Origin of the sequence: Paraburkholderia sp. IMGN_8, from assembly GCF_038050405.1 — a bacterium.
In the GTDB taxonomy this organism is placed as follows: domain Bacteria; phylum Pseudomonadota; class Gammaproteobacteria; order Burkholderiales; family Burkholderiaceae; genus Paraburkholderia.
The window spans coordinates 113,825-227,299 of record NZ_CP150900.1; the positions used below are offsets into that span (position 1 = coordinate 113,825).

Sequence of the window (113,475 nt, forward strand, 5' to 3'; positions counted from 1 at the left end):
CTGATCGACGAGCTGGTCGGCCAGCAGCAGGTGGTCGTGAAGAATCTGGAAACGAACTACCGCAAGGTGCACGGCATTTCCGCCGCAACCATTCTCGGCGACGGCAGTGTCGCGCTGATCGTGGACGTGGCGGCGTTGAACCGCGAGACCCGCAACGCGCATGGCGCGATGAGCCTCGCGTGACGTTCATGACACTCGCAACACTTACTCAATTCATTTCATCCCAACCGTTTGGGGGCTAACGTGGCAGAAGTCCAATCCATCAATTCGAGCGTCGCGAACGCGAGCGGTACGAATGGCCGCCGCGACGCGCAGCAGGCGGACGCCGGCGGTCAGGAATTCCTCGTCTTCACGCTCGGCGCCGAAGAGTACGGCATCGACATCCTCAAGGTGCAGGAAATCCGCGGCTACGACAACGTGACGCGTATCGCCAATGCGCCGGAATTCATCAAAGGCGTGATCAATCTGCGCGGCATCATCGTGCCGATCGTCGACATGCGCATCAAGTTCCATCTGGGCCGCGTCGAGTACGACCACCAGACCGTCGTGATCATTCTGAACGTCGCGCATCGCGTGGTCGGGATGGTGGTGGACGGCGTGTCGGACGTGCTGACGCTCGCCACCGATCAGATCATGCCGGCGCCGGAATTCGGCGCCACGCTGACGACCGAGTACCTCACGGGTCTGGGCACCGTCGACGGCCGCATGCTGATCCTGATGGACATCGAGAAGCTGATGACCAGCCGTGAAATGGCGCTGATCGAAACGCTCGCCGGCTAAGCGGCTGTTGCACGAACGAGAGACTGGAAGAGGGAGCATTGAGATGCTGAGCAGGTGGTCGATTCGCACGTCACTGACGATGGTGGGGATCATTCTGGTTGCGCTGACCGTGGTGGTCGGCGCGCTCGGACTGACGGCGCTGAACGGCGCCAGCCAGTCGCTCGATCGCATTGCGCGCGGCGATCTGGTGGCGATTCACGCGCTCGACGAGGCGTCGGCGTATCTGTTGCGTTCGCGCGTGACGCTGGACCGCTTTATCGCATTGAGCACCGCCGGCGACGCCGAGCAGGCGAAGAAGGCGCTCGATCGTGCGCAGGAGTTGCTCGGCAAGTCGAACGAGAACTGGCAGGCGTTTCTCAACGCACCGAAGAACGGCGTTGACCAGGCGCTGCTCGACGATCTGACGGCGCGCCGCACGACCGTGATGCGAGACGGCGTCGAGCCGGAGTTCGCCGCGTTGCACGCGAACGATCTGGCGGCCTATCACGCGATCGCCGATACGAAAATCAGCCCGATGTTTCTTACGTACGACAACGCCGCGTCCGCCGTCATCAAGGGGCTGCAGCAACACGCGGTGGACCAGCAGGCGAGCGCGCAATCGAACATCTCGCTGATGACGACGCTGATCATCGCCATCACCGTGCTGGCTTTGCTGCTGGTGGTGGGCATCCGCTTCGCGCTGCGCGGCCTGATCGTACAGCCGCTCGCTGACGCAACCGCCTGCTTCGAACGGATCGCTTCGGGCGATCTGTCCGAGACGATCGAAGTGTTCAGCCGCAATGAAATCGGCCGGTTGTTCGGCGGCATCAAGCGGATGCAGGAAAGCTTGTCGACGATGGTGAAGGCGGTTCACAGCAGCACCGAATCGATCGACACCGGCGCGCGCGAAATCGCGATGGGCAACACCGATCTGTCGCAACGCACCGAACAACAAGCCGCTTCGCTGCAGGAAACCGCCTCGAGCATGGAGCAACTGACCGGCACCGTGCGGCAGAACGCCGAGAACGCGCGCCAGGCGAGTCAGTTGGCCGTCAACGCGTCCGATATCGCGACCCGCGGCGGCGACGTGGTGAGCCAGGTCGTGACGACGATGCAGGACATCGCGACCAGTTCGAATAAGGTCGTCGACATCATCGGGGTGATCGAAGGGATTGCGTTCCAAACCAATATTCTTGCGCTGAACGCGGCGGTCGAAGCCGCGCGCGCAGGCGAACAGGGCCGCGGTTTCGCCGTGGTCGCCGGCGAAGTGCGCAGCCTCGCGCAGCGCAGCGCCAGCGCCGCGAAGGAAATCAAGGAGCTGATCGGCGACTCGGTGGACAAGGTGCAAAGCGGTTCGACGCTGGTCGGCCGCGCGGGCACCACGATGGAAGAGATCGTGCAGGCAGTGCGCCGCGTAACCGACATCATGGGCGAAATCAGCGCGGCTTCCGAAGAGCAGTCGGGCGGCATCGAGCAGGTGAATCGCGCGGTCGTGCAGATGGACGAAGTCACACAGCAGAACGCCGCGCTGGTCGAGCAGGCGGCCGCTGCGGCCGCGTCGCTCGAAGATCAGACGCGTCAGTTGCAAGCCGTGGTGAACGGCTGGAAGGTGGCCGGCGGCGGGCAAACGCGTGAAGCAACGCGCAGCGTGACGACGGCCGCGCGTCCGCAAAAGGCGCGCAGCGCAGGCGTGAAGGCGACGCCGGCCGCGAAAGCCTCGCCGCAACCGGCAGCAAACACAGCAACAGGCACCGCGGCAGCGGCTTCGCCCGCCCATGATGCAGGCACCGCACGCGTCGAACCGGCTCTGAAGCCGAAGACGACGCGTGCAACGTCCGAATCCGCAGCACGCCCGGCCGCTGCAAGCGCGGCCACGGCATCGGATGCGGACTGGGAAACGTTCTAGGAAGCAGCAGGCAGACATGCAGTCATTCGGCATCTCGCTCCATGAGGGGCGAATCATCGAAGCACGCTTGGACAGCGTGTCGCAGGCCGACTGCAGGTGGGCAGAACTCGCGGGCGGGCGCGACCCCGCGAACACAATCCCTTGCGCCAAAGGACATCGCTTTGGCGGCAAGCGGAATGGCTCGTATCGCAGGCAGGAACTTTCATGATGGCAACGCGCGCACAGCAACGTCCGCAACCGGCACGTCCGCAACCGGCACGTCCGCAACCGGCACGTCCCGAGCGGGTGGAACCGGCCAGATCCGGCGAACAAGGACGGGATTTCGAATTCACGTCGGCGGATTTCGCTCGTATTCGCGAACTGATTCATCGCAGCGCGGGCATTTCGCTGTCGGATCACAAGCGCGACATGGCGTACAGCCGTCTGGCGCGCCGGCTGCGCGCGCTTGGCCTCGAGACCTTCAAACAGTATCTCGATCTGCTCGAAGCGGAGAACGATCCGGCCGAGTGGGAAGCGTTCACCAATGCGCTGACCACCAACCTGACCGCGTTCTTCCGCGAAGCGCATCACTTTCCGATCCTCGCCGACTTCGTGCCGCGCCGGCCGCAGCCGGTGTCGGTGTGGTGCTCGGCGGCGTCGACCGGCGAAGAGCCGTATTCGATCGCCATGACGCTGATCGAAGCGCTCGGCGACAGCGGCGCGCGCCAGGCGAGCGTACTCGCCACCGACATCGACACGCAGGTGCTGGCAAAAGCCGAAGCCGGCATGTACCAGTTCGACCAGGTGAAGCACCTGTCGCCCGAGCGGCTCAAGCGCTTCTTCCTGAAAGGTACCGGCGCGCACGCCGGGATGGTCAAAGTGCGCCCGGAAGTGCGCGCGATGGTGCGCTTCGAACAACTGAACCTGACCGACCGGGACTATGCGTTGCGCTCGCAGTTCGACGCGATCTTCTGCCGCAACGTGATGATCTATTTCGACAAGCCGACCCAGGCGCAGGTGCTTGCGCGCTTCGAGCCGTTGATGAAATCGGGCGGATTGCTGTTTGCCGGTCACTCGGAAAACTTCACATATGTGACGCAGGCGTTCAAGCTGCGCGGCCAGACTGTTTATGAACTGACGCGCGACGCCACCGGCGCACGCGCGCCGTCTCGCCAGGCGAGCCACTCCAGCAGCACGCCGGCGAGCGGGGTGACGGTATGAGCGCCGCCCTGCCGATCGCCACCAATCTGTATTTCGACAACCACTTCCAACGCCCCGGCGTGAAGCTGTTGCCGAACGAGTTTTATACGACCAACGAAGACATGGTGCTGGTCACCGTCCTCGGGTCCTGCGTCGCGGCCTGCATTCAGGACCGCACGGCGGGCATCGGCGGCATGAACCATTTCATGCTGCCCGACGACGGCGCGGACGTCGCGCAAGCCGCGTCGGATTCGATGCGCTACGGCGCGTACGCGATGGAAGTGCTGATCAACGAGCTGATCAAGGCGGGCGGCCGGCGCGAGCGCTTCGAAGCCAAGGTGTTCGGCGGCGGCGCGGTGTTGGCCGGCATGACGACGATGAACATCGGCGACCGTAATTCGGAATTCGTGCGCCGCTATCTGGCGCTCGAAAAGATCCGCATCGTCGCCGAGGATTTGCAGGGCTCGCACCCGCGCAAAGTCGCTTTCATGCCGCGCACCGGCCAGGTGATGGTGAAGAAGCTGCGTCTGCAGCAGGAAGCCGGTGTGGCCGAGCGTGAACAGGCGCTGGTGCGGCAAAGCCCCGAAGCGCGCGCCGAGCGGCTCGCGGCGGCGCGCAAACGGGTCGAGCTGTTTTCCACGCCGGCCGCTGCAAGGCCGAAGGTCGAATTGTTCGGCTCGAATGCAGGCAGCGGTGCGGGCAACTCGGCAGGCAACGCCGCGGCATCGGCAGGAAGCAGCGCGAGCGCAGGCGTAGCGAAGCCGCGCATCGAACTATTTGGCGTGAGCCCGCGCCCCATTAATCCAAACAACGCCAGAACCGCAGAGGAGGCGTGAGCGCTGTGCAAAAGATCAAAGTACTGTGTGTCGACGATTCGGCGCTGATCCGCAGCCTGATGACGGAAATCATCAATGGCCAGCCGGACATGACCGTGGTGGCGACCGCGCCCGACCCGCTGGTCGCGCGCGATCTCATCAAGCAGCACAACCCGGACGTGCTGACGCTCGACGTCGAAATGCCGCGCATGGACGGCCTCGACTTTCTAGAGAAGCTGATGCGCCTGCGGCCGATGCCGGTCGTGATGGTGTCGTCGCTGACCGAGCGCGGCAACGAAATCACGTTGCGCGCGCTGGAACTGGGCGCGGTCGATTTCGTCACCAAGCCGAAAGTCGGCATTCGCGACGGCATGCTCGACTACTCGGAAAAGCTCGCCGACAAGATTCGCGCCGCAGCCCGCGCACGGGTGCGCCAGGCCGCGCCGGTGCACCCCACGGCTGCACATGCAGCGCATGCGCCCGCCGCCCCAGCCGCCGCGCCGCTCTTCAACAACCCGCTGCTCAGTACCGAGAAGCTGATCATCGTCGGCGCGTCGACGGGCGGCACCGAAGCGATCCGCGAAGTGCTGGTGCCGCTGCCGCCGGATGCGCCTGCCGTGCTGATCGCGCAGCATATGCCGCCGGGTTTCACGAAATCTTTTGCACAACGCCTCAATGGTTTGTGCCGAATTACCGTTAAAGAGGCAGAGCACGGCGAACGCGTGCTGCCGGGGCATGCGTATATCGCGCCCGGCCACGCTCACCTGTTGCTGGCCCGCAGCGGCGCGAACTATATTGCTCACCTGTCGGACGAGCCGCCGGTGAACCGGCATCGTCCGTCGGTCGATGTGCTGTTCCGTTCGGCCGCGCAGCACGCGGGCAAGAACGCGGTTGGGGTGATCCTGACCGGGATGGGCCGCGACGGCGCCGCCGGGCTGCTGGACATGAAAAAAGCGGGGGCGTATACCCTTGCGCAGGACGAAGCGAGCTGCATCGTCTTCGGCATGCCGCGCGAAGCGATCGCGCTGGGCGCCGCCGACGAGATCGCCTCGCTGCCGGAAATGAGCCGGCGCGTGATGGCGCGTCTGTCATCGATGGGCGAACGCGTTCAGCGGGTATGATGCGCGGGCCTGACGGCGAGCGCCAGGCATGGGACCGGAGTAAGCGCTAAAGCGCCAACTCCGGTCGACACGGATCGGAATGAACTGGCGGTCATGCGCCGCATCGTGGATCAAGCAAAGGGAATGAAATGGATAAGGGAATGAAGATTCTGGTAGTTGACGACTTTCCGACGATGCGCCGGATCGTCCGCAACCTGCTCAAAGAGCTGGGCTATAGCAACGTCGACGAGGCGGAAGACGGTCAGGCCGGTCTCGCGCGCTTGCGCAGCGGCACCTACGAGTTCGTGATCTCCGACTGGAACATGCCGAACCTCGACGGTCTGGCCATGCTCAAGGAAATCCGCGCCGACGCCAGCCTCGCGCATCTGCCTGTGCTGATGGTGACGGCCGAATCGAAGAAGGAAAACATCATCGCGGCGGCCCAGGCCGGCGCGAGCGGTTATGTCGTCAAGCCGTTCACGGCCGCGACGCTCGACGAGAAGCTCAACAAGATTCTCGAGAAGATGGCCAAGACCGGGAGCTGATGTGAATCTGCCGACCAACGCGCAAGGGGCCGAAGCGGTCCACGAGAGCGGCGACTTCGCGTCCGACCGCATCCTCGCCCGCATCGGCCAGTTGACACGGACGCTGCGCGACTCGATGCGTGAGCTCGGGCTCGACAAGCATGTCGAGCGCGCGGCGGAAGCCGTACCCGATGCTCGCGACCGTCTGAAGTACATCGCGAACATGACCGAGCAGGCCGCCGAGCGCGTGCTGTCCTCGATCGACATCGCCAAGCCGATCCAGGAGCAGTTGCGCCTGGACGCGGGCGAGCTCGATGCGCGCTGGGAAAAGTGGTACGCCGCGCCGATCGAGCGCGAAGAAGTGCGCGCGCTGATGAACGACACGCGTACCTTCTTGCGCGGCGTGCCGGAGGCTGCTACCGCGACCAACTCGCAGCTGATGGAAATCATGCTGGCGCAGGACTTCCAGGATCTGACCGGCCAGGTCATCAAGAAGATCACGGAGGTCGTGTACCTGATCGAGCAGCAATTGCTCGGCGTGCTGGTCGAGAACATCGCGCTTGAGCGGCGCGAGCAGTTCGCGGCGACCGCGGCGGCGCTGGCGGCCGAGCCGTCGTCGACTGGCAGCCCCGAACACCTGCTGAACGGTCCGCAGATCAATCCGGAAGGCAAAACGGACGTGGTGCAGGACCAGTCGCAGGTCGACGATCTGCTGGCGAGCCTCGGGTTCTAACTCACGGATAGCCCGCCAAAGCGACAGGCCAACCAGTATGCATAGCAAGCCACGCGCCCGCGTTTGCTTGCTGTCTGTCGACACAAACCACAGGCATACTACGACCTCGAGCAGCGGCACGGCTTTCCGGCGCGAAATGGCGCCGGGCGGTGGCACGGCGAGGAACCCTTCCATCGTGCAACCGCGACGGTGCCGTATGATCTGCCTACATGCGGCCGGTTCGCACGACGTGCGGACCGAGCAGCAGTCGCTTGGGAGGAGCTTTGTTATGTCGAGTCGCGTACGCCGCGCCGGGTTGGTTACGGCGCTAGTCTTACCCTGTTCGCTGTTCGCCCTACAGTCCGCTTACGCTGGGCTGGGCGGCACGCCGATGACACCGCCCGCGGATGCGTCGGTTTCTTCCCGCACCGTGCAGCCTGCCGCCAGCGCGGCTTCCGCGGCACAGGGCGTGATGCATTCCGCATCCAGCGCCGCTTCCTCTACGACCGCCTCCGCGTCCTACACCGTGCGTGAAACCACGCTCGGCAACGGCACGGTCGTGCGCGAATACCTGGCGGCGGATGGCTCGGTGTTCGGCATCGCGTGGCGCGGCCCGCAAATGCCGGACCTGAGCGATCTGCTCGGCAGCTACTTTCCGCAGTACGTGGCCGGCGTGAAGGACATCCGTGCAACGCGCGGCGGACGCGGCCCGGTCGCGGTCGATCAGAGCAGCCTTGTGGTCCATTCCGGTGGCCACATGGGTGCGTTCAACGGTCAGGCGTGGTTGCCCCAGGCGCTGCCTGCCGGCGTCAGCGGTTCCGACATCCAGTAAGGGCGAGGACGAACGATGCGAACCATGCAGATTGCGGTAAAGCTCAAGGGTTGGACGCAGGCCGTCGCAGCCGTGGTGCTGGTGTCGGTTCTCGCCGCTTGCGGCGGTGGCGGCGGCGGCAGTTCCAGTTCGAGCTCCAACTCGTCGAGCACGCTGAACGGCGGCTCGCTGCCGGCGAGCCCGACTCAGCAGCCGATCGCCGCGAACGCAGCGAATACGGTGCCGATTACGGTCGGCTTCGGCGTGAAAGGCGTCATCAACATTCCTACGGTCAGCGTGACGGTGTGCGCGCCGGGCTCGACCACCAATTGCCAGACCATCAACAACATCCAGGTCGACACCGGTTCGTTCGGCTTGCGCGTGGTGAGCTCGCAGCTGAACTCGTCCGTGCTTGGCGCGTTGTCTCCCATCACCGTGGCAGGCGGCGCGCAGCTCGCCGAGTGCGCGACTTTCGCCGACGGCTATACGTGGGGCTCGGTGCGTAGCGCAAGCGTGACGATCGGCGGCGAGACGGCGTCGAACATTCCGGTGCAGATCATCGGCGACAAGGCCGCGAGCACGGTGCCGGCGGGCTGCACAGGCGTGGCGGAAAACACGGCCAGCGATCTCGGCGCCAACGGCATTCTCGGCATCGGCACGGCGCCCAACGATTGCGGCGCCACCTGCGCGAACGCGTCGACGGCCACCACCTACAGCAACTACTTCGCCTGCCCGGGCGGCACGTCCTGCACGCGCACCGCGGTGCCGGACGCGCAGCAGGTCGGCAATCCGGTCGCCAACTTCGCCACCGACAACAACGGCGTGATCGTGCAGATGCCGCCGGTGGGGGATACCGGAGCGTCGTCGGCGACCGGCACGCTGGTGTTCGGTATCAACACGCAGTCAAACAATAAGATGGCCGCCGCGCAGACCTTCACCACTAATCGCTCAGGCGATCTGACCAACAGTGTCTTCAACGGCACGACGGTGCAGGCGTTTCTCGACTCGGGCTCGAACGGCTACTTCTTCGCCGACAGTTCGCTGTCGCTGTGCAACAGCCCCTACACGGGCTTTTACTGCCCGTCGTCGGCACAGACGCGCTCGATCAGCCTGGTCGGGCTGAATGGCGCGAAAACGACCGCCAGTATCGGCATCCTGAGCGCGGCCACCCTGTTCGGCAACGGCAGCAACTTCGCGTTCAACGACCTGGCCGGGCAGCTCAGCGGCAGCAGCAGCTTCGACCTCGGCTTGCCGTTCTTCTATGGCCGTTACGTGTACTACGGTATCGATCAGACGCCGGGCGGCCAGGCGCCTTACGTCGCTTTTTGACGCGCATGACTGAAGGGTGACAACCAGCCGGGTACTCGCGCACAAGCGCGCGAGTACCCGCCGCGCGTCTTCCGCCACCGGCAGCCTGCGGGCGGCCCCATCGCTACCGTCCGTCCGCCGGCTACCCTCCGCTGCCGGTCCATCCAAGCCGCTCGCGCGCCTCCAGCAAGCCCGCCCGGGCGGTTTGCCGGCTGTTCCATCCCTCGAAATACCCCCCTTTCTCCGCCCTTATCCGCCGATCGTCGGTTGCGCGCAACGGGAATAATCGCTCTCACTGGAACCAGGCAGCGTGCCTCGACCGACTGGAGAGCTTTAGTGGCAGAGGATAGCGACCTCGAAAAAACCGAATCAGCCACTCCCCGGCGCCTGCAAAAGGCGCGCGAGGAAGGGCAGATCGTGCGTTCGCGGGAGCTCTCGACGTTTGCGCTGCTGGCCGCAGGATTTTTCGGTGTATGGGGCATGTCCAGCAGCATCGGCGAGCATTTGCAGGGCATGCTGCGCGCAGCCTTCACGTTCGACCACGCCAGCGCGTTCGAAACGCGCCGCATGATGATCGGCGCGGGCGCCGCGAGCCGCGAAGGGCTCTACGCGTTGCTGCCGATTCTCGCCTTTACCGGCGCGGCCGCCTTGCTCGCACCGATGGCGCTGGGCGGCTGGCAGTTGTCGGCGAAAGGGCTCGAGCCCAAGTTCAACCGGCTCAACCCGATCGCCGGTCTCGGCAAGATGTTCTCGATCAACGGGCCGATCCAGCTCGGCATGTCGCTCGCGAAGACGCTGGTGGTGGGCATCATCGGCGGCACGGCGATCTGGAATCGCCGCGAGGAAATTCTCGCGCTGGCCACGCAGCCGGTGCATATCGCGCTCGCCAACACCATGCATCTGATCGCCGTCTGCTGCGGCATGACGGTGGCGGGCATGTTCGTCGTGGCGGCGCTGGACGTGCCGTATCAACTCTGGCAGTTCCACAAGAAACTGCGCATGACGAAGGAAGAAGTGAAGCGCGAACATCGCGAAAGCGAAGGCGATCCGCATGTCAAAGGCCGGATTCGCCAGCAGCAACGGGCGATTGCCCGCCGCCGCATGATGACCCAGGTGCCGAAGGCCGATGTCGTGGTGACCAACCCGACGCACTTCGCCGTCGCGCTGCAATACACCGACGGCGAGATGCGCGCGCCGAAGGTGGTCGCCAAGGGCGTGAACCTGGTGGCCGCGCGGATTCGCGAAATCGCTGCCGAAAACAATGTGCCGCTGCTCGAAGCACCGCCGCTCGCGCGCGCGCTGTATCACAACGTCGACCTGGACCGCGAGATTCCCGGCCCGCTGTATGGCGCGGTCGCCGAAGTGCTCGCGTGGGTGTATCAGTTGCGGCGCTTTAACGCCGAAGGCGGCGTCGCGCCGGTCGCACCGACCGAGTTCGACGTGCCGGCGGATCTCGACAAAGGCGGTGTATCGGAAGAAGAAGCCGATCAGGAAGCCGCAGACACACTTAACGACGCTAACGACGACGCTTCAGGAGCCTCTGCATGAACGCTCGCGCCGGATTCCTGTCCCGACGCCCCGATGCCTTGAGCAGCACCAATTTGCGCGCCCTCGCCGGGCCGGTGCTGATCTGCATGATCCTCGGCATGATGATTTTGCCGTTGCCGCCGTTTTTGCTGGACCTGCTGTTCACCTTCAACATCGCGCTTTCCGTGATGGTGCTGCTCGTCAGCATGTACACAATGAAGCCGCTCGACTTCGCGGCTTTCCCGAGCGTGCTGCTGTTCTCGACCTTGCTGCGCCTGTCGCTGAACGTCGCGTCCACGCGGATCGTGCTGCTCGAAGGCCATACCGGGCCGGATGCCGCCGGCCAGGTGATCGAGTCGTTCGGTCACTTTCTCGTGGGCGGCAACTTCGCGGTCGGTATCGTCGTCTTTATCATTTTGATGGTGATCAACTTCATGGTGATCACCAAGGGCGCGGGGCGGATCGCGGAAGTGTCCGCGCGCTTCACGCTCGACGCGATGCCCGGCAAGCAGATGGCGATCGACGCCGACCTGAACGCCGGCCTCATCAACGAAGATCAGGCCCGCAAGCGCCGCCTGGAAGTCTCCCAGGAAGCCGAGTTCTACGGTTCGATGGACGGCGCGAGCAAGTTCGTGCGCGGCGACGCGATCGCCGGCTTGCTGATCATGGTGATCAACATCCTGGGCGGCCTGATCGTCGGGATGGTGCAGCATGGGATGGACTTCGCGTCGGCAGGCAAGACCTACACGCTGCTGACGATCGGTGACGGCCTCGTCGCGCAGATCCCGTCGCTGGTGATTTCGACGGCGGCCGGTGTGATCGTCTCGCGCGTCGCCACCAACGAAGACATCGGCACGCAGCTGACCGGCCAGCTCTTCACGAACCCGCGCGTGCTGGCGATCACCGGCTGCATTCTCGTGCTGATGGGCCTGATTCCAGGCATGCCGCACTTCGCGTTTCTGATTCTCGGCGGCGGCTTGATCCAGCTCGGCCGCACGATGAAAAAGCGCAGCGAGGCACGCACGAGCGCCAACGCGCTGATCGATGTCGCGCCGGCCGCGATGACCCCGGTGGAAAACACCGAAGCCAGCTGGGACGACGTGACGATGATCGACATGCTCGGCCTCGAAGTGGGCTACCGGCTGATTCCGCTCGTCGACAAGAACTCGGACGGCGAATTGCTCAAGCGGATCAAGAGCATCCGCAAGAAGTTCGCGCAGGAAATCGGCTTCTTGCCGCCGGTGATCCATATCCGCGACAACCTCGAATTGCGGCCGAACGGTTATCGGATTGCGTTGAAGGGCGTCGAAGTCGGCGTCGGAGAAGCGTATCCGGGGCAGTGGCTGGCGATCAATCCGGGGCAGGTTTCCGCCGCGCTGCCGGGCACGCCGACGCAGGACCCGGCGTTCGGTCTGCCGGCGATCTGGATCGATACGAATCTGCGCGAACAGGCGCAGGTGTACGGCTACACGGTGGTCGATTCGAGCACCGTGGTGGCGACGCACCTGAATCACCTGGTGGTCACGCATGCGTCCGAATTGCTTGGCCGCCGCGAAGTGCAGGCGCTGATCGAGCGGATGCAGAAAGATACGCCGTCGCTGGTCGACGATCTGGTGCCGAAGACGCTGCCGCTCACCACGCTGCAAAAGGTGCTGCAAAACCTGCTCGAAGAAGGCGTGCCGATTCGCGACATGCGCACGATTCTCGAAGCCTTGTCCGAGCACACGCCGAAGATCAGCGACGCGCACGATCTCACCGCCGCCGTGCGTCTCGCGCTTGGCCGCGCGATTACGCAGCAGTGGTTCCCGGGCAGCGGCGATATGCAGGTGATGGGCCTGGATTCGAATCTGGAACGGGTGTTGTCGCAGGCGCTTTCGACCGGCGCCAATCCGGGTCTCGAGCCCGGTCTCGCGCACACGCTGCTGAGCGAAACGCAGAAGGCGATGACACGTCAGCAGAACCTTGGGGTCGCGCCGGTGCTGCTGGTGCAGCACGCGTTGCGGCCGATGCTCGCGCGCTTCCTGCGTCGCAGCCTGCCGCAGTTGAAGGTGCTGTCGTACGCGGAGGTGCCGGACACGCGCAATATCAAGGTCGTGAATCTGATCGGCGCGCATGGTTAAGCCGCGCAGTTAACCCGCGGTTAACCTCTACGCACCGAGTCGATGTCTTTTTGCCGGCGCGCCTTCGAGCTCCGGTTTTCACTTCAGCTTGCGGTTCTTCTTGCCGCAGGCGGGCTGAGACGCGGGTTGAAACGTACGCGCCCCGAACGCGTCATCCACGCAAAACGGCCACCGGTTGCGCCCGGAAAGCCCGTTTAAAACCGGCGTCCGTGCGGCTTACGCCGCATTTCCATCGCCCGAATTGCCCACTTTTACCCGTCTTTATCCATCGATCGTCACTCGACGGCTTTCGCAATAATTGATCTCAATGGGAAGCGGTATGTTGCCGGTCCGTTAGTCCGTTTACCTCATCGGGGGTCCAGCTTGAACATTCGTAAATTTGTCGGTGCTACCAGTCGTGACGCTCTGCGTCTCGTGCGCGAAGCCCTGGGCCCGGATGCGGTTGTGTTGTCCAATCGCACGATGGACGACGGCAGCGTCGAGATCGTCGCGCTGGCCGACAGCGATCTCGCGGCCATCACGCCGAAGGCTCGCGCCGGCGCAAGCGCACCGCAGGCCATGCCGACGAATGCAGCGACTGGAATGCCTTCGCTTGCCGCACCGCGCGCCACGACGATGCAGGCGAACCCGTATGCGAGCGGCATGCCCGATGTGTTCTCGTCGGTGTTCGGCGCAAGCCCGGAAGCCGGCGCTGAGACCATGGCCGCAAGCGATGCGCCGGTTGCCGCATCGAAACCCGCTGCTGTGCCGAAAGCCTCGCTGCCGGGCGCCGCCAATGCCCCGTCGAAGACGCCGGCCATGCCTTCCGCATCCGCGCCGTCACAACCGATCGCCATCGACCAACCCAGCGCTCGCGCCGCGGCGACGCGTCTTACCGAAGACATCCGCACCGATCTGCTCAAAGCCGCCGGCGTGCCGGCCACGCCCGCCGCACCGGCAGCTGATGTTGAAGCGCCGCGCACGATGGCCGAATCGAACCCCTGGCTGATCGACCACGCCCGCCGCATCGCCGCCGAGCAGCAACAGCAAGGCGCCTACAGCGCGCGGCCCGCGGCGATGACGCCTGCCGCCGCGATGGCCAAGGGCCTCGGCGCCGCAGTCGAGCCAGGCAAGACCGCGGCGCAGGCGGCCGCCGCGCAAGTCGCCGATACGCCCGAATGGGCCCGCGAAGCCGCGCAAGTTGCCGCGCGCCGCGCCGCGCAGAAGATCGCGCCGTCGCTGCCCAGCGGCGACGACGCCCGCACCCCCGCCTCGGTCGCCGAAGCGATCAAGGCGCGCATGGAGCAGGTCGTCAACGAAACCGTGATGAACGAACTCGCGTCGATGCGCGGAATGATGGAAGAACACTTCGCCGGTCTGTTGTGGGGCGAGCGCCAGCGCCGCAGCCCGGCGCGCGCCGCGCTCACCAAGCATCTGTTCGCCGCCGGTTTTTCCGCGCAACTCGTGCAGATGATGGTCGACAACCTGCCGGAAAACGTCGAAGACATGGACGGCGGCATGGCGTGGATCCGCTCGGTGCTCGAATCGAACCTGCCGGTGATGGAAGACGAAGACGCGCTGATGGAGCGCGGCGGCGTGTTCGCGCTGATGGGCCCGACGGGCGTCGGCAAGACGACGACCACCGCCAAGCTCGCGGCACGCTGCGTGATGCGCTTCGGCGCCAGCAAGGTCGCGCTGCTCACCACCGACAGCTACCGGATCGGCGGCCATGAACAACTGCGCATCTTCGGCAAGATTCTCGGCGTGTCGGTTCACGCGGTGAAAGACGGCGCCGATCTGCAACTCGCGCTCTCCGAACTGCGCAACAAGCACATCGTGCTGATCGACACGATCGGCATGAGCCAGCGCGACCGCCTCGTGTCCGAACAGATTGCGATGCTGTGCCGCGCCGGTCAGCCGGTGCAGCGTCTCCTGTTGCTGAACGCGACGAGTCACGGCGACACCCTCAATGAAGTCGTGCAGGCGTATCAACGCGCGCCGGATCAGCAGCCGCTCGCCGGCTGCATCCTGACCAAGCTCGACGAAGCCACCAATCTGGGCGGCGTACTCGACACGGTGATCCGCTACAAGCTGCCGGTGCACTACGTCTCGACCGGTCAGAAGGTGCCGGAAAACCTGTACGTCGCGACGAAGAAATTCCTGATCAAGAGCGCGTTCTGCATTCCGCGCGACAACTCCCCATTCGTGCCGCACGACGACGATATTCCGGCGTTGCTGTCCGCGCTGTCCGCGCGGTCGACGGCCGAACTGCACGAGGTCCGCTTTGGATAAATTCATCTCGGATCAGGCCGAAGGACTGCGGCGCTTGTTGGCGAGAAGCGGCTCACGCGTGATTGCGGTGACGGGCGGATCGGCCGGCGTCGGCTCTACGACGACAGTGGTGAATCTCGCCGCGGCGCTCGCGCAGCAGGGCAAGGACGTGCTGGTGATCGACGAATGTCTCGGCGACAAGTCGGTGAGCGCGATGCTCGGCGGCGTGTGCGGCGCGGGCAATTTTGAGGCCGTGATACGCGGCGAGATGACGCTCGACGACGCCACCGCACGGCACGCACTCGGGTTTTCGGTGCTGGCCGCCTCGCGCAACAACCGCGAAGGCCACACGGCCGCGCAGTTAGGCCCGGTGCTGCACGGTTCCGCGGATATCGTGCTGATCGACGCGCAACTCGACGAGCAAGGCCACCTGTCACCGCTCGCGACTCAGGCGCACGACCTGATGATCGTCACGCGCGTGGCCGCGCAGGCGATCACCGACGCGTACGCATGCATGAAGCGTCTGCACTACGCGCACGCCACCGCGCAGTTTCGCGTGCTGGTGAACCACGTGCAGAGCGTGGACGACGCGCATATCGCTTTTGCAAACCTGGCCGGCGTGGCCGGGCGCTACCTGACGGTGGCGCTGGAAGACGCCGGTTGCATTGCCGCCGATGTGCGGATGGCGCGAGCCCTGGAGTTGTCGCGCTGTGTCGTCGATGCATTTCCGTCGACACCGGCGGCGCGCGACTTCCGGCATCTTGCCGCCGAATTGCAGTACTGGCCGATGCGGCCAGCGATGTCGTCGCAAACGCCGTGGATGGCGCCAGCGACGGTTACGGCGGCGCAACACGCCGACCAACCTTCTGCGCAGCACGCCTGAGAGGCGGCACAAGGACAAGGGGGAGCACGATGTATAACGCTCAGGGAAAGATTTCCCAAGCCGAAGTTCTGACGAAGTACGCACCGCTGGTGCGCCGCCTCGGCTTGCAGCTCGTCGCCAAGATGCCGGCGAGCGTCGATCTGGACGATCTGATCCAGGCCGGCATGATCGGACTGCTGGACGCCGCGGGCCGCTACAAGGAGGACCAGGGCGCGCAGTTCGAGACTTACGCCAGCCAGCGGATTCGCGGCGCGATGCTCGACGAGTTGCGCAGCAACGACTGGCTGCCGCGCAGCTTGCGGCGTACCTCGCGCGAGGTCGAAACGGCGGTGCACAAGGTCGAACAGAACCTGGGCCGTTCGGCGAGCGAGACCGAGATCGCCGAGCATTTGAAAATGCCGCTCGATGAGTATCAGTCGATGCTCCAGGATCTGCATGGCAGCCAACTGATCTATTACGAAGACTTCGACCGTTCCGCGGACGACGAGCCGTTTCTCGACCGCTACTGCGTCGATCATTCGGACCCGCTGTCGGCGCTGCTCGACGACAGTTTGCGCTCGGCGCTGGTGGAGGCGATCGACCGTCTGCCGGAGCGCGAGAAGCTGCTGATGTCGCTGTACTACGAGCGCGGCATGAACCTGCGCGAAATCGGCGCGGTGATGGAAGTCAGCGAATCGCGGGTGTGCCAGTTGCACAGCCAGGCGGTGGCACGCTTGCGCACGCGACTGCGGGAGATGGCCTGGGCGAACGCCGAGGCGACTTGAGCTCAGAAGGGTTGGTGTTTGACCGGCGGCGCACCAGCGCACGCCTTCTCACGCATCCGCCATCTCATGCTCCGCGGCCAGCGCGAGAAACGCCGAACGCGACATGCCGCGTGCCTGCGCGTAAGCGTCGATGTCGTGGACCAGCGCCTCGGGCAGCGAGATATTGATGCGCACCGCTTTCTTCAACGCCGGGATATTCCGGGTTGTCACGAAACCCCACGTAAAGCCTGCATAGTCCGGATTACGCCGATGCGCTTCGAGCGTCAGCCGTTCCGGGATCGGCATACCTTCGTCGAGCAGCGTATCGAGATGCGCCTCGATCGCTTCTTTCGCGTTCGCGTAAGCCTCCTCCAGCGTATCGCCCGCGGCATGACAACCCGGAATGTCGGGAACCACCACGCCGAACGCATGGTGCTCGTCACCTGGCTCGATCGCGATCGGGAAAATCAAGTTCTTCATTTCAGGCCTGCCTGTTTCAGAATGCTGTTCAGTGTGCCGGGCGGAAGATCCTTTTTGGATGCGGGATGATCACGAGACCGGCTTTTACCGCGTGCCGGAAATGATGATGGCTGCCCGATATCCGGATCAGCCGCCAGCCATCCGCCTGAATCAGTTTGACGACCTCGGCACTGTTCATATTGCACTCCTTGAACTATACACACGATTACACAACCTCGCTAGTGGGTAACGCCTCGCCGCTTGCTCGACCGACGCAGCGCAGAAGCTGCACGGAGCGGCGAAGAACCTCAGTGGGGGGAACCGGTGATTTCAACGCGGCGGACAAATTCGCGCTACCTGGCCGGATGGCCAACGTACATTGGATGGGGGTCGTGAACGGCCTTGTGCGGGCGTCGGAAAAACAAAAAGGGCTCGTCAAAGACGAGCCCTTCGTTCAACGCAATCTACTCAACCGGATCGGCGCCTGAAACGCGCCGGCGCCAGGAAAATCGTTATGCCGCGCTACGCGCCGGAATCCGTCCATCCGGTCCATAGAAGCCGGCCTTCTGCGGCACGACCACTTGCAACGCCGTCAGCGCACGCTGGTTGTAGTCCATCCGCACGCGGATGAGTTCACCGTTACTCGTATTGGAGCGCCGTGCACGATCGGCCGCATTTTGCAGCAGCGACCATTGCGCCGCGAGCCGCGCGTCGGTGCTTGCCGCGAGCTCCATGCCGGGCCAGCCGGCCGGAAAGCCCAGTTCGGCCAACTGCGCGTCGCGCGCGCTTTCGAGTTTGGCAAGCAAGCCGATCAGTTCGGTTTTCTTCTCGATGATCGGCGGCAGCTGTTCCAGCGGCGACAAGGCGGTCAGTGCACGAGTCTCGAGCACCAGAATCGAGGCGAAGGCCTCGACGGCCGAATATTCCTCGATGAGAGTGGCAAGCAGGGCGTCTTTCATCTCAACAACTCGCTAAACACAACGGCTCGCGCGTGATTCACGAGCCGAGTTTGTCGAATGCCGCCCGGCAATTCACCGTACTTCGATGTGTCGATCAGTTGCCGGTCGACGAGGTTTTGCTTTGCAACAGGCCGCGCGCCGTTTCCAGCACGCCGTCGGCGATCTTGCCCGAATCGATTTTCAGCGAACCATCCTTGATGGCCTGCTTGATCGACTCGACGTGCGCCGTGTCGATATCGGCCGAGCCGGACGCCGCGAGACTGCGCAGATGCTGCGACAGACCCGACAGGCTGACGCTGGCGTCGCCCGAACCGCTGCTGGTAGTGCTCTGCGAGGCCGTGCCCGCACTCTGCGCGTTGCTGGTCGCGGCCGTCGCGTCGCTGTTCTGCGAGCGGGACAGAGCGTCTTTCAACGTCGGCAGATTCGAATTGGTTGTGGAATCGACTTTCACGATTGGCTTCCTGAACGATTTGATCCTGATAACGGCAACCAGTGATCAAAACTTTAGCGCAATCGCTCGACGTGTTGCCCTGCCTCTCGGACTGATCCGGCCCCACGGGCGTCCCACCCGTGAAAGCTGCCGGCGCTCCTGAGTCCGGCGCGGCGCACGTCCCGCCGAGCCGGTTCATAGCTGAATCTCCACCGTCGACCCATCCTTGACGATGCCGGAGATGATCTGGCCGTTGGCCGTCTTCACCCGCACCTGTTGGCCCGGCGACGCGTTGTTCATCGCGCTGCCTTCGGCTGAAATCGCGAAGCCTTCGCCGGCTGCGACGACCCGCACCGTCTGTCCGATCGACACCGCCGACGCGCTTTTCAGCATATCGCGGCGCAGCGGCATGCCGCCCGCGATGCGCGTGAGCGACACCGAACCGACCGCCTGCGACGGGTCCGTGACGATCGCCTGCGGCAAGCCGGTCAGGTCGCCATCGCGTGCGACGAGGTCGGCGGCGGTGAGCACTTCGCCCGGTGCCATCGCACGGGCGGCCAGATAGTAGGTGGCGCGCAGCGAGATGCGCGCTTGCAGATAGATGGTCCACGGCCGCTCGCCGGCGCAGCGCACGCCGACCGTCATGCGGCCCCAGAGGCGCGCGCCGCTTGGCATGAAGGGTTCGAGCATCGTGCAAGCCGCGAGGCCGCGCGGAAATGCCTGCGCGACGGTGATTTCGACCTTGCCGGGCAAGCCCGCGGATTGCTGTTGCAGGAAGGCGAGGGCCGCGCTGCGGATCGCTTCGGAGTCTTGCTGACCTGGCGACGTCACAGGTTGCGCTACGGCTTGTGCCACCGCTGCGGCCTGGAGATTCCGTTGCGCGACGGCCGGCGCGACCTGCCGCACTGAAGGCGTACGAGCGATGGCCGGACGAGCCGGCATGGGCGCCGCCGCTGCGACCGTCGTCGTCACGACCGGTTTGCCGTTCGCGCCCAACTGCGGCGGCTCGCCGCGTGACGCAAGACTGTCGAAACCACTGACCTCGGGGGCGTTGGCGACCACCGGCTGCACCGCTGCGGCCTGCCGTCCCGCGTTCGACGACGGCGCCGACGCGACGACGACCGGCACCGCCTGACGTGCGCCCGGCACGACGTTGATGCTTGCAAACCCGGTCGCTGCGGGCGGATTCGCGTTCACCGGCGCGGGAATCGTCACGACGCCGTTCGCGTCGGGCTTGAAGCTGGTCCGGATCATCGCCGGCGCGGCAGGCGGTTCACCCGCGCCCGGAATCACAATCGAGCCGCTCGCATTGGCCGCGCGCGTGAATGGATCGGTGTCGCGTGCGATCGGGCCGGGCGTCATCGACTGCGCGGTGGCGGCGGCCAAGGTCGCGGCGGAGCCTGCGCGCTTCGCGGGCGCCGCGGCTTGCATATGTTCGGCCAGATCGGCGAGCGCAGCGGGATTCTTCTCACCCGGCCCAGGAATCACGATCGGGCCACCGGCGTCCTCAGCCTGTGCGGCGTTCGACAGCAGCAAAGCGCCGGCCGTCACGCATAACGTCGAACTCACCACCAGCCGTGCTACCAGGCGCGAAGCGAGCCGTACCGCACCCGCGCCCACGCGATGCGCTGCCGCCGCGCGGCTTGCGCGGTGCGTCAGATCGGAAGTGGGCTGGTCCATCGCGTTTCTCCATCGAATGCATCAGTACGCTTTGCATTCTAGTGAGCGTCCCCATTGTGCAAACGTTGAATAGAAGCCCCCTTTCCCGGTTATTCGTCCGATTGCCACTTGCCGTCGGCCCATAAGATGCACCTCATGCAAAAAGGTCTTCCCGGCCGATGTGGTCCTCGCGCGAGGCACAACCAGGCACAAGCGGGAAGCCTCGGGACCGTTCTCCGGAGATTTCCATGCTGGACAAACTCGATGCCGAATTCGCCTTTGGCCGCCAGGCGCTCGATGTACGCGCTTACCGCCAGGAGCTGTTGTCTTCGAATATCGCCAACGCCGATACCCCAGGGTACAAGGCGCGCGATGTCGATTTCGCTTCGTCGCTGGCTGGCGCGCTGAAAAAGAGCGGCGGCGCAGCCGGCCAGGGCGCGTCGAACGGTTCGACGCTGGCCATGACGCAGCCGGCGGGCGTGACGAGCGGCATGTCGATGGTCTCGACCGCACCGGGCCATATGACCGGCAAGACGACGCTCACGCCGACCGGCGGCTCGCCTGACGACTACAGCAATCTGCAATACCGCATTCCGACGCAACCCGCGCTCGACGGCAACACGGTCGATATCGATACCGAGCGGGTGCAGTTCGCCGACAACACGCTGCATTTCGAATCGGGCATGACGGTGCTGTCGGGCCAGATCAAAACGATGCTGGCGGCGATTACCTCGGGTTCGTAATTCAGCTGCAAGGCGGCTGCGGGATAGCTAAGGCAGCCAAGGCAGTGACGCAGGAACAATCGCTACGGGATTAACGTAAGCCGGGTCGAACCGGCAGGAGAGGTCGGGAAACCATGCCATCCCTGATGAACATTTTTGGTGTTGCGGGCTCCGCGATGTCGGCGCAGTCGCAACGGCTCAACGTGACGGCGTCCAATCTCGCCAACGCGGACAGTACGACCGGCCCGGACGGCCAGCCGTACAAAGCCAAGCAGGTCGTGTTCGCGGTGAACCCGATCGGCGGCGCGCGTTCGGGCTCCGGCCAGCAGATCGGCGGCGTGCAGGTCACCGGCGTGGTCGACGACCCGACGCCGATGAAGACGGCCTACGACCCCGGCAATCCGGCGGCCAACGCGGATGGCTATGTCACGATGCCCAACGTCGACCCGGTGCAGGAAATGGTCAACATGATTTCGGCCTCGCGCTCATACCAGGCCAACGTCGAGACCCTGAACACCGCCAAGACGCTGATGCTGAAAACGCTCACGATCGGAACCTGAGGAGAGCTCCTTGACCACCAATACCACCATCGGCGGCAGCGGCACGACCGTGTCGCAGACGCTGCTCGATACGATGAACGGCACGAAGAGTGCCTCGAGCTCGACCAGCTCCACCAGTTCGACGAGCGGCACGTCGGCGACCGATCTGCAGAATACCTTTCTGCAGTTGCTTGTCGCGCAGATGAAGAACCAGGACCCGACCAATCCGATGGACAGCTCGCAGATGACCTCGCAGCTGGCGCAGATCAACACGGTGTCGGGCATCAGCCAGCTGAATACGACGCTCACCTCGTTGTCGACGCAGTTGTCGGCCGGCCAACAGTCGCAAGCCGCGCTGCTGATCGGCTCGACGGTGCTCGCGCCGGGCAATTCGGTGACGGTCGCGAGCGGCAAGGCCAGCTCGTTCGGCGTGCAGCTCGCCAATTCGGTGGGCGATCTGCAGGTGGTCGTGAAGAACTCGGCGGGCACGATCGTCAACACGATCGACCTCGGCAAGAAGTCGGCCGGCACGGTTCCGGTGAGCTGGACGCCGACCGACTCGGCCGGCAACACGCTGCCCGACGGCAACTACACGATCAGCGCGGTCGGCACGATCAACGGCCAGCAGGCCACGGCTACAACGCTCGCGGGCGCGACGGTGCAAAGCGTCGTCATGCAGAGCAGCGGCACGCCGGGCCTCGTGCTGTCGAACGGCACGACCGTGGGGCTGACCAGCGTCGCCGCCATCCTCTGATTCAGATTCAGTCAGTTACGACCTTCCAGATACGGAGACCGTCATGGGTTACCAAACAGGTTTGAGTGGTTTGTCGGCGTCGTCGAGCGATCTCGATGTGATCGGCAACAACATTGCCAACGCGAATACGATTGGCTTCAAGAGCGGCGCAGCGCAATTCGCTGACATGTACGCCAACTCGGTGGCGACCGCGGTGAACAACCAGGTCGGCATCGGCACGAAGCTCGCCGAAGTGCAGCAGCAGTTCGCGCAAGGCACGATCACCAGCACCAATCAGGCACTCGACGTCGCGATTAACGGCAATGGCTTCTTCCAGCTGTCGAACAACGGCTCGCTGGTCTACTCGCGCAACGGCGTGTTCCAGCTCGACAAGAACGGTTTCATCACCAACGCGCAAGGCCTGCAACTGATGGGCTACGCAGCGAATAGCGCGGGCGTCATCAACACCGCGCAAACCGTGCCGCTCTCCGTGCCGACCGCGAACATCGCGCCGCAAGCGACCACCAAGATCGCTGCCGGCCTGAACCTGAACGCACAGGATCCGCTGATGCTCGGCACGCCGACCGTGACGGCAGGCGCCACCAACACCGGCACGCTCACGACGACCGGCGCGACCATCACGAACACCGCTTCGGGCACGAACAACGACAACTACACCGTCAAGTTCCCGACCCCGACGACCTACACGGTCACCGACAACACCCTCGGCACGACGACCGCCGCCGCCGCGTACACGGCCGGCACCGCGATCCAGCTCGGCAACGGCCAGACCATCACGTTCAACGGCGTGCCGGCCATCAACGACAGCTACACGATCGCGCCGACCGCGGTGGCGTTCAACCAGAACAGCTCGACGACGTATAACTACTCGACCAGCACGACGGTCTACGACTCGCTCGGCGGCTCGCAGCAGGTCAACATGTATTTCGCCAAGACCTCGGCCGGCACGTGGAACGTGTACGCGGGCTCCTCGACCGGCACGGCATCGCTGATCGGCCACGCGAACTTCAATTCGTCGGGCACGCTGCTCGGCACGACCGACGCGGCCGGCGTCGCGACCGCCACGCCGTTCGTCTTCAACTTCTCGGTGCCGAACACCGACGGTTCGTCGACGCCGCAGAACCTGACGCTGAACATCGGCGGCACGACGCAGTACGGCGGCAAGGACGGCGTGAACTCGCTGCAGCCCGACGGCTTCGCGGCCGGCACGCTGACGAGCTTCACGATCAGTGCGGACGGCACGCTGACCGGCAACTATTCGAACCAGCAAACCGCCGCGCTCGGCCAGATCGCACTCGCGAACTTCTCGAACCAGAACGGTCTCGTGAACCTCGGTAACAACGAGTATCAGCAGACCTCCCAATCGGGTGTCGCGCAGATTTCGGCGCCGGGCGCGACCAACCACGGCACGCTGCAAGGCGGCGCGGTGGAAAACTCGAACGTCGATCTGACGAGCCAACTGGTGAATCTGATCACCGCGCAACGCAACTATCAGGCGAACGCGCAGACGATCAAGACCCAGCAGGCCGTCGACCAAACCCTGATCAACCTGTAAGCGACCGGGACTGACCCATCATGGATCGGCTGATCTACACCGCGATGTCGGGCAGCACACAAGCGCTCGAACAGCAGGCTATCGTTGCGAACAACCTGGCGAATGCGTCGACCACCGGCTTTCGCGCGCAGCTTGCGACTTTCCGCGCCGTGCCGATGGCGTTCGGCGACGGCAGTTCGATCAACGACAACACCACGCGCACCTTCGTGTTGTCGTCGACGCCGGGCGCCGACTACACACCGGGGCCGATCCAGCAGACCGGCAACCCGCTCGACGTCGCCGTTCAGGGACCGGGCTGGCTGGCGGTGCAAACCGCCGACGGCAACGAGGCTTACACGCGCGCCGGCAATCTGCACATCGACGAGAACGGCCAGTTGGTGAACGCCATGAACCAGACGGTGCTCGGCAACGGCGGCCCGGTGTCGGTGCCGCCGGGTGCGCAAATCACCATCGGCAAGGACGGCACGGTGTCGGCGTTGACGCCGGGCGATCCGCCCACCGCGGTGGTGACCGTCGATCAGCTGAAGCTGGTGAATCCGGATCCGCAAACCCTGACGCGCGGCGACGACGGTCTCTTTCGCACCGCCGACGGCAATCCTGCCGACGCCGATCCGGCCGTCACGCTGGCGCCGGCATCGCTTGAAGGCAGCAACGTGAATCCGGTCAGCGCCATGGTCTCGATGATCACCAACGCGCGCCAGTTCCAGATGCAAACCAAGCTGCTGGAAAGCGCCGACAAGAACGATCAGACCGCCAACCAGCTGCTCAGCTTTAGCTAACGGGTTGCCCCGGGGTTGCCCCGGCATAGCAACCATCTTGCATGGGATGGGAGTAAGCGCTATGGGACCAGAGTAAGCGCTAAAGCGCCAACTCTGGTCGACACGCCAACTCCCATCGACATAGGAGAAGAATTATGAATCGCTCGCTCTATATCGCCGCTACCGGCATGAATGCGCAACAGGCGCAGATGGACGTGATCTCGAACAACCTCGCGAACGTCAGCACCAACGGCTTCAAGGGCTCGCGCGCGGTATTCGAGGATCTGCTGTACCAGACCATCCGCCAGCCCGGCGCGAACTCGACGCAGCAAACCGAACTGCCGTCCGGCATCCAGCTCGGCACCGGCGTGCAGCAGGTCGCCACCGAGCGGCTGTACACGCAGGGCAACCTGCAGCAAACCGGCAACTCGAAAGACGTCGCCATCAACGGCCAGGGCTTTTTTCAGGTGCAGATGCCTGACGGCACGACCGCTTACACCCGCGACGGTTCGTTCCAGACCAACGCGCAGGGCCAGCTCGTCACGTCGAGCGGCTACCAGGTGATCCCGGCGATCACGATCCCGACCAACGCGACCTCGATGACGATCGGCAGCGACGGCGTGGTGTCGATCACCGTGGCCGGTTCGACCAACAGCCAGCAGCTCGGCTCGATGCAGCTCGCCACCTTCATCAACCCGGCCGGTCTGGATGCGAAGGGCGAAAACCTGTTCTCCGAAACCGCTTCGTCGGGCGCGCCGAACATCGCGCAACCGGGCCTGAACGGCGCCGGCACGCTGAATCAGGGCTACGTGGAAGCATCGAACGTGAACGTGGTGCAGGAACTGGTGAACATGATCCAGACGCAGCGCGCGTACGAAATCAACAGCAAGGCCGTGACGACCTCCGACCAGATGCTGCAGACCCTCAGCCAGATGCAGGTTTGAAGGACTGGGAATTAACAGGCGGTAATCAAGATGTCGCACTTCACTCGTAATCCGGTTCATTCGCGCACTGCTGTAGCGCTAGCGCAGCTCACGCTGCTCGCGGCGCTCGGCGGTTGCGGCCTCGTGCCAAGGGAGCCGATCACCCAACAGCCGATGACCGCCATGCCGCCGGTTCCGCCGCAAGCGCAATCGCCGGGCTCGATCTACAACCCGGGTTATGCAGGCCGGCCGTTGTTCGAAGACCAGCGGCCGCGTAATGTCGGCGACATCCTGACGATCGTGATTCAGGAAAACGTCAACGCGACGAAGTCCTCCGGCGCCAACGCCAACCGGTCGGGCACCACCGCCTTCTCAGTGCCGACTGCGGGCTTTCTCGGCGGGATATTCGGCAAGGCTAACCTGAGTGCCAACGGTTCTAACGTGTTCAACGGAACCGGTGGCGCAAACGCGTCGAACACGTTCAACGGCACGATCACCGTGACGGTGACCGGCGTGCTGCCGAACGGCAATCTGATGGTGAGCGGCGAAAAGCAGATGCTGATCAATCAGGGCAACGAATTCGTGCGCTTCTCCGGCGTCGTGAATCCGAACACGATTTCCAGCCTGAACGCGGTGTACTCGACCCAGGTGGCCGACGCGAAAATCGAATACTCCGCGAAGGGCTACCTCAACGAAGCGGAGAACATGGGCTGGCTGCAGCGCTTCTTCCTCAACGTGTCGCCGTGGTGATCATGCGTACCGTCTTCTCCCGCACCGGCCGTTTCGCGCGACTCGTTCATGTCGGCCGTGCGCTCGCCTTCGTCGCACTCGCCTGCGCGGCGCTGCCGGCGGCGACGCCCGCGCATGCCGAACGTCTGAAGGACCTTGTGCAGATCCAGGGGGTCCGCGACAACCCGCTGATCGGCTACGGCCTCGTGGTCGGCCTCGACGGCACGGGCGACCAGACCACGCAAACGCCGTTCACCACGCAGACGCTCGCCAACATGCTGGCGAACCTCGGCATCTCGATCAACAACCAGGCTGCCGGTTCGAGCAATTCGCAGTCGTCGCTGTCGAACATCCAGTTGAAGAACGTCGCCGCGGTGATGGTGACGGCGGTGCTGCCGCCGTTCGCGCGTCCCGGCGAAGCGATCGACGTCACCGTGTCGTCGCTCGGTAACGCCAAGAGCCTGCGTGGCGGCACGCTGCTGCTCACGCCGCTCAAGGGCGCCGACGGCCAGGTGTACGCGCTCGGCCAGGGCAACCTCGCGGTCGGCGGCGCCGGCGCGAGCGCGAACGGCAGCAAGGTGCAGGTGAACACGCTGGCCGCGGGCCGCATTGCCGGCGGCGCGATCGTCGAACGCGCGGTGCCGACCTCGGTGTCGCAAGCGGGCACCATGCAGCTCGAACTGAATGAAATGGATTACGACACCACGCAACGGGTGGTGGCGGCGGTCAACAACGCGTTCGGCGGCGGCACCGCCATGGCGCTCGACGGCCGCACGATTCAACTGCGCGCGCCGGCCGATCCGGAGCAGCAGGTCGCCTTCATGGCGCAATTGCAGAACCTCGACGTGAAGCCGGCGCAAGCCGCCGCGAAGGTGGTCCTGAACGCACGCACCGGCTCGATCGTGATGAACCAGATGGTCACGCTGCAAACCTGCGCGGTGGCGCACGGCAATCTGTCGGTGGTGATCAATACGCAGCCGGTGGTGAGCCAGCCGGGCGCATTCTCGAACGGTCAGACGGTGGTGGCCAAGCAGTCGCAGATTCAATTGAAGCAGGACAACGGCGCACTGAAGATGGTGACCGCCGGCGCCAACCTCGCCGATGTGGTGAAGGCGCTCAACGCACTGGGTGCGACGCCCGCGGATCTGATGTCGATCCTGCAGGCCATGAAAGCGGCGGGCTCTCTGCGCGCCGACCTGGAAATCATCTAAGGAAGACACAAGATGAATTCGGATACGACCAATTCCGCGAACGCCGCGAACGACCTGACTCAGCGCTTTGCACTCGACGTGCAGGGTTTCGCCAAGCTGAGCGCGCAGGCCAAGGCTTCGCCGCAAGCCGGCATGAAGATGGCCGCGCAGCAGTTCGACGCGGTGTTCACCCAGATGATGCTCAAGAGCATGCGCGATGCGACGCCGCACGACGGTCCGTTCGATTCGCACGACAGCGCCACCTTCACGTCGATGATGGATCAGCAGTTGTCGCAGCAGATGTCGCAGAAGGGCATCGGCGTGGCCGATGCGATGCTCAAGCAGATGATGCGCAATCAGGGCATGCAGGTGAGCGGCGGCGCGGGCGGCATGAGCGGCCTGGCCGGCGGCGGCGGCGATGAAGGCCAGACCGCCGCGCTGAACGCGCTCGCCAAGGCTTACGGCAATGCGCAGGCCAACGGCCAGCTGGCGATGGGCAAGGGCTACTCGGCCAACAGCGCGCTGACCCCGCCGTTGCGCGGCGACGGCAGCTCGCCGAAGGTCGACGCCTTCGTCGACAAGCTGGCCGCGCCCGCGCAGGCCGCCAGCGCGGCGACCGGCATTCCGGCACGCTTCATCATCGGTCAGGCCGCGCTCGAATCGGGCTGGGGCAAGAGCGAGATCAGGAAGGCCGATGGGACGACCAGCTACAACGTGTTCGGCATCAAGGCGTCGAAGGACTGGACCGGCAAGACCGTCTCGACCGTCACGACGGAATATGTGAACGGCAAGCCGCAGCGCACTGTCGAGAAATTCCGCGCATACGACTCGTACCAGGAAGCAATGACCGACTATGCGAGCCTGCTTAAGGGCAATCCGCGTTATGCGCAGGTCATCAATTCCTCGCATGACGTGAACGGCTTTGCCAACGGTATGCAGCGCGCGGGTTACGCGACCGATCCGCATTACGCGAAAAAACTGATGTCCATCATGCAGAAAATGGCCTGAGCCGCTGTTAATGCGGATGCCTGCAGATGCGCGCGGTTTCGATAACGCCGGTTTATGCAGTTTGATTTTTCTCCGAATAAAACCCATGCACGCGACGGGGCCAAGTGCATAATAAGACGGAGCAGGCCGATCGCCCGCGGGTGGTTGGCCGAGCCGCAATACTGAGTATCTCGTGTCTTATTCCACTGCAGATTCACGGTTTATTCGTTGTCTAAATGATCGTTGCCCGTATTTGATGCGCCCGGCTTTCACTGGATGCCTATCGGCGTTTTAACGTTTGCGGCAAATATTTCATTACCGGCCCCTAAATTTTGGCCGGGCGCTGCCGCTAATGAGTTAGACCCGATACCGGAAAACGTTGTAACGTCCGGTTGAATGCGCGTGCCGCGGCCTCGATGAAGACCGCGCGAAAGCCCCGGCAGGAGCCTTGGGCACGCGCCCGCAAGAACAAGCATACCGGCAAGCCCATGGATACTAACCAGTCGAACGGACAGATCGAAGCGCCCGGCCAGTCGCACGCCGCGCTAGACGAAAGCGAAAGCGCTTACGATTTCGGCCGTCGCAATCCGCTGGAGATCGGCGTTCAGTTACGCAATCTCGTCAATCGCGGCGATTTCCTCACCGTGCAATATGCGAGCGGCCAGCTCGTCACGCGGCTGCTCGACGTCGACGTGCGCGGCCGCACGTTCACTTTCGATTGGGGCGCGCTGTCGGAGCAGAACAAAAGTTTGCTGGCGGCACCGCGTTGCCAGTTCCATGCGTCGCCGGACGGCGTGCGCGTCGAGTTTTCCACCGGCACGCCGCGCGAAACCCGTTACGAAGGACTGCCCGCATTCGAGGCGGACTTCCCCGAAGTGCTGTTCTACGTGCAGCGCCGCGAATATTTCCGCGTCGATGCGCCGATTCTCGATCCGTATATGTGCAGCGGCCGCTTGCCCGAAGGCGACACGTTCCGCTTCGAAGTGCACGACCTGTCGCTCGGCGGCGTCGGCATGCGCACCGCGGATGAGCGCGTGGCCGAACTGCCGATGGGCACCAAGCTGCACGATTGCGAACTGTCGCTCGGCTCGCTCGGCCGCCTGTCGCTCGATCTGCAACTGGTGTCGCACCGCTCGACCGCATTGCCGAACGGCACGCAGCGCTATCAACTCGGCTTCCGTTTTCTGACGCTGCCCGGCAGCGCCGAAAACACGCTGCAGCGGCTGATTACGCAACTCGAAATGAAGCGCCGCTCGCTGGTGCGCTGAGGAAAACGGCCCTCAATTTTTCCCCGCGCGGGCCGTTAAACAGGATGTTCAAGTAACGCGGCGGCAGGTGTCCGATGTCGCCCTTCAGGATGACGCATGTCCAGCTCCCTCATCAATCTCGGCCTCAGTGGACTGAACGCAGCCCAGTGGGGACTCACGACGACCGGTCAGAACATCAGCAACGCGTCGACGGCGGGCTATACGATCGAACGGCCCGTCTACGCGGAAGCCGGCGGCCAGTACACGGGCTCGGGTTATCTGCCGCAGGGCGTCTCGACCACGACGGTGACGCGCCAGTACAGCCAGTACCTGACCACTGAGTTGAACAATGCGCAGTCGTCGGGCAGTTCGCTGTCGACCTACAACACGATGATTTCGCAGCTGAACAATCTGATCGGTAGCCCGACCTCCGGCATTGCGAGCGCGATCACCAGCTATTTCACCGGCTTGCAGAACGTCTCGAACAACGCCTCCAGTCTGGCCACTCGCCAGACCGCGATGAGCGGCGCGCAGACGCTCGCGAATCAGATCAACGCCGCGGGCCAGCAGTACGACGCGCTGCGTCAGAGCGTCAACACGCAGCTCACCAATACCGTCTCGCAAATCAACAGCTACACGAAGCAGATCGCGCAGTTGAACGGGCAGATCGCCGCTGCCAGCACGCAAGGGCAACCGCCGAATCAGCTGCTGGATCAGCGCGATCTCGCCGTGTCGAATCTGTCGCAACTGGTCGGCGTGCAGGTCGTGAACAGCAACGGCAGCTACGGCGTGTTCATGGGCAATGGCCAGCCGCTGGTCTCGGGCGGCAACAGCTACAACCTGGGCACGGCGCCTTCGACGGGCGACACCAGCGAACTGTCGGTGCAGTACCTCGGCCAGGCGGGTGCGAATCCGGCAGCAGCGCCGCAAAACCTGCCCGACAGCAAGATCACAGGCGGCACGCTCGGCGGCCTCGTCGCGTTCCGCAGCCAGACGCTCGATCCGGGTGAAGCGCAACTCGGCGCGATTGCCGTGAGCTTCGCCTCGCAAGTGAACGCGCAGAACGCGCTCGGCGTGACGCTGAGCGGCGGCCAGGGCGGCGCGCTGTTCTCGGTGGGCGGCCCGACGGTCTACGCGAACACGCAGAACACCGGCAACGCGTCGCTGAACGTCTCGTTCGCGAATTCCGCACAGCCGACTACCGGCGACTACACGCTTGCCTATAACGGCACCACCTACACGCTGACCGACAATTCGACCGGCAGCGTGGTCGGCTCGGCCACCAGCCTGGCCTCGCCGATCAACGGCCTGCAGTTCTCGACCACCGGCACGATGAACCCGGGCGACTCGTTCACGGTCGAACCGACCCGCGGCGCGCTGAACAGCTTCGCCACCGCGACCACGGACGCTTCGGCGATCGCCGCCGCGGCACCGGTGCTGGGCGCGGCCGCGTCGGCCAACACCGGCACCGGCACGATCACGCAAGGCACGGTGACGGCCGGCTACACGATGCCGAACGCGACCACCACGCTGACGTACAACGGCACGGGTCTGTCGGGCTTCCCGGCGGGCTCGACGGTGACGGTGGCAGGCTCGCCCGCCACCACCTACCCGATCGCCAGCGCGACGACCGTGGTGCCGTATTCGTCGAGCACCGGTGCGGCGCTGACGATCAATAACGCGACCGCCGGCCAGATGAACAACGTATCGGTGACGATCAGCGGTGCGCCGGCCGCCGGCGACAAGTTCACCATCGGTCCGAACACCGGCGCGACCAACGACGGCCGCAATGCGCTGGCCCTGTCGAACCTGTCCACCGCGAAGGCGCTGGCGGGCGGCACGGTCACGCTGACGGGCGCGTATGCGAACTACGTCAACCAGATCGGCAACCAGACCAATCAGATTCAGACTTCGAGCACGGCCCAGGCCTCGCTGGTGACGCAGATCACCACCGCGCAGCAATCGGTTTCGGGCGTGAACATCAACGAGGAAGCAGCCAACCTGCTTCAGTATCAGCAGCTCTATCAGGCCAACAGCAAGGTCATCCAGACCGCGCAGACCCTGTTCCAGACGTTGATCGGCATCATTCAGTGAGGCGTTGAACATGCGCATCTCCAGCACGCAGTACTTCAGCATGAACGTGGCGACGATGAGCGATCAGCAAGCTCAGTTGTCGCAGTTGTACGCGGAGATTTCGAGCGGCGTGAGCCTTTCCACGCCGTCGGACAATCCGCTCGGCGCGGCGCAGGCCGTGCAACTGAGCTCGACGGCGACGACGCTCGCGCAGTACACGAGCAACCAGAGCACCGCGCTCGCCTCGCTGCAACAGGAAGACTCCACGCTCGGCAGCGTCAACACCGTGCTGCAAAACATTCATACGCTGGTGCTGCGCGCGGGCGACGCCTCGCTGAACGACGGCGACCGCGGCTCGATCGCGACGCAACTGCAGAGCATGCGCAGCCAATTGATGACGCTCGCCAATTCCACCGACCCGCAGGGCAATTACCTGTTCGCCGGCTATCAGAGCACGGCGCAGCCGTACACCACCAATTCGGCCGGCGTCGTGACCTATTCGGGCGACACCGGCACGCGCGCCGTGCAGATCACCGATTCGCGCACCATCCAGACGGCCGACAACGGCAACGCGATCTTCGGCAGCGTGGCGTCGATCGGCACCAGCGCAGTCCCAGCCGCGACCACGGGCAACGGCGGCACCGGCGTGATCAGCGGCGTCAGCCTCACGAACCCGACCAATCCGACCAATGCGGACAAATACACGATCACCTTTGCGGGCTCCGGCGCGACAAGCACCTACACGGTGAGCGCGACCAATCCGGCGACCGGCGCGGTCACGACGGGTACGCCGCAGACTTTCACGTCGGGCTCGGCGATCACGCTCGGCGGCCAGTCGGTGACGATCACCGGCGCGCCTAACGCGGGTGACAGTTTCACCGTGACGCCGGCCACGCAAGGCAGCACGGACGTATTCGCGAACCTGAGCCAGTTGATTGCGACGCTGCAATCGCCGGTCGCGGGCGCGGCCGCGACGGCCAGTTTCCAGAGCGCGCTGACCACCAACATGACCCAGCTCGAAAACACGATGAACAACGTCGTGACGGCCCAGGCCGCGGTGGGCGGCCGTGAGCAGGAAGTGCAGGCGTTGCAGACGGTCACGCAGACCAACACGTTGCAGACGGCAAGCAACCTGTCGAATCTGACTTCGACCGACCTGACCAAGACGATCAGCAAGTACACGATGACGCAAGCCTCGCTGCAAGCGGCGCAACAGGCGTTTGCGAAGGTGCAGAACATGTCGCTGTTCCAGTACCTGAACTAAGCGGGCTGGATGCGATATGAAGAAGGGCGGAACCGGTGTAAGCCGGTTCCACCCTTCTTTGTTTCGAGTGAGCAATCGCCGGCGCGGAGGAATGCGCTACTTCAAACCCGCCGCGACACGCCCCATCTGATCGATGCCGATGTCGAACATGCGCGTGAAGAACGGAATCATGTTCGGAATCATCAGCTGCAACAGCAGCATGCCGATCAGCATCGTGAGCGGAAAACCGATCTGGAACACGCCGATTTGCGGCGCGGCGCGGTTGAGAATGCCGAGCGCGAGGTTGGTGATCAGGAGTGCTGCGACCACCGGCAGCGACAGCAGCAAACCGGCCGAAAAAATCGTGCCGCCGAAGCCTGCCAGCGTGCGCCAGCCGGGTGCGCCCAGTATGTTCGCCGACACCGGCACCGACTGGAACGTCGTCAGCAACGCGCTGATCATCTGCAGATGCCCGTCGATCACCAGAAACACCAGCATCGCGATGGTGTTCATGTAGCTCGACAGCACCTGGCTCGAGCTGCTTGCCTGAGCATCGAAGAAAGTCGCGAAGCCGAGGCCCATGCCCAGACCGACGAAATCGCCGGCGGCGCTGATCGCCTGGAACACGATCTGCATCGTCACGCCGAGCGCGACGCCGATCAGGAACTGGTTGACGATGATCCACACGCCTTCGGCGGAAAACACCGTGACTTGAGGCAGTGCGCCGAGCGTCGGCGCGACGATGATCGTGATGAAGGCCGCGAGGCCGATTTTCACGCGTGTCGGCAGCGAGCGGTTGCCGAGCAGCGGCGCGGTGGCGACCAACGCGAGAATCCGCACGAACGGCCACAGGAACGCGGTGAGCCAGACGTTCAGTTGCGCGTAGGTGACGGAAAACATCGCGGCGAGGACCGGTGAGGGGAGGCCGGGGCGGCGCTCAGTTGACGAGCGTCGGAATGTTGGTGAGCGTCTGGCGCAGATAGTCGAGCATGGTCGTCAGCATCCACGGGCCGGCGATCACCATCGTGACGGCAATCGCGAGCAGCTTCGGAATGAACGAGAGCGTGCTTTCGTTGATCTGCGTGGCGGCCTGGAAAAGGCTCACCACCAGACCGACTACCAGCGCGACCAGCAGCAGCGGCGCGGCGAGCAGCAGGCCGACATACATGGCCTGGTGCGCCAGCGTCATGACGGATTCTTGATTCATGGCGATTCGACCGGAAGCGTGAAGGGTTGAACGAACGCGTTAAGCCGGGCTCGGCCTGGCGGTTATACGAAGCTCTGGGCGAGCGAGCCGAGCAGCAACTGCCAGCCGTCGACCAGCACGAACAGCATCAGCTTGAACGGCAGCGAGATGGTGGCGGGCGACACCATCATCATCCCCATCGACATCAGCACGCTCGCCACCACCATGTCGATGATGAGGAACGGGATGAAAATCGTGAAGCCGATCTGGAAGCCGGTTTTCAATTCGCTGGTGACGAACGACGGCACCAGCAGCGACAGCGGCACGTCTTCCGGACCTTGCATCGGCGCGGCGTGCGAAACGCGGGCGAACAGCGCGAGATCGCTTTCGCGGGTCTGGCGCAGCATGAAGGTCTTGAACGGCGCGAGGCCGCGCGAGACCGCCTGCTCCATCGGCATCGAGCCTTCGGAGAACGGCTTGTAGCCGTCGGCATAGGCCTTGTCGAGCACCGGTGACATTACGAACAGCGTGAGGAACAGCGCCAGACCGACCAGCACCTGGTTAGGTGGCGTGGTGGTCGTGCCGAGCGCCTGGCGCAGCAGCGACAACACGATGATGATGCGCGTGAAGCTCGTCATCATCAACACCATTGCCGGCAGGAACGACAGCATCGTGAGCAGCAGCATCGTCTGCACGCTCAGCGAGTACGTGGTGCCGCCGTTCGGGCCGGGGCTCGTGTTGAAGGCCGGCAGGCCGGCGGTTTGCGCGAACGACAGCGTCGGCAGCGCGAGCATCAGCACAGGCAGCGCGAGCATCAGCACAGGCAGCGCGATGGGTGCGATAAGTGCGATACGGCGCAGCACGGGGACAACTTTCGAAGCGGCGGAACACATGCGAGTGGATTGCGCGTCATACGCTGATTGAAGACTGAACTGCATTACCGATCCCCGCCGCCTTGCCCGTGGAAACGTTTGCCCACTTCGCCTTTCAAGGCGTCGCGAAAGCGTTGGCCGAACGTGCCGGGCAACGGCGCGCGTGCGCCAGGGGCGGCGGGTTGCGTGTCCATGCCTGCAACCGCGTCGACCGCAGCCGAACCGGCCGGCATCGTATGCAGCAGGCGCACATTGCCGGGCGCCGTGCCGAGCACCAGCCAGGTATCGCCGATCTCGACCACCGAGACCCGTTCCTTGCCGCCGAGCGAGGCGCCGCCGATCGTCTTCACCAGACCGCCGCGCTTCGCCGGCTGCAAGCCGAAGCGGCGCGCGAGCCACGCACAAGCGAATACCAGACCGATCACCACCAGCAGGCCGACGATCGTTTGCAACACCGCGCCGACGCCGAGCGCCGGAACGGCCGTGCCTGCACCGACACCCGAAGCGATTTTCGCGGCGTTGTTCACCGCGTTCATGTCGGCGGCGTGCGCGGCCGACGGTGCGAACGTCAGCGCGAACATCGGCGCCGAAGTGGCCGCTGCCGCCGCTACCGTCGCTGTGAGCGCTGCGCGATGGAGAACGTTGCGCGACGCATGCAGCACGGCGCGACCGGCAACGCATTTCATCGATTCAGTTTCCGGATGCGTTCGGACGGCGTGATGATGTCGGTCAGACGAATACCGAACTTGTCGTTGACGACCACGACTTCACCCTGTGCGATCAGACAGCCGTTGACCAGCACGTCCATCGGTTCGCCGGCCAGGCCGTCGAGCTCGACCACCGACCCTTGCGCGAGTTGCAGCAGGTTGCGGATCGCGATCTTGGTGCGGCCGAGTTCGACGGTCATCTGGACGGGGATGTCCAGGATCATGTCGATGTCGTTGCGCGTCGAGGCCGGCTCGACCTTCGACAACGGCTGGAACACGCCGGCCGTCGTGGCGCTGACTTCCGTGTTGTCGTTCTGCTCAGCAAGCGCGCTGGCCCAGTCGGCCATCGCCGCTTCGTCCTCGGCGGATGCCGCGGCAGCCAGTTGTTCGGCTTCCGGCAATTCCACCTCGGGCTTTGCTTTCAGGTCACTCATATCCACCTTCCTTCATCGTGTCGGTTGCGCTGATCATCTTCTGGACCCGCAACGCATACTGACCATTGAAAATTCCGTAGCCGCATTCCATCACCGGCACGCCGTCGACTTTCGCCGTGATGCGTTCGGGAATGTTGATCGGCAGAACATCGCCTTTGCGCATGTTCAGGATCTGCTCGAACGTGACCGGCACCTGCGCGAGGTCGGCGGTCAGTTCGACTTCCGCGGCCTGCACCTGCTGCGACAGCACGCGGACCCAGCGGCGGTCGACTTCGAGCGCCTCGCCTTGGATCGGCGACGACAGGATGTCGCGGATCGGTTCGATCATCGAATACGGCATGCAGATGTGCAGCGTGCCGCCCGTGGTGCCGAACTCGATCGAGAACTGCGTGACGATGACGATTTCGTTCGGCGTCGCGACGTTGGCGAACTGCGTGTGCATTTCCGAGCGCACGAATTCGAACTGCAGCGGGCGCACGCTTTTCCACGACGCCGTGTAGTGCTCGAACGTGAGATTGAGCAGCTTCATGATGATGCGCTGTTCGGTCTGCGTGAAATCGCGGCCTTCGACGCGGGTGTGGAAGCGCCCATCGCCGCCGAACAGGTTATCGACCACGAAGAACACCAGGTTCGGGTCGAACACGAACAGCGACGTGCCGCGCAACGGCTTCACGTGGACCAGGTTCAGGTTGGTCGGGATCGGCAGGTTGCGGGTGAACTCGCTGTACTTCTGCACTTTCACCGGACCGACGGAGATTTCCGCCGAGCGCCGCATGAAGTTGAAGATACCGACGCGCAACAGACGCGCGAAGCGGTCGTTGATGATTTCGAGGCCGGGCATCCGGCCGCGGACGATGCGTTCCTGCGTCGCGATGTTGTACGGGCGGACGCCCGAGCGATCGGTTTGCTCGGCGACCGAGTCGGACTCGCCGGTTACGCCCTTGAGGAGGGCATCGACCTCCTCCTGGGACATGAACTCTTCGTGGCCCATTCCTTATTCCTCGTGCGTCCCGTGGCGGTTGATGATGGCAGCGCTAAATAACGTCACTGCGGACGTCACTGCACGACGAATTCGGTGAACAGCACGTCCAGGACATGGATCGGCGCGGCGCCCTTATCGGTCGGCTGCTCGATCAGGGTACGGAGTTCGGTGGCCAGCGCACGTTTGCCGTCGAGCGGCGCGAGTTCTTCAGGATGTTTGTTCGACAGCGCGAGCAGAATGCGGCTGCGCACTTCCGGCATATGGTCGGTGAGTTCCTGCTGGGTTTTCGGGTCGCTCAGTTTGAGCGTGAGGCCGATACGCAGGAAGTGTTGCTGACCGTCGTCCGATTGGAGGTTGACCGTCATCGATTCAAGCGGGAAGAAGAGCGGTACCGGCAATGGCGCAGGCGCGCTGGCGGTTTCCGCTGAGGCGGGGGCTGCTGGGGCGCGTTTGGACATGAAGAACCACACACCCGCGCCGGCTGCGCCTGCGGCGAGGATCGCGATGAGGACGATCAGGATAATGCGCTTCAAGGGGCCCGGGGCGGCGGGCGCGGCTTGCTGGTTTGCAGTCGTGGATGCCATGAGGTTTGCTTTGCTTGCCTTTAGTGCTGGTGATGGTGATTGTTGTTGATTTGCCTGCGGCGCGATGGGTCGAAAAGAAGGGTTAATGCGGGCTATCTCTTGTTTTTGCCTTTCAGGCTTTGGGTCGCCTGCCGGCCGGTTTTGGGTTTTTTTGCCTTCGCGGCGCTTATGTCTGTGTGCCTGCGGCGGTGGCCTTTCCTTGATTTCTTATTGGTTTATTAGCGTCGCCCCTGTGCGGGGCAGGCACTTACTTTCTTTGCCGCCGCAAAGAAAGTAAGCAAAGAAAGCGGCTTCACCCCGCTAATTCTTAAGCGGGTCCCCTGGCTTGGAGGAGGCAGTGGAGCATCTGGAATCAGTGTTCTCGCACACTCCGCGCTGGTGACAAGGCAGTCATACTTCCGGCGGCGCTGCGCGCGCCGTGGCGGTACTTCTCAAAACCGATGGGGCGTGTGCGCCTTCGGCATCATCCTTCCCGCCTCGCACTGCGTGCTCGCGGGAACGGTCTGCCAGGGAAACCAGGGGCTTCGTTTGCGCGCGGCTGGGGGCCATCGGCTTTGCCTCGGCGAGGCGCCGGGGTGATTTGTGGCTTGCGGAAAAGTGACACCCGGCGGTAATTCGGCAAGACGCAGAGGCTGCTACGGTACGGAGAAAGGTACGCGCCGATCACTACAGATCCACCCAAATGCGGGCCACCTTACCAGGCAAAACGTTGACGCGAAATTGGCGAGCGGTTTGATGAAGTACCGCGTCGGCGCGCGCAGCGCCGCCGGAAGTATGACTGCCTTGTCACCAGCGCGGAGTGTGCGAGAACACTGATTCCAGATGCTCCACTACCTCCTCCAAGCCAGGGGACCCGCTTAAGAGTTAGCGGTGTGAAGCCGCTTTCTTTGCTTACTTTCTTTGCGGCGGCAAAGAAAGTAAGTGCCTGCCCCGCACAGGGGCGACACTAATAAACCACTAAGAAATCAAGGAAAGGCCAACGCCGTAAGCACACCAACAATGCCGCCGCAAAAGGCAAAGAAAACATCAGGCAAAAGTATCAACCAACCCCACACCCCGCCGTACGGCAACATCAGCAACACCCGAAACAGAATCCCCAGCGCCGCCGGCAAAAGAACCTGCACCCTTCCCGCCGGACCGGCCAGAACCCGCACTCTGCTGCTGCCCACTGCCCTGACGGGCAAAACCGTCACTCACACTAGCGCTACCAAGCCCAATGCCATTGGACTCCATCGCTTCGCGAAGCTTCGGCAGGGCTGCCTCGACAGCCTCCCGCACCTGCTGATGCTGGGAAACAAAAAGCGCATGTGCATGGTTATCGGCAACCTGCAACACGACCTGCAACGGTCCCAAATCCTTCGGATTCAAAGTCAGCTCGGCGCTCTGCGAATGCGCATTCGATAAAAACACCACCTTCTGACTCAGTGCGTCTTCCCAGTCAGTCGTGCCCACATGCGGCGCCAACGTATTCGCGACCTCGGCCGCGCCGGCATTGCCAGTCGTCTGCACAGCCGCAGTCGTGCTAGCGGCGCTAGCCGCCGCCTGTGTGGCGGCCAGAGCAGCCGTCGCTGCATCGGCGGCACTCTTGAAGGACACCAGATCGCCAGCCTGGGCAGACCCGGCAGCCGTCGCCGTCAACGCGTCAGCAGCCGTCTTCGCTGCCGCCGACGGATCCGCCACAGTCGTGGCCAACGCCGTCAGCGAGGCGGCCTTGGCAGTATTCGATCCCTTGCCGTCGCCGAACAAACCGGCTCCCAGCGTCTTGCCGCTTGCCGCAGCGTTCAATCCGCTACTCGCATCGCCAGCCAGAGCGCTCGCGCCGTTCGACGCACTCGACACGTTCGCCGCCGCGCCGCTCGCCAGCGCCTGCGCCTGCGCCGGAACAACGCCCTGGGCGCCCGACAGCGCGGCCAACGCCGCCTGCAAAGCATCCTGTACCGACTTCGGATCGGTTGCGCTGGTCTTTTTGCCTGAGGTGCCGCCAGTCGTGGTGTCCGTGGTCGCGCCGGCCAGCGAGGTCGCGGCGTCGGTCAACGCAGTGGCAGGGTCGGTGGCGGCTGGGACGGTCACGCCGTTCGCGTTGGCCTGAGCCTGAGCTTGCGCCTGGGCGGCTGCCGCGGCAGCGGCGGTGGCGGTCGGCGTGGCCGTGCTGCCGGATTTCGACGGCGTAGCGGTAGTTTTGTCCGTGGCGGACTGCTGCGTATTACCGGGAGTGCCGGTCGCGCCGGACGACGAGGAACTGGACGATGCCGCGCTCGTCGTGTTGCTGTTGTCCGTGTTGCCACTCGCGGCGTCCGTACTTTGGGTCGACGGGTCGGGCGGCTGCGGCGCGTCATGCCCGCTCGACGAAGAGGTCGAAGACGCCGACGCCGACGATGACGATGACGATGACGATGACGATGACGATGACGAGGAAGCCGAAGATGAGGCAGACGATGACGGCGCCTGCTTGCTCGCGCTTTGCGCGGCGGCATCCTTTTGCGACGCGATGCTTTGCTGGAGGGTCTGCGAAAACGGCTTGGCGTTCGCCGCCGCAGCCATGGCCGCGCTAGTGGACGTGCTGCTAGCGGAGCCGAGCAGTGAGCCGATCTGTGAAAGAAGCGACATAGGGAATCCTGTCAATCCGTCAAACGGGGTGTTCGGTCAATCGAGGCGGCGCTCGGGCGCGTCAAACGCCCTCGGCACGCATCCTCAGAATGCGGGCGGCATGTTCGTCGGCGTCGCGCTGGTCGCGCCGCGCCGTTTGTTTAGCTTCGACGGCTTCGCCGCGCGCCTGCAACACTTCATAAGAGCCGAGTTTCTGCTTCTGGCGCTGCCAGTCGGGCTTGGCGGCCTCGACGCGCGCGTTGGCCGCCACCAGCAGGTTGCGCTGCTGTTCGATGGCGGCGTCGAGCGTGTCGATGAACGCCTGGAAATTGCGCATGTTGCCGGCGGGCATGCCCGTTTGGGCCGTCGCCGTGAAGCGCGCGTGATATTCGTCCCGGTACTGCACCAGCGCGTCGAGCTGCGATTGCACGTCGCCGCGCTCGCGCTGCGCGCGGCCGAGGCGCTGCGCTGCGGCGTCCACATCGTCTTTCGCGAGGCCAATGAGCGTCTTGATCGGAAAATGTTTCGCCATCGTCAGCCTCCTTGGGCAAACAGCGCGTCCAGCATCTCGAGACTCGGTTCAAAGTTTGCGCACTCGCGAAAACCTTGCTGCAAAAATGCTTCCATCCGCGGGTACAGCGCAATCGCACGGTCGAGCAGCGCGTCGCGCCCGCTCGAATAGGCGCCGACGTTGATCAGATCGCGGTTGCGCTGATAGCGCGACAGCATCTGCTTGAACATACGCGTCTCGTCGAGATGGTTTTCGTCGATCAGCGCGGTCATTGCCCGGCTAATCGACGCTTCGATGTCGATCGCCGGATAGTGGCCGGCCTCGGCGAGCGAGCGCGACAGCACGATATGGCCGTCGAGAATCGCCCGCGCCGAGTCTGCGATAGGATCCTGCTGATCGTCGCCTTCGGTCAACACGGTGTAGAAGGCGGTGATCGAGCCGCCGCCCGCGGGGCCGTTGCCGGTCCGTTCGACAAGCGCCGGCAGCTTGGCGAACACCGAAGGCGGATAGCCCTTGGTGGCGGGCGGCTCGCCCACGGCCAGCGCGATTTCGCGCTGTGCCATCGCGTAGCGGGTCAGCGAATCCATCAGCAGCAGCACGTGCTTGCCCTGATCGCGGAAATATTCGGCAAGCGAGGTCGAGTACGACGCCGCCTGCATCCGCAACAGCGGCGAAACGTCGGCCGGCGCGGCGACGACGACCGAGCGCGCCAGACCTTCTTCGCCAAGAATCTGTTCGATGAATTCCTTCACTTCGCGGCCGCGTTCGCCGATCAGGCCGATCACGATCACTTCGGCGCTGGTGTAGCGCGCCATTGTGCCGAGCAGCACCGATTTACCGACGCCGGAGCCGGCGAACAGGCCCATCCGCTGCCCGCGACCCACCGTCAGCAGCGCGTTGATCGCGCGCACGCCGACGTCGAGCACCTTGTGAATCGGCTCGCGGTTCAGCGGATTGATCACCGGCGCGGACAGCGGCGCGTCGGCGTGCGCGCCGAGCGGGCCGAGGCCGTCGAGCGGACGGCCCGATGCATCGAGCACGCGCCCCAGCAGTTCCCAGCCGACCGGCAAGCGCTTGGCGCCCGCCATCGGATCGGCGATCGGCGCGCTTTCGAGCGGATAAACCCGCGCGCCGGGCAACAAGCCGATCACTTCGGTGGTCGGCATCAGAAACAGTTTGTCGCCGGAGAAGCCCACCACTTCGGCTTCTGCCATCGGCAACGAACTGCCGGGCGGCAGTTCGATCATCACCTCGGCGCCCACCGACAGGCGCAAGCCGACGGCTTCGAGTACCAGACCGGCGGCGCGCGTCAGGCGTCCGCAGGCGCGCATCGGCTTGGCGATCGCGTTACGCGCGCGCAGCGCGTCGAGCCGGCCGCGCCAGGCCTGCATGTGCGGGTTGCTGTCGAGTGCGGGATCGTACGAGGCGTGGGCGGCGGGGATTGAAGCGGGGCGCGAAGTAACACTTGAAGCTGCTGTTGCGGCAGACTCGCGGCTCGCCGCTGCGCCCGTCGCAGGGTGGCCCTGGCTCGAATCGCGCAACACGGCTTCGATGGCCGCGACTGCAGCCGCAGCAGGTGTAACCGCAGCCGGCATATCCGCCAGCGCCTCGGCGCCGAACGACGCCAGCGCCTCGGCGCCGAACGACGCCAGCGCAAGCTCGCGTTCGAGCGGCGTCAGATCGCTGGCGCGGATCTCGTCGAGCGTCGGCTTCACCATGTGCTCACCTTGCCGAGCGCCGCGGCAACGCGCTCCCAGCGCGTGTCGATGCCGGCATCCACCTCGCCGCTGCCGGCCTGCGCGCGACAGCCGCCGCGTTCGACCGACGCATCGGTGTGCACAGTCCAGCCGCGCGTTTGCAGCTCTTCCATCAGATAGGCTTCGACGACCGGTAAGTCGGCCGGACTGACGATCAGCGCCGGCGCGCCGACCAGCGCCGGTTCGGCCGCCAGCACCTCACGCGCGGCTGCGATCAGCGCGGTCGGATCGTGCTGCACGTGCTGGCGCACCACCTGCTGCGCGATGTCCAGCGCCAATCCGACCAGCGTCTCCGAAATCGCGCCCTGGGCGCCGTCGAGCGCCGCCTTGAACGTCTCAGCGAGCGCGGCGAGACGCGCCGCTTCTTCGCGCGCTTCGCTTTGGCCTTGCTCGAAACCCTGCGCGTGACCTTGCTCGTAACCGGCCTGATAACCGAGCGCCTGCCCGGCCACGTGACCGGACGCGGTGCCCTGCGCATGCGCGGCCTCGCGCAGACGTTCGAGTTCGGCTTCGAATGCGCCGTCGTCGACTTCGGCTTCGGGCGGCGCCGGCGGCACCGGATCGAACGAGGCCATCTCCCAGCGCTGGTAGGCCGAGAGGCTCGCCTTGCGCGCGGCGTTCTGATCAGACATACGCATCTTCCGCCTTGCCGCCTAGAACGATCTGGCCGCTTTCCGCCAGGTTGCGCACGATTTGCAGGATGCGGCGCTGTTGCGTCTCGACTTCGGACACGCGCACCGGACCGCGCGCGTCGAGGTCTTCGGCGAGTAGTTCGGCGGCACGCTGCGACATGTTCGACAGGAACTTCTGGCGCAGCGCGGGCGGCGCGCCCTTCAGCGAAATGATCAACGCCTCGGACTCGACTTCCTTCAGCAGCAGCTGGATCGCGCGGTCTTCCAGATCGAGCAGGTTCTCGAATACAAACATCTGATCGATGATCTTCTGCGCCAGTTCGGCGTCGTATTGGCGAACGTTCTCGATGACGCCTTCTTCATGGTTGCTCGACATGAAGTTGAGAATTTCGGCCGCCGTGCGGATGCCGCCCATCGGGCTGCGCTTGAGGTTGTCGCTGCCCGACAGCAGGCCCGTCAGCACGTCGTCGAGTTCGCGCAGCGCGGCCGGCTGGATGCCGTCGAGCGTCGCGATCCGCAGCAGCACGTCGTTACGCAGCCGCTCGGTAAAGCAGGCGACGATTTCCGACGCCTGGTCGCGGTCGAGGTGAACGAGGATCGTCGCGATGATCTGCGGATGCTCGTTCTTGATCAGCTCGGCCACCGCCGCGGAATCCATCCATTTGAGGCCTTCGATCCCGCTGGTATCGCTGCCCTGCAGAATCCGGTCGATGATCGCGCCGGCCTTGTCGTCGCCGAGCGCCTTGGTCAGCACCGAACGGATGTAGTCGCTCGAATCGAGCGACAGCGCGGTGTGCTTTTCGGCCTCGCGCACGAACTCCTGCAGGACCTCGTCGATCTGTTCACGTGTGATGTTCTTCAGCGCGGCCATGGTGACACCGATCTTCTGGACCTCACGCGGCCCGAGGAACCTGAACACCTGCGCGGCTTCTTCCTCGCCGATCGACATCAGCAGGAGCGCGCTCTTCATTACGCCTTCAGCGCTCATCGGACACCCAATTTTTCACGACGGTTGCGACGATCTTCGGATCCTGGCGCGCGATGTTGCGCGCGAATTCCAGGTTCCGTTCGTATTTGTGTTTCGAGCTCTCCAGCGCGAGCAATTCGTTGTCGCCTTCCAGTTCGGCGACGGAGGCCGCACCCGCGCGCTCGGCGGCCGGGATGCCGTCCAGCAGGATCGGCTCGTCCGGCGACGGCAGCGCCGCGGCGGTGACCGGCTCCGGCGGCGGGAAAGCGCGGCGCAGCGCCGGCTTCACCATCACGAAATAGAGGAACAGGGCGACGGCACCGATCCCGAGGTAGGTCGCGATCTGCTTGGCGAGCGCGATCATGTCCGGCGTGCGCCACCACGGCAGGTCGGCGCTCGGGTCGATGTCGGCGGTGAACGCGCTGTTGACCACGTTGACCGAGTCGCCGCGCGCAGCGTCGAAGCCCATCGCGTCCTTCACCAGCTGATTGACCTGCGCGAGCTTGTCGGCGGTGACCGGCTGCATCGTGGCGTGGCCCTTGGCGTCCACGACCTTCAGATAGTTGACCACCACCGCCACCGACAGACGCTTGATGCCGCCCATCGGCTGCTCCAGATGCTGCACGATCTTGTTGAGTTCATAGTTGGTGGTCGAATCCTTGCGGTCGCTGACCGGCGTGGTGGTCACGCCGCTCGCGCCGTTGCCTGCCGTGATCGGCGCGGAAGCCGGCTGCGGCGGCTGGTTCGACAGCGCGCCCGGCACGCCCGAGGCGGCCGCCTGCGACATTTCGGTGGCGGAGCTCGATTGCTGGCTGCGGATCGCCGCCTGTTGCGGGGTGCCGTTCGGGCCGTAGTTTTCCGAAGTCTGCTCGCTGCGCGAGAAGTCGATATCGGCGCTGACCTGCGAATGCGCATTGCCGGCGCCGAACAGGGGCGCGAGGATCGCGTCGATGCGCTGCTGGGTGTTGCGCTCGATCTGCTGGCGGTACTTCAGTTGCGAAGCGTCCAGACCGCTGCCGGAGGACGGGTTCGTCAGCAGGTTGCCGTCCTGGTCGAGGACGGTCACCCCGCGCACCGGCATATCCGGCACCGCCGAGGACACCATATGGGTGATCGCCAGCACCTGGCCTTCGTCGAGCGCACGGCCCGGATACAGGTCGACCAGCACCGAGGCGGAGGGCGCTTCCTTGTCGCGCACGAACACGGAAGGCTTCGGAATCGCCAGATGCACACGGGCTGACTTCACCGAGGAAATCGATTCGATCGTGCGTTGCAGCTCGCCTTCCAGGGCACGCTGATAGTTGATCTGCTCGGCGAACTGGCTGATGCCGAACTTCTGGTTGTCCATCAATTCGAAGCCGACCGAGCCGCTCTTCGGCAGGCCTTGCGAAGCCAGGCGCAGACGCATTTCATGCACCTGATCGGCCGGCACGAGGATCGCGCCGCCGGCGTCGGAGAACTTGTAGGGAATGTTGGCTTGCTGGAGCGCGGTGATGATCGCGCCGCCGTCGCGGTCCGACAGGTTGCTGTAGAGCACCTTGTAGTCCGGGGCGCGCGACCACAGGAACAGACCGGCCACGATCGCGACCAGCAGCGCGACGGCAAAAATCAGCGGGGCACGCGGGTTGCCGCGCATTTGCGCGAGGCCCGACAGGCGCTGGCCGAAGTTGCCGCCCATGCCGCCAAGGTTGCCGCCCAAGCCGCCAAGGTCCGCTGCGCCGCCCGGCTGGCCGGTGCCGGGCGCAATGGCGCCCGGCTGCGCGCCGGCGAGGCCCATGCGGGCGTCGGGGTTGATCAAAGAGTTGGCTGACGAATCCATGCGTCGGGTATCTCCGGGATGCCTTTGCGTTCTGCCGCCTCGCCGCACCGAGAATCGGCGGGCGCACGAACAGAGACTTTCACCATTGAAATTATCCGCAGGGCCGCTCAACCCGATTGCTTGAATAGAGCCGGGTTTTCCCCCTAGTTTCGGGGCTTTCCCTAAAGGCCCGCTGCTATGCTTTCGCTCAGATCGGTACGGCTTTGGTGCGCCGGTCATCATTCCCTGGAGAGAACATGACTTTGCCCGTGAACGCGCTCTCGTCGGCGCTGCAACAGATGCAGTCGATGGCGGCGCAAGCGGCCGGCAGCAGCAACCCGGTGGCCGGCCAGTCCGGCGCGGCGACGGCCGGCGGTTTCGCCTCGGCGCTGAAGGCTTCGTTGGACAAGATCAGCGGCGATCAGACCAAGGCGGCCGGGGAGGCGCAGGCGTTCGAGCTGGGCGCGTCGAACGTGTCGCTGAACGACGTGATGGTCGACTCGCAGAAGGCCAACATCGGCTTCCAGTTCGGCCTGCAGGTGCGCAACAAACTGGTAACGGCCTATAACGACATCATGCAAATGCAGGTGTGAGCGCGGCTCGGGCGGCGAGGGCAGGCGGCAAGGCTATTCCGCCTGCCTGTCCGAACGCCTGAGCATCGCCTGGCCGGCGTGGCTCGCCCCATGCGCCCCATTCGCCCCTTAATCCCCCTTACACCAGCCTAAAGCTTTCCCGCTGCCTATCCGATAACCAGGTACAGGCAGAGATCGGCGCGCGGCAACGCGCCCGGATGGGCTGTCACGACCAACCGCAATGCAAGACAGGAGGAGCGCCGATGTTTTCCCCAGGACACTCTGGAGCCAATGCGTATGCACGCGTGGGCGTCGAGACAGGGGTGATGGGCGCGAGTCCGCATCGTCTGATCGTGATGTTGTATCAGGGCGCCCGGCAAGCGATCGCGCAAGCGCGCATGCATGTGCAGCAAGGCAATGTGCCGGCTCGCGGAGAGGCGATCGGCAAGGCGATTCAGATCGTCGAAAGCGGGCTGCAGCTGTCGCTCAACCGTGAGGCGGGCGGCGAGATTGCGGAGCGGTTGAACGCGCTGTACGGCTATATGTCGCGCCGGCTGCTCGAAGCCAACACAAAACAAAGCGAGGCGATGCTGGTCGAGGTCGATGGTCTGCTGGCGACGCTCGAAGAGGCCTGGATCGGGATTGCCCCGGAGATCGCGCGGATGGCTGTGCAGCCGGCCGCGGAAAGTATGAGATGACATCGAACACAGAATATTTCGCCCGCTACGAGGCGATTGCAGCGATTTCCCGCCGCATGCTGACGGCTGCGCGGTGCGCCCTGTGGAACGATCTGGTACGCCTGCAGGAGGAATACCGGCTTCTGGTCGATGCGTTGCAGGATGCGGAAACGGGAGTCAAGCTGGACGAACCCGAGCGCCTGCGCAAATACGCGCTGATCCGCCAGATCCTTGCGGACGACGCCGCGATCCGCGATCTGGCGAATCCGCGGATGGCCAACCTGTCGGCCCTGTTCGCCGGACGGCAGACTCGCGTGCTCAAGGAACTGTACGGGGCGCGCTGAGTTTGTCCGCGGGCAACATGCTGCATGAGTCTGCCTGACTGTATTTGAGCGCGTCGCGGCCAATGTGACCAAGGAATCGGTATGAACGGAATCGACGCGGTCGTCACGTCGCTGCTTGCGAACCGGGTCGACAGTCTGCTCAATCTCGCGCCGGGCAGCGCGACGGCCTCGCAGACTGGCGCAGCGGGTGTCGATACCGCGCCTGCCACCGCCACACCCGTCACGACACCCACGCCACCGCCGGCTTCTGCGCAAACCGCGCTGTCCGCCGTCGCGCTGACGCTCAATGCGATCGTAAACTCGGGCGGCGAGGCGACGCCGGCAGTGCTCGGCCAGACGCCGATCTGGCCGGCCGCACCGGCGCTCGATGTCCACGTCGGCGGCTTGCCGCTGTTCGACACGTCTTCCGCTGCTTTGCCCAATATGAATGTGAATGCTGCCGCGACTGCGTCCACCGCGAACGTGGCAGCGGCGCAGGTGCCGGTCGCCGCGCTGGCGGCCGCGCTCCAACAGACGGTCGGCGACAGCGGTTTGTTCTACGAATCCCATCTCGCGCAATGGCTGGCGGGCCAGCGCCCGCCCGCCGCCCTGGCCGGCGAAGCGCAAAACAAGCTGGTGGCCGCTGCCGCGCAATTGCCGCTCGACTGGGCGAGCGATGCCGAGCCGTCTCCTTCCGCGAATGCCGCGCCGCGTCAGGGTATGGGCGCTCCGCCCAACAGCGCGTCTGACGGCAACGCCGCCGTGCGCGCCACACCGGCGATCCAGACGGCGCAGGCGGCGCGCTTCGTGGCCGGCGAAGTGCTGGCGAACTCTCTTTCCGATCTGAACGGCCAGCCCGCGCACACCTTGCACAACGCCGCGGCGTCTTTGGCCGACGGCACGCCGTCACAAAGCTCGCAACCGATGGCGGCCGCGGTTCATCCCGCGACGGTTCCTTTAGTGCGTCAGCAACTTGATCTGCTCGCGACCGGGCAGTTTCGCTGGACCGGCGAAGCGTGGCCGGGCGCCAAGCTCGACTGGACGATCGAGCAGGACGGCGACGAATGGGACCGCAGCGGCGGCGGCGCGGCGAGCGAGGACGATCAGCCGTGGCGCACGCGTCTGACGTTGTCGCTGCCGACGCTCGGCACTGTCGATGCGGAATTGACGCTGACCGGCACGCAGCTGGTGGCGCGCGTGCAGGCGAGTCCGGGCGGCGCGGCGCGATTGGCGACGCATGGCGAGAGCTTTCGTCAGCGGCTGGCGGCGGCGGGCATCGAACTGAATGGACTGACGATTCGCGAGATCGGTGGCGGCGCGCCTGCCACTTCGTCCGGCGTGGCAGGTGCAGCGGCGGCTTCGGCCTACGCGCGCTCGGCGTCGGCAGCTGAGGCGGCACCTGCGGGGCGCCGCACGGCACGCGTCGCGCGGCCTGAGCCCGCACCGCTCGACGATTTCGATTGGGATATGCGATGAGCCGCAAACACCGCCGCAGCGCGGCAGCGCTCGTCTACGACACACACGGCAGCGACCCTGCGCCCCGCGTGATCGCCAAAGGCTATGGGCTGGTGGCCGAGATGATCGTGCAGCGCGCCAAGGAGGCCGGGCTGTACGTGCACGAGGCGCCGGAAATGGTGTCGCTCCTGATGCAGGTGGACCTCGATACGCGGATTCCGCCACAGCTTTATCAGGCGGTGGCGGAGTTGCTGGCCTGGCTGCATCGGCTGGAAAGCGGCGCGGAGAATGAGCCGGCTGGCGGCGGCGCCGATGCTCGCGAGCAGGACGTGACCGACGTGGTCGCCACCGAGGTCGGCGGCGGAACATCCGCGGACTGAGCGGGTTGTTATCGCAGGCTTCACCCGGCGACTGAGCGGGCTATTTCCGCTGACTTCACCCAGCGCGGTTCCGGCCGACTCTGCCGCCCGCCGGCGGTCCCCGGTTGCCCGCCCCCTCAGAACCGCATCATCAGCTTCAGCAGCGCATTCACCCGCTTGCCATACGGCGGCGAGATCAGCCCGCGCGCGTTTAGACGCGCCTGTGTCAGCACCGGCTTCATCTTCGAGAAGGTGACGAAGCCTTCGTAGCCGTGATACGCGCCCATCCCGCTCGCGCCAACCCCGCCGAACGGCAGGCTTTCGCACGCCAGATGCATCAGCGTTTCGTTGATCGCCATGCCGCCCGCGATGGTTTCGTGCGTGACGCGCTCGATGGTGGCAGCGTCGTCGGCGTACAGATAGAGCGCGAGCGGCCGAGGCCGCGTATTGATCCACGCGATCGCGTCGTCGAGGGTGTCGTACGGGACGATCGGCAACAGCGGCCCGAAGATTTCCTCCTGCATCAGTGTGCTTTCATCCGGCGCGTTCGTGACGGCGATCAGCGGGAAGCGGCGGCTGGCCGGATCGGGCGAGGCGTCGGTCAGCGCGTGGAGTTGCGCGCCGGCGGCCTGCGCTTCGTCGGCGAGGCGTTCCAGGCGCGCGAAATGCCGCGCCGAGATGATCGACGTGTAGTCGCGGTTGTGCGCGAAGCCGGGATACATCTTCGCCATCCGCGCGCGCGCCCGTTCGATGAATGCCTGCTCCTGACCGCGCGGTACCAGCACGTAATCGGGCGCGATGCAGGTCTGGCCGGCGTTGAGCGTCTTGCCGGCGACAAGGTTGTCGACCGCGTTGTCAAAGCGCGCATGCGTGCCGATGATGGCCGGCGACTTGCCGCCCAGTTCCAGCGTCACCGGCGTCAGATGCCCGGCGGCGGCGCGCATCACTTCGTGGCCGACCTTGGTGGAGCCGGTGAACAGCAGATGGTCGAACGGTTGCGCGCTGAACGCGGCGGCCAGCGCCGCGTCGCCGTTCACCACGGCAACGTGATCGCGCGCGAAGGTCTGGCCGATCAACTGCTCGAACAGCGCAGACGTGCGCGGCGTCAATTCGGACATTTTGACGATCGCGCGGTTGCCGGCGGTCAACGCGCTGATCAGAGGACCGACGGCCAGCAGCACCGGATAATTCCACGGCACGATGATGCCGACCACGCCGAGCGGCTGCGGCACGACTTTCGCGCGCGCCGGCAGCAGCCATTTGTTGGTGCTGCGGCGCTGCGCCTTCATCCAGCGCTTGCCGTGTTTCAGCGCGGCGTCGATCTCTTCCTTGACCAGCAGGAATTCGGCGAGCAGCACTTCCTCTTTCGCACGGTTGCCGAAATCGGCGTTCATCGCGTCGGCGAGCGCGTCGCGGTTGTCGAGCATCACTGCGCGCAGCGCTTTCAGATGCGCGGCGCGTGTTTCCCACGACGGATACGGCGCGCGCAAATAAGCATGGCGTTGATCGCGGAGCAGCGCTTCGAGCGCGGCGACCTCGGACAGATCGTTCTTCATGTGTGTCCACTCCCTGATGGATGTCGGTGCGCGTAGGCCGCGCTTATCGGTTTGTTGTTGTCCGGCTTGCCGGTATCAAGCAGCGAACGCCCGCTCGATGATCGCCGCATGGTCGAAAGTGGCGGGCAGCGTGCCGTACACACGGCCGCTTTCGCCGCAGCCGTCGGCGAGCCGCGTCGCGATGAAGGCGTCGGCGAGTTCGGACGGCGCGTGCCTGACGAGCAAGGTTGCTTGAGCAATCAGCACGATTTGCTGCGCGATACGCCGCGCCAATGCTTCCCGATGTTCGGCCGGTCCGTTGAGCGTGGCGGCCAGCTTGCCGAGCGCGGCGCCCAGCGCGGGGTGGCCCTGCGCATCCGCTTGCCAGGTGGCGAACAATGCCTGCGCCGCTTCGGGTTCGCGCTCCATGGCGCGCAGCACGTCGAGGCACATCACGTTGCCCGACCCTTCCCAGATCGAATTCACGGGCGCTTCACGATAAAAACGCGCCATCGGAGCAGTCTCGACGTAGCCATTGCCGCCCCAGACTTCCATCGCCTCGCCGGTGAATTCGAGCGTGCGCTTGCAGACCCAGTACTTCGCCGCCGGTGTGACGATGCGCCGCCATGCGCGCTCAGCCGGCGAGGCGTTAGACGAATCAGCCGATTCTTCGAAAGCACGCGCGAGCCGCATGAACAGCACGGTCGCCGCTTCCGACTCCAACGCGAGATCGGCCAGCACGTTGCGCATGAGCGGCTGATCGGCGAGATACCGCCCGAACGCGCTGCGATGGCGCGCGTGGTGGATCGCCTGCACTAGTGCCGCGCGCATCAACGCCGCGCTGCCGATCACGCAATCGAGCCGCGTGTAGTTCGCCATTTCGATGATGGTCGGCACGCCGCGGCCTTCATCGCCGATCAGGATGCCGAACGCGTCGAAGAATTCGACTTCGCTGCTCACGTTCGAGCGGTTGCCGAGCTTGTCTTTCAGACGCTGGATCTGCACCGCGTTCTTGCTGCCGTCCGGCGCGAAGCGCGGCACGAAGAAGCACGACAGGCCCGCGTGATCGCCGGTGCGGGCGAGCACCAGATGCGCGTCGCATTGCGGCGCGGAGAAAAACCATTTGTGGCCGACGAGGCGATAGTCGGCGCCGCGACCGCTGCCGCGTGTCGCATAGGCGCGCGTCTGGTTGCTGCGCACGTCGGAGCCGCCTTGCTTCTCGGTCATGCCCATGCCGATCATCGCCGAGCTTTTCTGCGGGAGCGGGACATCGCGCGGATCGTGTTCGCGGGAGTAGAGCTTGTCGCGCAGCGTGTCGAACAGGGCGGGTTCGCGCTGCAACACCGGAATGCTCGCGAAGGTCATCGTCAGTGGGCAGAGCGAACCGGATTCGAGTTGCGCGTGCAGGAAGTAACCGGCGCAGCGCGCGACCATCGCGCCGCGCTGCGGATCGGAGAACGGCAGCGCGTGCAGGCCCTCGCGGCGCAGCAGCGACAGCAGCGTATGCCACGACGGATGAAACTCCAGTGCGTCGATGCGTTCGCCGCGCGGGCTGTGCGTGAACAGTTCAGGCGTGTGGCGGTTCGCCAGTTCGGCGAGCGCGAGCGTTTCCGGCGTGGTGAGCGCGGCGCCGTCGCGCAGCAGCGCGTCGCGATGCCACGCGGCGCCTTCGCGTTCGAGGGCGGCGGATAAAGCGGCGTCGCTGGAAAACAGGTTGTAATCCGCCAGCGGCGGAACCTGATTTGTCACGTCGTGGGTGTGGCCGATGCTGAGCCGTTCCATCTGCTGTCTCCGTTCACCGGATGCGCTCCGGCGCTGATCGACGGTGTGCTGTTTTATCGCCGCGTGCCGTGCCGCACGCTGACGGGAAGGCGCGCGCGGCGCCGTGTTTGAATGCCGCGTCCACCGCCTCGGCGGGCGCAGGCGCGTCTTTCATCATAGGGGCGCGGCGCCTCTTTCGTTTAGAGGGATCGCTCTGACCGGAGCGCGCCGTGGCGGCGCAACGCTCCCTACAATGCCGATAAAACACACGTAGACAAGTGTGCCGCAATCGCTTGCATGGGACCGGAGTAAGTGCTTTGCATGGGACCGGAGTAAGCGCTAAAGCGCTAACTCCGGTCGACAGAGACAGGGTACGCAAGCAACGCGGCACATCAGGAGGAGCGGATGCAATACGACTACATCATCGTCGGTGCAGGCTCGGGCGGCTGCTCGCTTGCGAGCCGCCTCGCGGATAGCTGCCCAGACGCGACGATCGCGCTGATCGAAGCCGGCCCGCACACGGACCGCAATCTGCTCGTCAATATGCCGGTCGGCGTGGCGGCCATCGTGCCGCACAAACTCAAGACCAACTACGGCTATCTGACCACACCGCAGCCCGGGCTCGGCGGACGCCAGGGTTATCAGCCGCGCGGCCGCGGTTTCGGCGGCTCGAGCGCGATCAACGCGATGATCTACACGCGCGGCCATCCGCTCGATTACGACGAATGGGCGCAACTCGGCTGCGACGGCTGGTCGTGGGCCGACGTGCTGCCGTATTTCCGCCGTGCCGAGGGCAACGAGCGCGGCGCCGACGCGTGGCACGGCGCGGACGGTCCTCTGACGGTGTCCGATCTGCGCTATCGCAATCCGTTTTCGAAGCGCTTCGTGCAGGCCGCGATCGAAGCCGGCTACCGGCCGAACAGCGACTTCAACGGCGCGGAGCAGGAGGGCGTCGGTTTCTATCAGGTGACGCAGCGCGACGGACGCCGTTGCAGCGTCGCGCGCGCCTATATCTACGACCGCCGGCGGCCGAATCTGCACGCCATCGCGGATGCGACCGTGCTGCGCGTGACCTTCGACGGCAAGCGCGCGAGCGGGGTCGAGATCGTGCGCGGGGGGCGCACCGAACAGCTTGAAGCGCGCGCCGAAGTGGTGATGGCAGCGGGCGCGTTCAATTCACCGCAACTGCTGATGTGCTCGGGGATCGGGCCGGCCGCGCATCTGCAATCGCTCGGCATTCCGGTGCTGCACGATGCGCCCGAGGTTGGCCAGAATCTGATCGACCACGTCGACTTCACGATCAACAAACGGGTGTCGTCGATCGAACCGACCGGCTTTTCGGTGCGCGGCATGGCGCGGATGCTGCCGCAGTTCGTCACCTTCATGCGGCACGGGCGCGGCATGCTGTCGAGCAACGTCGCGGAAGCGGGCGGTTTTCTGAAGAGCCGGCCGACGCTCGAGCGGCCGGATCTGCAACTGCATTTCTGCGCGGCGCTGGTCGACGATCACAACCGCCACATGCACTGGGGTCACGGCTATTCGCTGCACGTGTGCGTGTTACGGCCGCATAGCCGCGGCACCGTGACGCTGGCGAGCGCCGACGCACGCGCGGCGCCGGTGATCGATCCGCGTTTTTTCAGCGATTCGCGCGATCTGGATCTGCTGGTGGAAGGCGCGCAGATGGCACGGCGCATTCTCGACGCGCCGTCGCTTGCGCTGCACGGCGGCAAGGAGTTGTACACGCATCCCGGTCAGACGGAGGCGGAACTGCGCCGGACCATCGCCGAGCATGCCGATACGATCTATCACCCGGTAGCCACCTGCCGGATGGGCGGCGACGCGCAATCGGTGGTCGATCCGCAACTGCGAGTGCGAGGCGTGACGGGGCTGCGGATCGTCGATGCATCGGTGATGCCGACGCTGATCGGCGGCAACACCAATTCGCCGACCGTGATGATCGGTGAGCGCGCGGCGGAACTGATCGTGGCGGCGCGGCGCGGCGCGGACACGGCGCAGCCGGCGGCGCCGGCAGGTCTTGCGGGCCTGGCGGCGAATGCGGCCTGAGCGGCGTGTCGTCCGTGCCCTGCATAGGCAAGGACGACGCAGCAATTCCGCTAATCGACATGCCGCCCGGTTCGCGCCGGGCGGCATGTTTTCATTTGGAAAGCGGCGCGGTGATACCGGTCATGCCGATGCCCGGCCCCAGCATGAAATCGTCGCCGGCCTGGCCCGGCAGCGCCTCGCGCGCAACCTCGAGCCACGCGCGTGCCGCATGCGACAGATAGCCATTGCGACGCCAGCCGATCGCCATTTCCCACGGAATTTCCGGTTCGACGACCGGCCGGCAGGTGAACTGCGCCGCGTCGAGCCGTCGGCAATATGGCGCCGGCAGCAACGCAATGCCGACCCCGGCCAGCACCAGCGCCGCCATGAAATCCCAATGCCCGCTGCGCCCGACAATGGTCGGCGCAAAGCCGGCCGTGCGGCACGCGTTCAGAACGACATCATTGAGCGCAAGGCTTTCGCCATAGAACACGAACGGCTCGCTTGCCAACTGGCCGAGCGGCACCTCGTGTAGGTCGTCCCAGCGCGAGCCGGTGCGCGCGACCAGCCAGAGCAATTGCCGCGTCATCGGCAGCACGTCGATATTCTCGGGGTCGACCGGTTGCAGTACGCCGCCCAATTCCAGTTCGCCGTTGATCAGCGCCGCTTCGATCGCGCGCGAACCCTGCTCGAACAGCTTCAGTTCGATTTTCGGGTAGCGCTGGCGGAATGCGGCGATCGCGGGCGTGAAGAGCGAACCGCCCATCGGCGGAATGCCGATCGTCAGCTCGCCGCGGCCGAGTGTGTCGAGATCGTTCAGCTCGGCCTGCAACTGCGCATGCGCGGCCAATACGTCCTGGCCGCGCTGATAGACGATCCGGCCGGCGTCGGTCAGCACCATCTGGCGCCCGTCGCGCAGCAGTAGCGGCGAGCCGATTTCGTCTTCCAGCGACTTGACCATTTTGCTGATGGTCGGCTGCGTGACGAACATCTGCTCGGCGGCGACGGTGAAGCTCTGTTGACGCACCACTTCGACGAAATAGCGCAGCGCGCGTAGTTCCACGATCTCGGGCTCCGAAATTCCAAATTGGAATGATTTTAATGGTAGTAAGTCATTATATTTATGTTGCGTTGCAACCTATACTGACTGCCATCAAAAGTCACCTAGGGATTGCCATGACGACGCAACTTCTCTCCCGATTCGCCAACGCCGGTCGCGCAAGCGGCGCGATGCGCGTTGCGCGGATCGCCGTGCAGAGCGCCGCGCTCGCCGGTCTCTGGTTGGTCGCCGATTTCGTCGTGCGTCAGCTTCGTTTGCCGGTGCCCGGCGGTGTGGTCGGCCTGGTCGCGTTGCTCGCGCTGCTGTTTTGCGGCGGTGTCGCGCCGCGCTGGATCAAGGCCGGCGCCGACTGGCTGTTGTCGGACATGCTGCTGTTCTTCATTCCGGCCGCGGTTGCCGCGGTGCAATACGGCGGGCTGTTTCGCGAGGACGGCTGGCGTCTCGCGCTGGTGGTGGTCGCCGGCACGTTGATGGTGATGCTCGCGGTCGCCATTGCGGTCGAACAGGCCGCACGGCTCGAGCGCCGGCTGGCGCTGCGCCGCGTGATGGTCGCGCGGCATGCGGCGCGTGCCTGATTTTTCCTCAACCTGTCTTCCACCTCTATTCCAGTCTGAGGCCCGCCCATGAACGCGCTCTACTCGTCCCTGTTTGCCGATGATGCCTCGCGTCTGATCGCGGCGGGCTGTTTCGTGCTGACGGTGGCGCTGTATTTCGCGTCCAAGACGCTGTACGCGCGCTTCAAGTCGCCGTGGCTGACGCCGCTGGTCGCCGTGCCGGCGGTGCTCGCGGCGATTGTCGTGCTCGCGCATATTCCGTATCCCGTCTATTTTCAGGATACGCGCTGGCTGATGTGGCTGCTCGGGCCTGCCACGGTCGCCTTCGCCGTGCCTATTTATGAATACCGCGAGTTGCTCAAACGGCACTGGATTTCGCTGACGGTCGGTGTGACGGTGGGCATTGTGGTGGCGGTCGGCGGCTCGCTGATGCTGGCGAAGCTGCTGCATCTATCGCCGGAATTGCAACGCAGTCTGATGACCCGCTCGGTGTCGACGCCGTTCGCGCTTGCCGTCTCCGACAAGATTCACGCGCCGAAGGATCTGACCGCGCTGTTCGTGATCGCGACGGGCGTCTGCGGGATGCTGTTCGGCGAACTGGTGCTGGGGCTCGTGCCGCTGCGCACGCGGCTCGCGCGCGGCGCATTGTTCGGCGCGGCGGCGCACGGCGTGGGCACCGCGAAGGCGCGTGAACTTGGCAGCGAGGAAGGCGTGGTCGCCAGTTTGACGATGATGATCGCCGGCGTGGTGATGGTGCTGCTTGCGCCAATGCTAGGGCTGTTGCCGATCTGAAACGAGCAGTCGGCGGGCGCGGGGCATCGCGCAATTACGTACGGCAAGCGTCACGGCCGAGGCGGCCGCACCGGCTGTCTCGGCTAGCGCGGCTGGATAGCGCCGCAAACCCGATCCGCAACCCGAAGCCATCTCGATTTGCTACAATCGCCGTTCGTCTTCGAGGAGCGTTGCGACGGGTACCGCGAATCAGCATATTCGCCGGCCGCCCGCCAGGCTCGAAGGCTTCAATCGGCGGGCTCGGGTGCGCTTTGCGCTTTCCGATCCACCGCATCGAACCGCGCTCACGTCAAATTTCTAGTCAATTTCTTAGAAAGGAGGGCGTGATGAACGCCGCAGTTATCGATTCCCAGGCTTCCCAGGATTTCATCGTTGCCGACATGTCGCTTGCCGACTGGGGCCGCAAGGAACTCAACATCGCCGAGACGGAAATGCCCGGCCTCGTGCAAACGCGCGAAGAGTACAAGGCGCAGCAGCCGCTGAAGGGTGCGCGCATCGCAGGTTCCCTGCACATGACGATCCAGACCGGCGTGCTGATCGAGACGCTGACCGCGCTCGGCGCCGACGTCCGCTGGGCCTCGTGCAACATCTTCTCGACGCAAGACCATGCTGCCGCGGCGATCGCCAAGGCCGGCACGCCGGTGTTCGCTTTCAAGGGCGAATCGCTCGACGAATACTGGGAATTCTCGCACCGCATTTTCGAATGGCCGAACGGCGAATTCGCCAACATGATCCTCGACGACGGCGGCGACGCCACGTTGCTGCTGATCCTCGGCTCGAAGGCCGAGAAAGACCGCTCGGTGATCTCGAAGCCGACCAATGAAGAAGAGGTCGCACTGTATAAGTCGATCGCCCGTCATCTGGACGCGGATCCGGTCTGGTACTCGACGCGCCTCGCTCACATCAAGGGCGTGACCGAAGAAACCACGACTGGCGTGCACCGTCTGTATCAGATGGAAAAGGAAGGCCGTCTGCCGTTCCCGGCGATCAACGTCAACGACTCGGTCACCAAGTCGAAGTTCGACAACCTGTATGGCTGCCGTGAGTCGCTGGTCGACGGTATCAAGCGCGCGACCGACGTGATGATCGCGGGCAAGATCGCGGTGGTCGCAGGTTACGGCGACGTGGGCAAGGGCTGCGCGCAATCGCTGCGCGGTCTGGGCGCGACGGTATGGGTTACGGAAATCGATCCGATCTGCGCACTGCAAGCGGCAATGGAAGGCTACCGCGTCGTGACGATGGAATACGCGGCCGACAAGGCCGACATCTTCGTGACGGCGACCGGCAACTACCATGTGATCGGCCACGATCACATGAAGGCGATGCGCCACAACGCGATCGTCTGCAACATCGGTCACTTCGACTCGGAAATCGACGTCGCGTCGACCCGTCAGTACCAGTGGGACAACATCAAGCCGCAAGTCGACCACATCATTTTCCCGGACGGCAAGCGCGTGATCCTGCTGGCTGAAGGGCGTCTCGTGAACCTGGGTTGCGCGACGGGCCACCCGTCGTTCGTGATGTCGAACTCGTTCACCAACCAGACGCTCGCGCAGATCGAACTGTTCACGCAAGGCAACAAGTACGAGAACAAGGTGTACGTGCTGCCGAAGCATCTCGACGAGAAGGTCGCACGCCTGCATCTGGCGCGCATCGGCGCGAATCTGACGGTGTTGTCCGACGCGCAGGCCGGCTACATCGGCGTCGACAAGAACGGTCCGTTCAAGCCGAACCACTACCGCTATTAAGCACGCGGGCGGTCTGACAGCATGAGCCAGGGCGGCGCACAAGGCGCCGCCTGGTTCAGCATGGACGCCTCTTTCGTTCAACGGACATCATGCTTACAAGGAGCTCTACATGACCGTGCTGCTGACATGGCTGATCAACGCGCTTGCGCTCCTGATCATCACCTACCTCGTACCGTCGATTCATATCCGCAGTTTCGGCACCGCATTGATCGTCGCGGTGGTGCTCGGGTTGATCAATACGATCTTGCGACCGGTGCTGATCCTGTTGACGCTGCCCGTGACGATCGTCACGCTCGGACTCTTCATTCTGGTGGTCAATGCGCTGTGCTTCTGGCTGTGCGCGTCGCTCCTGAAGGGCTTCGAAGTGTCGGGTTTCTGGTCGGCGTTCTTCGGCTCGATTCTGTACAGCATCGTTTCGTGGCTGCTGTCCGCGCTTATTTTCGGCAACCGCAGTATCGGTTGATCTACTGAACCATGAACCCGATCGAACTTTCATTCGAATTCTTCCCGCCGAAGACGCAGGAAGGTGTCGACAAGCTGCGCGCCACGCGTGCGCAGCTCGTGGCGCTCAAACCCAAGTTCGTATCCGTCACCTTCGGTGCGGGCGGCTCGACGCAACAGGGCACGCTCGATACCGTCGTCGAGATGGTGAAGGAAGGGCTCGAGGCAGCGCCGCACCTGTCGTGCATCGGCTCGTCGAAAGAGAGCCTGCGCGCGATTCTCAACGAGTACCGTGCGCATGGCATCCGCCATATCGTCGCGCTGCGCGGCGATCTGCCGTCCGGCATGGGCGAAGTCGGCGAACTGCGCTACGCGTCGGAACTAGTGAGCTTTATCCGTGCCGAGTTTGGCGACTGGTTCTGGATCGAGGTGGCCGGCTATCCGGAGTACCACCCGCAGTCGCGCTCGCCGCGTCAGGATCTGGAAAACTTCGCCCGCAAGGTGAAGGCCGGCGCCAATTCGGCGATCACGCAGTATTTCTTCAACGGGGACGCGTATTTCCGTTTCGTCGAGGACGCAAAGAAGCTCGGCGTCGACGTGCCGATCGTGCCGGGCATCATGCCGATCACGAACTTTTCGCAGCTGATGCGTTTCTCGGAGATGTGCGGGGCGGAAGTGCCGCGCTGGGTGGCGCGCCGTCTGGAGAGCTTCGGTGACGATCGCGAGTCGATTCGCGCGTTCGGGCTGGATGTGGTGACCGACCTGTGCGGACGCCTGATCGAAGCGAAAGTGCCGGGCCTGCATTTCTACACGCTGAACGGCGCTGCGGCGACCAAGGCGATCTGCGAGCGGCTGGGCGTTTAACGCTTCCAATGTGTTGTATGGAAACCGCGCGGCTTAACCAGCCGCGCGTTTTTTTTGCACAGAAAACCGCTGCTGCACCGCAGCAAGTATGCCCGTTACGGGTTTTCTTGCGGCGTGTAAGCCCGCATTGAACCCGATTTTTGTGCTGTCTATGATCGAAGTGCAGCTGACCTGGCTGCTGTGCGGAGAACGAGATGACAGTATCCCGATTGCTGTTTGCAGTTCGCCATGCCTGCCTTCCAGCCTTGAGCGCATGTGCCGTTCTGGCTGCCGGCCTTTTGCCCGCCGCGGTCCAGGCGGCCTCCCTGCCCGACAAAACCCTCGTATTCTGCTCCGAAGGCAGTCCTGCGGGTTTCGACACCGCGCAGTACACCACCAGCGTCGAATTCAGCGCCGGCTCGTACACGGTCTATAACCGGCTCGTGGAGTTTGCGCACGGCAGCACCGATATCGAACCGGGCCTCGCTGAGAAATGGGATGTGTCGCAGGACGGTCTGCAATACACCTTTTATCTGCGCCATGGCGTGAAGTTTCAGACCACCTCGTTCTTCAAGCCGACGCGCGAGTTCAACGCGGACGACGTCGTCTTCACCTATCAGCGGATGCTCGATCCGGAGCAGCCGTTCCGCAAGGCATACCCGGTGCCGTTTCCGTATTTCAACGACCTTGGCCTCGCGAAGAATATTTCGAAGATCGAGAAGCTCGATCCCTATACGGTGCGTTTCACGCTGAAGGAAGTCGACGCGCCGTTTTTACAGCAGATCGCGATGCCGTTCGCGTCGGTTTTGTCGGCCGAATACGGCGATCAGTTACTGAAAGCGGGTAAAGCGTCCGATATCAACCAATTTCCGGTCGGTACCGGCCCGTTTATTTTCCGCAGCTATACGAAGGACGACACGATTCGTTTCGACGGCAATCCCGATTACTGGAAACCGGGTGTCGTTAAAGTGAGCAAGCTGATATTCGCGATTACCGTCGACCCTGCAGTGCGGCTGCAAAAATTGAAACGCGGCGAGTGCCAGGTCATGGCGTATCCGCGTCCTGCCGATATTCCCGCAGTCAAAGCCGACGCATCGCTCGCCATGCCGAGTCAGGTCGGTTTCAATCTCGGCTATATCGCCTACAACAACACCAGGAAGCCGCTCGACAATGTGATGGTGCGCCGCGCGCTCGATATGTCGATCAATAAGAAGGCGATTATCGACTCGGTGTATCAGGGCGCCGGCCAGGCGGCGACCAATCCCATGCCGCCGACGCAATGGGGCTACGACAAGAATCTGAAGGACGCCCCGTATGATGTCGACAAAGCGAAAGCGCTGCTCAAGCAGGCGGGCTATCCCGACGGCTTCGATTTAACGCTGTGGGCCATGCCGGTTCAACGGCCTTATAACCCGAACGCGCGTCTGATGGCGGAAATGCTGCAAGCCGATTGGGCGAAGATCGGCGTCAAGGTGAAGATCGCCACCTACGAATGGGGTGAATATATTCGCCGTGGCCATTCGGGCGAGCATGAGGCAATGCTTATCGGCTGGACCGGCGATTATGGCGACCCGGATAACTGGTTGGGCGTATTGCTTGGCTGCGATGCAGTGAACGGCAGTAATTTTTCCAAATGGTGCTACAAGCCTTACGACGATTTGATCCGCAAAGGCCGCAGCACGACCGATCTTGCCGAACGCACCAAGGCTTATACGGAAGCCCAGGAAATCTTCAAAGACCAGGTCCCGTTCACGCCGATCGCCCACTCCACGGTGTATCAACCCATCAGCAAGAGCGTCACGGGCTTCAAGATCGACCCGTTCGGCCCGACGCAATTCATGAATGTCGGACTGAAATAACGGCAAACCGGCCGCTTTTTGCCGAGCCCTACCTCTAAAGCCGCACGCTCCGGCCAGCGCCGGCGTGCGGCTTTGCCTATGCCTGAATGGTTTCCGATCGTCAACAGGAGTATTTTCCTCCGCTTGTTGGTGCGAGCCAAGCTCAAGTAATATCGCGCTACGCCGGCGGGAGCCGGCCCCGAACCTGGAGGAAACATGAAGCAAAACAACCTGTTGCGCGCCGCGCGTGTTACGACGCTCGTCGCAGCTGCAGCGGCATCGATGCTGGGCGCTACGAGCGCGCATGCCGAGATTCCGAACAAAACACTCGTCTACTGCTCAGAAGGCAGTCCCGCGGGTTTCGATCCAGCCCAATACACGACGGGTGTCGACTTCACGGCCAACACGTTCACCGTCTATAACCGCCTCGTCGAATTCGAACGCGGCGGCACGAAAGTCGAACCGGGCCTCGCAGAAAAGTGGGACGTCTCGCCGGACGGCAAGACCTACACGTTCCATCTGCGTCATGGCGTGAAATTCCAGACTACCTCGTTCTTCAAGCCGACCCGCGAATTCGATGCGGACGACGTCGTGTTCACGTTCCAGCGCATGCTGGATACGAACCAGCCGTTCCGTAAGGCCTACCCGGTGCAGTTCCCGTACTTCACCGACATGGGCCTCGACAAGCTGATCACCAGCGTCGACAAGGTCGATCCGTACACGGTCAAGTTCACGCTGAAGGAAGTCAACGCGCCGTTCATCCAGAATCTGGCGATGGAATACGCGTCGATCCTGTCGGGTGAATACGCGGACCAGTTGCTGAAGGCAGGCAAGGCAGCCGACATCAACCAGTTCCCGGTCGGCACCGGCCCGTTCATTTTCCGCAGCTATACGAAGGACGCGACGATCCGCTTCGACGGCAACCCGGATTACTGGAAGCCGAACGCGGTGAAGATCTCGAAGCTGATCTTCTCGATCACGCCGGACGCCGGCGTGCGCGTGCAGAAGATCAAGCGCGACGAATGCCAGGTGATGAGCTATCCGCGTCCGGCCGACGTCGCGCCGCTGAAGGCTGAAGCGAACATTGAGATGCCGTCGCAGCCGGGCTTCAACCTCGGCTACCTCGCGTACAACGTGGCACACAAGCCGGTCGACAAGGTCGAAGTGCGTCAGGCGCTCGACATGGCGATCAACAAGAAGGCGATCATCGAGTCGGTGTATCAGGGCGCAGGCCAGGCCGCGACGAATCCGATGCCGCCGACGCAATGGTCGTACGACAAGAACCTGAAGAGCGCATCCTTCGACACGGACAAGGCCAAGGCGCTGCTGGCGAAGGCCGGCTATCCGAACGGTTTCGACATCACGCTGTGGGCGATGCCGGTGCAACGCGCGTACAACCCGAACGCCCGTCTGATGGCGGAAATGATCCAGGCCGACTGGGCCAAGATCGGCGTGAAGGCGAAGATCGTCACGTATGAATGGGGCGAGTACATCAAGCGCGCGCATGCAGGCGAACACGACACGATGCTGATCGGCTGGACCGGCGACAACGGCGATCCGGACAACTGGCTCGGCACGCTGCTCGGCTGCGAAGCGGTGAATGGCAACAACTTCTCGAAGTGGTGCTACAAACCGTTCGACGATCTGATCCAGAAGGGTCGAGTGTCGTCCGATCAGGGCGCGCGCACGACGGCTTACATGCAAGCTCAGCAGATCTTCGCGCAACAGCTGCCGTTCTCGTCGATCGCTCACTCGACGGTGTACCAGCCGGTCAGCAAGAAGGTGGTCGACATGCGTATCGAGCCGCTCGGCTACGCGCGCTTCGACGGTGTTAGCGTCAAGTAATTCGTAAAGCTCACGCAGTACGCTTTTCGCACGGTTAGAAAACTGGTCGAAATGGTCCGGCGACCGGGGTCACGAGCCCTCGTCGCCGGTTGCGTTTTTTTTTCATCAAGACCATAGGGACGAACCATGTTCCGCTTCGTTTTGCGCCGCGTCGGCATGGTGATACCGACTTTCATCGGCATTACCATCCTCGCGTTTGCGCTGATTCACCTGATACCGGGCGACCCCATCGAAGTGATGATGGGCGAGCGCGGCGTCGATCCGGCAATGCATGCTGCCGCGATGCACCGGCTGGGGCTCGATGAGCCGCTGCCGATGCAATACATCCACTACGTCGGCCGCGCTCTTCACGGCGATCTCGGCACCTCGATCATCACCAACACCAGCGTGATGGGCGAATTCCTCGCACGCTTTCCCGCCACCGTCGAACTGTCGATGTGCGCGATGTTGTTCGCGCTGATCGTCGGCTTGCCCGCGGGCGTGTTCGCCGCACTGCGGCGCGGCACGGTGGTCGATCACGGCGTGATGGGAGCGGCCCTGACCGGCTACTCGATGCCGATCTTCTGGTGGGGCCTGATCCTCATCATGATGTTCTCGGTGAAGCTCGGCTGGACGCCGGTGTCGGGCCGCATCGCGGTCGAATACGACATTCCGCACGTGACCGGCTTCATGCTGATCGACGCGATGATGTCCACCGACGAAGGCGCGTTCAAATCCGCACTGAGCCATCTGATCCTGCCGGCGATCGTGCTCGGTACGATTCCGCTGGCGGTTGTCGCGCGGATGACACGTTCGTCGATGCTCGAAGTGCTGCGCGAAGACTACATTCGCACCGCGCGCGCGAAGGGCTTGTCGCCCGGGCGCGTGATCGTCGTGCATGCGTTGCGTAACGCGCTGATTCCGGTGGTGACCGTGATCGGTTTGCAGGTCGGCACGCTGCTGGCAGGTGCTGTGCTGACGGAGACACTGTTCTCGTGGCCGGGTATCGGCAAATGGCTGATCGATGCGATCGGCCGGCGCGACTATCCGGTCGTGCAGGGCGGTATCCTGATGATCGCCACGTTGGTGATCGTCGTGAACCTCGTCGTCGATCTGTTGTACGGCGTGCTGAATCCGCGCATTCGCCATACGAGGTGATCTGAACATGGCTGATATTCAAAACACCGTCCCCCAGGCCGTCACTCCCCCCAGTGGCCGCGCCATCGCCGCCCGCGAATTCTGGGCGAATTTCTCGCGTAACCGTGGCGCTGTCAGCGCCGGCATCGTCGTGCTGGTGCTGATCTTCGTCGCGATCTTCGCGCCGTTGATCGCGCCGCACAGCCCGATCGAACAGTACCGCGACTTCGTGAAGATTCCGCCCGCGTGGCTCGACGGCGGCAACTGGAAGTTCATTCTCGGCACCGACGAAGCGGGCCGCGACATCCTCTCGCGCCTGATGTACGGCGCGCGGCTGTCGTTCTGGATCGGCTTCGTCTCGGTGGTGCTCGCGCTGATTCCGGGCATCGTGCTCGGTCTGATCGCGGCGTTCTTCGAGAAGTGGGCCGATACGCCGATCATGCGCATCATGGACGTGCTGCTTGCGTTGCCGTCGCTATTGCTGGCAGTCGCGGTGGTCGCGATCATCGGTCCGGGTCTCGTCAATACGATGCTGGCGATCGCGATCGTCGCGTTGCCGGGCTATGTGCGTCTCACGCGTGCTTCGGCGCAGGGCGAGTTGCAGAAAGAGTACGTGACGGCTTCGCGCGTCGCGGGCGCCGGCACGCTGCGCTTGATGTTCTCGCAAGTGCTGCCGAACTGCACCGCGCCGCTAATCGTGCAGGCTACGCTGGGCTTTTCGTCGGCGATTCTCGATGCGGCCGCGCTCGGCTTCCTCGGGCTCGGCGTGCAGCCGCCATCGGCGGAGTGGGGTGCGATGCTGGCCTCGGCGCGCGACTACATCGACAGCGCCTGGTGGATCGTCACGATGCCGGGTCTGTCCATCCTGATCTCGGTGCTCGCGATCAATCTGCTCGGCGACGGGCTGCGCGACGCACTCGACCCCAAACTGAAACGGATGGCCTGAATGGAACAACTATTGACCATCCGCAATCTGGCGGTGAATTTCAACGGACTGCCCGCAGTCGACCGCATCAACCTCGATGTCGCGCCGGGCGAAGTGGTCGGCGTGGTCGGCGAATCGGGCTCGGGCAAGAGCGTGACGATGATGGCGCTGATGGGCCTGATCGATGCGCCGGGCAAGGTCACTGCAGATGAAGTCACCTTCAACGGCAAGAACCTGCTGAAAGCATCGGCGAAGGAACGCCGCAAGATCATCGGCAAAGACATCGCGATGGTGTTTCAGGACGCGCTCACCAGTCTGAATCCGAGCTACACGGTCGGCTATCAGATCAAGGAAGTGCTGAAGCTGCACGAAGGGCTGCACGGCAGCGAGCTGGACAGGCGCGCGGTCGAATTGCTCGACCAGGTCGGCATTCCGGATGCGAAGAATCGCATCGGCTCGTTTCCGCATCAGATGTCGGGCGGGATGAACCAGCGCGTGATGATCGCAATGGCGATTGCCTGCAATCCGAAGCTGCTGATCGCCGACGAACCGACCACCGCGCTCGACGTGACGATCCAGGCGCAGATCATGGAGCTGCTGATCAAGCTGCAGAAGGAGCGCGGCATGGCGCTCGTGCTGATCTCGCACGATCTCGCCGTGGTGTCGGAAGTCGCGCAGCGCGTCGCGGTCATGTACGCTGGCGAAGTGATCGAAACCAACCGCGTGCCCGATATCTTCGCCGCACCGCACCATCCGTACACGGAAGCGTTGCTGGCGGCGATTCCCGAGCACAATGTGGGCGCAGTGCGGCTCGCTGCGTTGCCGGGCATGGTGCCCGGGCGCGACGACCGGCCGAAAGGCTGCCTGTTCGCACCGCGCTGCAAGTATGTGGTCGACGATTGCATGAAGGCGCGACCGGCACTGGCGCCGATGCAAGGTCACGCTGAAGTAGCGCGCGTGCGCTGCATCAAACCCCTGAACCTGAGCGGCGACGCCAACGTTCACACACATGGAGGCGCACGATGAACGCGGTACTCGAAACGCGGCGCCAGTCGGACCATGCGGGCGATCACGTGCTGGTCGCCGACAAGCTGGCGCGTTACTACACGGTGAAGCGCGGCATGTTCGCTCAGGGAACGGTGAAGGCGCTCAACGGCGTGTCGTTCGCGCTCGAACGCGGCAAGACGCTGGCGGTGGTCGGTGAATCCGGTTGCGGCAAATCGACGCTCGCACGTCAGCTGACGATGATCGAAGCGCCCACAGCGGGCCGCTTGCTGATCGACGGCGAAGATGTGGCCGGCGCCGATCACGCGAAGATCGCGGCGCTGCGCCGGCGCGTTCAGATGGTGTTCCAGAACCCGTTCGCATCGCTCAATCCGCGCAAGACCGTCGAGCAGACGCTCGGCGAGCCGCTTGCGATCAACACACAGTTGAGCTCGGCTGAACGCGCCGAACGGATCGCGCAGATGATGCGCACCGTCGGCCTGCGTCCGGAACATGCGAAGCGCTATCCACATATGTTCTCCGGCGGCCAGCGGCAGCGTGTGGCGATTGCGCGCGCGATGATTCTCGATCCGCAGATTGTCGTCGCCGATGAACCGGTGTCCGCGCTCGACGTGTCGATCCAGGCGCAGATTCTGAATCTGTTCATGGATCTGCAAGAGCAGTTCAAGACCAGCTACGTGTTCATCTCGCACAACCTGTCGGTGGTCGAGCATATCGCCGACGATGTGATGGTGATGTACTTCGGCGGCGTGGCGGAGCTCGGCGACAAGAAGCGGATTTTCTCGAAGCCGCGGCATCCGTACACGCGTGCGCTGATGTCGGCAACACCGTCGATCTTCGAAGCGGATCGCAGCATCAAGATCAAGCTGCAAGGCGAGATGCCGTCGCCGCTAAATCCGCCGTCGGGTTGCACGTTCCATCAGCGCTGCCCGTATGCGATCGACCGGTGCCGCAGCGAAGAACCGAAGCTGCGCGAAGTGGATGGCCGTCAGGTGTCGTGTCACCGCGCCGAGGAGGTGGGGGACGTGGATGCCTGATGTGGCGGCGGCGCGTCGTATTACGCGCCGCTCGCGTGACGGCGGCTACGCCGCTTTCGCGCGGCGCTGGAGGGCGCGTGCACTGACGGGTGCCGCGCTCTTCGGCGTATGTTCTGCTTTCCATCTGGCCGGTGGGCCGATCGTCGCGGTGTACGCCGCGGGGGCAGCCGCCAACTCGCCTGCTCAGGCGGGGCGACCGGCATTGCCGGTGCCCAATCTGCCGACGCCGCCCCGTGCTACCTTGCCCGGCTTCAATCCGCCGCCCGCCGCGCCGGGCACCACGGCCAGCGGCCCGGTACGCATGCAGCCGGCACGCATGCCGTTCTATGTCGCAACGCGCGGCACCACCACGATCTACGTGCTCGGCACGTTGCACGTAGGCGACCCCGCCGACTATCCTCCCGAGCAACCCTTCCGCCCGCCGATCCTCGGCGCACTCGCCGCCTCAGGGACGCTCGCGCTCGAACTATCACCCGACGAACTGCTGGTCTCGCAAGACGACGTGTCGAAATACGGCGTATGCCGGCGTGACTGCCTGCCCGGTTTATTGCCCGATCCGCTGTGGCGCAAGCTTGCCTTTCGATTGCGCGGCAATCCTGCCGCGCTGAATGAAATCAAGAAGATGCGGCCGTGGCTCGCGTCCTTGCTGGTCGAAACCTACGATTCGTTGAGTGCCGGCTTGCAGACCGAGTACGGCACGGAAGCGCAATTGCAGAACGTCTATATCAGGACGCGCGGCAAGATCGTAGGACTGGAAACCTTGTCGCAGCAGATGCGCGCGTTCACAGGACTGACACTTGCGCAGCAGCGCGAAATGCTCGCGCAGGACCTGGTGCAGACGCCCGCGGAAAACGTCGACGACGTGCGGACTTTGCATCGGCTGTGGAGAGTGGGCGATGCCGACGCGATCGCGGCATGGCAGGCGGCGAAGTCGGAAAAGCTGGCGCGTGACAAGCGGATCTCCGATTCGATCGACAACAAGATCGTGTATGAGCGGAACCGGCGCTTCGTGTCGCGGATGCTGCTGATTGCCGCGCCGAACAAACCGGTGTTCGTGGCGATCGGCGCGTTGCATCTGGGTGGGCGCAAAGGCGTGCTGCAGCTTTTGCGGCAGCACGGGTTTGTGGTCGAGGCGGGGTGAGGTTCGGCAGCGCTCTACGTCACCGGCGCGGCGCAGAAATCCTGCGTGACGCCGGCGTCTGCCGAGCAGCAAAGGCAACAGTCCTACATGAACATCAGGAAATTCAACAGGAAGATGTTCACGATCAGCAAGGTCAGCGCGGTCGGCACCTGCACCTTGATCACCGCATTCTTATCCGGCAACTCCAGCAGCGCAGCCGGCACCATGTTGAAGTTCGCGGCCATCGGCGTCATCAGCGTGCCGCAGTAGCCCGAGAACATGCCGATCGCGACCATCACCGCCGGATTGCCGTGAAACACGCCGACCAGAATCGGCACGCCGACGCCGCCGGTCATCACCGGGAACGCGGCGAAGCCGTTGCCCATCACCATCGTGAAAAGCGCCATGCCGATGCAGTACACGGCCACCGCGACAAACCGGTAGTCGAGGCTGATGTAGGCCGTGGTCACGTGCGCGACGGCCTTGCCGACGCCGGCGTCCGAGAAGACGAGGCCGAGCATGCCGAGCATCTGCGGCAGCACCGCGGCCCACGACAATGCATCGACCAGCCGGCGCGCTTCCTTCATCGATTGGCCGACGGTGTCGCGCGTCAGCACACAGGCAATCGCGAGCGCGATCACGCAGCCGATCCCGAAGCCGATCAGCGTGACGTTGGCCTTTTCGATCAGCGGCATGCCACCGAAGATCAGATGGCTGGCCGACAACGTGATGATCACGGTAATGACCGGAATCGTCAGCGCGGGCACGAACAGCTTGTTGCGCAGGCGCGCGGCGCTGGCCTTGCGCGCTTCGAGCGACAGCAGTTTCGGCTTGGCCGCGGTGACGCCGCCGAAGCCGGCGATCAGCGCCATCACGATCACCAGTACACCGACCACGGCGGGCGGCAGCTTGTCGCCGATCAGGAAGATCAGCGCGTAGAGAATCCAGAAGCCGCCGGCGGTGAAGCGGCGCGGGTGCGCCCTGTCCGTGACGATCATGCCGCCGATAACGAGCAGCACCACGCCCAGCAGCCAGAAGAGATAGGTAATCGTGAGTGTCATGCCTGGTCTCCTGCGACGGGTTGCGTCGGCGTCATTGCAGCGGCGCTGGCCGCCGCATTGCCGCGTAACTCGCGTTCGAGCTTGCGGTCGAGCAGATGCAGGCGGAAGCCGTGAATGATGAACGCGCAGATCGCGGTCGGAATGCCCCAGACAGCCACGTGAATCGGCTCGACGACGATGCCCGCTTCTTTCAGGAAGGTCGTCATCAGCACGATCGCGCCGAAGGCGACGAAGATGTCCTCGCCGAAGAACAGGCCGACGTTGTCGGTCGCCGCGGAGAACGCGCGCAGCTTGAAACGCACTGCATCGCTGATTTTGCCGAAGCGGGTTTCGGTCGCGCCTTCGGCCATCGGCGCGATCAGCGGACGCACCATCTGCGGATGGCCGCCGAGACCGGTCAGGCCGACGGCCGCGGTTAGTTCGCGCACCAGCAGATAGACGATCAGCAAACGCCCCGCGGTGGCGGCCTTGATGCCGCCGATCCACGCTTGCGCGCGCTCGCGCAGGCCATGCCGTTCGAGCAGACCGATCACGGCGAGCGGCAGCAGGATGATCAGCGGGATATTGCGCGTCTTGATAAAGCCGGTGCCGATTTCAGCGAGGATCTTTTCGGGCGGAAAGTGCGCGGCCAGACCCGTGGCGATCGCGGCGGCCGCCACGATCAGCATCGGATTGAACCGTAATAAAAAGCCGGTGATGATGACGGCCACGCCAATGAGCGGCCATAGACTGACGGTTGTCTGCATCTGGATCTCCAAACAGGGTTTCAACCTCGCCGCTTGTGGCGGCTAACGTGGGCCGGCGCCGGGTGTGATCCATGCGCCGTCATGCTGCCGCGGCTCTTGATGGCCACGTTGCTTCGACTACACCTGCACCTGCGCTTACACCTGCTGCTTTACCGCGAGTACTGCAAAGAGTCCTGCATCCGGCGAACGCCCCGCATGGCGCGAGGCGTTCGGGGCTGCGCAAGGGACGGCTCGCGCTGTCTATCCGGTTCGCCTTGGCCGACGCTCACACGCGGGCAGCGCCGGCCGCGTGAACTTCAATGCCGGCGTCTTCGAGCGCGCGGCGGATGCGCCGCGCGAATGCTAGCGCGTGCGGACCGTCGCCGTGCAGGCAGATGGTTTGCGCGTTGAGCGGCACCCAGTGTCCGTCGACGGCCTGCACGCGATGCTCGCGCACCATCGCGAGCGTGCGGTTCAGCACCAGTTCTTCGTCGTCGAGCAGCGCGCCGGGTTCCTTGCGCGGCACCAGTGAGCCGTCGGCGCGATAGCCGCGGTCGGCGAATACTTCTTCGATTGCGGTCAGGCCCGCGTTGCGTGCGGCCGTCACGAGGCCACTGTTGGCGAGCGCGAACACCGCCAGCGACGGGTCGAAATCATGAACCGCGGACACGATCGCGTCGGCGATCTTCGCGTCGCGCGCGGCCTGGTTGTAGAGCGCGCCATGCGGTTTGACGTGCGCGATGCGCCCGCCCTCGGCCTGCGCGATCGCCGACAGCGCGCCGAGCTGATACAGGACGCCCGCGTAAATGTCGTTGGCCGGCAAGTCCATTTCCTTGCGGCCGAAATTTTCCGGATCGTTAAAGCTTGGATGCGCGCCGATCGACACGCCTTTTTCCACCGCCCAGCGCACGCAGTCGCGCATGGCGTTGGCGCCGCCCGCGTGCCAGCCGCACGCGATGTTTGCCGAACTGACGAGGTCGAGCAGCGCCTCGTCGGAGCCGCAGCCTTCGCCAAGGTCGGCGTTCAAATCGATTTCCATGATGTTCCTCTGCTCAGTATTACAGCGCTGCGACGGCCAACTGGCGCGCGCAGCGTTCTTCATGCATCGCGATCGCGGCATCGATCTGCCGCAGATACGTGCGTTCTTCCAATAGGGCCTGACGCGCCTCGTACGGCGTTGTCGGGATGAAGCGGACCGCGGCGTTCAGGCGAACCTGGGCGAGCTTCCACAGATCGGCCTGAATCACCGCGCCGATCTTCGGATAACCGCCAGTGGTTTGCGCGTCGCTCATCAGCACGATCGGCTGGCCGTTGGGCGGGACCTGGATCGTGCCCGGCAGCACCGCGTGCGACAGCAGATCGGTTTTGCAGGTGCGCTTCAGTTCAGTGCCCGCGAGGCGGTAGCCCATGCGGTTACTGTTCGGCGTGACGAGCCATTCATCGGACCAGAAGCTTTCCTGAGCGTCGGGCGTGAAGCTGTCGTATTCCGGTCCTTGCAGCACGCGGATCGGCACGGCCCACGGCACGCCCGACGGATGCCGGCCGCGCCGCAGCGGCTCGTGCACCAGCACGAACTTGCACCAGGCGGGCGCCTTCACGCCGAACTCCGGCGCTTCGGGGCTGAAGCCGACATGGCCGCGCTGCGGCGGTGCGCCGACCGGCAGACGGTCGCCGTCACGCAGCGCCCGGCCGCCGAGTCCGCCGAAATGGCCGGCGAGATCGGTGCTGCGCGAGCCGAGCATCGGCAATACGTCGATGCCGCCGGCAATGCAGACATAGCCGCGCATGCCGCGCCTGGCCGCTTGCAGCACCAGCTCCTGGCCTGCTTGCACCGGCAGGCTCCACCACGAATAAACCGGCTTGCCGTCGAGTGTCGCGCCGAATTCCGTGCCGGTGATCGCCACGCGTGTGGCGCGCAGAAAGCGCAGCACGGTGGGGCCAAAGGTGATTTCCAGGCCGGCGGCATCGGGCCGGTTGCCGACCAGCCGGTTGCCGACTTCGAGCGACAGGCGGTCGAGCGCACCACCCATCGCGACGCCGAGATGCCGGTGGCCGTGACGGCCGAGATCCTGAATCGTGGTCAGCAGACCCGCGCGAATCACATCGATCATGCGTGTATCCCCGCGATGGTGAAGCGCACCCGGTCGCCCGGTTGCAACAGCGTGGGCGGGCGGCGCGCCGGATCGAACAGCGGCAATTCGGTGCGGCCGATCAGCTGCCAGCCGCCGGGCGAAGTGGCCGGATAAATACCGGTCTGCTCGCCGCCGATGCCGACCGAACCCGCCGGCACTTCGATCCGCGGCGACGAACGGCGCGGCGTGTGCAGCGCCCGGTCGAGCCCACCCAGATAGGCGAAGCCCGGTTGGAAGCCGAGGAAGAACACCACGTATTGGCCTTCCGAATGACGCTGCACGACTTCCCGCACCGTCAAGCCGGTGTGATTGGCGACCACTTGCAGATCGGGGCCGAATTCACCGCCGTACTGCACCGGGATCTCGACTTCGCGGCCCGGCGCGGGCGCATCGCCCCCCGCCTCCCAGGCGGCTCGCAACTGGCCGGCGAGCGTCTCGCGGTCGGCTTCGAGCGGATCGAAGACGAGCGTCAGGTTGTTCATACCCGGCACGACCTCCAGCACATGCGGCCAGTCGCGCGCGGCCTCGGCGGCCGCCCACACGCGCCGCTGGCATTCCAGCGTCGCGGGCGGCGGCGCCTCGCAGACGAGCGCGGCATCGCCGAGCGGAAAGATTCTTGGTTGGCTCATCGCTTGCGGGCCCAGGTCGAGTCGGAGAAATCGGGCACGTCGCCCCTATAGATGGTTGTCGGCATCGGTGCACGATGTTTGAAGCGTACATTATCAATAAAATATCAACAAATTCTCAATAAGAGTTTTTGCCAGGCTCCCGGGAATCGGTGGCTCGTCGTACACTCGCGACACCTTCCCATCCTGTTCTCGAGAATCTTCATCATGTCGCGCCACCCCACCAAGATCGTCTCCTCGGAACATCTCGTGTCCGAGACGAGCGCGGAACTGTCCGAACTGGAGTACGCGCTCATCATGGCGGGCAATGCATTCAACCGCTGGATGGTGCGCTGCATGTCGGCCGCCGGTGATAAGGACATGACCGCCATCGAAGTTTCGCTGCTGCACCACGTCAGCCATCGCGAGCGCCGCAAAAAACTGGCGGACATCTGCTTCGTGCTGAACATCGAGGACACACACGTCGCCACCTACGCGTTGAAGAAGCTCGTAGCTAGAGGGTATGTAAAAAGCGAAAAGACCGGCAAGGAAGTGTTCTTCTCAGCGACCGATGCGGGCCGCGAGCTCTGTCTGAAGTATCGTGAAGTGCGCGAAAGCTGCCTGATCTCGACGCTGAAGGAAAGCGGCTTGACCAATGAGCAGATCGGCGAGGCTGCGCAGTTGATGCGCAACGCGTCCGGGCTGTACGACACGGCAGCGCGGGCGGCGGCGTCGTTATAACGGGTTTTCGCTGCTGCGTCCGGGCGCGGGTGCGGTGCGCCCGGCGAACGCTTGACCGTTTAATTCGCCGCGCGCGGATAAAGGCCCGCTTCGGTCACGATCATATCGAGCGGGATGTCATGGGCTTCGCGTTGCAGCGCTTCGATGCGGCACGCTTCATAGGCGATGCCGACCGTGACCGGCTTCGTCGGACCCGGCCACGCGGCCAGCGTGCGGTCGTAATAGCCGCCGCCGTAACCCAACCGGTAACCGGCTTCGTCAAAGCCGACACAAGGAACGAACAGCAGATCGGGAATCACGACACGCCCCGAAGCCGGCTCAGCGATCTTGTGATGGCCGATCTTCATCGGCGTATCAGGCGTCCATGCGTGGAATTCGAGCGCCGCGCCGCGGTCTTTGACGACCGGCAAACTCGCTTCGCGCGGTGCGCCCGCCGCGAGCCAGACCGCGATCGCGGCGCGTGCGTCGAATTCGCCCGCCAGCGGCCAGTAAAATCCCACGCCGTTCACGTTGTAGCGTTTGAGCGCATCGAGTATGCGGCGGCTCAGCGCGACATTGTGCGCAGGCTCGGAAGCCGCTTGCAGCCTTGCTTCCAATAGCATTCTACGCAACGCCTTTTTCGATTTCGCGACAGGGTTGCATGCTATGCTTGGGTTCAATTCGCGCTCCAGAAACAACGATGTCAAAAAGCCTTTACCGAGTATATCGCGCGGCCGGTCTGGCGCTTGCCGCCGCGGCGCTCGTCGCGTGCAGCACGGCTTCCGCCGTCAAGCCCGTTCCCCTTTCGCAACTCACGAACGACGACCAGATTTTCGTCCAGCTTCGCGAGGCCGCCCGCAATAACGATGCGGCGCGCGCAGCGCAGTTGGCGAGCATGATCCCGAGCTATCCGGCGCCGTCTTATCTGGAGTATTTCCAGATCAAGCCGCAGCTGTTCGATTCCACCGGCCATGCGCGAGTCGACGCGCCCGATGCGCCGGTGCTGGCGTTCCTGCAGAAGTACGACGGCCAGGCCATCGCCGACCGCCTGCGCAACGACTACCTCACCGTGCTCGGTACGCGTCACGACTGGCGCAACTTCGATCAGCAATACGCGCGCTTCGTGCTGAAAGACGATACGCAAGTGAAGTGCTACGCGCTCGAATCGCGCGCCTCGCGTGGCGAGAATGTCGCCGAGGCGGCGCGTGCGCTGCTGGTCGATCCGAAAGTGTATGGCGACGGCTGCGTCGATCTGATCACGGTGCTGGCAGCCAACCAGCAATTCAGCGCCGACGACGTGTGGCAGCAGATCCGTCTCGCGTACGAGCAGAACTACACGGATACCGGCAGCAAGCTCGTCGACGCGCTCGGCAACCAGGCGCCCGATCCGGTGCTGTTCGGTCAGGCCGCTAGCACGCCGCCGTTGCTGCTGGCGCGCGGCGTCGGTCCCGATTCGCAGTCGCATCAACTGGCGTTGCTGGCGATCACGCGGATGGCGCGCAACGACCCGGCCGTGGCGGCGGCCACGTTCGCGTCGGTGGCGCCGTCGCTGAGCTCGCCCGAGCGTGCGATCGGCTGGGGCACGATTGCCTATCAGGCCGCCGCCAAGCAGATGCCGGGCGCGCTCGACTGGTATCGGCTGTCCGCGAATGCGCCGCTGTCGAATCCCGCCTACGAATGGCGCACCCGTACCGCGCTGCTCGCGGGCGACTGGACGATGGTGCGCTGGTCGACGGAACAGATGCCGGCGCCGCTGCGCAATCAGCCGTCGTGGGTGTATTGGCATGCGCGCGCGCTGAAGCAGGGCGGCGACACGACGCAGGCAAACCAGGAATTCGAATCGATTTCTCAGGGCTTCAACTTCTACGGCCAGCTTGCCGCGGAAGAGCTGGGCCAGAAGATCACGGTGCCGCCGAAAACCAGTGTGACCGATGCCGAAGTCCAGCAGGCGGGCACTACGTCGGGTTTCGATCTGGCGCAGCGTTTCTATGGGCTGAATCTGCGGCTGGAAGGCAATCGTGAATGGAACTGGCCGTTGCGCAATATGAGCGACCGGCAACTGCTCGCCGTCGCCGAATACGCGCGCCGTATCCAGCTGTATGACCGCACCGTCAACACGGCGGACCGCACGAAGAGCGAACACGATTTCTCGCTGCGCTATCTGTCGCCGTTCCGCGATATCGTCGAGCGCGATGCGCAGTCGAACGGGCTCGATATCGAATGGGCGTATGGGCTGATTCGCCAGGAATCGCGCTTCATCATGAACGCGCGCTCGGAAGTCGGCGCGAGCGGCTTGATGCAATTGATGCCGGGCACCGCGCAACTGGTCGCGAAGAAGATCGGCCTCGGTCCGATTTCGCGCGAGCAGATGAACGATATCAACACCAACATCCTGCTCGGCACCAACTATTTGTCGATGATTTACAATCAGTTCGACGGATCCGCCGTGCTGGCAACCGCCGGTTACAACGCCGGGCCGGGCCGTCCGCGCAACTGGCGGGAGTCGTTGCAGCGTCCGGTGGAAGGCGCTATTTTCGCCGAGGCGATTCCGTTCCAGGAAACTCGCGACTACGTTAAGAATGTGCTGTCCAACACGGTCTACTACGCGGCATTGTTCGAAGGCCGTCCGCAATCGCTGAAGGCGCGTCTGGGTTATATCGCACCGTAAGCGCCGTGCCGCCGCCACATCTTTCGATGCGGCGGCGCGCCACGCCAGCCGTTGCCGCGGCTTCCGCCAGGGAGTCGAAAATGCGACATCAAGCCATTGCAATCATCGGCGGCTCCGGTTTTATCGGCAGCCATCTCGTCAACGCCCTCGTCGAAATGGGCAAAGACGTGCGCGTCGCCACCCGTCGGCGCTACAACGCCCGCCATCTCACACTGTTGCCCATTGATGTGATCGAAGCCAACGTGTTCGATCCGGTGCAACTCGCGCGCTTCGTCGAGAATGCCGATGCCGTGATCAACCTGGTCGGCACGTTGCATGGCAAACGCGGCAAGCCGTACGGCCCTGAGTTCGCGAGGGCGCACGTCGAATTGCCGACCAAAATCGTCGCGGCCTGTGAAGGCAAGGGCGTGCATCGGCTGATTCATCTCAGCGCGCTCGGCGCCGACATGAACGGACCGAGCATGTACTCGCGTTCGAAAGGCGACGGCGAAAAGGCCGTGCATGCAGCCGGCGTGGCTTGGACGATCTTCCGGCCATCCGTGGTGTTCGGCCCGGAAGACGAATTCCTCAACAAGTTCGCATACCTGCAGCGCGTCTTTCCGATCATTCCGCTTGCGATGCCCGATGCGAAATTCCAGCCGGTGTACGTCGGCGACGTTGCCAAAGCGATCGTCAACGTGCTCGATCTCGACGCAGCCAGCGGCCATACCTACGAACTGGGCGGCCCCACGGTCTATGCGCTCGAAGACCTCGTCAAGTATTGCGGCGACGCGATCGGCCGCCATGCGCGAATCATCCGTCTGCCGGACGCGCTCGCGCGCTTGCAGGCGCTGACATTTGAAATGGCGCCCGGCGAACCGGTCATCTCGCGCGACAATCTCGATTCGATGAAAGTCGACAATGTGATGAGCGGGCCGATTGCGCCTGAACTGGGCATCGAGCCGGCCAGCATCGAGGCGATTGCGCCGGGGTATTTGACTGGCGCGTCGATGCGCTCGCGCTTCAACACGTTTCGCGCGAACGCAGGCCACTGAACCTTTTTTCCCTTTCCATTGATACGAAGCATGAAACTGATTATCGGTGACAAGAACTATTCGTCATGGTCGATGCGTCCGTGGCTGCTGCTGAAGCATTTCGGCATTCCCTTTGAAGAAGTGTTGATCCACCTGGGCCAGCCTGGCACGAGGGCCGCCATTCTGGCTCACGCGCCGACCGGTGCGGGCAAGGTGCCGTGTCTGGTCGATGGTGACGGGCTGTCCATCTGGGACTCGCTCGCGATCGCCGAGGCGCTGGCTGAGCGCTTCCCCCAACACGCACTATGGCCTCGCGATGCGGCGGCGCGTGCACGCGCACGCAGCATCAGCGCTGAGATGCATTCGGGCTTCGGCGAATTGCGCTCGAACATGTGGATGAACATTCGCGCGTCATTTCCGGGCAAGAATGCGACGCCGGGCGCTCTGGCCGACATCGCCCGAGTCGACTCGCTCTGGCGCGAGTGCCTCGACGCGCACGGCGGCCCGTTCCTGTTCGGCGAATTCAGCATTGCGGACGCGATGTACGCACCGGTCGTGATGCGCTTTAACACCTGGCAACCGGCGCTATCGGAAGCCGCCGCGGCTTATGTCCGTCGAGTGACGGCGTTGCCTGCCGTGAAGGCATGGATCGACGACGCGCTACGCGAAACGCACGCTATTCCCTATCAAGACGAATGCCCATGAAAATCTACGCGGTAGGCGGGGCGATTCGCGACGAGTTGTTGGGCGTACCGGTGCAGGACCGCGATTACGTGGTGGTCGGCGCGACGCCCGAGCAGATGGTTGCGCAGGGCTACCGGCCGGTCGGCAAGGACTTTCCGGTGTTTCTGCATCCGCAGACGCACGAGGAATACGCGCTCGCGCGCACCGAGCGCAAGACGGCGGCTGGTTATCACGGCTTCCAGTTCTTCTACGCGCCCGACGTCACGCTTGAAGAAGACCTTGCACGCCGCGACTTGACGATCAATGCGATGGCGCGCGAGGTGCGGCCGGACGGCGAGTTGACCGGACCGGTGATCGACCCGTTCAACGGCCAGGCCGATTTGCAGGCACGGCTGTTCCGTCACGTCAGCGATGCGTTTCTTGAAGATCCCGTGCGGATTTTGCGGATTGCGCGGTTCGCGGCGCGGTTTGTCGATGTCAATGTGGCGTCCGAGACGATGGCGCTGATGCGCAAGATGGTCGCCGATGGCGAAGTGGATGCGCTGGTGGCCGAGCGCGTGTGGCAGGAAGTGTCGCGCGGCTTGATGGAGAAGAAGCCTTCGCGGATGTTCGAAGTGCTGCGCGAGTGCGGTGCGTTGGCGCGGATTCTGCCGGAGATCGATGCGTTATTCGGCGTGCCGCAGCGGGCTGATTATCACCCTGAGATTGATACGGGTGTGCATGTGATGATGGTAGTCGATCATGCGGCGCAGCAGGGGTATGCGTTGGCGGTTCGATTTGCTGCTCTTACGCATGATCTGGGTAAGGCGACGACGCCGGAGAATGTGTTGCCGCAGCATATCGGGCATGAGGGGCGCAGTGTGGATTTACTGAAGCCTTTATGCGAGCGGCTGCGGGTGCCCAATGAGTGTCGCGATCTGGCGCTGCTGGTCGCGCGAGAGCATGGGAATATCCATCGCGTGATGGAAATGGGCGCTGCCGCGCTGGTGAGGTTGCTCGAGCGCAGTGATGCTATTCGGAAACCTGCGAGGTTTGCGGAAGCCTTGCAGGCTTGTGAGGCTGACGGTCGTGGCAGGCTTGGGTTTGAGATGCGGGAGTATCCGCAGGCTGAGCGCTTGCGAATTGCTCTTTTGGCTGCGCGTGCGGTTGATGCTGGGGCCGTGGCTGAGCGGCTCGTTGACTCGCCGGGTGGGATTAAGGATGCTGTGCATCAGGAGAGAGTTCGGGCTGTTGAAATGGCTATTGCTTGAGTTGTTTTTTTTGCGCGCGGCGCGTGATTGGGGGTTTTTGCCTTGCGTGGCGCATTATGGTTGTGTGCCTGCTGGGTTGGCCTTTCCTTGATTTGTTAGTGGTCTATTAGCTTCGCCCCTGTGCGGGGCGGGCACTTACTTTCTTTGCCGCCGCAAAGAAAGTAAGCAAAGAAAGCGGCTTCACACCGCTAATTCTTAAGCGGGTCCCCTGGCTTGGAGGAGGTAGTGGAGCATCTGGAATCGGTGTTCTCGCACATTTTGCGTGAGTGACAAGGCAGTCATCCTTCCGGCGGCGCTGCGCGCGCCGTAGCGGTACTTCATCAAACCGGCTGACAATTTCGCGTCAACGTTTTGCCCGGCGCGGTGGCTCTCCCTTGCGTCCCCCATGCCTCGCCGAGGCGCTCGCGTTTTGTCTGGCGCGGTGACCCACTGTTGCAACCCCAATCCTCACTGTCGCACCGGCTCCTCGCTCCGTGAGATCGTCCACACTCGCACATTCGCGTACTTCGCCGAGGCGAAGCCGATGGCCCCCAATCACGCACAAACGAGGCCCCTGGTTTCCTTGGCAGACCGTTCCAGCGAGCACGTAGTGCGAGGCGGGAAGGATGAAGCGGGAGGAGCGTACGCCCCATCGGTTTTGAGAAGTACCGCCACGGCGCGCGCAGCGCCGCCGGAAGAATGACTGCCTTGTCACCAGCGCGGAGTGTGCGAGAACACCGATTCCAGATGCTCCACTACCTCCTCCAAGCCAGGGGACCCGCTTAAGCGTTAGCGGTGTGAAGCCGCTTTCTTTGCTTACTTTCTTTGCGGCGGCAAAGAAAGTAAGTGCCTGCCCCGCACAGGGGCGAAGCTAATAGACCACTAAGAAATCAAGGAAAGGCCAACGCCGCAGGCACACAGAAGAATGCCGCCGCTAAAGGCAAAAAAAACTACAAAACCCTAGCAAGAAGCGACAAAACCATCGACAAAACAAGAGTAGACATAAAAGGAAAAGGATACTCGCGCCCGAAGAAGCGCAAAGTCACATCACCGGGCATCCGCCCAATCCCGATCTTCCTGAGCCACGGCCAGCAGGCCGACAACACCGCCACGGCAATAAACGTAGTCAGCAGCCAGCGGATCATCGCGAATCCTTAAGGCAAAAAATCAAAGCGTATGTGACCGGTCGCCACTCGAAAAAGCCATAAGCGTGTCATCCAGCCCACGCGAAAACGCGATCACCTTAAACAGCTCCCCCATCTCCGCCTCGGACAACAACTTTTGCACCGCATTCGCCGCAGGCAAAAACCGCGTCGCGTCTGAAGGATCGATCTCCGACAATGCTTCGGTAATCCCAGCATTCAACAGGAACCGTGCTTGCGAAGTAAACCCCAACAAATCCGCCCCAGCTTCAACCCCAGCTTCGGCGATGCCGGTAAACTCCACGTGCGCGGTAATGTCCTGCAAGCCAGGATAAACAAACGGATCACCATGCGCCCGGTGCCGGTAATGGCACATCAACGTGCCCTGCGCACGCTGCGCATGGTAATACTCGTGACGCGGAAATCCATAGTCGATGAAAAAGGCCGCGCCGCGCGTCAGCATCGTGCAAATGGTTCGCGTGAAAGCCGACGCCGCTTCGTGCGTCTCTGTCACGTAATCGTCGCCGGCAGTTTCGATCCCGGCGAGAAACGCACCGTCCACAGCCGCGGAAACAGGACGGTCGTCGAAGGCAAAAGCCTCATCGCGCCAAACCACCCCGCGCTCGTGCCAGGCGCCGCCGGCAAAAGCAAACAGCCGCACCGGCATCGCGTCCAGCACCTCATTGCCGATTACCACGCCCTCGAACCGCTCAGGCAGCGCGTCGAGCCAGCGTACCTTCGCGGCCAGCGCCGGCGCGGCGGCTTCGATCGTCTCGCGTTGGCGCTCACGTAATTCACCCGACAAGTCCACGATCGAGTAGCTTTCGAGCGCGACGCCCAGCGCGTCGAGCGCGTTCAGCAACCCGGCGGCCAGTTTGCCCGTGCCGGCGCCGAATTCCATTACGCCGCGCGTGCCGCTCGCCTGCAAGGCTTCGGCGAGCGGGCGCGCCAATGTCGTTGCAAACAGCGGCGACAGTTCCGGCGCGGTGACGAAGTCGCTGCCATCGTCGGCGCTGCGGCCGAATTTGCGGGCGCCGCCGCTGTAATAACCGAGCCCCGGCGCGTACAGCGCGCGCTCCATGTAGCGGTCGAACGGCAGCCAGCCACCGGCGGTCTCGAGCTCCGCGCGGATCTGCGCGACCAGCGCTTCGGACTGCGCAAGCGCGCTCGGGCCGGGAGCAGGTAAACTATCGGGTTGGTGAGCTTTCGGATTCATCCCCGCATTGTAAATGACCGCCTCTTTCGACACCGCCGCCGCCCGCGCGCCTGAAACGCCGCGCGTCGTGCTGATTACCGGCGCCGCCCGGCGCATCGGCCGGGCGCTCGCGCTCGGCTTTGCCGCGCGCGGCTGGGATGTAGCCGTCCACTACGGCGCCTCGCACGCGGATGCCGATAATCTGGTCGCGGAAATCGTCGCGTTGGGCCGGCGGGCAGTCGCGTTGCACGCGGAACTGGCCGACGAGGCTCAGGTCGAGCGGCTGCTGCCGGACTGTATCGCCGCGCTGGGCCGCCCGACGTGTATCGTCAACAATGCGTCGCGCTTCGAAGAAGATACGGCGCAGGACGTCGGCTACGAGCGTCTCCTGAAGCTGACGGCGATCAATCTCGGCGCGCCGCTCGTGCTGGCGCGTATGCTGTTCGAGGCGACGCCCGAGGCGGCGCGCGCCGACGAACGCCTGCGCGGCGTCGTGATCAATGTGCTGGACCAGAAGCTGTACAACATGAACCCGGATTACCTGTCGTACACGCTGTCGAAGGCGGCGTTGCAGACGGCGACGGTTGCGCTCGCGCAGGCGTTGGCGCCGAAAGTACGCGTGGTCGGGCTCGCGCCCGGTCTGACAATGCAATCCGGCGATCAGACGCCGGCCGGCTTTGCAGAAGCTCACCGTACGACGCCTTTGGGCCGCGCGTCGCGGCCGGAGGATATTGTCGCCGCCGCGCTGTATCTCGCCGATGCAGCGGGCGTCACCGGAACGACGCTGGTGGTCGACGGCGGGCAGCACCTCATGCCGCTGCCGCGCGACGTAATGTTTTTGACGGGCGCCTGAAGCGTGCGCAGCCTGCCGACAATGGCGGCTGCCGCGCTGCGAAGCGTCCCTTTGCGTGCCCTGCACGCTTTTTTCGACTGGAACGAACATGTTTGCCGCTCTTTCGCATCCCCGGCTCGCCGATTGCCGCCGGCTTTTTCTGCGCAATTACGAAGTGCACATCAACATCGGCGTGCACGACTTCGAAAAGCGCGGCGAACAGCGCGTCGTGATCAACGTCGAACTGTTCGTGCCGCTCGCGCTGTCCACGCCGCTCGAGGACAAACTGCGCGAAGTCGTCGACTACGACTTCATGCGTTCGACCATCGCGCGCCGCGTCGAGCAAGGGCATATCCACTTGCAGGAAACGCTCTGCGACGACCTGGTCAAGACGATGCTCGAACATCCGCAAGTGCGGGCAGCGCGCGTATCGACCGAAAAACCGGACGTTTATCCTGACTGCGACGCGGTGGGCGTCGAAGTCTTCCGTATCAAAGAGGATTGAGCCATGAATGCTCAGGAAATCCTGAACGACACTGCGGTCACCGAGGCCGCGCAGGCCCCAACGGGCAAAACGCCGCTTACGCGCCGCGAACAGAAAGAAGCGTACGAGAACAACAAGCTGTTCAAGCGGCTTGCGCGCCAGGTCGGCGAGGCGATCGGCGACTTCAACATGATCGAGGACGGCGACAAGGTGATGGTCTGCCTGTCGGGCGGCAAGGATAGCTACGCCATGCTCGACATCCTGATGCGGTTGCGCGAACGCGCGCCGATCAACTTCGACATCGTTGCGGTGAATCTCGACCAGAAGCAGCCCGGCTTTCCGGAGCATGTGCTGCCCGAGTACCTGAAGCAACTCGATATCCCGTTTCACATCGAGAACCAGGACACGTACAGCATCGTCAAGCGGCTGGTGCCGGAAGGCAAGACCACCTGTTCGCTGTGCTCGCGGCTGCGCCGCGGCATCCTGTACCGCGTCGCCGGCGAGCTCGGTGCGACCAAGATCGCGCTCGGCCATCATCGCGACGACATCCTGCAAACGCTGCTGCTCAACCTGTTCTACGGCGGCAAGCTGAAGGGCATGCCGCCCAAGCTGCAATCGGACGACGGCAAGAATATCGTGATCCGGCCGCTTGCCTATGTGAAAGAGACCGATCTGGAAAAGTACGCGGAGTTGCGCGAATTTCCGATCATTCCGTGCAATCTGTGCGGCAGCCAGCCGAACCTGAAGCGCGCGGAAATGAAGGCGCTGATCCGCGATTGGGAAAAGCGCTTCCCGGGCCGCGTCGAGAACATGTTCAATGCATTGTCGAACATCGTGCCGTCGCATCTGATGGATCACAAGCTGTTCCCGTTCGCCAGTCTGCGCGCGAGCGGCGAGGCCGATCCGCAAGGCGATATCGCGTTCGACGAAGAACCGTGCTCGACCGATGCCGGCGACGGCGCAACGCTTAACGGATCGAAGCCGATCTCGATCGTCCAGTTCGACGATCTTTGAGCGGCTCGGAATAGCCTGGAAACCGCGGCCCGGAAACCGGGTGTTTCCGGCTATTTCAGCCTGTAACAAGGCCTGGCGGGCGGCCTTGCCGTCAGAACCTGCGTGATAGAATTGGCGGCTCCAAACTCGTCTCTTTGCCGACGCCATGAACATCGTGATTTTGGCGGCAGGCACCGGTAAGCGCATGCGGTCCGCGCTTCCCAAGGTGCTCCATCCCCTGGCCGGCCGGCCACTCCTCGCTCATGTCATCGACACTGCCCGCACGCTCAAGCCCACGCGTCTGATCGTGGTGATCGGCCATGGCGCCGAAGCGGTGCGTAAAGCCGTGGCGGCGCCGGACGTCCAGTTCGCCGTGCAGGAGCAACAGCTCGGCACCGGCCACGCAGTGCAGCAGGCGCTGCCGCTGCTCGATCCTGCCGTGCCCACGCTCGTGCTGTACGGCGACGTGCCGCTAACCCGCGCCAGCACGCTGCAGGCGTTGACCGACCGTGCGGGGCAGGGCGGCTACGGCGTCCTCACCGTTACGCTCGACGACCCGAGCGGCTATGGCCGTATCGTGCGCGACGCGCAGGGCAAGGTTTCGCGCATCGTCGAACAGAAAGATGCGACGCCTGAACAACTGGGCATCGCCGAAATCAACACCGGCATCATCGTCGCGCCGACCGGGCGCCTCGGCGGCTGGCTCGCGTCGCTGAAGAACGACAATGCGCAAGGCGAGTTCTACCTGACCGACGCCGTCGAACTGGCAATCGAAGCAGGGCTTGAAGTCGTCACCACGCAGCCGGACGAAGTGTGGGAAACGCTCGGCGTGAACAGCAAGCAGCAGCTTGCCGAACTCGAACGGATACATCAGCACAACGTTGCCGATGCATTGCTGGTCGCGGGCGTCACGCTTGCCGATCCGGCGCGGCTCGACGTGCGCGGCACGCTTGAGTGCGGGCGCGATGTGTCGATCGACGTCAACTGCGTGTTCGAAGGCCGCGTGACGCTGGCCGACAACGTGACGATCGGGCCGAACTGCGTGATCCGCAACGCGACCATCGGAGCCGGGACGCGCGTCGATGCGTTCACGCATATCGAGGGCGCCGAAGTCGGCGCGAACGTCGTGCTCGGGCCGTATGCGCGGCTGCGTCCTGGCGCGTCCTTGCAGGACGAATCGCACGTCGGCAATTTCGTCGAGGTGAAAAACGCGGTGCTCGGTCACGGTTCGAAGGCGAATCACCTGACCTACATCGGCGACGCGGATATCGGCGCGCGCGTGAACATCGGCGCGGGCACCATCACCTGTAATTACGACGGCGCAAACAAATTTCGCACGATCATCGAAGATGATGTGTTCGTCGGCTCCGATACGCAACTCGTTGCGCCGGTGCGCGTGAAGCGCGGCGTGACGATCGCGGCGGGCACGACCGTCTGGAAGGACGTCGAAGAAGACATGCTGGTCCTGAACGACAAGACTCAAACAAGCAAGACGGGCTATGCACGCCCGACCAGGAAGAAAAGCTGATGGGCATGCCGCGCGTGAGGCGCGCACCCTGAAACCCAGCACTGAAAAGGAATTAAGCCATGTGTGGCATTGTCGGCGCGGTTGCGCAACGTAATATCGTTCCCGTCCTGATCGAAGGACTGCGTCGCCTCGAGTATCGCGGCTACGACTCGTGCGGCGTCGCCGTGCTCGGAAACGACGGGCCGCGCCGCGCACGCAGCGTCGCGCGCGTGGCGGATCTCGACGAGCAGGTGCGTGAAAGCCGTCTTGAAGGCATCACGGGGATCGCCCACACGCGCTGGGCGACGCACGGCGCGCCGGTGACGGACAACGCGCACCCGATCTTCTCGAAAGATGCGCTCGCGTTGGTACACAACGGCATCATCGAGAACTACGAGTCATTGCGCGAAATGCTGCGGGGCAAGGGTTACGCGTTCGTCTCGCAGACCGATACAGAGGTTATAGCGCACCTGATCCACAGCCTGTATCGCGGCGACCTGTTCGCCGCCGTGCGCGAGGCCGTCGGGCAGTTGCACGGCGCGTATGCGATCGCGGTGCTGCACAAGGATCAGCCGCACACGGTGGTCGGCGCGCGGCAAGGTTCGCCGCTGGTCGTGGGTTTGGGTAACGGCGAGAATTTTCTCGCTTCGGATGCGTTGGCGCTGGCCGGCAGCACCGAACGCTTCATCTTCCTCGAAGAAGGCGACGTTTGCGAACTGTCGCTCGACGGCGTTCGTATCGCCGATCGCGACGGCAACGAAGCGCAGCGCGACGTGCGTCAGGTTGCTGCGTATGGCGGCGCGGTCGAACTCGGCCCGTATCGTCACTTCATGCAAAAGGAAATTTTCGAGCAACCGCGCGCGATCACCGACACGATCCCGCAAGCCGATTCGTTCGACGCTTCGCTATTTGGCGAGGGCGCGGACAAGGTGTTCGCGGACATCGATAGTCTGCTGATTCTGGCGTGCGGCACGAGCTACTACTCGGGGCTAACCGCGAAGTACTGGCTTGAATCGATCGCGAAGATTCCGACCCAGGTTGAGATTGCGAGCGAGTATCGCTATCGGGAGTCGGTGCCGAATCCGAAATCGCTGGTGGTGGTGATTTCGCAGTCGGGCGAGACGGCGGATACGCTGGCCGCGCTGAAGCATGCGCAGTCGCTGGGGCATAAACATACGCTGGCGGTGTGCAATGTGGGCACGAGCGCGATGGTGCGCCAGACCGAGTTGTCGTTCCTGACGCACGCGGGGCGCGAGATCGGTGTGGCGTCGACCAAGGCGTTCACGACGCAGCTGGTTGCGCTGTTCGTGCTGGCCGTGACGCTCGCGAAGCTGCGTGGGCATGTGAATGCCGCGCAGGAGGCGGATTATTTCAGGCAGCTGCGCCACTTGCCGGCCGCGTTGAATAGCGTGCTGGCGCTGGAGCCGCAGATCATCGCATGGTCGGAAGAGTTTTCGCGCAAGGAGCATGCGTTGTTCCTCGGGCGTGGGTTGCATTACCCGATCGCGCTTGAAGGCGCGTTGAAGCTCAAGGAGATTTCCTATATTCACGCGGAAGCGTATCCGGCCGGCGAGCTGAAGCATGGGCCGTTGGCGCTCGTGACTGAAGCCATGCCGGTTGTGACGGTGGCGCCGAATGACGCGCTGCTGGAAAAGCTGAAGTCGAATATTCAGGAGGTGCGGGCGCGCGGCGGCCAGCTGTATGTGTTCGCGGATGCGGATACGAGGATCGTGAATGATGAAGGGCTGCATGTGATCCGGATGCCGGAGCACTATGGCTTGCTGTCGCCGATTCTGCACGTGGTACCGTTGCAGTTGCTGGCTTATCACACGGCTTGTGCGAGGGGCACGGATGTGGATAAGCCCAGGAATCTTGCTAAGTCCGTTACGGTGGAGTGAGGGGCGGGGCGCTGGTCGCCCTGGTTGATGAATGACAAATATGTTTGTCTTCGGACAATTATGTTTGTCTTCTTACAAATATGTTTGTCTTCGTTAGCACGGCACGTGCTGGGGGACGCGGTGTTGCGATTACCGTCCGGTTGCCTGTCGTCGACCGGATGGTGTGGTAGTCGGATGGCGGGCCCGCCAATAGACGGATTCCAGCAAGCCATTTGGTTTGGATGGAAAGCAATTGCGAGTTAGATGGCAGGCAGGATGACGGGCGCGGAGGTGCCGCTCGAAGGCAACCGTTCCGAGGCCGATACGGCGGTGTCGTTGTGCTCGGGGAAAAACGGCGCAGGACCGATGACGCTATGCGCACCGGCCATACTTGGCGAGAGCCTGATTTCACAAGTGTCGCGATGCCACGTTACAAGCGGGCACGTGACGACGCGGGATACTTACGACGAACTGTTCCAGCGTGCGCCATTCAGGTCCGCCGTCGCACTGGCCGATAGCGGCGCCGCGTCAGAACCTGTACTCCGGATTCTTTGGATCGAATACCGAATCGTCGAAACGTTTCAGCGTCACGTCCGTGAACGAAAACTTCTCGAAGAGTTCGAGATCGTTGTCCCACGCTTCGCTCGTGCGAAAAAAAGGTTGCCGCAAGTCGAGGCCGAGCCGCTCCTTCTTTGCATAGAAGTCGGGCCGTCCGGTAGGTGTTTCCCACGTGAACGCTACTACGCGCGCACCATGATCGTTCAGCACCTCGATCTTCGAGGGCTTCTCGACGCCTGCCGCGCGATACTTCTTCAGCTCAGCCAGAAACAGATCCGTGAAATAGTCTATGCCCAGTTCACGCACCGTATGGTTCGACTGTGCCTTGACGCGAGCGCCATTGATTGGTACCCAGAAGGACGCGAGGTTGAGGATCCCACCCAGATGCGCGTAAAGCTGGTCCGGATCCTTCGTCTCGTCATAAATCATTTCCTGCCCGGCATTCCTGCCGTCAGCCAGCCACTTAACGTAGACTTGACGCGGCTCCTGACGATAGCGAACCAGCATGTGAGCCGGCTTCGTCTGCCATCTGCCTTTTACGCGCTGTTGGCTGAACGTCTGGAACTCGTATTCCCGGTAGCGCGCACTTCCCGTCTGCACGTAGCGAGAAAGTGTGTCGGGCGCGAGCGCTCGAAAGAGTTCGATCAGTTGCGCGTCGTCCGACCTTTCGAGCTCACCGCTTCGGGCGGCGTGGCTTAGCCAGACTACCTGGCGCTCGACAGGCAGACTCGCTACCTGTGCGATCGCGACGGGTGACTGATCTCCCGGCGCTGGATGGCTCGCCGGTGTCGGCGCGTCCTCAGCATGCCCAGGCGCGACAATCATTGCAGCCGATGCGAGCGCTAGAGATGCGAGCCTCGCGAACCCTGCGGCGCGGGACTTTATTGACGTCTGGGCGACACGCAGCATGTGGCACCTCGGATTCGTCGATTTTTCGTTAAGACAGCGCAGCAAGCACGATCCACCGCCTTCTGACATGAGTCTAGAATGCGTCGCTCGTTTCGCGATCGGCTGTCGAGCTCAGGCGCGGCGCCTCAGCGATTTCGACCTGCTCATGGAAGTCATCGGCGACCTTGCTCCCTATGTCCGGTGGCAACGATCGAACGATGGCGTCCAATAAAGCCTCCGCAGCGTGAATGATCCCAGCATGGAACGAGTTCAATGCGAAGGTCCGGTGAAGGCGTCGCAAGAGCAATCTAGCACGATCCGCAGGTACGTTCAGGTCGGCTCATCCGCCTCTACGCGGTTCCGAACACAATCAGGTCCGCTCAGATAAGGGGTCGACGGGCGTGTGCGCGAAGCCGACTTCCGTCGCCCATGCACGGCACTGTGCACCGATATAGTCGAAGCCGCCAGGCGTCTCGATACGCATGCGCATGCTCATCAGAAGGCCGAAGACATTCGGCCTGCGCGCATCGTCGATGCGGGAAGCACCAGCCGATCCGTTCATCTATCGCGATCGCTCCACTGATTTCATCGCCGTCGAGCGGGGACAGGGCAAGGCGATCAAGTCGAACCGCTCAGTTGCCTGATTGTCCGCAGCGGCCCGTATGCAACTGTCATTAACGTCGACATCGACCCGCCTGAACAAGTCTATTGACTCGATCCCCCACCATCCGCGTCCGTGAATCCGGAGCGTGGATCGCATGGCCGCTGTCAATGCGTTGGCCGTTGCAGATTTTTGCGCTTTCGATTTCATCGGTGCGCTGTGTCACAGTCGCCGGTTGCTACGCGCGAAATAATTTATCCACGTGCGTGTTAGCCACCGGCGCTTTACGCGCCCAGCCCCGGCATAACGACCGCCCTGGAGGTGCGCTGTGTTCCACCAGACTTTTCCCGCACCTTGTTCCGCGCTGCCGTGATAGCTGTATTTCTCGTTGGCTATCCGTGCCTGAAGTCAACGGCGACTGCCGCGGGCTCGGCTCCGCTGCCTGCGAAGGAGAAGCGGGTTTCGCCCGCTAACGCTGCTACGCCGGTCGACTTCCCTACCATCGTAGAGCGATACGGGCCCGCCGTCGTAAATATCAGCACGACGGCCCAGGAGCAACCAACGTCTGCGTCGGCCTTCGTGGCGCTCGATCCTGACGATCCCTTTTTTGCATTCTTCAGGCGCGCGGCGCAGCAACCGCAGGAGTCACAAGGCAACCCGCCAGGCGCGATATCGGGTGTCGGCTCCGGGTTCATCGTGAGCCCCGATGGCCTCATTCTGACCACAGCCCATGTGGTGGATCGCGCCGACGAAGTTACGGTCAAGCTGACCGACCGACGCGAGTTCAAGGCAAAGGTGCTGGCTGTCGACGCCCAGAGCGACGTCGCGGTGATTCAAATCGACGCGACGAAGCTTCCGACGGTCAAGCTCGGCGACTCGTCGCGGGTGCGCGTCGGCGAGCAGGTGCTGACGATCGGATCGCCCGACCGCTTCCAGAATACCGTCACAGCCGGCATTGTCAGCGCCACTTCTCGCACGCTGCCGGATGGCAGCAATTTCCCCTTTTTCCAGACCGATGTCTCCGTCAACCCCGACAACTCGGGTGGCCCGCTGTTCAACGGTGCTGGCGAGGTGATCGGCATTGCCGTGCAGGTTTATGCGGACTTAGACAGGTACCCCAGCCTGGCCTTTGCCATCCCGATCAACATGGCGGCCAAGGTGCGATCGCAGTTGCAAACCCAGCGCAAGCTACCTCCGGGGGGGCTTGGCGTGGAGGTACAGGACGTCGGCCCCGGCTTGGCGGCGGCCTTTGGTCTGCCGCGACCGGCAGGTGCGCTGGTCAATTCCGTCGCGCCCGGCACACCGGCCGCCGTGAGCGGCCTCAAGCCAGGCGACGTGATCATCCGGATCGGCGACAAGACGATCGATCGCTCGGCCGAACTCGCCGAGGATGCTGCGGGTCTGCCGCCCGGGACGAAAACCACACTCAGGCTGATCCGCAACGGAAGACCGATGACGATGACGATGACGGTCATGGTCGGCGCGTCCGGGGAAAGCCCCAACGCTCGACAAAACGAAGGCAGCGCAACGGATCGCCTGGGCCTGGCCATGCATCCGCTGACTGATGGCGAGCGGCGCACGAGCGGGCTTCCGCAAGGTCTGATGGTCGATGGGGTCTATGGGGCTGCGGCAAGCGCTGGCATCCAACCCGGCGATATCGTCCTGTCGCTCAATGGCACGCTGGTCGCCTCGCAGGAGGAACTGGCCGCGTTGGCAACAACGGCAGGGAAAAAGGTAGCGTTGCTGATACAGCGTGACCACGCGCGCAGCTTTATCTCGGTCGAGCTCAGGTGAATGCGTGCCGGCCAGCCGGGTTCGGTGGGATGAGAGTGTCGGATGCCCGGCGGCTGTAGCGGGTACGCTGTAAAAAGACAAAAGGCCCACCGGCAGGGATAACAGGTCGCGGGTCAAACCAATGCTTTCCGCAATCATTTTTTACACGTTCTTGTTCCTCGCCCTGGTCATCGTCCCGGTCGGGCTGATTCTTGTCGTCCTCCTCTTGTTGGATCACGAGCGCAGGCTCTGGCAAAGCGTAACGGCTGTTGCTGGCCATATAGGCGCAATGATGGCACAAAGACCTGTTATTTCTGGTCTTCTAAAACGCTTCCCGCGCACCGCAGACTTCCTGGGTCGCCGACTCGATTCCCACGCCCCCTGGGGCCTGCCGGCGACGGTCGCCGGCGTTGGCATTCTCTTCGGATTGTGGTTTTTCCTGGGTGTGCTGCAGCATATCCTGGCAAACGACCCCCTTGTGGCACTGGACATCCGGTTACATAACGCCGTGCCACTTTTCCGCACCACGGGGATGACGTGGTTCATGATTACACTCACGCAGATGGGCAGCGCTGCAGTTTTATCCCTCCTATGCGCGGGCATTGCCGCCCTCGCACTGGCGCGCGAACAGCGGCGTCTTGCGGCCACGTTCATGCTTGCGCTCGCGGGCACTGCCCTCATTTCGGCAATTGCCAAGGCGCTCGTTGGCTATGCACGACCGACTGACGCGATTATCAGCGTGCAGGAAGCGAGCTTCCCATCGGGACATATGCTGTCGGGTACTGTCGTGTATGGATTGCTCGCGGCACTTCTGTTGGGCAGCCGGGTGCGTCGGGGAGTGCGCGCTCTTGGGATTACGCTGCTGCTCCTTGTCATCGTCGGCATCGGCCTGTCGCGCCTCTATTTAGGCGTGCACTGGCCATCCGACCTTCTTGGCAGCCTCGCTCTGGCGCTTATTCTCCTTGCATGCCTGTTCTTTTTCCAGCATCACGACCATCCCGTCCGATGGATCGACACATTCCCGCTGCCCCTTCGCAGCCGCGTCTTCCACTTTACAGGCAGTGCCGTTCTTGTCATTGCCATAGGCACCACCGCCATACTGACAAGCCGGACGAAAATGGTCCTGATCGGGCCGCCTCCAGTTGCCCACGCGCTCGATATCCACACGCTGCGAACATCACTTCCTCCCGACCTTCCACGTTGGTCGGAGGACCTTATTGGTGGCCGGATGGAGCCGATTTCTCTTGTCTTTGTCGGCTCCGAAATCGATCTGGTGGATGCCTTTACGCGTGCGGGATGGACGCGCGCCGACCTCCCGACACCGTTGCGCGTTGTACAGGAAGCGCTCGCCGCGTTGCGAAACCAGCCCGACCTGACGGGTCCGGCAACGCCTGCCTTCTTCGCCAACCGGCCTCAAAACCTCACTTTTGAAAAGCCGGATGCGGGCTCTCCGAGCATTCGGAGGCGACACCATACCCGACTGTGGCGGACGACATATTGCCTGGTACCCAGTTGCCGTCCTGTGTGGGTGGCAACCGCTAGTTACGACGTGGGTGTCTCATTCTCACAGCGCCTTCATCTTCCGACCCACCGCATTGATCCCGCCATCGACAATGAGCGGACCCTCATTGCCACCGATCTCCATCGAGCCGGGGCGACACTGGAGGGAAGCGTTATGGTAGCGCCCCCCCTGCACGGGATGAACGCGGCGGGTGACCCGTTCTCGACGGATGGTCGTGCGGTCGTGCTGGTTTTACCCGGCGGGTTCAAGTCCGAGACGCAGCATCATTAGCAATGCAGATAGCCTTCGCCACGGCGTCGATCTTGGAGGCCGAGGGGACGGGGTGAAGTTCGTCAGCCGGTTCGTTGAACTGCCGGAGCACGTCCCCTTGAGCATCAAGGGTGTTTGCAGCCGGCGATTCCGTAGCGCGTACTGACGCAATCCAGCACAAAGCGCGTCATGTCCACCGAATACTGCACCGGGCCGCCGCCTGAGGGGAAGCATAGACCGTCTTCGTCCAAACACCGACGAATCCATGGGAATCTTTGGTCACCGATCCGGCGTCGACGAAAACCTGAACGTCGGGGTTCGATGCAACGCGAACCCAATCGGCTCTTGCCGCGTTGCCGAATGACACAGCGGACGCGAAGACAACAACGGGTCCCCTCTACAACGCGAAAGCGACCGGCCGCAACAGGGTGTAGCAATATGAGCCATCGTGATTTTCGCAGCGTCGTTTCCCATCCTGATCGCGATCTCGGCCTGCCAGTATGTCGTGACCGCATGGTACTCACAGGGTGGCCTGGCAGCGGCCGCGCCTAGCTTTCCGTCATCGCATACCGGGGCAGGCTGATCGTGAAAATGCAGCCCGTACCTGGCACATCGCGCACGCTCAGAATCCCGTCATTTGCCTCGACGCTGCGCCTCGCGATGGACAGTCCGAGCCCAAGGCCGGTTCTGTCCTCGCCGTTCTGGGTGGAAGGCAGGAACATCCGTTCCGCATTGCCGGACGGAAGACCCCCGCACTGGTCCTTCACATCGATCAGGATGCGATCCGACACGGCATACGCGTCCAGGGTCACCTCGCTGTGAGGATGTGTGAACTTGAAGGCGTTCTGCAGCAGGTTTCCCACCGCCGAGTAAAGCTGGTCACGATCTCCACTGACGGAGAGTCGCGGGTCCACCGCGGACACCTTCAATACGCATCCACGAACCTGGGCCGCCAGGTCAGCGGCACGTTTGACCTCCGCGATGAAGTCAGCAACGGAAAACATTCTGGATTGCACGGACAGCCCCGCTGCCGTACGTACCTCATCCAGCGAGTGATCGATCAGATCGCTCAGCCCGTCGAGGCTTCGCTCCAGCACCGCTCCCGTGGCGCCAGACAGACTTAGATTTCCGGTTTTGGCGGCGGTAAACGCGAGGGTGACAGTCTGAAGAAAGTTACGCAGTTCGTGGGCGAAAAATCCCATCCGTTCATGCATCTCAATGGCCTGCCTGTCCGCCATGACAAAATCTCGCTGATAGCTGAATTCGGTGACCGCATCGGCAATTGCGTTGTCCAGACACTGGGCGCCTGATGGTGGCTCGGCCTGGGCCTTGGCGCGCATGGGCCGTCCTGACCTGCTGCTGACCGACTAGGACATGCCTGGCATCGACGGCCCCACGCTATGCCGGATTTTCCGGAACGATCCGGTGCCGGCCAGCGTGCCGATCATTATGGCGTCGTCCTTGAGCTTGCCGCCCGCCGGCACCCCTGATTTACACAATCTGTTCCTGCAAAAACCGGTCGATGCCGTCGCACTGCTGGCTGCGGTATCCGCGCTCGCGGTTGTAGCTGTAGCAACTGACACGTCGCAAGTAGATGCAAAGCTGGATGACGGACCTTCCGGAGACCAGCAATAATCAGACAATGCGGTGCGCTCAAGATGGCGCCATGACCACTGTCCGCCAAATGCGTCGTCACCAGATTGGTCGCAGGACCGATAGCCGCGTCGCGCTTGTCCGGCGAAAGACCGAGCCACGCGTGACCGGCGGACCCCACGGGTTATCATGCATCGACTTCCGCTGCAGGAGCGACGCCCTGATGCCCCCCACTCCGGTTGACGCCGCTGCGCCATTTCATATCGTCCTGAACGTCGCCTCCGGCAGCAATGATGCGGGAGCCACGCGCAACACGATCGAGACCATCCTGGCCAGCGCGAACCGTGAGCACCACGTGCGCCTGGTCGAGCGGCCCGAGCAGCTTGATCTGGTCGCCCGGCAGACCGTTGCTGAAGCGCGCTTGCGCAGCGGCGTGGTGGTCGTGGCCGGTGGCGACGGCACGATCCGCACGGTCGCGCAGGCGACACTCGGCAGCGGGTGCCTGTTCGGCGTGCTTCCGCAAGGCACCTTCAACTATTTCGGTCGGACCCACGGTATCCCGTCCGACACCGCCGATGCGACAGAGCTGCTGCTGTCGGCACGTGCGCATCCGGTGCAGGTCGGTCTGGTCAACGACCGCGTCTTCCTGGTCAATGCCAGTCTCGGCCTCTACCCCGAACTGCTCGAGGATCGCGAAATCTACGCGCGGAAGTTCGGCCGCAGTCGGCTCGTCGCGCTGTGGTCGGCGCTGTCGACGCTGCTGCACGAGCATCGGCCGTTGCGGTTGCTGATGGAGGACGAGGACAAGACACGCCCGATGCGCACCCCAACGCTGTTCGTCAGTAACAGCCGGCTGCAGCTCGAACAGATCGGCATTCCACAAGCGCCGGAACTGGAACACGGTTTGCTCGTCGCGTTGACGGTGCGACCGGTCAGCATGCTGACACAATATTGGTTGATGGTGCGCGGCGCGCTCGGCCAGCTCGGCACGGCCGACGACGTGATCAGCTTTGCCTTCCAGCGTATCGTGGTCACGTCCGCAACGCGCCGTCGCGCGCGCGGCGTGAAGGTGGCGACCGACGGCGAAATCGTCTGGCTGCAACCGCCGCTCGAATTCCGGGTCGCTGCCGAGCCGCTCTATCTGTTGAAACCTGAGCCCGAGTTGCGCTGCGCGCCGTCGCTGTCCGATCCGTCATGAGTTTGCTGCTACAGATTTCCGATCCGCACTTCGGCACTGAACGGCCCGACGTTGTCGACGCGTTGGTGGGCCTCACGCACGACGCCGCGCCTCAACTGGTGGTCATGTCCGGCGACATCACGCAGCGCGCGCGCCGCAGGCAGTTTCGCGCCGCGCGCGCGTTCGTCGACCGGCTCGGCGTCGCCGCAACGCTGGTAATCCCCGGCAACCACGATATCCCGTTGTTCAATCTGGGTGCGCGTCTGTTCCGGCCGTATGCGAACCACCGGCGGGCATTCGGCGACGACCTCGAGCCGATATTCGAATCGGGCCAGTGGCTGGTCATTGCGCTGAACACGACGCGCTTCTATCGCCACAAGAACGGCGAGGTGTCCGCCGAACAGGTCGAACGCGTCGCGGCGCGCCTCGAACAGGCTGCCGAGACGCAGTTGCGCGTGGTCGTCACGCACCAGCCGGTCGCGGTGACCCGTGTGCAGGACGAGACCAACCTGTTGCACGGTCGCGCAGCGGCAGTGCGACGCTGGTCCCAGGCCGGCGCCGACGTGATCCTCGGTGGCCACATCCACTTGCCTTTCGTCACCGCGCTGCACGACCGCTTTGCCGGGTTGCCGCGCAAGGTCTGGGCCGTGCAGGCCGGCACGGCTGTGTCGTCGCGCGTGCGCTTCGAGGCCGGCAATTCGGTCAACCTGATTCGCTGCGTGTCGCCGGCGAGTCCGCACCGCAGCGCGTTGGTCGAGCGCTGGGATTACGTCGACGCGCAGCAGCGCTTCCAGCGCGTTGACGTCAGCGAACTGCATTTCGACGCGTCGCTCGCCGCGCAGCGACAGGAGACCCTATGACGGACACGGTTCGTGCACTGGCCGCGAACGCGCTAGCTGGCTTCGTTGCCACGCTGGTGCTGCTGCTGGGCGCGGCGTGCGGGGCGTGGTGGCTGGCGCTGCGCCGTCGGCGTCGCGTGGCCGCCGACGGCCTGCCGTCGCCGCCCAAAATCGCTGTCTATCTGGGACTGAGCGGCGCGGTGGTGGTCAGTGCGGCCGCCGTATTTGCGACGCTCGCGTGGCAGATGAGCAGCGGCCGGCTTGCGCAGTTCGACCAGGCGTTCACCGACGGAATCCGTCAGTCGGTGCCGCTCGGCGTGGCACACGTTTTTGCTCTGGTCACGCATTTCGGCGATTCGGTGACGCTCGCCGCGCTGTGTGTCAGCATCGCGACAGCGCTGGTGCTCTCGGGAAGCCGTTGCCTGGCGTTATGGTGGGTGCTCGCAATTGCCGGCAACGGCACGCTGAACCGGACGCTGAAGCACGTGTTTGAGCGCGTACGCCCGATGCAGGACCCGACGCTGGCGCTCGCCGACGGGTGGAGTTTCCCGAGCGGACACACGTCCGGGTCGCTGGTTGCCTACGGGATGCTCGCGTACGTGCTGGTGCGCGCGCTGCCGAGGGCCTGGCACCTGCCCGCTCTGCTAGCGGCCACCACGGTCGCGTTCACGACCGCGTGCAGCCGCGTGTTCATCCAGGTCCACTTTGCCAGCGATGTGCTGGCCGGCATCGCGTCGGGCACCGCATGGCTCGTCGTGTGCATCTGCGGCTGCGAACTGAGTTGCTTCGGGAGGGCGCGGCAGCGCTGACGCGTGATGCCCGCAGATAGCGGGGAGCGGACGCTCAAGGGTGCGCATGACCCGCCGTGCAGGGGGTCAAGGCTTATAAGCAATGGCTTCGATTTCTACCTTGGTGCCGACCATGTTCGTCGCCTGTACTGTCGAACGTGACGGCTTGTTCTCGCGGAAGAACTCTCCGTAAATGCGATTGAATTCATCGAAGTCGCGTGCGTCTTCAAGCCAGACGGTTGTCTTCACGACGTCTTCGAGCGTGCAACCCGCGAGCGCGAGTACATGAGCGACGTTCTTCAACGTCAGACGTGTGTGAGCTTCTATCCCGCCAGCGACGATGCTGCCGTCTTCGTCTCTGGCTACCTGACCGGATACAAACACAAAATTGCCGGCTTTCGTCGCTAGCGAGCGTGGCAGGGTTCGTGTGCCCGGATTGCTCTCTGCAAAGTACTCAATCGTCATTTGAGTCACCTCCGCAAACCAGTGTGCCCCTGCGACCGCCGGTGATCAAGGAGCACATCGCTGAAAAACCTCCGCTGCCCTTTCTATACCCCACGCTCTGTAATCGAACCATTTCCCCCGAAATCCTGCGAGCGTCCGGTGACGGGGCCAAGTTCACTTGCGTCCGCTCCTGGCCGGACCGGGCCCGGCGCGACAGGCCGTCCTCGACCCGTTGCCGACATTCGGCAGGTAGGCAGCGTGAGTCTGCTTTCCAGGTACTACGGTCACTGGAGGAGCCCGTGACCGATCCGCCTAGCGGAGCGCGTTAATACAACGCCGTACAGGTGAGCGCGAAGTCGACGGAAAGCGCGGAATTTGCACGATGAAGCTCGTTCCGCTTTCCGAGGATTCGACCTGAATGGTGTCGTTATGCGCGAGTTCGGCCTAACAGGCACAGCGAATGCTTCACCTGCATCGTGTCGTCGCCAACTGTGGAGTCATCGCGGAAAAGCGCGCCGGATGGCGACTCCGGCCACCCGTCCGGATCGGCCAGGAATATGGCGAGCGTCTTCATACTCAAAGGCTTACGATAGAAAACCTGGTACACCGCTCCCATTGCCGTGGCGGAACCAGGGGGTCGAACACGCAGAACGGTCCCGTGGCTCATTTCGACGAGCACTCCGTAAGGGGACGGCACATGAACGTAGTGCATGGAAGGATCAGACGAAACGATCCGAAGCGTGTTGTAATGTTCAGACAGGCCGAGCTTGCGCATTCGGGTGCAGGTAGCCCGGATGTAGACATCAAGGCCACACCGCCTGCGCGGGGTAGACGCCTTGCGCTTTGGGTTGCGTCGGCAAGCGCATTGGCTGTCGGGGTCATGGGTATCGTCGCGGATGGCGATCGGTTCGACTATGATCAGGCGCTCGGGATCATCGGACCCACGTCGCCAGCGCAGCACACGTCCTGGTCCGGTCATGTCGCGCTACCATCGTCACCTCCCGCTCGCGGAACCGCGGTTGCCAGTGCTGAGCTCGCCCCGCCTGTGTCTTCCGCTCCGTCCGATCACCGCGCTGGACCTACTCCGGATTCTGCTGCGCCGCAGTCGGTTACACGGGGGCCTGGTCAAGCAAGCTATGCCGCCACACAGAATCGCCGCCATTCGGCGCCGCACGTGAGAGCAATCGCGCGGCATGCGCCCGAGATCACCCGACCCACATCGCCAACGCAACAAGCGTCTTCGTCCGGTCATGTCGCGAGATCATCGTCACCTCCTGCCCGGGGAACCGCAATTGGCAGTGCTGAGCTCGCCCCGCCCGTGTCTTCCGCTTCGTTCGATCAGCGCGGTGCACCTTCTCCGAATTCTGCTTCACTGCAGCTGGCTGAAGGACAGCCTGCAGGCGGTCACGGCGGAGGCGGTTCGGGCGCGGGCGGTTCAGGCGCAGGCGGTTCGGGCGCGGGCGGTTCAGGCGCAGGCGGTTCGGGTGCAGGCGGTTCGGGTGCAGGCGGTGCAGGCGCAGGCGGTCACGGCGGAAGCGGTTCGGGCGCAGGCGGTTCAGGCGCAGGCGGTTCAGGCGCAGGCGGTTCGGGCGCGGGCGGTTCAGGCGCAGGCGGTTCGGGCGCGGGCGGTTCAGGCGCAGGCGGTTCAGGCGCAGGCGGTTCGGGCGCGGGCGGTTCAGGCGCAGGCGGTTCGGGTGCAGGCGGTTCGGGCGCGGGCGGTCACGGCGGAAGCGGTTCGGGCGCAGGCGGTTCAGGCGCAGGCGGTTCGGGCGCGGGCGGTTCAGGCGCGGGCGGTTCGGGCGCAGGCGGTTCGGGCGCAGGCGGTTCGGGTGCAGGCGGTTCGGGCGCGGGCGGTGCAGGCGCAGGCGGTCACGGCGGAAGCGGTTCGGGCGCAGGCGGTGCAGGCGCAGGCGGTTCGGGCGCGGGCGGTTCGGGCGCGGGCGGTTCAGGCGCGGGCGGTTCGGGTGCAGGCGGTTCGGGCGCAGGCGGTTCAGGCGCAGGCGGTTCGGGTGCAGGCGGTTCAGGCGCAGGCGGTTCGGGCGCAGGCGGCTCGGGCGCAGGCGGCTCGGGTGCAGGCGGTTCAGGCGCAGGCGGTCACGGCGGAGGCGGCCACGGCGGAGGCGGGAACGGCGGAGGCGGGAACGGCGGAGGCGGGAACGGCGGGAACGGCGGGTCAAGGTAATCTGCCGCCTTGTTTTCAGCCGCCCTTTCGTGCAAGAGACGAAGGTCATGGCGGCTACCGGACGGGTAATCACAATTTGTATGGAACATGAAGCGTGAGATCCCTTGCGTATGTCCATCTCTCTAGCGGAAGCTCTGATGGCTGTATGCAGCCGGCCACCCAGGTTCGGGGCAACACTGAGAGACGAATGTCAGCTGCCGAAGTGCATCGGCCATATGAGCGTCCATTTGCTCAGGTAGAGGAATGACGGGAACTGGCCGCTTACTGCCGCACGCCGCAGACAGCAACCCGCCCACTTCTGCCCTTCAACCACCGCCCCCTTTTCCCAGGCTCAGTGACCAAGACCGCTCCTGGCGATCTGCTGCTCCACGAACTGGGCGAACAGTGCATGCAGGCGCGTCGTCGGATGAAGGTCGTCGGCAAATATATACGTCTGATCGGCATTGGCCGTCACGTAGGTACCCGGCGAGCACAGCAATGCTGTCGCATGGGGCGTTTTCGCAGGGTCGCAGGCGACGCTGGTGTTGGACACGGCGAAGCCATTGACCTGAAAGTTCACCACGATCTGGTTCACCCAAGTATAAGAATCGATCTGGATGACCTTGCCTTGCAGGCCATTGGCCTGCAAGGCGGCGTTCAAGCTATCGTTGAAGATTTGCGATAATTGGGTCAGGTTTGCCCCGCCGTCGGGCGAGGCGATGCCTTTGGGCGATCGTCCGACATTCGGAACATTGACCACCACGACATGGGTGGCGCCGTTCTGGACGATCTGCCCGACAACTTGAGCCAGGGTGTTTGCCGCCGTCTGCACGGTCTGCGCCGCGGCCGGCAGCGCCCCGGCGCGAAGCACGTCGTTCGAGCCAACCCAGACCAGCACCAGTTGATTGGAGTTGAAGTTCCCGTGCGCGGCCAGATAGCTCGAAACCTGCTGATTGACGGGCATTTCGATGTTGCCGATCACGTCGGCAAGAAAGTCGTACAGGTTTGCCGGCGTCGCCACCGTGGCGCCGCCCTCCGCGTAGCCGAGTCCGCTTTGCGCACTCAATTTATGAGTGATGTCGATCGTAAATGCCGCGCTTAGCGTATCGCCGTAGTATTGCGCGACATCCTGGGTCCACACTTGCCCCGGGTTGGTCGTGAAACGCCCCCCGCCCAGCACGCTGCCGATCGGCGCATAGGTCCCGACGTCCGACAGGCTGTCGCCGAACGAGACCACTTGCAGATGAATGCCGCCCGCCGGGGTGGCCGAGTTGCTGCCATTACTCGAGCCGCCTCCATGCCCGCCGCATGCGGTAAGCAGTGCAATTACCACGGCAAGAATTGCAGCACCTACCTTGTCATTGATTCCTTGCATAGCTACCTCCGCCTCGCGAATTCGCCGCTGATCGGCCGGGGAGCTGCGCTCACGTGGCCGGCTTTTCTGCGTTCTTGCAATAAGCACTTTCATTAAGCAAAAAGGATGCGCTGCTAGACGTTGATAGAAGTTGGCAGTATTAGGCCTAAACCGATGACATTGAAGATGTCGATCATTGCCTGGACCCCCGCGAGCTTGGCGAGGCGAGCGGCAAGAAATGTAAGGGCGACCAAAATCTTGACGCCCCAAAGCATGTTGCGTCGCCAGCCTGCCTCCGTTTGCGGACGAGTGATGCTTACTTCTTCGGACACGATATATTTCTCCTTTGAATAGATGAGGGGTAGGCCGGCCCTCCGCGGGCCGACTCGAATAAATCATTCGAGCGTGGTCAGCTCGCCCGCGCGGTCTTCAGCGCTTTGGTCCACCACAGCAAGTCGTCGATCGGTTGTTCGGCGACGGCATCCAGCTCGGTCAGGTGCGGGGTGATGTCCTGCCCCTGAAAATGCGCAAACAGTGCCGCTGCCGGGACATGGACCGCCGCTCGGGTTGGCGCGAGCTGCATTTCGACTGCGACCTCGCGCAGTTGCTCTATCGCGCGCGCGCCATTGATAATCATTGGAAGGCCTCCTGGCCGCCCTTCTTTCCTTGGGGCGGCCAGGAGGCCTTTCAATGAGTGACATTCTTATTGTCGCGACGGTGACATTTTTATTGCGGTCTACTGGAGTAGCTCGCTGTTACGTGCCGACCAGTTGCCGCTGCCTGCGGCGGTCGTCGGCACGCAGGCACTTCGGCTGACCGAAATCCCATCTTTGCTTAACCTCGCAACAGTTTCTTATGTGATTTCTTGCGATCCGGCTTCGGTTTGATTTTTGTTACGCCGCCGATCGACGGCGGATCGCTCGCCGGAAAGGTGTCCTCGACGGCCTTGTCGACGTTGTGCTCGCTCTTGTCACTGTTCGGATGTTGCTCGGGATGGTAGATACGCATGATGGCCTCCGGTCGCAGGTGTTGGGGACAATGACGTCCCGGAAATATCAGCGAGGCGCGGTCCTGCAGCGGAAGGCAATGCGGTTGGGACGCGCGGCTCGGGCTCTGGCGTGAGTGCCTGCCGGTGAACGCGAATGCAAACGTCTAGCGCTTGCGCGTGACCTCGCGCCTTGGAGACTGCGTGTTGGCATTCGCGTCATTCTGTATGCGTTGCTGATACGCGTCGCCACCGCGCCGGTCGGTGTCGGTCAGGCCGCGCGAAAGATCCTGATGCGCCTGCCGTCCGACAGCGCGCGTGCCTTCTTCATGTTGCGATTCCGCTGACTGGTCGGTCTCGTGCGGTAGCGGCAGCGGCGCAACTTTCTCATGATTCTCATCCGCCCGGGTGCCGGTGCATCGTTTTGCAGCATCACGGGGGACGGCGTTGGCATTGGGCTCCCGTTCGGCGAGTTTCATCAAAGGCTCCGTTGTGAAAGGTAGATCCGGATCGTCTGTCCAGAGACGGTGCGTGACTAGCGCGCACCATCGAGGCCGGGACGTTTCTTCATCCCGGCGGTGAGTCGCAGCCGCGTCTTCGTATGGCGGCCGTCCATACTTGACGGGACCCCGCTGGCCACGTTCTCCACCTGCGACGAAGGCCCTACCTCAATCCGACATAGCCGAGCACGAACAGAACGATGACCACGGCTCCCACAAGCCAGACGATGTTGTACATGACGCTCTCCTTAGGTTCGACACCCGCTTCAGCCGCCGCGCGACACTTCGGTCGCGACCAGCTGGCGAAACGTGCGGTGGCATCTGGCGTTCTGTCACAACAAGGATGTGCTGCGTTGCGCCGGTCGCCGGTTGTCCGCGAATGCGTGCCTCACGGCAGCGACCCGGGAATCGGTGATGCGCGCAAGGTGTAACGCTACGTTCTCACGTGCGACCGGATATGTCTGTACGGTAGCGGTCAACGACCTTGACTCGATGCGTCAAACCCCTGTTCCTGTTCCACCGGGTGGGCGAGTCATCCTGGTTCCTTCTACGCGCGACAGCACTGACGCAACCAGACGGTCGCAATCGTCACCGCCGAATTCGAACAGGTTGCGCTCGCGCCAGATCGACATCACGCGCGAGCGATTCGCGTAACAGGCTCTTCGCTCGGAAATGCCGGCTGCGCACGGTAGCCTCGGGAATATCGAGGCACTGAGCAGTTTCCTCGAAGCTCATTCCCTCGACAGACCGCAGCACGAACACGGTACGAAGGGCTATCGGCGGGCACCGCCGCGATTGCTCACATCAAACGCGACAGGCCCGTCGCCTGCATCAATGCCGGTGGCGGCAGATTCCCGCTCGGACGCTGGTCCGTCCGGACAATTATCATGTGTCGGGCTCGCTTCCTACAGAAAGCAGAACATCCCCACAACGGCGGCGGCCATCACGGCCGTCGCCACCCAGCCGACGACCCGCAGCGTGCCTGAAATGCGGAACGTCCCCATGATGTCCGGATTCGATGCCATCTTCATCATGAGCACCATGATGGGGACTGAGGCGACGCCGTTAATGACGGCACTCCAGAAAATTGCCTTGATCGGGTCAATCGAGGTGAAGCCAAGGGAGAGGCCAACCACCGTAGCAAGAATGATGATTCCGTAAAACCGCTTGGCGAGCTTTGGTTCCAGCTCCAGGCTGTTTTTCCAGTCGAACGTTCCTGCCATCGCATAGGCCGCAGAGCCGGCCAGGACCGGCAAGGCAAGCAGCCCGGTACCGATGATGCCAATACTGAATAGCAGGAACGCAAACTCCCCTGCGATCGGTCTGAGCGCAGAGGCGGCCTGTGACGACGTTTCGATGTTGGTAATGTGGTGCGCGTGCAGGGTCGCGGCCGTGGCGAGAACGATAAAGAACGCGATCAGGTTGGAAAATCCCATGCCGATCCAGGTATCAAACTTGATCCGTTTCAGATTTGACGCGCCTTGGGACGGCGCATGCTTGAGTGCGCGCTGCCCGTGTCGTGCCCGCAACTCCTCGACCTCCTGCGAGGCTTGCCAGAAAAACAGGTAGGGACTGATTGTCGTGCCGAACACCGCGACGACGGTTGTGACGTAGCCACCGTTCCACGACAGATGCGGAAACACGGTCCGGATCGCGACGGTCATCCGATTACCCCTATCCGGACTACACCTTGTGCGGCTATTGGTGCTCAACTCCCTGAACCGCGTTTGCTTCATCTGCGTGACCACCTTGTGCCGATGGCTGGGTGTCCGGGTCTCGTGCTCGCGCAACGTCGCAGTGTCCACCGTAGCGGCTTCGGTCGCGTCTTCCCCGGCAGGAAGAACATCTCTGGAAGGCGTTTCTACGCAAGCCCGCGCCAGTAGCCGTCTCACGAAACTCATTCGGCTACTGCTGGCGACAGGAAAACGCCGGCCTTGCGGCCGGCGTTTCGAACAGGTGGCGAACGTGTCCTGTTGGTTCGACCACTACAGACACGCCCGTCCTTTGTTTTAACGGCTCAAAGATCGAGCGGCCGGCCTTCGACTGCGCCCCGGGTGGCCAGCCAGTAGGGCCGCTGGTTGTAGTACTCGTGCAGCGACGAACCCCACTGCGGGTCCGACATTGCGGGCCAATGGTCCTTGTCGAAGCCGGGCGCGTTTTTGATGCGGTCGGCGGCGATGTCGAGCCGGAAGCACTTTTCGTTAGTGTCTAACGTCAGCGCGCTCCACGGGATGGCGTAAAGGGTGTGGCCCATGCCAAGGAACCCGCCGCTGGACAGGACGGCGTACGCGATCCGGCCGCCACGCACGTCGAGCATGATGTCGGAGATTTTGCCGATATCTTCGCCATCCGAAGTGATGACCTTGTCGCCGGTGAGCGTGGCTGCTGCCATCACATCCGGGCCGGGGCCTTCGCCAGTTCCACCGCCGACAATCTTCGCGCCGCTGCCGCCAGTTGCAGGTTGGGCGCCGGGGTCAAGTGTAGTCATGATGTCCTCCTCGTGAAAAGACCAGACCTTCAATCCCGCGATCGTCATGTCACCAGCGAGTGCAGACACGGATCGGTGCGCGACGGCGAACGCTACCTTGTCCGAGCCCACGGCAGGGCTGCTCTTACGAAATGAATTAATGCAACTGCTTTTTCAGATCCGAAAGTTCGGCATGAACCGAGGTGACGGCATTTTTCACTTTCGCATTGACATTGGTCGCACGTTGACACGCCTGCTCTGCACGGTCGCCGAGCTGCTCAAGGTCGTCTACCCATTGACGCATGCGATTTTCGTCTTTTGATTCCATTATTTTTTTTGCGCCTTCGGACTTTCTATCGAGTTGATCAACGTAGTCGATGAGGTCCTTGGGCAGTGTGGCGTCGGCGTGACAGGCCTGCGAGGCTTTCTCGATGGTTTGCTCGAGATGGGTGAAACGCTTCTGGATTTCGCTAGCTTGCAGCATGATGAAACTCCCCCTCGAAGGTTGTTCCACGGTAAGTTGGGGTGCCGTTTTTTCCGGATCCCAACGTGATACCGCCAGTCTCGTCTGCCTGAGCCAGCTGACGTATTGCTGCTCCGCATTTCCCAGCCAATCGACGGGTGGCGGCCTGTTTACTATAGAACTCTCCACTGCAATCAGACAGGTCCCGTTCCTTCCGCGTGGCGTAAGCGTGCTGGAAGCGCCCGCCCGTTTCACAGACTGTTGAAGAAGTCCGCCACGGTGACATTCGTCTGGAATCGTGCAGGATGCAGCAGTGTGCGCCGCATCAATTGAATGACCCGGGACTTCTGGGAGCGGAGCGATCTGGTGATAGGGGCGCATCGAGGTCGGAGGCGTCGTGGGGTGACCTCAGGATACAAATTTCTTTGTGTGCGCGCGTCAGTCTCCGCGTGTATCGAACGTGCCGCGTTGCAAAAACCGGTTGCTCCATAGCCGCTCGATGCGCTCGCTGCAGAGAGGGACGGCAGGATCGATCACCCGATGGAACAGGGACAGCGGGCTGACAAATCGTGTGAAGGGTGTTGACCGCTACCGTACTGACCTGCCGTGTCGGCAGTGAGGACGTATTAATGGACATCGAGCCGCCATGTGCCCTCGTCCCTTCCGCCGAACAGGCCGAAGAACTGCGCGCATCTCCGCTCGACGCCGTCCCGTGCAGGTCGGCTGCACGGGATACACCCGGGGGGCGTCAGGCTAAACACGCAAGTTGCTCAATTGTCGTCTGACCTGCTCGGTAGGTGCTCGTGCGGGACCGGCTCCGCTTTTGCGGCATCAGGAACGTCGCCCGGGGTGCCCGGCGAAGGTTTCGGAGACGGCGATCTGGTGCCTGGCGTAACGCCGTGGACGGGGTGATCCGGAAGTCCTGGCCGGTGAATCGGTCGTGTGGTTGGGCTTGAGGGCATGATTTCCTCCAACGCTGAGGTGACCAGCAACGACCATCGTACCTCTATTGAAGTCGCAGAACGTACCGGCTCCACGCCCACTACTTTCAGCGAAACCGCAGACTTCTGACATGGGCCGCCGGGCGCGCCCGAGCGATAGCGCGCGTTGTTCCCGCTACGCACACGGACGGCACGATCAATCCAGTCAAGGACAGGAAAACCGTATGGCCCGTCGAACGGCGGGTGTTGAAGGCTACCGTACAGAAGTACCTTCTCGCAGGTGGGAGGTTTGCATCAGGCCACAGACCGGGCGCAGCGAAAAATATACCGCGCGGACGTCAGCCTTCGAGACTATCGCTGCTCATTCGAGAATAGTTTGAAGCCCCAGTACCTGTTCCAGGGAGAGCAGCGCCCGGTGTTGCGACGTGCCGCCGCGGGTTGATCGGCGCCTGGACAGCTTTCCAAAACGAAGCGATGACGCCGGAATCATGTTTCCACATGAAAAGCCGGACCTATTCAGAAATAGCGTAGTGGATCGAGCTATCGGGTATCCGGACCGGGCAGGCAGACATTCTGACTAGTCTGCTGGCAGAACCAACCACTGCCCCGATGCCCGAAAACGACTGGAAAGCGATGCGCGTGTTGCGAGTCAAACCCGGCTTATTCATCGAGACCTGTTTCGCGTTTTTGTACGCTGTCGTACCGCGTCCGCAGCCGCTTCGGCGTAGCGTCAAAAGTATCCCGAAACAACCTGGAGACGATGATGCTGCGACGAACATTCATATGGGGTACGCCCGGATCCATCCTTGCCATTGGGCTCGCGGTTTCCGGCTGCACAACGACCGGAACATCCGACGCCAGTGGCCACCAGGCCGACAAGCGCCACACCATCGACGCGGGCGTCGACTCCACCCTTGCACGTCTTTACACGATCGCCAACGGCTCGCGTGAACTCGTCAGCAAGGCGCGTGGCGTATTAGTGTTCCCGTCGGTGATCGCCGCTGGCTTCTGGGTCGGCGGCCAGTATGGTGAAGGCTCGCTGCGAGTCGGCGGCAGCACGGTCGGGTACTACAGCACCACGACCGGTTCGATCGGGCTGCAGATCGGCGCGCAATCGAAAGCGATCATTTTCCTGTTCATGACCGAGGACGCACTCACCCGGTTCCGTAATAGCGAAGGCTGGTCGGCCGGCGGTGATGCATCGGTGGCGGTACTGAAAGTCGGTGCGAACGGCAACATTGATACCACCACCGCGACGGCGCCAGTGGAAGCGTTCGTACTCACAAACAGCGGACTGATGGCCGGCGTAACGCTCGAAGGCACGAAGGTCACCAGGCTCAAGTCACTATAAGGAGCGACGCAGGCGGGGCAGGTTTGTGTCTATTTGTCGTTTTCAATCTTAGGGGAGGGGGCATGCCCATTCTCACGAACGCGGGTCCGCTGGTTTCGCTGATCGCCGGCATTCTGATTCTCGTGGTGCCTCGCCTGTTGAATTACATCGTGGCGATCTACCTGATCGTGATCGGGCTGCTCGGGCTGTTCGGAGGGCACCTCCACTGAACCGAAACTATCCGTTAAAAAAGCACGTTGCGAACATCGGTCTTTTTAACGGTGGTCTCAGTGCGTCGGGGCATCGACCGCCGGAAGCAGAGAAGGAGTATCGAACATGTTGCGAAGCATAAAGAGTCTTCATGGATGTACCGTCGCGGCACGTGACGGCGACATCGGAAGCGTCGATGATGTTTATTTTGATGACGAGGCGTGGGGAGTGCGCTATCTCGTGGTCGACACCGGAAACTGGATGCGTGAGCGGCAGGTGCTGATTTCACCGTATTCAGTCAAACACTTGGACCGGGAATCAGGCACCGTCCTCGTGCATCTGACGCGGCAACAGGTGCGGGACAGTCCGAACATCGACACGCACAAGCCGGTGTCGCGTCAGCACGAAACCGAGTACCTCCTTTACTACGGCTATCCGACGTACTGGGGTGGTTTAAACCTGTGGGGGATGGGCGCCTCCCCCGCATTCGACATAAAGGACGTGCCGCCAGATCCAGCATCGGAGGCACTCCCGCGCCCCGACCCGGACGCACATCAAGCGCCCGTGGATGTCCATCTGCACAGCACAAATGCCGTAGAGGGCTATCACATCGAGGTGGCCGATGGCAGCATAGGCCATGTCTCCGGTTTCATCTTCGACGATGTTGCGTGGGCCATTCGTTATCTGACCGTCGATACGCGAAACTGGTGGCCCGGTGGCAAGGAGGTGCTGGTGGCAACGCGGTGGATCGACCTGATCGACTGGATCGGCTCTACCGTTTCTACCAGACTCAGTCGCGACGCAATCAAGAATAGTCCTGAATACGACGACTCCGTTCCACTCAGCCGCGATTACGAAAAGAGACTCCACGAGTTTCATGGCAGGGACGGATATTGGTGAGGACAGTGCGACATCACGGTCTGTTCGCGCCGGGGACGCAGCCGTCGGGGTCAGTCTGATCGCGGCTTGCGTCAACAGCGCGATGTTCGCCGCGTCATCAGCGAATGGGTTTTCAGATGAGACGCCCCACAGCGCCCGCCGCGAAGGATTCTCCGGGCAAAAATTTCGCGCCTATATCCTGCCCAGAACAAGTAGCACTAGCACGACGATCAACACCACGCCCAGCAAACCGCTGGGCATATAGCCCCACGACCGGCTGTGCGGCCAGGTCGGTATCGCACCGATCAATATGAGTACCAGCAAGACTATCAATATTGTTCCCAACATGGCCCTTCTCCTTCCAGACTCCGTGTTTTGAAGAGACCGGTCGCCGCGCTCTCGCTAGTTGCCCGGAATCTTCATGGTTTTCGCGAGGGTATCTCAGCAACGTTCAATTTGATGCTGGCGAGCATCCGCGACACTCCTAAAAGATCTCTACAGTAGAGTGAGCGTGACCTTGATTTGCCATGCAGTCGGTACGGTGGTGGACACCTAGATCTCTTTGTTTGTAGTGGCCATCCCGCGTTTACGAGGACCGCGTGCCGATGCACGGCCAAGGGCGCTCTCGTTGCCGGACTGGGAGTTCAATCGAGCTTTGCCGGCCGGGAAATGGTTCGGCGCGAGCCATTGATAATTCGCTCTCGCGAACAGAAGATGCGCCTCTTATAACGCCTTCAGATCAGGCAGCAACCGGTCGAATTCCCGTCTCACCACGCCATAGCATTCACACACGCGTTGTTCGAGCCCCGGTCTATCCAGCACCTCGATGTGACCATGACTGTAGCGAATCAGCCCCGCGTCCTGCAGTTTCAGCGCCGCCTCCGTCACGCCGGATCTCCGCACGCCAAGCATGTTGGCGATCAGTTCCTGCGTCATCGTCAGCTCGTTCGACGGCAGGCGGTCCAGGCTGAGCAGCAGCCAGCGGCACAGTGCTGGTCGATCGAATGATGCCGGTTGCAAACGGCGGTCTGGGCCATCTGCGTGATCAGTGCCTGAAAAGTCAGATCGGCATTCTTCTTCTGGACTTCGGACATGCTGTCGTACAGCGCCTGAAACGCAGGAGTGAGCTTTCTGATGCCGTCCGCGTGAGCGTCAGCGATCTGGCCATAGGACTTGAGATCGTCGACAGCGCTCATGCTGTTGAATTTGGTGGTTCGCGCCTGTCTGAGCGAATGCCAATCACAACGATCAGGATTTTCGTGCTCATGAAAAATGTGTGCATGGTCCTCATGATGATTCTCCCGTTCGCCAACGAGGCGATCTGACGCAGCCGCGGGGAATCAGGTCGGCAAATAGCCACGCTTCACACCAATTGGCAACCACTCTTTTCAGCCGCGCAAACTCGTCACTGAAATTTCGCCGGCATGGCGACCGCTCGTTGATCGCGCCGATAGCATAGGCGCTCGAGCGGGAGGCCGTCGTCCATATGTCAGGTTCATTTAACCAAAAAATATCGCAAGGGACTTACGTCGCCACGATGGGCACATTGAACGGTGGCTGTCATAAAAAGCGGCGCCGCTGACGCGACCATCCCCGTACCCGGTAGCGCCATCGAGCATCCGGCCGCACGGCGTCCGCCTCACGAAGAATGTCACTTAAAGTTTTTCACGCGCGCTCCGCCAGACTGCGCTTCGAAGCCGGCATGTCCCCTCTATGCAGCAACGCCGCCAGATTGTGGTTCAGGATCGATCGCGCTTGACTTGCCAGTCGAGGCAAGGCAAGCGCTAACCATATCCCGAACCGACGTGGCATAGCAATCGGCGCCGAGCGCGCTCTGGAGGTCCTCGCTCCACTGATGCGTATCGCCCGTCGGCCAGAGGCCCACGACGATCAAAGCGTGCGGCAAGCACTGCCGAACACGTCGCAGAAGGTAGCGCAAATGGGAAGGGATGCCATTGATGTTCAGATAGAAGATACACACCATCGTCGTCGCGCTGAGGTCGAGTCCGCTAATCCGGGCACGCGAGGCCGCGTCATGGGGGACCATCCGGCAATCGAGATCGTGCTTTCCGAGAAGCTGGACAAGGACAGCCGATGCCAATTCGTCGAGAGGCCCCCTACCCGCAATGCAAAGGACCCGATTCCCTGCGCGCCGAACCTGGGGCGTTTCCATGCTGGGCGAGGGAGCCTGCGGAGCCGGTTGATGCGATACCTTATGCTCGGTAGTGGCTGGCGCCAGCGCGCCCCAGTTGCCACCGGCTTCGACCGGAGCTGGATCAGTGTCTGCGTAATCATCCAGACCCTCGATGAGATCGTTCACTGTGGTCTCGATTCGCGCCAGTTGTACGGCCGTTACGCCGCCGAGCAACACATCATTGGCTGCAAGCTGCAATGCCTTGAGTGCAACTTCATCGTAATAGGAAGAGAGCGACCGGTCGCGTAGCAGTACTTCGGCTTGCTCCAGTGCGTCGTCAGGGTCACCGGCGAGCGCCCGCTGGTAGAGGTTTTCGATTGGCGTTAGCGCGGGCCGATCGCCGAGCAGCACGTCAAGAAATTCGAGCCGTGTGACATGGCGACCGAGAACAAGGAGGCAAAGGGTCAGCGGAGTGGACAGGATGAGCCCGATCGGCCCCCATATCCAACTCCAGAAAATCGCAGCCACGACAACCGAAAACGGGGAAAGTCCGGTGCTATGGCCGTACAGCATTGGTTCGATAACCTGACCGGCCAGCAGTTCGACGACCACAAAAAGCGCCAGTGACCAGATCGCCATCGACCACTCAGGACTGACTGCGGCAGCGAGTGCGGTAGCCAGAATAGCTGAGATCCAGATTCCCACGTAGGGTACAAGGCGCAACAGCGCGGCCAGAATACCCCACAGCACCGGGCTGGGCACGCCAATGAAGAACAGGCCTGTCCCGATAACGACACCCACGCCCGCGTTGACGCCGAGCTGTGAAACGAAATAGCGGCTCAAGCGCCGCGCAGCCTCATCCATAGCGGTAGTGGTCCGATGCAAATCTCTTGAACCAAACAACCGGATGGCCCTGTCCCGCAGATCATCTCGCTGCAGCAGAATGACGATGGTAACGATGAACACGATGAAAGTCGTCTCGAGCGGACTAATAACGGGAGACAGCAGGCGCCGTGCAACCTGCAGAGGTGTCAGGACAGGCTCGCGTACTTCGACCGGAAGCGCTGCAGACGGTTGAGCGTCAGGCGAGGCAGAAGCCGACTCACGAGCCAGTTGCGGCTGATCAACGGTTACCCGCTGAAGCGCGTGGCCGGCCGCTCCTACCAGACGGTTCAATCTTCCGATCGTCAGTCCATGCACGGCATCGATTTTTCTTTCGATGGTCGCTTGATAGCGGGGGACGCCCACCGCGAGATCCGTAATCTGGGTGGCGATTACGCCCGCAAGCAGGACGATCACTGAGACCGAAATCACAACTGCGAGGAGTACCGAAGCAACGTGGCCAAGCTTGATGCGACCAAGAAAATTGGCCAACGGGGCAACCAGGAAGCTGAGCAGAATCGCAAGCGTGATCGGGATGAGAACCTCTCGACCAAAATAGAGGGCGGCGACGACCGTCACTCCGACAGCAAGGGTAATCAAACCCTGCACACTGGGAGTTTCGGGGGCCTCGACGTGCGCGGCAGGCCTCGTGGGGCGAGATTCCATAAAATCGAACATAACGACCAACGCTCGCGATCCCGTCCAGTCGGGTGGGTGGTTTCGGACCAGTACAGAGGCGTTCCGCACAAGCCGGGCAGCTCGATGACGATCAGATAGATCGCAACGATGTAGTTCCGCGGGCGAGGCGCCGCGAGCATTGGAATGCAAGCGATCAGCGAAATCAGCGCGCCCTCGTGCGTGTTGTCCGGCTGCATCACGGGCGCGCCAGAGCTTCTCTTTCTTCAGGCGAACAGACTTCCATCTATTCCGACTTGAGTACT

Annotated in this window: 107 protein-coding genes, 6 pseudogenes and 1 riboswitch (1 of these 114 running past the window's edge); of the genes and pseudogenes, 65 read left to right on the forward strand and 48 right to left on the reverse strand. The window is 63.4% G+C overall.

Annotated features, from left to right (window positions below; translation table 11 throughout):
• From cheA to WN982_RS00590, 15 genes are all read left to right on the forward strand, one after another.
• Nucleotides 1-183: the end of a chemotaxis protein CheA gene (gene cheA, locus WN982_RS00520; RefSeq protein WP_341313925.1), read on the forward strand. The gene continues 2,160 nt to the left of window position 1, outside the view; the window shows 183 of its 2,343 coding nt (coding positions 2,161-2,343); the start codon falls outside the window, past its left edge; its stop codon occupies nt 181-183.
• Nucleotides 184-243: 60 nt separating this feature from the next.
• Nucleotides 244-780, forward strand: coding sequence for a chemotaxis protein CheW (gene cheW, locus WN982_RS00525; protein WP_115101679.1), 537 nt, complete (start codon nt 244-246; stop codon nt 778-780).
• 43 nt (nt 781-823) lie between these two features.
• Nucleotides 824-2,665 carry a methyl-accepting chemotaxis protein gene (locus WN982_RS00530; RefSeq protein WP_341313926.1) on the forward strand — a complete coding sequence of 614 codons (1,842 nt, stop codon included), beginning with the start codon at nt 824-826 and terminating at the stop codon, nt 2,663-2,665.
• 204 nt (nt 2,666-2,869) lie between these two features.
• Nucleotides 2,870-3,865 carry a CheR family methyltransferase gene (locus tag WN982_RS00535; RefSeq protein ID WP_341313927.1) on the forward strand — a complete coding sequence of 332 codons (996 nt, stop codon included), beginning with the start codon at nt 2,870-2,872 and terminating at the stop codon, nt 3,863-3,865.
• Nucleotides 3,862-4,680: a chemoreceptor glutamine deamidase CheD gene (gene cheD / locus WN982_RS00540; RefSeq protein ID WP_341313928.1), complete on the forward strand. Its 819-nt coding sequence runs from the start codon at nt 3,862-3,864 to the stop codon at nt 4,678-4,680. Before WN982_RS00535 ends, cheD begins: the two co-directional genes overlap by 4 nt.
• Before the next feature lie 5 nt (nt 4,681-4,685).
• Nucleotides 4,686-5,780: a chemotaxis response regulator protein-glutamate methylesterase gene (locus tag WN982_RS00545; RefSeq protein ID WP_341313929.1), complete on the forward strand. Its 1,095-nt coding sequence runs from the start codon at nt 4,686-4,688 to the stop codon at nt 5,778-5,780.
• A gap of 128 nt (nt 5,781-5,908) precedes the next feature.
• The gene (gene cheY / locus WN982_RS00550; protein ID WP_341313930.1) at nt 5,909-6,304 is read left to right on the forward strand and encodes a chemotaxis response regulator CheY; all 396 of its coding nucleotides are present in this window, start codon (nt 5,909-5,911) and stop codon (nt 6,302-6,304) included.
• A gap of 1 nt (nt 6,305) precedes the next feature.
• Nucleotides 6,306-7,016: a protein phosphatase CheZ gene (cheZ, locus tag WN982_RS00555; RefSeq protein ID WP_341313931.1), complete on the forward strand. Its 711-nt coding sequence runs from the start codon at nt 6,306-6,308 to the stop codon at nt 7,014-7,016.
• A 268-nt stretch (nt 7,017-7,284) separates the two neighbouring features.
• Nucleotides 7,285-7,827, forward strand: a complete 543-nt coding sequence (locus tag WN982_RS00560) for a DUF2844 domain-containing protein (protein ID WP_341313932.1) — start codon at nt 7,285-7,287, stop codon at nt 7,825-7,827.
• Between the two features lie 15 nt (nt 7,828-7,842).
• On the forward strand, nt 7,843-9,135 hold the full coding sequence (locus WN982_RS00565; protein ID WP_341313933.1) for a DUF3443 domain-containing protein: 1,293 nt from the start codon (nt 7,843-7,845) through the stop codon (nt 9,133-9,135).
• Between the two features lie 315 nt (nt 9,136-9,450).
• Nucleotides 9,451-10,662, forward strand: a complete 1,212-nt coding sequence (gene flhB, locus WN982_RS00570; protein ID WP_341313934.1) for a flagellar biosynthesis protein FlhB — start codon at nt 9,451-9,453, stop codon at nt 10,660-10,662.
• Nucleotides 10,659-12,761 (forward strand): flagellar biosynthesis protein FlhA, encoded by a 2,103-nt coding sequence (flhA, locus tag WN982_RS00575; RefSeq protein WP_341313935.1) that lies wholly within the window; start codon nt 10,659-10,661, stop codon nt 12,759-12,761. The genes flhB and flhA overlap by 4 nt, the downstream gene beginning before the upstream one ends.
• A gap of 363 nt (nt 12,762-13,124) precedes the next feature.
• On the forward strand, nt 13,125-15,032 hold the full coding sequence (flhF, locus tag WN982_RS00580; protein WP_341313936.1) for a flagellar biosynthesis protein FlhF: 1,908 nt from the start codon (nt 13,125-13,127) through the stop codon (nt 15,030-15,032).
• The gene (locus WN982_RS00585) at nt 15,025-15,894 is read left to right on the forward strand and encodes an AAA family ATPase (RefSeq protein ID WP_341313937.1); all 870 of its coding nucleotides are present in this window, start codon (nt 15,025-15,027) and stop codon (nt 15,892-15,894) included. The genes flhF and WN982_RS00585 overlap by 8 nt, the downstream gene beginning before the upstream one ends.
• Nucleotides 15,895-15,923: 29 nt before the next feature.
• Nucleotides 15,924-16,658 carry an RNA polymerase sigma factor FliA gene (locus tag WN982_RS00590; RefSeq protein ID WP_341313938.1) on the forward strand — a complete coding sequence of 245 codons (735 nt, stop codon included), beginning with the start codon at nt 15,924-15,926 and terminating at the stop codon, nt 16,656-16,658.
• Nucleotides 16,659-16,706: 48 nt separating this feature from the next.
• Here the strand turns inward: WN982_RS00590 and WN982_RS00595 are convergent, their stop codons facing one another.
• The 5 genes and pseudogenes from WN982_RS00595 to flgA all read right to left on the reverse strand — a co-directional run bounded on the left by WN982_RS00595 (nt 16,707) and on the right by flgA (nt 20,165).
• Nucleotides 16,707-17,117: a type II toxin-antitoxin system HicB family antitoxin gene (locus tag WN982_RS00595; RefSeq protein ID WP_341313939.1), complete on the reverse strand. Its 411-nt coding sequence runs from the start codon at nt 17,115-17,117 to the stop codon at nt 16,707-16,709.
• Nucleotides 17,114-17,295 (reverse strand): annotated as a pseudogene (locus WN982_RS00600) (type II toxin-antitoxin system HicA family toxin). Before WN982_RS00600 ends, WN982_RS00595 begins: the two are co-directional and overlap by 4 nt.
• 313 nt (nt 17,296-17,608) lie before the next feature.
• Nucleotides 17,609-18,055 carry a flagellar protein FlgN gene (locus tag WN982_RS00605; RefSeq protein ID WP_341313940.1) on the reverse strand — a complete coding sequence of 149 codons (447 nt, stop codon included), beginning with the start codon at nt 18,053-18,055 and terminating at the stop codon, nt 17,609-17,611.
• Nucleotides 18,056-18,149: 94 nt separating this feature from the next.
• Nucleotides 18,150-18,506: a flagellar biosynthesis anti-sigma factor FlgM gene (gene flgM, locus WN982_RS00610; RefSeq protein WP_341313941.1), complete on the reverse strand. Its 357-nt coding sequence runs from the start codon at nt 18,504-18,506 to the stop codon at nt 18,150-18,152.
• 174 nt (nt 18,507-18,680) lie between these two features.
• Nucleotides 18,681-20,165: a flagellar basal body P-ring formation chaperone FlgA gene (gene flgA, locus WN982_RS00615; protein ID WP_341313942.1), complete on the reverse strand. Its 1,485-nt coding sequence runs from the start codon at nt 20,163-20,165 to the stop codon at nt 18,681-18,683.
• Between the two features lie 227 nt (nt 20,166-20,392).
• Between flgA and flgB the strand changes: the two genes are divergently transcribed.
• The 12 genes from flgB (at nt 20,393) to flgL (ending at nt 32,885) form a co-directional block, all read left to right on the forward strand.
• Nucleotides 20,393-20,887: a flagellar basal body rod protein FlgB gene (gene flgB / locus WN982_RS00620; protein WP_341313943.1), complete on the forward strand. Its 495-nt coding sequence runs from the start codon at nt 20,393-20,395 to the stop codon at nt 20,885-20,887.
• A gap of 113 nt (nt 20,888-21,000) precedes the next feature.
• Nucleotides 21,001-21,426: a flagellar basal body rod protein FlgC gene (gene flgC / locus WN982_RS00625; protein ID WP_341313944.1), complete on the forward strand. Its 426-nt coding sequence runs from the start codon at nt 21,001-21,003 to the stop codon at nt 21,424-21,426.
• A gap of 10 nt (nt 21,427-21,436) precedes the next feature.
• Nucleotides 21,437-22,159 carry a flagellar hook assembly protein FlgD gene (locus tag WN982_RS00630; protein WP_341313945.1) on the forward strand — a complete coding sequence of 241 codons (723 nt, stop codon included), beginning with the start codon at nt 21,437-21,439 and terminating at the stop codon, nt 22,157-22,159.
• Between the two features lie 43 nt (nt 22,160-22,202).
• Nucleotides 22,203-23,714: a flagellar hook protein FlgE gene (locus WN982_RS00635; RefSeq protein WP_341313946.1), complete on the forward strand. Its 1,512-nt coding sequence runs from the start codon at nt 22,203-22,205 to the stop codon at nt 23,712-23,714.
• A gap of 20 nt (nt 23,715-23,734) precedes the next feature.
• The gene (gene flgF / locus WN982_RS00640) at nt 23,735-24,493 is read left to right on the forward strand and encodes a flagellar basal-body rod protein FlgF (RefSeq protein ID WP_341313947.1); all 759 of its coding nucleotides are present in this window, start codon (nt 23,735-23,737) and stop codon (nt 24,491-24,493) included.
• Nucleotides 24,494-24,627: 134 nt separating this feature from the next.
• Complete coding sequence (gene flgG / locus WN982_RS00645) at nt 24,628-25,416, forward strand: flagellar basal-body rod protein FlgG (RefSeq protein ID WP_341313948.1); 789 nt, start codon at nt 24,628-24,630, stop codon at nt 25,414-25,416.
• A 30-nt stretch (nt 25,417-25,446) separates the two neighbouring features.
• Nucleotides 25,447-26,145, forward strand: a complete 699-nt coding sequence (flgH, locus tag WN982_RS00650; protein ID WP_341313949.1) for a flagellar basal body L-ring protein FlgH — start codon at nt 25,447-25,449, stop codon at nt 26,143-26,145.
• Between the two features lie 2 nt (nt 26,146-26,147).
• Nucleotides 26,148-27,335, forward strand: a complete 1,188-nt coding sequence (locus tag WN982_RS00655; RefSeq protein WP_341313950.1) for a flagellar basal body P-ring protein FlgI — start codon at nt 26,148-26,150, stop codon at nt 27,333-27,335.
• A gap of 12 nt (nt 27,336-27,347) precedes the next feature.
• Entirely contained in the window at nt 27,348-28,322 is a 975-nt protein-coding gene (flgJ, locus tag WN982_RS00660) for a flagellar assembly peptidoglycan hydrolase FlgJ (protein ID WP_341313951.1), read from the forward strand.
• Nucleotides 28,323-28,789: 467 nt separating this feature from the next.
• The gene (locus tag WN982_RS00665) at nt 28,790-29,569 is read left to right on the forward strand and encodes a flagellar regulator YcgR PilZN domain-containing protein (protein ID WP_341313952.1); all 780 of its coding nucleotides are present in this window, start codon (nt 28,790-28,792) and stop codon (nt 29,567-29,569) included.
• 96 nt (nt 29,570-29,665) lie between these two features.
• On the forward strand, nt 29,666-31,642 hold the full coding sequence (gene flgK, locus WN982_RS00670) for a flagellar hook-associated protein FlgK (RefSeq protein ID WP_341313953.1): 1,977 nt from the start codon (nt 29,666-29,668) through the stop codon (nt 31,640-31,642).
• A 10-nt stretch (nt 31,643-31,652) separates the two neighbouring features.
• Entirely contained in the window at nt 31,653-32,885 is a 1,233-nt protein-coding gene (gene flgL / locus WN982_RS00675; RefSeq protein WP_341313954.1) for a flagellar hook-associated protein FlgL, read from the forward strand.
• Nucleotides 32,886-32,981: 96 nt separating this feature from the next.
• Here the strand turns inward: flgL and fliR are convergent, their stop codons facing one another.
• From fliR to fliF, 13 genes are all read right to left on the reverse strand, one after another.
• Nucleotides 32,982-33,764 (reverse strand): flagellar biosynthetic protein FliR, encoded by a 783-nt coding sequence (fliR, locus tag WN982_RS00680; RefSeq protein WP_341313955.1) that lies wholly within the window; start codon nt 33,762-33,764, stop codon nt 32,982-32,984.
• Nucleotides 33,765-33,801: 37 nt separating this feature from the next.
• Nucleotides 33,802-34,071 (reverse strand): flagellar biosynthesis protein FliQ, encoded by a 270-nt coding sequence (gene fliQ, locus WN982_RS00685; protein WP_011490196.1) that lies wholly within the window; start codon nt 34,069-34,071, stop codon nt 33,802-33,804.
• Between the two features lie 62 nt (nt 34,072-34,133).
• A complete protein-coding gene (gene fliP / locus WN982_RS00690; protein ID WP_341313956.1) occupies nt 34,134-34,988 on the reverse strand; it encodes a flagellar type III secretion system pore protein FliP in 855 nt (284 codons plus the stop codon).
• Complete coding sequence (fliO, locus tag WN982_RS00695) at nt 34,988-35,608, reverse strand: flagellar biosynthetic protein FliO (protein WP_341313957.1); 621 nt, start codon at nt 35,606-35,608, stop codon at nt 34,988-34,990. Before fliO ends, fliP begins: the two co-directional genes overlap by 1 nt.
• On the reverse strand, nt 35,605-36,063 hold the full coding sequence (fliN, locus tag WN982_RS00700) for a flagellar motor switch protein FliN (protein ID WP_341313958.1): 459 nt from the start codon (nt 36,061-36,063) through the stop codon (nt 35,605-35,607). Before fliN ends, fliO begins: the two co-directional genes overlap by 4 nt.
• Nucleotides 36,056-37,054, reverse strand: coding sequence for a flagellar motor switch protein FliM (fliM, locus tag WN982_RS00705; RefSeq protein ID WP_341313959.1), 999 nt, complete (start codon nt 37,052-37,054; stop codon nt 36,056-36,058). The genes fliN and fliM overlap by 8 nt, the downstream gene beginning before the upstream one ends.
• A gap of 65 nt (nt 37,055-37,119) precedes the next feature.
• Nucleotides 37,120-37,629, reverse strand: coding sequence for a flagellar basal body-associated protein FliL (gene fliL, locus WN982_RS00710; protein ID WP_341313960.1), 510 nt, complete (start codon nt 37,627-37,629; stop codon nt 37,120-37,122).
• Nucleotides 37,630-38,655: 1,026 nt separating this feature from the next.
• The gene (locus WN982_RS00715; protein ID WP_341313961.1) at nt 38,656-40,236 is read right to left on the reverse strand and encodes a flagellar hook-length control protein FliK; all 1,581 of its coding nucleotides are present in this window, start codon (nt 40,234-40,236) and stop codon (nt 38,656-38,658) included.
• Nucleotides 40,237-40,297: 61 nt separating this feature from the next.
• Entirely contained in the window at nt 40,298-40,747 is a 450-nt protein-coding gene (gene fliJ, locus WN982_RS00720) for a flagellar export protein FliJ (RefSeq protein ID WP_341313962.1), read from the reverse strand.
• A gap of 2 nt (nt 40,748-40,749) precedes the next feature.
• Nucleotides 40,750-42,444 carry a flagellar protein export ATPase FliI gene (gene fliI / locus WN982_RS00725; protein ID WP_341313963.1) on the reverse strand — a complete coding sequence of 565 codons (1,695 nt, stop codon included), beginning with the start codon at nt 42,442-42,444 and terminating at the stop codon, nt 40,750-40,752.
• Nucleotides 42,438-43,121 (reverse strand): flagellar assembly protein FliH, encoded by a 684-nt coding sequence (gene fliH, locus WN982_RS00730; RefSeq protein WP_341313964.1) that lies wholly within the window; start codon nt 43,119-43,121, stop codon nt 42,438-42,440. The genes fliI and fliH overlap by 7 nt, the downstream gene beginning before the upstream one ends.
• Nucleotides 43,108-44,103 carry a flagellar motor switch protein FliG gene (gene fliG / locus WN982_RS00735; RefSeq protein WP_341313965.1) on the reverse strand — a complete coding sequence of 332 codons (996 nt, stop codon included), beginning with the start codon at nt 44,101-44,103 and terminating at the stop codon, nt 43,108-43,110. The genes fliH and fliG overlap by 14 nt, the downstream gene beginning before the upstream one ends.
• Entirely contained in the window at nt 44,093-45,901 is a 1,809-nt protein-coding gene (fliF, locus tag WN982_RS00740; protein WP_341313966.1) for a flagellar basal-body MS-ring/collar protein FliF, read from the reverse strand. Before fliF ends, fliG begins: the two co-directional genes overlap by 11 nt.
• Nucleotides 45,902-46,137: 236 nt before the next feature.
• Here fliF and fliE point away from each other — a divergent pair, with 236 nt between their 5' ends.
• From fliE to WN982_RS00765, 5 genes are all read left to right on the forward strand, one after another.
• Complete coding sequence (gene fliE / locus WN982_RS00745; RefSeq protein ID WP_341313967.1) at nt 46,138-46,473, forward strand: flagellar hook-basal body complex protein FliE; 336 nt, start codon at nt 46,138-46,140, stop codon at nt 46,471-46,473.
• Nucleotides 46,474-46,715: 242 nt separating this feature from the next.
• The gene (fliS, locus tag WN982_RS00750; RefSeq protein ID WP_341313968.1) at nt 46,716-47,150 is read left to right on the forward strand and encodes a flagellar export chaperone FliS; all 435 of its coding nucleotides are present in this window, start codon (nt 46,716-46,718) and stop codon (nt 47,148-47,150) included.
• The gene (locus tag WN982_RS00755; RefSeq protein WP_341313969.1) at nt 47,147-47,473 is read left to right on the forward strand and encodes a flagellar protein FliT; all 327 of its coding nucleotides are present in this window, start codon (nt 47,147-47,149) and stop codon (nt 47,471-47,473) included. Before fliS ends, WN982_RS00755 begins: the two co-directional genes overlap by 4 nt.
• 81 nt (nt 47,474-47,554) lie before the next feature.
• On the forward strand, nt 47,555-48,928 hold the full coding sequence (locus WN982_RS00760) for a flagellar hook-length control protein FliK (RefSeq protein WP_341313970.1): 1,374 nt from the start codon (nt 47,555-47,557) through the stop codon (nt 48,926-48,928).
• The gene (locus WN982_RS00765) at nt 48,925-49,287 is read left to right on the forward strand and encodes an EscU/YscU/HrcU family type III secretion system export apparatus switch protein (protein WP_341313971.1); all 363 of its coding nucleotides are present in this window, start codon (nt 48,925-48,927) and stop codon (nt 49,285-49,287) included. The genes WN982_RS00760 and WN982_RS00765 overlap by 4 nt, the downstream gene beginning before the upstream one ends.
• A 116-nt stretch (nt 49,288-49,403) precedes the next feature.
• Here WN982_RS00765 and WN982_RS00770 read toward each other — a convergent pair whose 3' ends face one another.
• Entirely contained in the window at nt 49,404-50,822 is a 1,419-nt protein-coding gene (locus WN982_RS00770) for a coniferyl aldehyde dehydrogenase (protein ID WP_341313972.1), read from the reverse strand.
• Between the two features lie 75 nt (nt 50,823-50,897).
• Nucleotides 50,898-52,583, reverse strand: a complete 1,686-nt coding sequence (locus WN982_RS00775) for an isovaleryl-CoA dehydrogenase (RefSeq protein ID WP_341313973.1) — start codon at nt 52,581-52,583, stop codon at nt 50,898-50,900.
• 384 nt (nt 52,584-52,967) lie between these two features.
• Here WN982_RS00775 and WN982_RS00780 point away from each other — a divergent pair, with 384 nt between their 5' ends.
• Complete coding sequence (locus WN982_RS00780; protein ID WP_341313974.1) at nt 52,968-54,626, forward strand: GMC family oxidoreductase N-terminal domain-containing protein; 1,659 nt, start codon at nt 52,968-52,970, stop codon at nt 54,624-54,626.
• Nucleotides 54,627-54,717: 91 nt separating this feature from the next.
• On the opposite strand, the gene WN982_RS00785 is transcribed toward WN982_RS00780, so the two are convergent.
• Complete coding sequence (locus WN982_RS00785) at nt 54,718-55,668, reverse strand: LysR substrate-binding domain-containing protein (RefSeq protein WP_341313975.1); 951 nt, start codon at nt 55,666-55,668, stop codon at nt 54,718-54,720.
• A gap of 113 nt (nt 55,669-55,781) precedes the next feature.
• On the opposite strand from WN982_RS00785, the gene WN982_RS00790 reads away from it, so the two are divergent.
• From WN982_RS00790 to WN982_RS00845, 12 genes are all read left to right on the forward strand, one after another.
• Nucleotides 55,782-56,240: a CidA/LrgA family protein gene (locus tag WN982_RS00790; RefSeq protein WP_341313976.1), complete on the forward strand. Its 459-nt coding sequence runs from the start codon at nt 55,782-55,784 to the stop codon at nt 56,238-56,240.
• A 48-nt stretch (nt 56,241-56,288) separates the two neighbouring features.
• The gene (locus tag WN982_RS00795; RefSeq protein WP_341313977.1) at nt 56,289-57,011 is read left to right on the forward strand and encodes an LrgB family protein; all 723 of its coding nucleotides are present in this window, start codon (nt 56,289-56,291) and stop codon (nt 57,009-57,011) included.
• Between the two features lie 156 nt (nt 57,012-57,167).
• Nucleotides 57,168-57,304: riboswitch (S-adenosyl-L-homocysteine riboswitch) on the forward strand.
• Nucleotides 57,305-57,337: 33 nt separating this feature from the next.
• Nucleotides 57,338-58,759: an adenosylhomocysteinase gene (ahcY, locus tag WN982_RS00800; RefSeq protein WP_341313978.1), complete on the forward strand. Its 1,422-nt coding sequence runs from the start codon at nt 57,338-57,340 to the stop codon at nt 58,757-58,759.
• Between the two features lie 109 nt (nt 58,760-58,868).
• Nucleotides 58,869-59,222, forward strand: a complete 354-nt coding sequence (locus WN982_RS00805) for a phage holin family protein (protein WP_028198543.1) — start codon at nt 58,869-58,871, stop codon at nt 59,220-59,222.
• Between the two features lie 11 nt (nt 59,223-59,233).
• Nucleotides 59,234-60,064, forward strand: coding sequence for a methylenetetrahydrofolate reductase [NAD(P)H] (metF, locus tag WN982_RS00810; protein ID WP_341313979.1), 831 nt, complete (start codon nt 59,234-59,236; stop codon nt 60,062-60,064).
• Nucleotides 60,065-60,258: 194 nt separating this feature from the next.
• The gene (locus WN982_RS00815) at nt 60,259-61,902 is read left to right on the forward strand and encodes an ABC transporter substrate-binding protein (protein WP_341313980.1); all 1,644 of its coding nucleotides are present in this window, start codon (nt 60,259-60,261) and stop codon (nt 61,900-61,902) included.
• Nucleotides 61,903-62,097: 195 nt separating this feature from the next.
• A complete protein-coding gene (locus WN982_RS00820) occupies nt 62,098-63,726 on the forward strand; it encodes an ABC transporter substrate-binding protein (RefSeq protein ID WP_341313981.1) in 1,629 nt (542 codons plus the stop codon).
• Nucleotides 63,727-63,852: 126 nt separating this feature from the next.
• Entirely contained in the window at nt 63,853-64,863 is a 1,011-nt protein-coding gene (locus WN982_RS00825; protein ID WP_341313982.1) for an ABC transporter permease subunit, read from the forward strand.
• A gap of 7 nt (nt 64,864-64,870) precedes the next feature.
• On the forward strand, nt 64,871-65,788 hold the full coding sequence (locus tag WN982_RS00830; protein WP_341313983.1) for an ABC transporter permease subunit: 918 nt from the start codon (nt 64,871-64,873) through the stop codon (nt 65,786-65,788).
• On the forward strand, nt 65,789-66,793 hold the full coding sequence (locus WN982_RS00835; RefSeq protein ID WP_341313984.1) for an ABC transporter ATP-binding protein: 1,005 nt from the start codon (nt 65,789-65,791) through the stop codon (nt 66,791-66,793). It begins immediately after the preceding gene.
• Entirely contained in the window at nt 66,790-67,809 is a 1,020-nt protein-coding gene (locus WN982_RS00840) for a peptide ABC transporter ATP-binding protein (RefSeq protein WP_341313985.1), read from the forward strand. The genes WN982_RS00835 and WN982_RS00840 overlap by 4 nt, the downstream gene beginning before the upstream one ends.
• Nucleotides 67,802-68,950, forward strand: coding sequence for a TraB/GumN family protein (locus WN982_RS00845; RefSeq protein ID WP_341313986.1), 1,149 nt, complete (start codon nt 67,802-67,804; stop codon nt 68,948-68,950). The genes WN982_RS00840 and WN982_RS00845 overlap by 8 nt, the downstream gene beginning before the upstream one ends.
• Before the next feature lie 83 nt (nt 68,951-69,033).
• Here WN982_RS00845 and WN982_RS00850 read toward each other — a convergent pair whose 3' ends face one another.
• The 5 genes from WN982_RS00850 to pxpB all read right to left on the reverse strand — a co-directional run bounded on the left by WN982_RS00850 (nt 69,034) and on the right by pxpB (nt 73,476).
• Nucleotides 69,034-69,990 carry a DUF979 domain-containing protein gene (locus WN982_RS00850; RefSeq protein ID WP_341313987.1) on the reverse strand — a complete coding sequence of 319 codons (957 nt, stop codon included), beginning with the start codon at nt 69,988-69,990 and terminating at the stop codon, nt 69,034-69,036.
• Nucleotides 69,987-70,736, reverse strand: coding sequence for a DUF969 domain-containing protein (locus WN982_RS00855; RefSeq protein WP_341313988.1), 750 nt, complete (start codon nt 70,734-70,736; stop codon nt 69,987-69,989). Before WN982_RS00855 ends, WN982_RS00850 begins: the two co-directional genes overlap by 4 nt.
• Before the next feature lie 265 nt (nt 70,737-71,001).
• Nucleotides 71,002-71,754 (reverse strand): 5-oxoprolinase subunit PxpA, encoded by a 753-nt coding sequence (gene pxpA, locus WN982_RS00860; RefSeq protein ID WP_341313989.1) that lies wholly within the window; start codon nt 71,752-71,754, stop codon nt 71,002-71,004.
• A 19-nt stretch (nt 71,755-71,773) separates the two neighbouring features.
• Nucleotides 71,774-72,826 (reverse strand): biotin-dependent carboxyltransferase family protein, encoded by a 1,053-nt coding sequence (locus WN982_RS00865; protein ID WP_341313990.1) that lies wholly within the window; start codon nt 72,824-72,826, stop codon nt 71,774-71,776.
• Nucleotides 72,823-73,476, reverse strand: coding sequence for a 5-oxoprolinase subunit PxpB (gene pxpB / locus WN982_RS00870; RefSeq protein ID WP_341313991.1), 654 nt, complete (start codon nt 73,474-73,476; stop codon nt 72,823-72,825). Before pxpB ends, WN982_RS00865 begins: the two co-directional genes overlap by 4 nt.
• A gap of 204 nt (nt 73,477-73,680) precedes the next feature.
• On the opposite strand from pxpB, the gene WN982_RS00875 reads away from it, so the two are divergent.
• Nucleotides 73,681-74,193, forward strand: coding sequence for a winged helix DNA-binding protein (locus WN982_RS00875; protein ID WP_095417993.1), 513 nt, complete (start codon nt 73,681-73,683; stop codon nt 74,191-74,193).
• A gap of 59 nt (nt 74,194-74,252) precedes the next feature.
• On the opposite strand, the gene WN982_RS00880 is transcribed toward WN982_RS00875, so the two are convergent.
• Complete coding sequence (locus WN982_RS00880) at nt 74,253-74,795, reverse strand: 5-formyltetrahydrofolate cyclo-ligase (protein WP_341313992.1); 543 nt, start codon at nt 74,793-74,795, stop codon at nt 74,253-74,255.
• Nucleotides 74,796-74,872: 77 nt separating this feature from the next.
• On the opposite strand from WN982_RS00880, the gene WN982_RS00885 reads away from it, so the two are divergent.
• The 4 genes from WN982_RS00885 to WN982_RS00900 all read left to right on the forward strand — a co-directional run bounded on the left by WN982_RS00885 (nt 74,873) and on the right by WN982_RS00900 (nt 79,787).
• Entirely contained in the window at nt 74,873-76,840 is a 1,968-nt protein-coding gene (locus WN982_RS00885) for a transglycosylase SLT domain-containing protein (protein WP_341313993.1), read from the forward strand.
• Nucleotides 76,841-76,920: 80 nt separating this feature from the next.
• Complete coding sequence (locus tag WN982_RS00890; RefSeq protein WP_341313994.1) at nt 76,921-77,874, forward strand: complex I NDUFA9 subunit family protein; 954 nt, start codon at nt 76,921-76,923, stop codon at nt 77,872-77,874.
• Nucleotides 77,875-77,904: 30 nt separating this feature from the next.
• Nucleotides 77,905-78,558 carry a glutathione S-transferase family protein gene (locus WN982_RS00895; protein WP_341313995.1) on the forward strand — a complete coding sequence of 218 codons (654 nt, stop codon included), beginning with the start codon at nt 77,905-77,907 and terminating at the stop codon, nt 78,556-78,558.
• Nucleotides 78,555-79,787: a multifunctional CCA addition/repair protein gene (locus WN982_RS00900; protein WP_341313996.1), complete on the forward strand. Its 1,233-nt coding sequence runs from the start codon at nt 78,555-78,557 to the stop codon at nt 79,785-79,787. Before WN982_RS00895 ends, WN982_RS00900 begins: the two co-directional genes overlap by 4 nt.
• A 929-nt stretch (nt 79,788-80,716) precedes the next feature.
• Here WN982_RS00900 and WN982_RS00905 read toward each other — a convergent pair.
• Both WN982_RS00905 and WN982_RS00910 read right to left on the reverse strand, forming a co-directional pair.
• A complete protein-coding gene (locus WN982_RS00905; RefSeq protein WP_341313997.1) occupies nt 80,717-80,911 on the reverse strand; it encodes a DUF2905 domain-containing protein in 195 nt (64 codons plus the stop codon).
• Between the two features lie 22 nt (nt 80,912-80,933).
• A complete protein-coding gene (locus WN982_RS00910) occupies nt 80,934-82,124 on the reverse strand; it encodes an SAM-dependent methyltransferase (RefSeq protein ID WP_341313998.1) in 1,191 nt (396 codons plus the stop codon).
• A gap of 13 nt (nt 82,125-82,137) precedes the next feature.
• Here WN982_RS00910 and WN982_RS00915 point away from each other — a divergent pair, with 13 nt between their 5' ends.
• The 5 genes from WN982_RS00915 (at nt 82,138) to glmS (ending at nt 87,817) form a co-directional block, all read left to right on the forward strand.
• Nucleotides 82,138-82,956 carry an SDR family oxidoreductase gene (locus WN982_RS00915; protein ID WP_341313999.1) on the forward strand — a complete coding sequence of 273 codons (819 nt, stop codon included), beginning with the start codon at nt 82,138-82,140 and terminating at the stop codon, nt 82,954-82,956.
• Between the two features lie 88 nt (nt 82,957-83,044).
• Nucleotides 83,045-83,440: a dihydroneopterin aldolase gene (locus WN982_RS00920; protein ID WP_341314000.1), complete on the forward strand. Its 396-nt coding sequence runs from the start codon at nt 83,045-83,047 to the stop codon at nt 83,438-83,440.
• Between the two features lie 3 nt (nt 83,441-83,443).
• Complete coding sequence (gene ttcA / locus WN982_RS00925) at nt 83,444-84,433, forward strand: tRNA 2-thiocytidine(32) synthetase TtcA (protein WP_341314001.1); 990 nt, start codon at nt 83,444-83,446, stop codon at nt 84,431-84,433.
• Between the two features lie 145 nt (nt 84,434-84,578).
• A complete protein-coding gene (glmU, locus tag WN982_RS00930; protein WP_341314002.1) occupies nt 84,579-85,940 on the forward strand; it encodes a bifunctional UDP-N-acetylglucosamine diphosphorylase/glucosamine-1-phosphate N-acetyltransferase GlmU in 1,362 nt (453 codons plus the stop codon).
• A 59-nt stretch (nt 85,941-85,999) separates the two neighbouring features.
• Nucleotides 86,000-87,817 carry a glutamine--fructose-6-phosphate transaminase (isomerizing) gene (gene glmS, locus WN982_RS00935; protein ID WP_341314003.1) on the forward strand — a complete coding sequence of 606 codons (1,818 nt, stop codon included), beginning with the start codon at nt 86,000-86,002 and terminating at the stop codon, nt 87,815-87,817.
• 507 nt (nt 87,818-88,324) lie between these two features.
• On the opposite strand, the gene WN982_RS00940 is transcribed toward glmS, so the two are convergent.
• Together WN982_RS00940 and WN982_RS00945 are read right to left on the reverse strand one after the other, a co-directional pair.
• Nucleotides 88,325-89,179 carry a DUF1571 domain-containing protein gene (locus WN982_RS00940; protein WP_341314004.1) on the reverse strand — a complete coding sequence of 285 codons (855 nt, stop codon included), beginning with the start codon at nt 89,177-89,179 and terminating at the stop codon, nt 88,325-88,327.
• A gap of 433 nt (nt 89,180-89,612) precedes the next feature.
• Nucleotides 89,613-89,783: pseudogene (locus WN982_RS00945) on the reverse strand (methyltransferase); the annotation flags it as partial.
• Here WN982_RS00945 and WN982_RS00950 point away from each other — a divergent pair.
• The 3 genes from WN982_RS00950 to WN982_RS00960 all read left to right on the forward strand — a co-directional run bounded on the left by WN982_RS00950 (nt 89,731) and on the right by WN982_RS00960 (nt 93,408).
• A complete protein-coding gene (locus tag WN982_RS00950) occupies nt 89,731-89,886 on the forward strand; it encodes a hypothetical protein (protein ID WP_341315871.1) in 156 nt (51 codons plus the stop codon). The pseudogene WN982_RS00945 and the gene WN982_RS00950 overlap by 53 nt on opposite strands.
• A gap of 326 nt (nt 89,887-90,212) precedes the next feature.
• Nucleotides 90,213-91,637: a trypsin-like peptidase domain-containing protein gene (locus tag WN982_RS00955; protein ID WP_341314005.1), complete on the forward strand. Its 1,425-nt coding sequence runs from the start codon at nt 90,213-90,215 to the stop codon at nt 91,635-91,637.
• Between the two features lie 121 nt (nt 91,638-91,758).
• Entirely contained in the window at nt 91,759-93,408 is a 1,650-nt protein-coding gene (locus tag WN982_RS00960; RefSeq protein WP_341314006.1) for an LssY C-terminal domain-containing protein, read from the forward strand.
• 527 nt (nt 93,409-93,935) lie between these two features.
• On the opposite strand, the gene WN982_RS00965 is transcribed toward WN982_RS00960, so the two are convergent.
• Nucleotides 93,936-94,727, reverse strand: a complete 792-nt coding sequence (locus WN982_RS00965) for a HAMP domain-containing sensor histidine kinase (protein WP_341314007.1) — start codon at nt 94,725-94,727, stop codon at nt 93,936-93,938.
• 34 nt (nt 94,728-94,761) lie between these two features.
• Here WN982_RS00965 and WN982_RS00970 point away from each other — a divergent pair, with 34 nt between their 5' ends.
• The 4 genes from WN982_RS00970 to WN982_RS00985 are packed head-to-tail and all read left to right on the forward strand — an operon-like array spanning nt 94,762 to nt 97,805.
• Complete coding sequence (locus WN982_RS00970; RefSeq protein WP_341314008.1) at nt 94,762-95,022, forward strand: hypothetical protein; 261 nt, start codon at nt 94,762-94,764, stop codon at nt 95,020-95,022.
• Complete coding sequence (locus tag WN982_RS00975; RefSeq protein ID WP_341314009.1) at nt 94,994-96,178, forward strand: diacylglycerol kinase family protein; 1,185 nt, start codon at nt 94,994-94,996, stop codon at nt 96,176-96,178. Before WN982_RS00970 ends, WN982_RS00975 begins: the two co-directional genes overlap by 29 nt.
• Nucleotides 96,175-97,017 carry a metallophosphoesterase gene (locus tag WN982_RS00980; RefSeq protein ID WP_341314010.1) on the forward strand — a complete coding sequence of 281 codons (843 nt, stop codon included), beginning with the start codon at nt 96,175-96,177 and terminating at the stop codon, nt 97,015-97,017. The genes WN982_RS00975 and WN982_RS00980 overlap by 4 nt, the downstream gene beginning before the upstream one ends.
• A complete protein-coding gene (locus WN982_RS00985; protein WP_341314011.1) occupies nt 97,014-97,805 on the forward strand; it encodes a phosphatase PAP2 family protein in 792 nt (263 codons plus the stop codon). Before WN982_RS00980 ends, WN982_RS00985 begins: the two co-directional genes overlap by 4 nt.
• A gap of 66 nt (nt 97,806-97,871) precedes the next feature.
• Here the strand turns inward: WN982_RS00985 and WN982_RS00990 are convergent, their stop codons facing one another.
• The 12 genes and pseudogenes from WN982_RS00990 to WN982_RS01045 form a co-directional block, all read right to left on the reverse strand.
• The gene (locus WN982_RS00990) at nt 97,872-98,249 is read right to left on the reverse strand and encodes a RidA family protein (protein ID WP_341314012.1); all 378 of its coding nucleotides are present in this window, start codon (nt 98,247-98,249) and stop codon (nt 97,872-97,874) included.
• Nucleotides 98,250-98,655: 406 nt separating this feature from the next.
• On the reverse strand, nt 98,656-99,207 hold the full coding sequence (locus WN982_RS00995; protein ID WP_341314013.1) for a hypothetical protein: 552 nt from the start codon (nt 99,205-99,207) through the stop codon (nt 98,656-98,658).
• 226 nt (nt 99,208-99,433) lie between these two features.
• Entirely contained in the window at nt 99,434-100,459 is a 1,026-nt protein-coding gene (locus WN982_RS01000; protein WP_341314014.1) for a hypothetical protein, read from the reverse strand.
• A 282-nt stretch (nt 100,460-100,741) separates the two neighbouring features.
• Nucleotides 100,742-101,764, reverse strand: coding sequence for an SGNH/GDSL hydrolase family protein (locus WN982_RS01005; RefSeq protein WP_341314015.1), 1,023 nt, complete (start codon nt 101,762-101,764; stop codon nt 100,742-100,744).
• 113 nt (nt 101,765-101,877) lie between these two features.
• Nucleotides 101,878-102,075, reverse strand: a complete 198-nt coding sequence (locus WN982_RS01010) for a hypothetical protein (RefSeq protein WP_341314016.1) — start codon at nt 102,073-102,075, stop codon at nt 101,878-101,880.
• A gap of 77 nt (nt 102,076-102,152) precedes the next feature.
• Entirely contained in the window at nt 102,153-102,380 is a 228-nt protein-coding gene (locus WN982_RS01015; RefSeq protein WP_341314017.1) for a hypothetical protein, read from the reverse strand.
• A 197-nt stretch (nt 102,381-102,577) separates the two neighbouring features.
• Entirely contained in the window at nt 102,578-102,751 is a 174-nt protein-coding gene (locus tag WN982_RS01020; protein ID WP_341314018.1) for a hypothetical protein, read from the reverse strand.
• 144 nt (nt 102,752-102,895) lie between these two features.
• Nucleotides 102,896-103,207: a hypothetical protein gene (locus WN982_RS01025; RefSeq protein ID WP_341314019.1), complete on the reverse strand. Its 312-nt coding sequence runs from the start codon at nt 103,205-103,207 to the stop codon at nt 102,896-102,898.
• 518 nt (nt 103,208-103,725) lie between these two features.
• Nucleotides 103,726-103,996 (reverse strand): annotated as a pseudogene (locus WN982_RS01030) (sigma factor-like helix-turn-helix DNA-binding protein); the annotation flags it as partial.
• Nucleotides 103,997-104,133: 137 nt separating this feature from the next.
• Nucleotides 104,134-104,886 (reverse strand): annotated as a pseudogene (locus WN982_RS01035) (divalent metal cation transporter); the annotation flags it as partial.
• 359 nt (nt 104,887-105,245) lie between these two features.
• Nucleotides 105,246-105,716 carry a PRC-barrel domain-containing protein gene (locus tag WN982_RS01040; RefSeq protein WP_341315686.1) on the reverse strand — a complete coding sequence of 157 codons (471 nt, stop codon included), beginning with the start codon at nt 105,714-105,716 and terminating at the stop codon, nt 105,246-105,248.
• A 136-nt stretch (nt 105,717-105,852) separates the two neighbouring features.
• Nucleotides 105,853-106,179: a hypothetical protein gene (locus tag WN982_RS01045; RefSeq protein WP_341314020.1), complete on the reverse strand. Its 327-nt coding sequence runs from the start codon at nt 106,177-106,179 to the stop codon at nt 105,853-105,855.
• A 1,683-nt stretch (nt 106,180-107,862) separates the two neighbouring features.
• Here WN982_RS01045 and WN982_RS01050 point away from each other — a divergent pair.
• From WN982_RS01050 to WN982_RS01060, 3 genes are all read left to right on the forward strand, one after another.
• Nucleotides 107,863-108,450 carry a YSC84-related protein gene (locus WN982_RS01050; RefSeq protein ID WP_341314021.1) on the forward strand — a complete coding sequence of 196 codons (588 nt, stop codon included), beginning with the start codon at nt 107,863-107,865 and terminating at the stop codon, nt 108,448-108,450.
• A 62-nt stretch (nt 108,451-108,512) separates the two neighbouring features.
• On the forward strand, nt 108,513-108,659 hold the full coding sequence (locus WN982_RS01055) for a DUF3096 domain-containing protein (RefSeq protein WP_341314022.1): 147 nt from the start codon (nt 108,513-108,515) through the stop codon (nt 108,657-108,659).
• A gap of 106 nt (nt 108,660-108,765) precedes the next feature.
• Nucleotides 108,766-109,539: a PRC-barrel domain-containing protein gene (locus tag WN982_RS01060; protein WP_341314023.1), complete on the forward strand. Its 774-nt coding sequence runs from the start codon at nt 108,766-108,768 to the stop codon at nt 109,537-109,539.
• Between the two features lie 171 nt (nt 109,540-109,710).
• On the opposite strand, the gene WN982_RS01065 is transcribed toward WN982_RS01060, so the two are convergent.
• The 4 genes and pseudogenes from WN982_RS01065 to WN982_RS01080 all read right to left on the reverse strand — a co-directional run.
• The gene (locus WN982_RS01065; RefSeq protein ID WP_149676769.1) at nt 109,711-109,866 is read right to left on the reverse strand and encodes a DUF3309 family protein; all 156 of its coding nucleotides are present in this window, start codon (nt 109,864-109,866) and stop codon (nt 109,711-109,713) included.
• Between the two features lie 375 nt (nt 109,867-110,241).
• Nucleotides 110,242-110,714 (reverse strand): annotated as a pseudogene (locus WN982_RS01070) (helix-turn-helix domain-containing protein).
• Between the two features lie 515 nt (nt 110,715-111,229).
• Nucleotides 111,230-113,212 (reverse strand): AI-2E family transporter, encoded by a 1,983-nt coding sequence (locus WN982_RS01075; protein ID WP_341314024.1) that lies wholly within the window; start codon nt 113,210-113,212, stop codon nt 111,230-111,232.
• A 62-nt stretch (nt 113,213-113,274) separates the two neighbouring features.
• Nucleotides 113,275-113,409: pseudogene (locus WN982_RS01080) on the reverse strand (DUF3096 domain-containing protein); the annotation flags it as partial.
• Between the last annotated feature and the right edge of the window lie 66 nt (nt 113,410-113,475).

What these genes read in the sequence shown, in the direction of transcription:
- WN982_RS00530 (WP_341313926.1), top strand. Translation starts at nt 824, where the DNA reads ATGCTGAGCAGGTGGTCGATTCGCACGTCACTGACGATGGTGGGGATC.
- WN982_RS00535 (WP_341313927.1), top strand. Translation starts at nt 2,870, where the DNA reads ATGATGGCAACGCGCGCACAGCAACGTCCGCAACCGGCACGTCCGCAA.
- cheD (WP_341313928.1), top strand. Translation starts at nt 3,862, where the DNA reads ATGAGCGCCGCCCTGCCGATCGCCACCAATCTGTATTTCGACAACCAC.
- cheY (WP_341313930.1), top strand. Translation starts at nt 5,909, where the DNA reads ATGGATAAGGGAATGAAGATTCTGGTAGTTGACGACTTTCCGACGATG.
- WN982_RS00560 (WP_341313932.1), top strand. Translation starts at nt 7,285, where the DNA reads ATGTCGAGTCGCGTACGCCGCGCCGGGTTGGTTACGGCGCTAGTCTTA.
- WN982_RS00565 (WP_341313933.1), top strand. Translation starts at nt 7,843, where the DNA reads ATGCGAACCATGCAGATTGCGGTAAAGCTCAAGGGTTGGACGCAGGCC.
- flhA (WP_341313935.1), top strand. Translation starts at nt 10,659, where the DNA reads ATGAACGCTCGCGCCGGATTCCTGTCCCGACGCCCCGATGCCTTGAGC.
- WN982_RS00590 (WP_341313938.1), top strand. Translation starts at nt 15,924, where the DNA reads ATGTATAACGCTCAGGGAAAGATTTCCCAAGCCGAAGTTCTGACGAAG.
- WN982_RS00595 (WP_341313939.1), bottom strand. Translation starts at nt 17,117, where the DNA reads ATGAAGAACTTGATTTTCCCGATCGCGATCGAGCCAGGTGACGAGCAC.
- WN982_RS00605 (WP_341313940.1), bottom strand. Translation starts at nt 18,055, where the DNA reads ATGAAAGACGCCCTGCTTGCCACTCTCATCGAGGAATATTCGGCCGTC.
- flgA (WP_341313942.1), bottom strand. Translation starts at nt 20,165, where the DNA reads ATGGACCAGCCCACTTCCGATCTGACGCACCGCGCAAGCCGCGCGGCG.
- flgB (WP_341313943.1), top strand. Translation starts at nt 20,393, where the DNA reads ATGCTGGACAAACTCGATGCCGAATTCGCCTTTGGCCGCCAGGCGCTC.
- flgC (WP_341313944.1), top strand. Translation starts at nt 21,001, where the DNA reads ATGCCATCCCTGATGAACATTTTTGGTGTTGCGGGCTCCGCGATGTCG.
- WN982_RS00635 (WP_341313946.1), top strand. Translation starts at nt 22,203, where the DNA reads ATGGGTTACCAAACAGGTTTGAGTGGTTTGTCGGCGTCGTCGAGCGAT.
- flgF (WP_341313947.1), top strand. Translation starts at nt 23,735, where the DNA reads ATGGATCGGCTGATCTACACCGCGATGTCGGGCAGCACACAAGCGCTC.
- flgG (WP_341313948.1), top strand. Translation starts at nt 24,628, where the DNA reads ATGAATCGCTCGCTCTATATCGCCGCTACCGGCATGAATGCGCAACAG.
- flgH (WP_341313949.1), top strand. Translation starts at nt 25,447, where the DNA reads ATGTCGCACTTCACTCGTAATCCGGTTCATTCGCGCACTGCTGTAGCG.
- WN982_RS00655 (WP_341313950.1), top strand. Translation starts at nt 26,148, where the DNA reads ATGCGTACCGTCTTCTCCCGCACCGGCCGTTTCGCGCGACTCGTTCAT.
- flgJ (WP_341313951.1), top strand. Translation starts at nt 27,348, where the DNA reads ATGAATTCGGATACGACCAATTCCGCGAACGCCGCGAACGACCTGACT.
- WN982_RS00665 (WP_341313952.1), top strand. Translation starts at nt 28,790, where the DNA reads ATGGATACTAACCAGTCGAACGGACAGATCGAAGCGCCCGGCCAGTCG.
- flgK (WP_341313953.1), top strand. Translation starts at nt 29,666, where the DNA reads ATGTCCAGCTCCCTCATCAATCTCGGCCTCAGTGGACTGAACGCAGCC.
- flgL (WP_341313954.1), top strand. Translation starts at nt 31,653, where the DNA reads ATGCGCATCTCCAGCACGCAGTACTTCAGCATGAACGTGGCGACGATG.
- fliR (WP_341313955.1), bottom strand. Translation starts at nt 33,764, where the DNA reads ATGTTTTCCGTCACCTACGCGCAACTGAACGTCTGGCTCACCGCGTTC.
- fliQ (WP_011490196.1), bottom strand. Translation starts at nt 34,071, where the DNA reads ATGAATCAAGAATCCGTCATGACGCTGGCGCACCAGGCCATGTATGTC.
- fliP (WP_341313956.1), bottom strand. Translation starts at nt 34,988, where the DNA reads ATGCAGTTCAGTCTTCAATCAGCGTATGACGCGCAATCCACTCGCATG.
- fliO (WP_341313957.1), bottom strand. Translation starts at nt 35,608, where the DNA reads ATGAAATGCGTTGCCGGTCGCGCCGTGCTGCATGCGTCGCGCAACGTT.
- fliN (WP_341313958.1), bottom strand. Translation starts at nt 36,063, where the DNA reads ATGAGTGACCTGAAAGCAAAGCCCGAGGTGGAATTGCCGGAAGCCGAA.
- fliM (WP_341313959.1), bottom strand. Translation starts at nt 37,054, where the DNA reads ATGGGCCACGAAGAGTTCATGTCCCAGGAGGAGGTCGATGCCCTCCTC.
- fliL (WP_341313960.1), bottom strand. Translation starts at nt 37,629, where the DNA reads ATGGCATCCACGACTGCAAACCAGCAAGCCGCGCCCGCCGCCCCGGGC.
- WN982_RS00715 (WP_341313961.1), bottom strand. Translation starts at nt 40,236, where the DNA reads ATGTCGCTTCTTTCACAGATCGGCTCACTGCTCGGCTCCGCTAGCAGC.
- fliJ (WP_341313962.1), bottom strand. Translation starts at nt 40,747, where the DNA reads ATGGCGAAACATTTTCCGATCAAGACGCTCATTGGCCTCGCGAAAGAC.
- fliI (WP_341313963.1), bottom strand. Translation starts at nt 42,444, where the DNA reads ATGGTGAAGCCGACGCTCGACGAGATCCGCGCCAGCGATCTGACGCCG.
- fliH (WP_341313964.1), bottom strand. Translation starts at nt 43,121, where the DNA reads ATGCGTATGTCTGATCAGAACGCCGCGCGCAAGGCGAGCCTCTCGGCC.
- fliG (WP_341313965.1), bottom strand. Translation starts at nt 44,103, where the DNA reads ATGAGCGCTGAAGGCGTAATGAAGAGCGCGCTCCTGCTGATGTCGATC.
- fliF (WP_341313966.1), bottom strand. Translation starts at nt 45,901, where the DNA reads ATGGATTCGTCAGCCAACTCTTTGATCAACCCCGACGCCCGCATGGGC.
- fliE (WP_341313967.1), top strand. Translation starts at nt 46,138, where the DNA reads ATGACTTTGCCCGTGAACGCGCTCTCGTCGGCGCTGCAACAGATGCAG.
- fliS (WP_341313968.1), top strand. Translation starts at nt 46,716, where the DNA reads ATGTTTTCCCCAGGACACTCTGGAGCCAATGCGTATGCACGCGTGGGC.
- WN982_RS00755 (WP_341313969.1), top strand. Translation starts at nt 47,147, where the DNA reads ATGACATCGAACACAGAATATTTCGCCCGCTACGAGGCGATTGCAGCG.
- WN982_RS00760 (WP_341313970.1), top strand. Translation starts at nt 47,555, where the DNA reads ATGAACGGAATCGACGCGGTCGTCACGTCGCTGCTTGCGAACCGGGTC.
- WN982_RS00765 (WP_341313971.1), top strand. Translation starts at nt 48,925, where the DNA reads ATGAGCCGCAAACACCGCCGCAGCGCGGCAGCGCTCGTCTACGACACA.
- WN982_RS00770 (WP_341313972.1), bottom strand. Translation starts at nt 50,822, where the DNA reads ATGAAGAACGATCTGTCCGAGGTCGCCGCGCTCGAAGCGCTGCTCCGC.
- WN982_RS00775 (WP_341313973.1), bottom strand. Translation starts at nt 52,583, where the DNA reads ATGGAACGGCTCAGCATCGGCCACACCCACGACGTGACAAATCAGGTT.
- WN982_RS00780 (WP_341313974.1), top strand. Translation starts at nt 52,968, where the DNA reads ATGCAATACGACTACATCATCGTCGGTGCAGGCTCGGGCGGCTGCTCG.
- WN982_RS00790 (WP_341313976.1), top strand. Translation starts at nt 55,782, where the DNA reads ATGACGACGCAACTTCTCTCCCGATTCGCCAACGCCGGTCGCGCAAGC.
- WN982_RS00795 (WP_341313977.1), top strand. Translation starts at nt 56,289, where the DNA reads ATGAACGCGCTCTACTCGTCCCTGTTTGCCGATGATGCCTCGCGTCTG.
- ahcY (WP_341313978.1), top strand. Translation starts at nt 57,338, where the DNA reads ATGAACGCCGCAGTTATCGATTCCCAGGCTTCCCAGGATTTCATCGTT.
- WN982_RS00805 (WP_028198543.1), top strand. Translation starts at nt 58,869, where the DNA reads ATGACCGTGCTGCTGACATGGCTGATCAACGCGCTTGCGCTCCTGATC.
- metF (WP_341313979.1), top strand. Translation starts at nt 59,234, where the DNA reads ATGAACCCGATCGAACTTTCATTCGAATTCTTCCCGCCGAAGACGCAG.
- WN982_RS00815 (WP_341313980.1), top strand. Translation starts at nt 60,259, where the DNA reads ATGACAGTATCCCGATTGCTGTTTGCAGTTCGCCATGCCTGCCTTCCA.
- WN982_RS00820 (WP_341313981.1), top strand. Translation starts at nt 62,098, where the DNA reads ATGAAGCAAAACAACCTGTTGCGCGCCGCGCGTGTTACGACGCTCGTC.
- WN982_RS00825 (WP_341313982.1), top strand. Translation starts at nt 63,853, where the DNA reads ATGTTCCGCTTCGTTTTGCGCCGCGTCGGCATGGTGATACCGACTTTC.
- WN982_RS00830 (WP_341313983.1), top strand. Translation starts at nt 64,871, where the DNA reads ATGGCTGATATTCAAAACACCGTCCCCCAGGCCGTCACTCCCCCCAGT.
- WN982_RS00835 (WP_341313984.1), top strand. Translation starts at nt 65,789, where the DNA reads ATGGAACAACTATTGACCATCCGCAATCTGGCGGTGAATTTCAACGGA.
- WN982_RS00840 (WP_341313985.1), top strand. Translation starts at nt 66,790, where the DNA reads ATGAACGCGGTACTCGAAACGCGGCGCCAGTCGGACCATGCGGGCGAT.
- WN982_RS00845 (WP_341313986.1), top strand. Translation starts at nt 67,802, where the DNA reads ATGCCTGATGTGGCGGCGGCGCGTCGTATTACGCGCCGCTCGCGTGAC.
- WN982_RS00850 (WP_341313987.1), bottom strand. Translation starts at nt 69,990, where the DNA reads ATGACACTCACGATTACCTATCTCTTCTGGCTGCTGGGCGTGGTGCTG.
- WN982_RS00855 (WP_341313988.1), bottom strand. Translation starts at nt 70,736, where the DNA reads ATGCAGACAACCGTCAGTCTATGGCCGCTCATTGGCGTGGCCGTCATC.
- pxpA (WP_341313989.1), bottom strand. Translation starts at nt 71,754, where the DNA reads ATGGAAATCGATTTGAACGCCGACCTTGGCGAAGGCTGCGGCTCCGAC.
- WN982_RS00865 (WP_341313990.1), bottom strand. Translation starts at nt 72,826, where the DNA reads ATGATCGATGTGATTCGCGCGGGTCTGCTGACCACGATTCAGGATCTC.
- pxpB (WP_341313991.1), bottom strand. Translation starts at nt 73,476, where the DNA reads ATGAGCCAACCAAGAATCTTTCCGCTCGGCGATGCCGCGCTCGTCTGC.
- WN982_RS00875 (WP_095417993.1), top strand. Translation starts at nt 73,681, where the DNA reads ATGTCGCGCCACCCCACCAAGATCGTCTCCTCGGAACATCTCGTGTCC.
- WN982_RS00880 (WP_341313992.1), bottom strand. Translation starts at nt 74,795, where the DNA reads ATGCTATTGGAAGCAAGGCTGCAAGCGGCTTCCGAGCCTGCGCACAAT.
- WN982_RS00885 (WP_341313993.1), top strand. Translation starts at nt 74,873, where the DNA reads ATGTCAAAAAGCCTTTACCGAGTATATCGCGCGGCCGGTCTGGCGCTT.
- WN982_RS00890 (WP_341313994.1), top strand. Translation starts at nt 76,921, where the DNA reads ATGCGACATCAAGCCATTGCAATCATCGGCGGCTCCGGTTTTATCGGC.
- WN982_RS00895 (WP_341313995.1), top strand. Translation starts at nt 77,905, where the DNA reads ATGAAACTGATTATCGGTGACAAGAACTATTCGTCATGGTCGATGCGT.
- WN982_RS00900 (WP_341313996.1), top strand. Translation starts at nt 78,555, where the DNA reads ATGAAAATCTACGCGGTAGGCGGGGCGATTCGCGACGAGTTGTTGGGC.
- WN982_RS00905 (WP_341313997.1), bottom strand. Translation starts at nt 80,911, where the DNA reads ATGATCCGCTGGCTGCTGACTACGTTTATTGCCGTGGCGGTGTTGTCG.
- WN982_RS00910 (WP_341313998.1), bottom strand. Translation starts at nt 82,124, where the DNA reads ATGAATCCGAAAGCTCACCAACCCGATAGTTTACCTGCTCCCGGCCCG.
- WN982_RS00915 (WP_341313999.1), top strand. Translation starts at nt 82,138, where the DNA reads ATGACCGCCTCTTTCGACACCGCCGCCGCCCGCGCGCCTGAAACGCCG.
- WN982_RS00920 (WP_341314000.1), top strand. Translation starts at nt 83,045, where the DNA reads ATGTTTGCCGCTCTTTCGCATCCCCGGCTCGCCGATTGCCGCCGGCTT.
- ttcA (WP_341314001.1), top strand. Translation starts at nt 83,444, where the DNA reads ATGAATGCTCAGGAAATCCTGAACGACACTGCGGTCACCGAGGCCGCG.
- glmU (WP_341314002.1), top strand. Translation starts at nt 84,579, where the DNA reads ATGAACATCGTGATTTTGGCGGCAGGCACCGGTAAGCGCATGCGGTCC.
- glmS (WP_341314003.1), top strand. Translation starts at nt 86,000, where the DNA reads ATGTGTGGCATTGTCGGCGCGGTTGCGCAACGTAATATCGTTCCCGTC.
- WN982_RS00940 (WP_341314004.1), bottom strand. Translation starts at nt 89,179, where the DNA reads ATGATTGTCGCGCCTGGGCATGCTGAGGACGCGCCGACACCGGCGAGC.
- WN982_RS00950 (WP_341315871.1), top strand. Translation starts at nt 89,731, where the DNA reads ATGCTCATCAGAAGGCCGAAGACATTCGGCCTGCGCGCATCGTCGATG.
- WN982_RS00960 (WP_341314006.1), top strand. Translation starts at nt 91,759, where the DNA reads ATGCTTTCCGCAATCATTTTTTACACGTTCTTGTTCCTCGCCCTGGTC.
- WN982_RS00965 (WP_341314007.1), bottom strand. Translation starts at nt 94,727, where the DNA reads ATGCGCGCCAAGGCCCAGGCCGAGCCACCATCAGGCGCCCAGTGTCTG.
- WN982_RS00970 (WP_341314008.1), top strand. Translation starts at nt 94,762, where the DNA reads ATGCCTGGCATCGACGGCCCCACGCTATGCCGGATTTTCCGGAACGAT.
- WN982_RS00975 (WP_341314009.1), top strand. Translation starts at nt 94,994, where the DNA reads ATGACGGACCTTCCGGAGACCAGCAATAATCAGACAATGCGGTGCGCT.
- WN982_RS00980 (WP_341314010.1), top strand. Translation starts at nt 96,175, where the DNA reads ATGAGTTTGCTGCTACAGATTTCCGATCCGCACTTCGGCACTGAACGG.
- WN982_RS00985 (WP_341314011.1), top strand. Translation starts at nt 97,014, where the DNA reads ATGACGGACACGGTTCGTGCACTGGCCGCGAACGCGCTAGCTGGCTTC.
- WN982_RS00990 (WP_341314012.1), bottom strand. Translation starts at nt 98,249, where the DNA reads ATGACGATTGAGTACTTTGCAGAGAGCAATCCGGGCACACGAACCCTG.
- WN982_RS00995 (WP_341314013.1), bottom strand. Translation starts at nt 99,207, where the DNA reads ATGACCGGACCAGGACGTGTGCTGCGCTGGCGACGTGGGTCCGATGAT.
- WN982_RS01000 (WP_341314014.1), bottom strand. Translation starts at nt 100,459, where the DNA reads ATGACCTTCGTCTCTTGCACGAAAGGGCGGCTGAAAACAAGGCGGCAG.
- WN982_RS01005 (WP_341314015.1), bottom strand. Translation starts at nt 101,764, where the DNA reads ATGCAAGGAATCAATGACAAGGTAGGTGCTGCAATTCTTGCCGTGGTA.
- WN982_RS01015 (WP_341314017.1), bottom strand. Translation starts at nt 102,380, where the DNA reads ATGATTATCAATGGCGCGCGCGCGATAGAGCAACTGCGCGAGGTCGCA.
- WN982_RS01020 (WP_341314018.1), bottom strand. Translation starts at nt 102,751, where the DNA reads ATGCGTATCTACCATCCCGAGCAACATCCGAACAGTGACAAGAGCGAG.
- WN982_RS01025 (WP_341314019.1), bottom strand. Translation starts at nt 103,207, where the DNA reads ATGAAACTCGCCGAACGGGAGCCCAATGCCAACGCCGTCCCCCGTGAT.
- WN982_RS01040 (WP_341315686.1), bottom strand. Translation starts at nt 105,716, where the DNA reads ATGACTACACTTGACCCCGGCGCCCAACCTGCAACTGGCGGCAGCGGC.
- WN982_RS01045 (WP_341314020.1), bottom strand. Translation starts at nt 106,179, where the DNA reads ATGCTGCAAGCTAGCGAAATCCAGAAGCGTTTCACCCATCTCGAGCAA.
- WN982_RS01050 (WP_341314021.1), top strand. Translation starts at nt 107,863, where the DNA reads ATGCTGCGACGAACATTCATATGGGGTACGCCCGGATCCATCCTTGCC.
- WN982_RS01055 (WP_341314022.1), top strand. Translation starts at nt 108,513, where the DNA reads ATGCCCATTCTCACGAACGCGGGTCCGCTGGTTTCGCTGATCGCCGGC.
- WN982_RS01060 (WP_341314023.1), top strand. Translation starts at nt 108,766, where the DNA reads ATGTTGCGAAGCATAAAGAGTCTTCATGGATGTACCGTCGCGGCACGT.
- WN982_RS01065 (WP_149676769.1), bottom strand. Translation starts at nt 109,866, where the DNA reads ATGTTGGGAACAATATTGATAGTCTTGCTGGTACTCATATTGATCGGT.
- WN982_RS01075 (WP_341314024.1), bottom strand. Translation starts at nt 113,212, where the DNA reads ATGTTCGATTTTATGGAATCTCGCCCCACGAGGCCTGCCGCGCACGTC.